This is a genomic window from Pantoea rodasii, from assembly GCF_002095465.1.
Classification (GTDB): Bacteria; Pseudomonadota; Gammaproteobacteria; order Enterobacterales; family Enterobacteriaceae; genus Pantoea; species Pantoea rodasii.
The window spans coordinates 1-101,494 of record NZ_MLFP01000018.1 but is presented as its reverse complement, the minus strand read 5'-3'; the positions used below and the strand labels follow the sequence as shown (position 1 = coordinate 101,494).

Sequence of the window (101,494 nt, the reverse complement as noted above, 5' to 3'; positions counted from 1 at the left end):
GGCTCCTGGCCCAACGTAAAAGCCTCAGCGCTGCGGATAGCCTTTGCAGCAGCAGAGGTGCGCTGGCCTCAACTATTGTGCCCTTTTTCACTACGCGCATTGAAGCCCCAGTACGGCACCAGGCTGCGTTATCCCCCGTCGCGTAACTGACGAGCATTACACTATGCAGGGCGTTTTGGCTGATGATGCCTTTTGCTAATCAGGTAATGTCCTAATTCAGCCCGGCCTTTCTGCAAAATCGGCAGAATGTGTTAGGGTATTCCAGTACAGTTTTGTGAGCCACTTCAAATTCTAAACTGGATAAAAGCCTGTTTTTGCTATGACATCTGTTTTCTCTGCATTCAAATCACTGCGCATGCTGCCCGCTGCAACGGGGCTGCTTTTCACCGCGCCTGCTTTGGCGCTGGTGACCGATACGCATGTCGCCGATGCGCCCTTTAGCGATCCCGAACGTTTCCAGAAAATGGCCAGCGATCTGCCCGCACTCGGCTATGAAGACGAGAACGCAGCCCTCAGCAAAATCTGGCAACCATCGCCAAGAGCATTGGTGAAGCCAGTCAGGACAGCACCACTGACACCACCTTTGGCCATCAAGCGGGGATTTGGGCGTTCAACCACTTTCGTGATGAAGTGGCCGATCACGTAACTAATGAGGGCCAATCACTGCTGTCACCTTACGGTAAAGCACAGATCGATTTTAACGTCGATATGGACGGTAACTTCACCGGCAGTGGCGCCTCTCTGCTCACGCCGTGGGCCGATCGCTATCAATATCTGACCTTTAGTGAGGTGGGTTTCCACCAAACGGATGATGGGCTGGTGGGCAATGTCGGCTTAGGGCAACGCTGGACGGCGGGTAAATGGCTGCTCGGTTACAACGGTTTTGTCGATCGCATGTTCAACAGCGGATTGCAGCGCGCCTCAGTGGGAACGGAAGCATGGGGCGACTATCTGCGCTTCTCGGCTAATTACTACACGCCGCTTTCAGGCTGGCAGGACCGCGATCCTTTCCAGCAGCAGCGGATGGCACGCGGTTATGACTTCACCACTCAGGGATATTTGCCATTTTATCGCCAGCTCGGGATGTCGGTAAGTTGGGAGCAGTATCTGGGTAATGACGTGGATCTGTTTAGCAGCGGCAACACTTATCACAATCCTTCGGCGCTGACCTTTGGTGTCTCCTACACGCCGGTGCCGCTGGTGACACTCTCTGCCAGCCACAAAACCAGTAATGAAGGTGAAAGTCAGGATCAGCTGGGTTTGCATCTCAACTATCGTTTCGGTGTGCCGCTGAGCCAGCAGCTGAGTGCTGAGAATGTCGCAGAGGCGCGCTCGCTGCGCGGCAGCCGTTACGACATGGTGACGCGCAATAATACGCCGGTGGTGGAGTATCGTCAGCGCAATACCTTATCGGTGTTCCTCGCCACACCACCATGGAAATTAAACGGCGGTGAAAGCCTGCCGCTGAAATTGCAAATCCGTAATGCGAATCCGATCACCAAAGTGGTCTGGCAGGGCGACACCCAAGCCCTGAGCCTCACGCCGGGCGCGAATCCTAATGATCCACAAGGCTGGAGCATTATTATGCCCGCGTGGAACAGCGCATCTGACGCCACTAACAGCTATCGTCTGTCTGTGACACTGGAAGACAGCAAGGGCGGCCGGGTGACCTCCAACTGGATTACGCTGCAAATTCAGGAGCCGTTTAGCATCAATTCTGGTGAGGATAATCGTTTCGATCTGATAACGCCTTAGTAACGGCCATCGATGAAATTCCCGCCACTTCAGTGCATGAACCTGGTAAGATAGCGGCTTATTGTCAAGAATGGATTCTTACTGCATGCCTTCAATTCCGGTTCCGCTGGTTACGCTACTGGTGCTGCTAATTTTAATCGTGACCTTAGCGGCGAACGATAAGCAACGCCACCAAACCACGCTGCTATTTCTAATTGTCTGCTCACTGTTACTGGCGGTGGGAGCATTACGTTGGATCTGGCCGTCAACACCACTCATGGCTTTGCGCGTGTTATTAGCAACGCTAATCCCGGCACTGGCCTGGCACTGTTTCAGCCCGCATACGACTCATCAATATTCACGCTGGAAAATCTTCCCGCCCGCACTGGCCATCATCATTATGCAGTGCTGGCCAGAAGCCATTGATAGCGCGCTATTTGTGCTTTACATCGGATACGGGGCGGCATTGATTCTTATGGGCTTAGGCGGTGGGGATCGATTTAGCGATGCGCGCATCGGTGAAGTCGTCCTGGCGGCAAGAATGGCTCTTACCGCCGGGATATTTCTTTGCTTCTCTGGGATAACCGATTTGCTGGTGGCGCTCGAATTCACTTTGCATCAGGGCAAGCTTGTGCCGCAACTTATCGCGCTACTACAAAGTTTAATGCTGCCTTTGCTTAGTCTGGCGATTGTACTTGCAGCACGTACTCGCCCCCTGGAAGTGAGTATTGAGACAGCAATGCCCGATTCTTCTCCGTTGCAGACGCCTGAGCAGGCAGCCTTGTGCCTGCAACTGGAAAATCGACTGCGGCAGGATGACCTGTTCCTTAATACACAACTCACGTTGAATCTGTTAGCGCGCAAAGCCGGTATTCCCTCGCGTCACATCTCACGTGCGATCAATGCGACTTACCACTGCAATGTTTCTCAGTGGATAAATGGTTTTCGCATCGCTCATGCGCAGCAGTTGCTTCGAAGCAGTTCACTGCCGGTTACGGAGGTGATGCTGGCGTCAGGATTCACCACTAAATCAAATTTCAATCGCGAGTTTTTACGCATTAGCGGACAGACGCCGAGTGCATTTCGTCAGCAGGCGGGTTCAATGCCGCTGTCAGAAAGCGCGTGATACGGGCGATTAACTCCTGATGAATATCGGCGCGGGTGCGGCTGCCTTGATCCCGGCAAACGAAGCCCTCACCAGGGGAAGACTGTTCGATTAACTCAGCACCATGGGGTTTACAGCGCTGCATAAAACTAAAGTGGGTTGCGCCTCTTATACGTGAAAACGATGTCTGTTGCGGCGGAAGATACTGCGCCAGATAGCCGGATACCAGTGAGGCGGGAAGTTCAACACTGTCTTGTTCTGCGGATAACACCAGCACTGGCACAGAAACCCTTGCCAGGCTCTCAGGTGTGAATCCGCGCGCCAGACCAAGATCAAGCGATACGGCCGCTTTAATACGTGGATTACGCAATTGAGCATCTAATAAAGAAGCGGTATTTGTATTGCTGATACCCAAAGTTTCGATTAATTGACAGTCTGCTAGTTGCGCGTGGTTCTGACAATCCTGAACAAATCTGTTCGACGAAAACCGGGCACCGATTAACTCCATTACTGTCCACCCTCCGAGTGAGTGGCCGATGGCGGCGATGCGCAACGAATCGACCTTTCCTGCCAGGTGTTCGTCTGCCAATAACCGATCCAGTACCCGGCTGATATCATCTGGACGCAGCCAAAGTTTCCGGGCAGTAGCAGGATCGAGATTCTCAGTTGTTGTACCGGGATGATTGGGGGCAGCGACGATATATCCCTGCACAGTGAGTGCATGCGCCAACCAGTTGAGGTTACGCCAGCTACCGCCATAGCCGTGAGAGAGAAGGACTAAAGGATGCTGCCCTGGACGAGGCGTTGCATTGCGTAACATCGGCTCACCATAGAACACGGGGTTCTCACCCACATCTTCAAAGACGCCCGTGGCGGCAGTGGGATACCAAAACGCAACATTGAGCGGACGATTGCCCTGACTATCAAGTGTTATCTGACGAAAACCCGTTGCGGCCTGTGCAAGCGACGCACACATCATCAGCATAAGTGCACAAATACAAAATCGAATCATTAGCGTTGTCTCCATGAGTGTAAAATCATGAAGAGTAATAACGGAAACAGTCAGTTATCGCGTCCTCAATCACGATTGAGTACCTGTATAACGACAATAAAAAAGGGCAGCTTGCGCTGCCCCTGGCTCATACCCAGCCGACACTAGCCGGTATGCAATGAGGGAACCATCAGTTAGAACTGATACACCAGACCCACAGCAGTGATGTCATCAGTGTTCAGACCCAGCGGATTATTATCCTTCAACAAGGTGATGCGGTATTCCGCATACGCTGACATGTTTTTGTTGAAGTAATAGGTCGCGCCAACGGAAGCATATTTGATGATGTCTGCATCACCAATGTTCTCGATGTCTTTACCTTTTGAAGAAACGTAACCCACAGATGGGCGCAGACCATTCAGGAACTGGTACTGAGCAACAGCTTCAAAGTTGACCGCTTTGTTAGCAAAGCCGCCGGTGATTGGGGTGGCGTTGTAAGTCTGGCTGTAGATGGTTGCCAGATAGATCTGGTTAGCATCATATTTCAGGCCAGTCGCCCAATGCTGTGCTTTATCGCCATCACCACGTGCTGCCTGGTTTTGGGTGGTAGTGCGATCCAGGCTGGCGTAAGCGCCGACCAGGCTCAGGCCGAAGTCGAAGTCGTATGAGGTTGACAGCGCAAAGCCATCACCGTTTGAACGACGAACGGCGACAGTGGAATCGGTACGGTCGTTTTTGCCTTCATACTGCGCGGCAAAGTTCCAGCCTTTCACCAGACCGAAGAAATCTTTGTTACGCCAGGTCAGCACACCGGTAGAACGGCCTGACAGGAAGGCATCGGTGTAACCTGAATCACCGCCGAAGTACGGCAGCATATCGGTGTAACCCAGTACGTCGTATACCAGACCGTAGTTACGGCCGTAGTCGATTGAACCGAACTGAGCAATTTTCAGGCCTGCAAAGCCCAGACGGGTTTTGTTGCCTGAGTTGGCATCGCTGCCTTCAGAGTTGCTGAGGCTGTACTGGTATTGCCACTGGCCATAACCCGTCAACTGATCGTTGATTTTAGTTTCGCCCTTAAAGCCCAGACGGGTATAAGACGAAACTTCACCGTTCTGGCTGTCGTTATCAGAGAACAGGTGCGAAACGTTGATTTTGCCAGTCAGATCGAGTTTGTTGCCATCTTTGTTATAGATTTCGGCGGCCTGAGCCGAAGAAAGTCCCAGCAGTAAAGGCATCACTGCTGCCAGTAAGGAGCGCTTCATCATTTATGGTTTACCCTGTGATATTTTTTAATTGTATCCCCGTCTTCGGGGTGAAAAGAAAATGACACAAAAGGTTCAAGATCAAAAGTGCAATATATGTAACTAAATATTTCTTATAGGCTTTTTGTGTGATTTTTAATCTCAACTTCCATTATATGGGATTTTACATTGGATAAACTTATCCCAAAAGCAGGTGGAGATTAAGTAATTAAAATACGTAAAATACTGTTTTAAATGCATTTATTTAAAATTAAAAGAAAAGTAAATCACCTGATTTCTTTGTTGGTTAAATAGCACAAGCCTATGCGTTATTGTTCAATAACAAATAAAGAAAACTGCCTAATGATTAGCATGGTAATTATCGAGTTAATCACTTTGTTTCCGTTTATTTCCAGTTTGATAATAACCTTAGTCACTAGATGTCGTTTAAATTTCGTTTAATAAACTTTTCTGTTCAAAATCTATTCAAATCCAACGCCGGAATGTTAATTAAATGCAGTTTTATTCTAATCACTGCCAAATGAGGGTTGCACAACATCGGCGAAATCCTGCACCAGAAATGCACAAAGCGCCCCAAATTGGGGCGTGATACGCGTCTTTTTGGCGAAATATTTCCTGTTCGATCACAAAAGCACTATTTCATTTTGTGAATGCATAAATCTGCTAAATAAATTGCTGCCTGCCCATCTCCATCAGACAAGTATTCACTTTTTATGCATTTAAAGTGAATGGAATGTGCACTTAACCTATTGATATTACGTTACTCGAACCTGTTTATGCATTTTTTCCGCTAGCTGGCACGCTTACTGCACTCTACAGTAGAGCTGCAATACAACAGCGCTTAACAATTTTAAAACAAAAGCTTCACCTGAGGTGAGGCAGGAGAAATGGCTATGTCACTGCAGGTTTCACGTCACGATTTTGATCAATGGATGATGCCGGTGTATGCCCCCGCGGCTTTTGTACCGGTGCGTGCTGAAGGTTCAACCTTATGGGATCAACAAGGAAAGGATTACATCGACTTTGCAGGCGGCATTGCGGTTAATGCATTAGGCCACGCGCATCCGGCTTTGCAGCAGGCTCTGACAGAGCAGGCGGGCAAGCTGTGGCATACCGGCAATGGCTATACCAATGAACCCATCTTGCGTCTGGCGAAGCAGTTAATCGACGCGACCTTTGCCGACCGCGTGTTCTTCTGTAACTCCGGTGCAGAGGCGAATGAAGCCGCTCTGAAGCTGGCGCGTAAAGTGGCGCACGATCGTTTCGGTGCGGAGAAGAATGGCATCGTGGCGTTCAATAATGCATTCCATGGGCGCACGCTGTTTACCGTTACCGCCGGTGGACAGCCGGCCTATTCACGCGATTTCGCGCCGCTGCCGCCGGCCATTGATCATGCCAGCTTCAACGATCTGGCCTCAGCCGCCGCACTAATAAATGATCAAACCTGCGCGGTGATCGTTGAACCAATCCAGGGCGAGGGCGGCGTACTGCCTGCCGATCCGGCTTTCCTGCGTGGCCTGCGCGAATTGTGCGACAAACATCATGCCACTCTGATTTTCGATGAAGTGCAAAGCGGTGTGGGCCGCACTGGTTCACTGTATGCCTATATGCACTATGGCGTGACGCCGGATGTCCTGACCACAGCAAAAGCGCTGGGCGGTGGCTTCCCGATCGGTGCCATGCTGACGCGAGAAGATTTGGCGCTGGTGATGGGTGTAGGCACGCACGGCACCACCTATGGCGGCAACCCGCTGGCAGGTGCGGTGGCAGGTAAAGTGATGGAGTTGATCAACCAACCCGATTTCATGGCGGGTGTCGCAGAGCGTCATCAGTGGTTTGTCGCGGCATTGCAGGACATGAATCAGCGTCTGCCGATCTTCAAAGAAATTCGTGGATTGGGCCTGCTTATTGGTGCCGTGCTGAATGAGGATTTTGCCGGTAAGGCCAAACAATTCAACCTGGCCGCGGCCGAAGAAGGTGTGATGGTACTGATTGCCGGTGCCAACGTGGTGCGTTTCGCGCCCGCTCTGAACATCAGTGAAGCGGAAGTCAAAGAGGGATTGGCGCGCTTTGAACGCGCCTGCTCCCGCGTGCTCACAGGAGCCGCATCATGATGGTGATTCGCCCCGTCGAACGTGACGACCTTGCGCAGTTGCTGTCGCTGGCGGGCAAAACCGGGGGCGGCTTAACCTCGCTGCCCGCCGATAGCGATACCCTTAAAGCGCGTATTGAGCGTTCTCTGCTCACCTGGCAGGGTGCGCTGTCGCGTGCCGAACAAGGCTATGTATTTGTACTGGCCGACAGCGAAGATAATCGTGCTGTTGGCATCTGTGCCATCGAAGTGGCCGTAGGCTTGCAAGACCCGTGGTACAACTTTCGCGTTGGCACTCAGGTGCACGCCTCGAAAGAGTTGAATGTCTACGCCAGTTTGCCGACGTTGTCGTTGAGTAACGATCACACCGGCAGCAGCGAGCTGTGCACGCTGTTCCTCGATCCTGACTATCGTGACGGCAAAAATGGCCATCTGCTGTCGAAATCACGCTTTCTGTTTATGGCGAACTTCCGCGATCACTTTATGAAGCATGTGGTCGCGGAGATGCGCGGCATCAGCGATGACGTCGGCCATTCACCGTTTTGGGACAGCGTGGGCAGCCGCTTCTTCTCGATGGAGTTTAGTGAAGCTGATTTCCTCAGTGGCACCGGGCAGAAAGCGTTTATTGCAGAGTTGATGCCGAAGCATCCGCTGTACATCCATTATCTCAGCGAAGCGGCGCAAAAAGTCATTGGCGAGGTGCATCCGAAAACGGCCCCCGCGCGCGCCGTGCTGGAAGCGGAAGGTTTCCGCTACCTCAATTACGTCGACATCTTTGACGGCGGTCCAACGCTGGAGTGCGAAATCGATCGCATTCGCGCCATTCGTAAAAGTCAGCTGTTGCAGGCTGAAGCGGGCGAAGCGGATGACAGCTGGCCGCTATGTTTGGTGGCTAACGGTGATTACCAGCATTTTCGCGTGGCATTGCTGCCGGTTGATATGGCGAGCGGAAAGGTACGTATCAATGAACATCAGCGCACGGCGTTGCGCTGCGAATATGGCGATGGGCTGCGTGTGGTTACGCTGTGCCGCGAGGAGAAAAAGCATGACGCACTTTATTAACGGTCAATGGCTGACGGGCGGCGCTGAAGCGTTAACCAAACAAAACCCGGTGAACGGTGAAACGCTGTGGCAAGGCCGAGCGGCGACCGGTTCGCAGGTCACTGCCGCTTGTGAAGCGGCGCGCGGCGCCTTTCCCGCCTGGGCTCGCAAGCCCTTTGCGGAGCGTCAGGCGATAGTGGAAGCCTTCGCGAAATTACTTGATAGCCACAAAACCGCGCTGGCAGAAACCATCGCCAAAGAAACCGGTAAACCGCGTTGGGAGACTCTGACCGAAGTACAGGCGATGATCAATAAAGTCGCCATTTCGATAAAAGCCTATCACACGCGTACCGGGGAGCAGTCCGAAGGAGAGAGTTCGCTGCGCCATCGCCCACACGGTGTGTTAGCGGTATTTGGCCCTTACAATTTCCCCGGCCATTTGCCGAACGGACATATTGTTCCTGCGCTGCTGGCCGGTAACTGCGTGGTGTTTAAACCAAGTGAACTCACGCCGATGACGGCGGAAAAAACCGTTGAGCTGTGGGAGCAGGCCGGTTTGCCCGCGGGCGTGATGGCGCTGTTGCAAGGCGCGCGTGAAACGGGGCAGGCACTGGCGCATGAGCCACAAATTGACGGCTTACTGTTTACCGGCAGCGCCGCAACAGGCTATCACCTGCATCGCCAGTTCGCCGGGCAGCCGGAGAAAATGCTGGCGCTGGAGATGGGCGGTAACAATGCGCTGATTGTTGAAGATCCCTCTGATCTTGACGGCGCGGTTCATATCGCCGTTCAGTCAGCCTTTATCACCGCCGGGCAGCGTTGCACCTGCGCACGTCGGCTGCTAGTGAAACGCGGCGCGGCAGGGGACGCTTTTCTGCAGCGTTTGGTTGAGGTCACGGCGCGCTTGCAGCCGGGTGCCTGGAATGCTGAGCCGCAACCCTTTATGGGCAGCGTGATTTCACCGACTGCGGCAGGGCACATCTACACAGCCTGGCAGCAACGTATCGAGCTGGGCGGCAAAGTGCTGCTGGGCATGCACTGGCCCGACCGTGACAGCGCCATCATCACACCGGGCATTATCGAGATGACCGATGTGGCTCATCTGCCCGATGAAGAGGTGTTTGGTCCGCTGCTGCAGGTGATCCGTTACGATGAGTACGATCAGGCGATTCGAATCGCTAACCAGACGCGCTATGGCCTGTCCTGCGGGTTGATATCTCCCCAGCGTGCGCAGTTCGATCAGCTGCTGCTGGAAGCGCGTGCCGGGATTGTTAACTGGAACAAACCGTTAACCGGTGCCGCCAGTTCAGCCCCGTTTGGCGGTGTCGGCGCTTCTGGTAACCATCGCGCCAGCGCGTGGTATGCAGCAGATTACTGCGCGTGGCCGATGGCATCTTTGGAGAGCCCAAGCCTGGCGCTGCCGGGCAGCTTATCGCCGGGACTCGATTTCTCCTCTGAAGGAGCTGAATAATGAAAGCGTTTGAAGCCAATTTTGATGGTCTGGTCGGCCTGACGCATCATTACGCCGGGCTTTCTTTTGGCAATGAAGCCTCAACGCGCAATCAGCTACAGCCTTCTAACCCGCGTCTGGCGGCGAAGCAGGGCTTGTTGAAGATGAAAGCGCTGGCGGACATGGGCTATGTGCAAGGGGTGATCCCGCCGCATGAGCGGCCGAATATCCCGCTGCTGCGCCAGCTGGGTTTCGGTGGCACAGACGAACAAGTACTGATGAAAGCGGCCCAGCAAGCACCACAGCTGTTGTCCGCTGCCAGTTCTGCCTCGGCAATGTGGGTGGCCAATGCCGCAACCGTTTCACCTTCGGCCGATAGTGCCGATGGGCGCGTGCACTTCACGGTGGCGAATCTCAACAACAAGTTCCATCGCGCGATTGAAGCACCGGAAACCGCCGATCTGCTGCGCGCTATTTTTCGCGATCCGCAACATTTCAGCGTCCATGATGCGTTGCCGCAGGTGGCGCTGTTCGGCGATGAAGGTGCTGCTAACCATAACCGCTTTGGTGCCGAGTACGGCGATGCGGGTGTACAGCTGTTTATTTATGGTCGTGATGGGCAACAGCAGGGCGCAGCACCGGCGCGTTACCCGGCCCGCCAAACGCGTGAAGCCAGCAACGCGGTGGCGCGTCTGCATCAACTCCACGCTGGGCGCCCGCTGTTTGCGCAGCAAAACCCGCTGGTGATCGATCAGGGCGTGTTCCACAACGATGTGATTGCCGTCAGCAACCAGCAGGTACTGTTCTGCCATGAAGAGGCGTTTGTCGATCAGCCTGCGTTATTGCAGCAGCTGGCGGCGCGCGTGCCCGGTTTCCAGCCTGTTGTGGTGCCACGCGATCAAGTGTCAGTGGCGGACGCGGTGAACACTTATCTGTTTAATAGTCAGCTATTGCAGCATCCCGACGGCGGTATGCGGTTGGTGCTGCCAGAAGAGTCACGGCAGCATGCGGGCGTGTGGCGCTATTTGACCGAACTGGTGGAGAGCGGTGGACCCATCCGCGAACTCACGGTGTTCGATCTGCGTGAAAGTATGTGCAACGGCGGCGGACCCGCATGCCTGCGTTTGCGCGTGGTGCTGAACGAAACTGAGCGTCAGGCGCTGAACCCAGCGGTACTGATGAACGATCGCCTGTTTACCACCCTGAACAGCTGGGTGGATCGCCACTACCGCGATCGTCTCACGCAAGCCGATCTGGCCGATCCGCAATTACTGCGTGAGGGACGCGCTGCGCTGGATGAGCTGACACAGCTGCTAGACTTAGGCAGTGTCTACGCGTTTCAGCGTTAACCTCAGAAGGCGAGTTAAGCTTCTGAGTTGAAAAGGAGTGTACATGCAGGACTTTTTACAACAGACCCTGTCAGGCAAGCCGCCACAACAGCGGCAGGGCAGCAATGCCCATTTGCAGTGGCAGTGGCACGATGAGGGCATTTTATCCCTGACACCGCACGCACCCACGCAGCAGGCCCTGGTGCTCTCTGCCGGGGTGCACGGTAATGAAACCGCACCGGTTGAGATTCTTAATCTGCTGTTGACCCCGCTGTTGCAGGGTGAGAAACCGCTGGCCGTGCGGCTACTGGTGATATTGGGTAACCCTGATGCCATCCGCAGCGGCAAACGTTATCAGCAGTATGATATTAACCGTCTATTCGGCGGGCGATGGCAGAAGGTCCCCGACTTGCCCGAAGCGCAGCGCACGCTGCGCCTTGAGCAGGCGCTTGAGCATTTCTGGCGTGAGTGTCTCGACCATGAAGTGCGCTGGCATCTGGATCTGCACACCGCCATTCGTGGCTCATACCATGCACGCTTCGGCGTAATGCCACTCAATGTTCAGCCGTGGCCGGACGATTTTCTGCATTGGCTGGCGGCAGCCGAACTGGAAGCCCTGGTGTTTCATCGCTCACCGGGAGGAACCTTTACCCATTACAGCTGTGAGCATCATGAAGCGGTCAGCTGTACCCTGGAATTAGGTAAAGCGCTGCCGTTTGGTGAAAACGATCTCAGCCAGTTTGCTGCAATTCAGCAGGCGCTGGCGGCATTGCTTTATGGGGATCCATTGCCGGAGGTGCGTGAGCCGCCGCGTCATTATCGTGTGGCGCAGCAGATTACCCGTCATGGCGATGAGTTTGTGCTGCACATGGGGCCAGAAACCTTAAACTTCACGGCCTTTCCGCAGGGCACGTTGCTGGCAGAAGAGGGCGACACGCGCTATTACGTGCAGCAGGCGCGTGAGTATGTGCTGTTCCCTAATCCGCATGTCGCTGCAGGGTTACGGGCGGGATTAATGCTGGTGGAAGAAAACGCGCAGACCCAGGCATTGGCGTTGTAAATTCTTGAGGTAACCCAGTTCCGCTATCGGGCGCACTAAGGTGCGCCATAATTCAACAGCCGCAGCGCGATTTTTCCCTTCCGCAAATCCGACAATACCGTTACACTCCTCCTTAATTCCTGCGTATTTCCCATTGATTGTCATACTCTTTTGCAATTCCTCACGCATTTCTTCGCTTTCTCTCCATGATTGCCTGATAACTGTCTTTTATGCTTTCAGGGCTTTACTCAGACTCTGAGTAGTTGACGTTGGGCGTCGTATGCTTGTTTCCGAAGACGCGACACACCTTGTCGTCATGAAACTGAATAGTAAGGACAAATATTATGCGTAAACTCACTTCCCTGTTCCTGGCTACTGCAATGGCTCTTGGTGCTGCCAACATCGTCCACGCTGCGGCGGACAACCTGACACCACCACCAGCCGGTAGCGAAAAACCGATGCACAAGCCGCCAATGCGTCATCACGGTATGGAGATGATGTTCAAAGGCCTGAATTTGACGGATGCGCAGAAAGCGCAGATCAAAACCATCATGCGTGATAGCCATAAAGAGATGAAACGTCCGTCGCTGGAAGAGCGTCGTGCGAATCACAGCATCATCGCCTCTGATTCGTTTGATAAAGCCAAAGCGGAAGCGCAGGCTGAGAAAATGACTGCCAACGCCAAAGACCGTGCGGTGAGCATGATGGAAACTCAGAACAAGATTTACAACGTGCTGACGCCGGAACAGAAAAAACAGTACAACGCCAACTTTGAGAAACGTCTGACAGAGAAAGGCCCGCATGACGGTAAAATGCCGCCACCGCCGGCTGATGGTGAATAAGCCTTTTAACTAATCCGGTTTGAGACCGCCGACGTTGTCCACTGCATCTGATGCTTTGGGCAGCGTCGGCGGTTTTGTTTCTAAAGCTCAATCAGCGGGAAAGTCCCGGACAGCAGCGGGCGGCACAAAATTTTATAGCCGTCGTGGTCAAAACCCTGGCGGGCGCGCTGAAGTTGACGCGCCTCCGCTTCAGTGGCAACCGATCCCAGCCAGAACCAGTGATCGATGACGTGGATCTGCGTCATCGCTGTTCCCACTTCAACCATGCCAACCGGGCCTTGCCACGGCCAGCACACCACCCGCATTTGCTCCAGCGCATCATGCAAACGTTGCTGATGGGCTTCAATGGACTCATTCCCACAGCAAGCCCCGGCGCAACGTTTTAGCGCAGCACGGAAACAGCCGCGTCCCGGCGTCAAACGCTCTAATCCCAGCAATCCATGACACAGGCGCTGTTCATCGGCAATCGCTTTGAGCTTCTCCATCGCGGCAAAACGGCTGCGAAACAAACCATAAAGATTAGGCGAGCAGGAGAAATCGAGATCTTTGGCATACACCACTTGCGGTGCACCTTCGCCAAGTTGCAACGAGCACAGCTGGCGATTTTTGCGCAGGCGCTTATTAAACAGCGGCTGTTGCGTTTTGATCATCTGCGCTTCCAGCAGCTGTGCGCCGAGATCGCCAGCGGTAGGGATCCAACTGACGCGTCGCGCCTGGCGTAACATGCTGGCTTCATCCGGGGTACGAAAATGCGACATCACCCGACTGCGCAGGTTGACGCTTTTACCGATATACAGAGGCAGGTTTTCACTGTCACCGTGAAAGGTGTAGACGCCAGGCTGATTGGGCAAACCTTCCAGCCATTGACGTAAATGTTCGGGATATTGATAAATCGCCGCCGCATCAAACTCCAGGCGGTGAATAGCTGCACGTCTGACCAAAACACACTCCGATTACTGGTTGTCTGTCCAGTATATCAGCGTGATGCTTTTCTCGCCAGTCAGCGGCAGAAGAGGGGCGTTTCCCGCAGCACTGGCGGGAAACGCAGAGCGGTTACTTTTTCCAGAAATCGTCGAACACGGTAATCGGCGGGCGACGTTTATGTTCGGTTTTCAAGTACCAGCCTTCAATGGTTTTGGCGGCAGCAGCATCGATGGTTTTGCCTTCCAGATAAGCATCGATTTGCTGATAGGTCACGCCCAGTGCCACCTCATCCTGCAGGCCAGGACGATCGTCTTCCAAATCGGCCGTCGGATGCTTCAGATACAAGTGTTCCGGGCAGCCAAGGGTTTTCAACAGCTGTTTGCCCTGGCCTTTGTGCAGGCGGAAAATAGGGTTGATGTCACTGCCGCCATCACCGTATTTGGTGAAGAAACCGGTGACGGCTTCAGCGGCATGATCCGTTCCCACCACCACGCCTTTGGTCATGCCGGCAATGCTGTATTGTGCCTTCATACGCTCACGCGCTTTCTCATTGCCGCGTACGAAATCAGAGACTTCAATACCCGCTGCTTTGAGCGCACGTTCACTGGCGAGAATGGCTTCCTTGATGTTTACCACCAGGGTGCGATCGGGCTGGATAAACGCCAGCGCATCCTGACAATCCTGCTCATCGGCCTGCACGCCATACGGCAAACGAACGGCGATAAAGGTGTAATCGTTGTCGCCGGTTTCGTCACGCAGCTCGCGGATGGCGGTTTGTGACAGGATGCCGGTCAACGTTGAGTCCTGACCGCCGCTGATGCCCAGCACCAGGGTTTTCAGGAACGGATTGGCTTTCAGGTAGGATTTCAGAAAATCGACGCTGACGCGGACTTCCTGCTGCGGGTCGATAACGGGCTTTACGCCCAGGGCTTCAATGATTTCCTGCTGCAGTGACATGAACCTCTCCTCAAGTCAGTAGCCTGACGGCACAATACGAATCATCTGCTAAAGCTAACCCCTCCGCTGCCAAACAACAAGCCGCATGGCTTGTTGTCGCACTTATTCGCAGTCTTTTCAGGCGCTTTTCGGTTTTTTTGCCAACAGGGTGAACATCAGAATTGCCAGCATAAAGCAGCCAAAAATCGTGCCGGTCATGCTGGCAACTGACGTACCACCCAATCCGGTAACCGGTACAGCAATCGCGCCCAGCGTGAACATGGTGACACCAATCACCGCCGAGGCGCTGCCAGCACGATGTCCCTGACTTTGCATCGCCAGTGACGAAGCCGTGGTCGCAATCACGCCGTTGCTGGCGATAGTAAAGAACAGCGCCAGCAAGATCACCGGCAGTGGGGCACCGGCCAATCCGGCCAGTAACAGGCAGCTTGAGGCAACAAATGCCAGCGTCAGACCGCCTTTCAGCACGCGATATTCACCCCACAATGGGCACAAACGGGCACTGGTTTGAGATGCAATAATCAGGCCGATGCCGTTGGCTGCGAAGCAGAAGCTAAATGCCTGCGGAGACAAGCCGTAAATCTGCTGCAGGACAAACGGCGAGGCGCCGATGTAGGCAAACATACCGGACATCATGAAACCCTGCGTCAGGCAGAAGCCCATAAATGGACGGTGAGTGATCACCTGACCGAGTGCCGCCCAGGCGGAGAATAGGGATCCCTGACTGCGACGCTCAGCCGGTAGCGTTTCATGCAGTTTCCAGCGCGCGAGGAAAATCAGCAAAATCGCGATACAACCGAGCACCACGAAAATACCGCGCCAGTTCAGCACCGTCATTAACACGCCGCCCAGTACCGGCGCGCCAATCGGTGCCAGACCGTTTACCAGCATCAGCAGAGCGAAGAAGCGCGTCAGCTCATGACCACTGTACATATCACGTGCGATCGCACGAGAAAGCACCGCACCGCCCGCACCGGCTAAGCCTTCGAACAGGCGTGCCACCAACAGTGAATGGATATCTTTCGCCAGCGCGCAGCCAATTGAGGCAATAAACAACAGCACCAGCGACAGCAGCAGAGGGCGGATACGGCCAAATTTGTCGCTCATCGGGCCAAACAGCAATTGACCTGCGCCAAGGCCTAATAAGCCGGCGGTTAAACTTAACTGCGCCGTAGCGGTTTCGGTATGCAGGTCGCGCGCCAGTTCTGGCAAAGCAGGTAGATACAGGTCGATGCAGAGCGGCCCGAGTGCCGCAAGCAGGCCGAGCGTGATGGCATAAACCAGCCGGTTGGAGTGTGCAGGTGTCATTGATCCTCTGTTTTTTTATGGCTTACGATATATTTTGCCGGGGGATTATACGAAGCGTGAAGCGGTAACACAGCATCTTTACGAAAAACTAACGCTTAAGAATCAGCTTAAAACATGGCCATTGATTTGATTAATCTGGATTTATGTTCCAGGCTTGTTGTGACATGGACAAAGTATGAGGAACATAAAGATGAATAAAGTGCTGGGATGTATCGCTGCCGCGATGACGCTGGTAGCCCTGTCTGGTTGTACGACTTATGACAAAGCAGAAAGCTATGTCACTAAGCCGGTGGTGAAGGATGTGAAAAAAGGCATGACGCGCGATCAGGTACGTCAGATTGCCGGTGCGCCTTCAACTGAAATCACCATGGTGCATGCGCGTGGGACCTGCCAGACTTATGTCATTGGCGAACGTGACGGCAAACCTCAAACCTACTTTGTGAGCTATAACGATGTGGGCCGCGTCATGAATTATGGCTTCCAGAGCTGTAAAGATTACGACACCGATCCGCAAGCCGCTCAGTAAGCGTTGCAGAATACAAAACGGCCCGTCAATGACGGGCCGTTTTTCGTTGTGCGCTTATAATCCGTAAGGGCGTGGCACCTCAACGTAGTTACCACCCATCTCGCGCTGGTAGTAGTGACCTTCCTGCACGTAATAGCGCTTGCCGTTGAAATCCAGCACGCGCATCCCGCCTTCCGAGGGCGCTTCAGGCGCCTGCACCACGACGTAATTATCACCTTGACGCTGATAATAGCTGCCGTTGAGCATGTAATAAGTCAGGCCGCCGATCAGTACCGCTGTGGCGGCTTCAGGTAAGAAACGCAGCGGACCGGGACCCCCCCAACGTGGACCACCACCCCAATGTGGACCTGGGCCTGGGCCCCAGCCGTAGGGATGGGCAAAACTAATGGCGGGCGTTAATAAGGTTAACGCCAGCACCGAGGCGATAACGTGTTTCATCGGTGATTCTCCTGCTATGACTGATAGCAGAATTGGCCTTTCGCAGGGAAAACTCAAGTGAAAAATGGCTGATTTTTCGTCTGTTTACCATGCTTAACGCTTTCCTGACGCTAGCGCCACGATTAGGCGGAATTGCGGAGTTTTCACCATAAAAAAACGGCAGGCTCTGCAGCCTGCCGTCGTTTAAGGATGAGGATTAGCGGTGGGCTAATTCAGCGTGTTCATCGCTCTCCAGCACCTTTTTGTCGGTCAAACCGAGCCAGCGGCTGGTGAGTGAACCGGCCGTCATGGAACCATTGACGTTCAGCGCGGTGCGACCCATGTCGATCAGCGGTTCGATGGAAATCAGCAGTGCCACCAGCGTGACGGGCAGACCCATCGCCGGTAGCACAATCAGCGCGGCGAAAGTGGCACCGCCGCCCACACCGGCAACACCGGCCGAGCTTAGCGTCACAATACCCACCAACGTCGCAATCCACATCGGATCAAACGGGTTGATGCCAACGGTAGGCGCAACCATCACCGCCAGCATGGTTGGATACAAACCCGCACAGCCGTTTTGGCCGATAGTGGCACCGAAAGACGCGGAGAAGCTAGCGATGGATTCTGGCACGCCAAGACGGCGCGTCTGAGTTTCGACGTTCAGCGGAATACTGGCTGCACTGGAACGGCTGGTGAAAGCGAAAGTGATTACCGGCCACACTTTGCGGAAGAAGCGCATCGGGTTGATGCCATTCACCGACAGCAGCAGCGCGTGCACGCCAAACATAATCGCCAGACCAAGATAAGACGCAACCACGAAACCGCCCAGCTTGATGATGTCCTGCAGGTTGGAACCGGCGACGACTTTGGTCATCAGCGCCAGTACACCGTAAGGCGTCAGCTTCATGATCAAACGCACCAGCTTCATCACCCAGGATTGCAGGGTGTCAATCGCGACCAGCACGCGTTCGCCTTTGACTTTGTCATCTTTCAATAACTGCAAAGCGGCGACACCGAGGAAGGCGGCAAAAATCACGACGCTGATAATCGACGTAGGGTTCGCGCCTGCCATATCGGCAAACGGATTTTTCGGGATGAAGGAGAGCAGCAGCTGCGGCGTGCTGAGGTCGGCGACTTTACCGACATAATTACTCTGAATCGCACTCAGGCGCGCGGTTTCCTGCACGCCCTGCACCAGACCTTCAGCGCTCAGGCCGAACAGACCGGTGACCATCACACCCACCAGAGCGGAAATGGCGGTGGTGAACAGCAACACGCCAATGGTCAGGACGCTGATTTTACCCAATGACGAGGCATTATGCAGACGTGCCACCGCGCTGAGGATTGAGGCAAACACCAGCGGCATCACAATCATCTGCAGCAACTGCACGTAGCCGTTGCCGACAATGTTAAACCAGCCAATTGAGGCTTTAACGACCGGGCTGTTTTCGCCATAAATGGTTTGTAACGCCAGGCCGAACAGCACGCCAATCACTAAACCAGTCAGGACGCGCTTCGATAGACTCCAGCTTTGGTTGCCAATGCGATTCAACAGAATCAGCAGCGCCACAAAGGCGACGATATTAATAATGAGGGGAAAATCCATGCTCGACTCCAGAGATGTGCCGCGCAGCAAATCAGGCTGGCGCGGAAAACAGTAAGTTCCCGTCAGGGAATGTCAGGAATGTTACCAGTTCAGGAAAGTGCAGGTTTATACTCAAAAGGAATGGTTTATAACTTTATGGATTGATTTGTCTGTTTATTGCCCGCCTTGGCCATTAACTAACCGACCCACTCCGTTTTGTAGCGTATTAAACAGTTGCTCGGGCCAACCGTTGGCACCAAAAGAGGGCATGCCAGCCGGAAACCACAGAGCGTAACCCACCAATGCGAGGCAAAGTGCCCGCTCCAGTTGATTGCCTTTTTGGCTATTGAGCAGTGGCAGACGAAAGCGCCAGCGGCATGGCCACAGTAAAGGTACGCCAGCCGGCGTCAGCATATCGGCGACAATATGGCTGAGATAGCCCAATGTGAGGCCTTGAAGCACGTCCGCTGGCAGGAACCAGTCAGCGGGCACGTTAATCTGGAATAGCCACAAACTGACGGCCACTGCCAGCAAACTGTGCGTGAATCCACGATGGCCAAACGCGCGCGCGATGGGGTGCGAAATCCATCTTAAACGCTGGCCTAAAACGGATTTGGGATGATCGATATCAGGTAGCAGACAGGTCAACAGCGCAGCAGGCACCAAATGCCACCAGTCGGCGCTGGCCATCACTGGCGTCAACTCCGCACGCTTGGCAAAAATCGCGCTGGCAATGGCAAAAATGATATGGCCTTCGGCCGTCATGATAAAACCTGGCTGCAAAAACTGTCGATGCATCCAGTATAGGGATTTATCCAGTAAAATAGAACGGTGACGCTGTAACGAAGCGTTAATATTTTTCACTTTCCCGCGTCATAATGACGCGGGAAATGAACAGGTTAGCGTGCTAACCATCCACCGTCGACGGCCAGCGTATAACCATTGATATAATCTGATGCGTCAGAGGCGAGGAAAACGATTGGGCCCATCATATCGTCGGGGATGCCCCAGCGCCCGGCAGGAATGCGTCCGAGGATCTCCTCGTTGCGCGACTCATCATTGCGCAGTTGTTCGGTGTTGTTGGTCGCCATATAACCGGGTGCGATGGCGTTGACGTTAACCCCGTGTTTCGCCCACTCGTTTGCCATCAGACGTGTTAATCCCATCACCGCGCTTTTCGATGCAGTGTAAGAAGGCACACGAATGCCACCCTGGAATGACAGCATCGAGGCAATGTTAATGATCTTTCCGCCTTTACCCTGCGCGATAAACTGGCGGGCGACCTGCTGCGACAGGAAGAACAGACTTTTGCTGTTGATGTTCATCACATCGTCCCAATCCTGCTCGCTGAAGTTAAGGGCATCATCGCGACGAATAATCCCGGCGTTATTCACCAAAATGTCGATGTGTCCGGCCTGAGCAATGGCTTGCTCCACAATGTGTGGCACCACAGAGGGCTGGGTGAGATCGGCTTGTATTGACCAAAAGCGGCGGCCCAGCGCTGCAACTTTGGCCTGGGTATCAGCTGGCCCAGCGCGGTTGACGCCAATGATGTCGCAGCCAGCCTGCGCCAATCCCAACGCCATGCCCTGGCCTAAGCCGGTGTTACATCCGGTCACCAGCGCGATTTTACCTTCAAGATTAAATGCGTTGAGAATCATCTTTCGCTCCTGTTAGCGCAGCGCGCTTTGGCGGGCATGAGCCGATGTGCGTGAGGTAAACCGGCAGTATTGACAGGCAGGGTGTGAATGTTTTGACGAACGTCCATCTCAGACCTCTCGAAGTGAAAAGAAGTGCCCCGTAACGGGTCTTTAGGCATCTTAGGCAGGATGGAATTTGAATTCAATAAAAATGAAACGATGTTTTATTTATTTGCGTGAACGATCAATCTCGATGCTAAAGAGCGATGAGATAAGTTGAGAGGGAAGTCTGGTGTGAAGAACAGATTGTCCGTGCCAAAGCTGGCCTGGACAATCTACTGGGATGGATTCAATTGTGCGAACGATCGGGTCTGTCCGGTATGACGGAGAGTCTCAGTTAAACAAATGCTCAGCCTTCAGCTGCGTCAAATCCGCCAGCTTCACATTCGCCAGCGCCCAGCGGGCATCATCACGATATTCAGCGGCAGGCACCACAATCGAACGCATCCGCGCGGCTTTGGTGGCGATCAAGCCATTAAATGAATCTTCCAGCGTCACGCAGTTCAGCGGATCGATGCCTAACTTTGCCGCCGCATCCAGGTACACCTGTGGATGGGGTTTGCTGTAAGGCAGTGCTTCCGCAGAGGCGATGGCAACGAAATACTTGCGCAGATCAAACATCTCAAGCACACGTTCTAACATAAACAGCGGAGAAGCCGAGGCGAGGGCGATTTTCAATCCCTGCTGCTGACACAGCTGCAGCGCCTGCTCAACGCCGGGTAACAGCGGGCGCGTCTCTTCGACCAACGCCAGCGCGCGTGCAATGATACGCTGTGTCACCTCCGCCTGATCCGGACCGCTCCACGGCAAGGCTTCGTACCACATGCGAACGGTTTGATCGATGCGCAAACCCAGCGTATCCGGCAGTTCATGACGGCGCGTGATATCCACGCCCAGGCTGGAAAAAACATCCAGTTCAGCCTGGTCCCACAACGGTTCCGAATCGATCAGCAATCCGTCCATATCAAAAATAGCGGCTAACACCGGGCGACGATAAGACATACAACAGCTCCGTTTGAAATTTGCCCTACCTTACCATGTGCTGTCGGGAAAAAACCGCCTCACGGCAGGTTACGCATTTTTCAGGAAAAAATGCATCAGTGCAGGTAGACTTAGGGCAAAACTATTGTATGTGAAGGGAGACACCATGACTTACCAACAGGCTGGCCGCATCGCCATCCTCAAGCGAGTGGCTGGCTGGGTAATTTTTATTCCGGCGCTGCTATCCACCATCATCTCGATGTTGGGCTTCATGTTTAAACACAGTGAAAAACAGCCCGGTATTGATGCGGTGATGCTCGATTTTGTCCATGTCATGGTCGACATGATCAAGTTCAATACGCCGTTTCTTAATATGTTTTGGCAAAACTCACCGGTGCCGGAGTTCCGCGGTGGCGCCAATATCGGCTTCTGGATCATCTACATTCTGATCTTTGTTGGCATTGCACTGCAGGCTTCGGGCGCACGCATGTGGCGTCAATCACGCCATATCAAAGAAGGTATTGAAGATCAGTTGATTCTGGAACAGGCGAAAGGAACGGATGGCCGCACGCGGGCGCAGCTGGAAGATAAAATTCACGTACCGCGTCATACCATTTTACTGCAAATCTTCCCGCTCTATATCCTGCCGATTGTGATTGCCATCGCCGGATACTTTATCCTCAAACTGTTGGGCATGCTGTAAAGCGTCAGGCCGGTCTGGCCTGACGTTCTTCTGACGCATCTTCATCCAGCAACTGACCAATCGCGAATTGCGCTTCCAGGGTCCAATTACCGGCAAACACGTTTGCGCGGTTCAGCAAATAATAGAGTTGATAAACCGGCTGGCGCTGCGAAAATCCTTCCACCAGTGGCCACACCGCGTGATAACCCTCGTAAATCTGCCGCGGCAGCTCAGCGTAGTAGCTCAGCATGGCAAGGTCACATTCGCGGTCACCCCAATAGCAGGCGGGATCGAACAACCACGGACCGCTGCTGCTGCCTGCGCAGTTGGCGGGCCACAAGTCACCGTGCAATAAAGAAGGCTGCGGATGATGGTTTGCCAGAGTGCGCTGCACACAATCGACGATTAATTCGGTATTGCCGTACTGCACGCCTTTTTCCGCGGCCAGCTGCAGCTGCCAGCCAATACGCTGCTCGGCAAAAATACCGACCAGCGACGAAGCCAGCTATTGGGCTGAGGTGAAGTGGTGATGTTATTGTCGTAATCGAGGCCAAACTGCGGCTGTTCGCTCCACTGATGCAGATGAGCCAGCTGCTGGCCGAGCTGGTAAGCGCTGTGATCGTTGAGCGCTTCAGGCTGAATATACTCCAGCAGCAAAAACTGTTGTCGCGGTCATTGCCTACGCCGTACACCTTCGGCACCCGAACGGTCTGCGTACGCGCCAGCAAATCAAGCTGGTCAGCTTCCCAGCTGAATAATGTGAGCATATCGCGCGTATTGCATTTCACGAATACGTCCAGCTCGCCATAACGAATACGCCAGGCGGGATGGACATCGCCACCGGGCAGCTCATATTTTTCAGTAATTTCGGCATCGCGGCGTGTTCGCTTAACAGACGACTAATGGCTGACCACATTGGGTAATCCTCTTTATTCGCTGCGTAAGTTCGATTGTAGCGCTCAAAACTTCAGCAAAACCAGCGGTGATGCGATTATTTTGACGCGCGTCAGGGTTGAGCTTTCAGAAACGCCTGCAGTGTGGTGACTTCAACGTGGGCTTCACGATGCAGAGCCACATCAGCCAGACCGGCGGCATGCGCTGCCAGTTCATGTTCATCGAGTGCACTAATGATGCCAAAACTGTTGGTGCCCAGTTCGTGAGAATGGCCTTCATCATCATGTAACGTTGTGCTGTATCCGCCACTCACCATCACGCTGTTGAGGGATTGCAGGTCACCCAGGCTCTCATTCGCATAATTTAACGTGACAATGTAACGTTTCAGGTCGTGATCACTCATTATTCACCTCATTGTAATGGAACAGATTTCAGCGTAGACCAGTGCTGGTGTTAGAGCGAGTTCTGTACAATTCGGCGTGGTGGAAGGGTGTAAATCAACGTCAGCTGAGTTAAGAAAATTCTTGTAGCAACTGGGCTGCTATTTCGGTAATTGCCTCTTATAATGCGCAGCGAAAATGGGAACAATCCCATTAAACGAGCGGTGCCAGCGGGTTTCCTGGCTTTTTCGGTGATTTCATACTTTTTTACAATACTTACGGTAAATTGCATTGATTGACCGGGAAAACGCTTCAGACTCAACGTTTTTCTAAACTGTCGTACGGGTTACATTTAATGAAAGCCTTTAACAAGCTGTCCGCTGTTTTATTGCTCTCTGCTGGAGCATTTTGTCACCAGGCATTTGCAGATAACACCGTTTTCACCTCCATGGATGACCCTTCTACGGCGAAAAAACCGTTTGAAGGCAGCGCGTCAGCGGGATATCTGGCTCAAACCGGTAACACCACCAGCTCCGCGCTGAGTGCTGCGACCAACATGACGTGGTACCAGACCCGGACTGCATTCAGTCTCTGGGGTAACGCGGCGAACAACTCTTCAAACGATGAGCGTTCATCTGAGACCTACAACATCGGTGGTCGTTCTCGTTATAACCTCAACAGCGCTGACTACCTGTTTGGTCAGGCGAGCTGGTTGAGTGACCGTTTCAACGGTTACGACTCACGTGATGTATTAACCGCTGGTTACGGTCGACAGCTGCTGAGCGGCCCAGTGCACTCGCTGCGTGCTGAATTTGGTCCTGGTGTGCGTTACGATGATTTCCACGATGGTGGACATGAAACCAAAGCACTGGGTTATGGCGCAGTGAGCTATCAGTGGCAGCTGACGGATACCACCAAATTTATCCAGGGTGTTTCCGTGTTGAGCAGCTTCGGTGAAGACACCACGCTGAACTCCGAAACCGGTCTGCAGGTCGCTATTAACGAACACTTCGCATTGAAGCTGGCGTATAACGTGACCTGGAACAACAATCCGCCGGAATCTGCGCCGGATCGTACCGACACCAAAACCACCATCCAGCTCTCTTACGCCATGTAAGCGAGCCGCGATCGAAAACCCGCTGCCTGGCCATGCCTCGCAGCGGTTTTTTTTATCTCTCTTTGGCTTAGCGCATTTATTGACGGGTTTAGATCGCGGAAGAAAGCTGCTATTATCTCCGGCGCTTTACATTCCTGGCGTCATTCCGACAATGTGGGTCTGACATTACGCCGGGTTACTCAAACAGAACTCAATGTTGCATGTAGGCTTTCGTGTGGCTTACCACTGCAATTAAGGATATGAAATGCCAGTAATTACTCTTCCTGATGGCAGCCAGCGCGTATTTGACCGTCCGGTCAGCGTGATGGACATTGCCCTGGATATTGGACCGGGCCTGGCGAAAGCCTGTATTGCCGGTCGTGTAAATGGCGAACTGGTGGATGCGGTTGATCCGATCACCGAAGATGCTCAGGTGGCGATTATCACCGCCAAAGATGAAGCCGGTTTGGAAATTATCCGTCACTCCTGTGCGCACCTGTTAGGGCATGCGATTAAACAGCTGTGGCCGAACACCAAAATGGCGATTGGTCCGGTGATTGATAACGGCTTCTATTATGATGTCGACCTCGAACACACCCTGACGCAAGAAGATCTTGAGCTGCTGGAAAAGCGTATGCACCAGTTGGCTGAGACTAATTACGATGTTGTGAAGAAAAAGGTGAGCTGGCAGGAAGCACGTGATGTGTTTGCTGAACGTGGCGAAAGCTACAAAACCACCATTCTTGACGAAAACATCAGCCATGACGATCGTCCTGGCCTGTATCAACATGAAGAATATATCGACATGTGCCGCGGTCCGCACGTGCCGAACATGCGTTTCTGCCATCACTTTAAGTTGCAGAAAATCTCCGGTGCTTACTGGCGCGGCAATAGCGATAACAAAATGCTGCAGCGCATCTACGGTACCGCGTGGAGTGATAAGAAGCAGCTGGCAGCTTATCTGCAGCGTTTAGAAGAAGCGGCGAAGCGCGATCACCGTAAAATCGGTAAGCAGCTTGACCTGTATCATATGCAGGAAGAAGCGCCGGGCATGGTGTTTTGGCATAATGACGGCTGGACGATCTTCCGTGAACTGGAAGTGTTCGTGCGTACCAAGCTGAAAGAGTATGACTACCAGGAAGTCAAAGGTCCGTTCATGATGGACCGCGTGCTGTGGGAAAAAACCGGCCACTGGGAAAACTACAAAGAAGCGATGTTCACCACCTCTTCTGAGAACCGTGAATATTGCATCAAGCCAATGAACTGCCCAGGCCACGTTCAGATCTTTAACCAGGGTCTGAAATCCTACCGCGACCTGCCGCTGCGTATGGCGGAGTTTGGTAGCTGCCACCGTAACGAGCCATCGGGTGCGTTGCATGGCCTGATGCGCGTGCGTGGCTTTACTCAGGATGATGCTCACGTCTTCTGTACCGAAGATCAGGTACGTGATGAAGTGAACAGCTGTATCCGCATGGTTTACGACATGTACAGCACCTTCGGTTTCGAAAAAATCGTGGTGAAACTGTCGACCCGTCCGGAAAAACGTATCGGCACCGATGAAATGTGGGACCGTGCGGAAGTGGATTTGGCAGAAGCGCTGAAGGAGAACGAGATTCCGTTCGAGTATCAGCCAGGAGAAGGGGCCTTCTACGGCCCGAAAATTGAGTTTACTCTGTACGATTGCCTCGACCGCCCATGGCAGTGTGGCACCGTTCAGCTAGACTTCTCCCTGCCAAAACGCCTGGATGCGACTTATGTAGGCGAAAATAACGATCGTCAGACGCCGGTTATGATTCACCGTGCGATTCTCGGTTCCATGGAGCGCTTTATCGGCATCCTGACCGAAGAATTTGCGGGCTTCTTCCCGAGCTGGCTGGCACCGGTGCAAGCTGTGGTGATGAATATTACCGACAGTCAGGCAGATTATGTCAGCGAATTGACAAAGAAATTGCAGAAAGCGGGCATTCGTGTCAAAGCAGACTTGAGAAACGAGAAGATAGGCTTTAAAATCCGCGAGCACACATTACGTCGCGTCCCTTATATGCTGGTTTGCGGTGAGAAAGAGGTGGAAGCAGGCAAAGTTGCCGTGCGCACCCGCCGTGGTAAAGACCTCGGGAGCATGGACGTAGATGTGTTTGTTGAGAAGCTGCAACAAGAGATTCGCAGCCGACATCTTCACCAATTAGAGGAATAAGGTTATTAAAGGCGGAAAAAGAGTACAACCAACGCGTCCGAACCGTATCAACGGCGAAATCCGAGCTACCGAAGTGCGCTTAACTGGCGTAGACGGCGAGCAACTTGGCATTGTTACATTGCGCGAAGCAATTGAAAAAGCCGAAGAAGCTGGCGTAGATTTAGTTGAAATCAGCCCGAACGCCGAACCGCCGGTTTGCCGTATTATGGATTACGGCAAGTTCCTTTATGAAAAGAGTAAGTCTTCTAAGGAACAGAAGAAGAAGCAGAAAGTTATCCAGGTCAAGGAAATCAAATTCCGTCCTGGTACCGATGATGGCGACTATCAGGTCAAACTACGCAACCTGATTCGCTTTCTGGAAGAGGGCGATAAAGCCAAAATCACGCTGCGTTTCCGCGGTCGTGAGATGGCGCACCAGCAGATCGGTATGGAAGTGCTTAACCGCGTCCGTAAAGACCTGTGTGAAGACATGGATCTGGCGATTGTCGAGTCCTTCCCTTCGAAGATCGAAGGTCGTCAGATGATCATGGTGCTCGCACCGAAGAAGAAACAGTAGGCCTTCAAGTAATAATGCCGCGCAGCGCTCGCGCTGTGCGGAATTTTATTCGCCTGTCTGATTCATTTTATTAACAATGCGAAGTGGATATTTGTAAAAATGCCAAAGATTAAAACTGTCCGTGGCGCGGCTAAGCGCTTCAAGAAGACCGCTTCTGGCGGCTTCAAGCGTAAGCACGCGAACCTGCGTCATATTCTGACTAAGAAGTCTACTAAGCGTAAACGTCACCTGCGTCCGAAAGGCATGGTGTCTAAAGGCGATCTGGGTCTGGTTATTGCCTGCCTGCCGTACGCATAAGTAAACTTTTTATAAATCTGCCTGAAAACTTTGCGTATCGCAGGGGATAGGGCATCACAGAATATGATATAGGAGAGCTCACATGGCTCGCGTTAAACGTGGTGTAATTGCTCGCGCACGTCACAAAAAATCTTAAAACAAGCTAAAGGCTACTACGGTGCACGTTCACGTGTTTACCGCGTTGCTTTCCAGGCTGTTATCAAAGCTGGTCAGTATGCTTACCGTGACCGTCGTCAACGTAAGCGTCAGTTCCGTCAGCTGTGGATCGCGCGTATCAACGCTGCGGCCCGTCAGAACGGTATCTCTTACAGCCGTTTCATTAATGGCCTGAAAAAAGCCTCTATTGAAATCGACCGTAAGATTCTGGCTGACATCGCTGTATTCGACAAAGTGACCTTCACGGCACTGGTCGAAAAAGCAAAATCAGCTCTGGCGTAAGTCAGATGAAAAAGGGAGCTTGCTCCCTTTTTTATTGCCTGCAACTCACGCAAAAGATTGACATTTTAACCGCTGGGCTTTTCAATAGTGCGGTTTCTATCAAGACAAGGTAACGCAAGCATGCACGCTGCTATTTTCCGTTTCTTTTTTTACTTTAGCGCCTGAAAATCGGGGGCTTTTGCGCATAAGAAAAGAAACGAAAAATCGCGCTGAAAGCCTCCCTCGTGGAGGCTTTTTTGTTTCTGGCGACACTTAATCGGATCGTACGATCCTAACAAGAACTGACCAGCCCGGCTGGAAGAAGAGGAAATCATGTCCCAACTCGCAGACCTGGTGGCCCGTGCCACGGCCGCCATCGACGAGGCGTCGGATATCGTCGCCCTGGACGCCGTGCGCGTCGAATTTCTGGGTAAGAAAGGGCACCTGACGCTGCAAATGACCACGTTGCGTGAACTGCCAGCGGAAGACCGCCCGGCAGCAGGCGCCGTGATTAACGAAGCGAAGCAGCAGGTACAGGACCGCCTGACCGAGCGTAAAAATACGCTGGAGAGCGCCGAACTGAATGCCCGTCTTGCAGCGGAAACCATCGACGTCTCACTGCCGGGACGTCGCATTGAGAATGGTGGTTTGCATCCGGTCACGCGTACCATTGATCGTATCGAAAACTTCTTCGGCGAGTTGGGCTTTGCCGTGGTTACCGGGCCGGAAATCGAAGATGACTATCATAACTTTGATGCCCTGAATATTCCGGGACATCACCCAGCGCGTGCCGACCACGATACCTTCTGGTTTGATGCCACTCGCCTGCTGCGTACCCAAACGTCTGGCGTGCAGATCCGCACCATGAAAAACCAGCAGCCGCCAATCCGCATCATCGCGCCGGGTCGCGTCTATCGTAACGACTACGATCAGACCCACACCCCAATGTTCCATCAGATGGAAGGTCTGATCGTCGACAAAGACATCAGCTTCACCAATCTGAAAGGCACGCTGCACGATTTCCTGAACAATTTCTTTGAAGAAGACCTGCAGATTCGCTTCCGTCCTTCTTACTTCCCGTTCACCGAACCGTCCGCTGAAGTGGATGTAATGGGTAAAAACGGCAAGTGGCTGGAAGTGCTGGGCTGCGGCATGGTGCACCCGAACGTTCTGCGTAATGTGGGCATCGACCCGGAAATCTACTCCGGCTTCGCTTTCGGCATGGGCATGGAGCGTCTTACTATGCTGCGTTACGGTGTGAATGACCTGCGCGCCTTCTTCGAAAATGATTTACGTTTCCTCAAACAATTTAAATAAGGGCAGGTTATCCAATGAAATTCAGTGAACTCTGGTTACGCGAATGGGTAAATCCAGCCCTGGACAGCGCTGCGCTGTCTGAGCAAATTACGATGGCCGGCCTCGAAGTGGACGGCGTTGAACCCGTCGCCGGCGCGTTTCATGGCGTGGTGGTCGGTGAAGTGGTGGAGTGCGGCCAGCATCCGAACGCCGATAAACTGCGCGTGACTAAAATCAATGTTGGCGGCGATCGCCTGCTGGATATCGTCTGTGGCGCGCCAAACTGCCGTCAGGGCCTGAAAGTCGCGGTTGCCACCGTGGGTGCCGTATTGCCGGGCGATTTCAAAATCAAAGCGGCTAAATTGCGCGGTGAGCCTTCTGAAGGCATGCTGTGCTCGTTCTCTGAGCTGGGTATTTCCGACGATCACAGTGGCATCATCGAACTGCCAGCCGATGCGCCGATTGGCACTGACATCCGTGATTATCTGCAACTGAACGACAACACCATTGAAATCAGCGTCACGCCAAACCGCGCTGACTGCCTTGGTATTATCGGGATTGCGCGCGATGTGGCGGTGGTGAACGGTCTGCCGTTGACCGAACCGACCATTGAGCCCGTTAAAGCCACGCTGACCGACACCTTCCCGATTCGTGTCGATGCAACAGACGCGTGCCCACGTTATCTTGGCCGCGTAGTGAAAGGGATCAACGTGAAAGCGGCAACGCCACTGTGGATGCGTGAAAACTGCGCCGCTGCGGTATTCGCTCTATCGATCCCGTCGTAGATATCACCAACTACGTTCTGCTGGAACTCGGTCAGCCAATGCATGCCTTTGATCTCGACCGCATTGACGGTGGTATCGTGGTGCGTATGGCTGAAGAGGGCGAAGTGCTGACCTTGCTGGACGGCACTGAAGCCAAACTCAGCAGCGATACGTTGGTGATCGCCGATCACCAGAAAGCACTGGCGATGGGCGGCATCTTTGGTGGCGAGCACTCTGGCGTCAATGAAGAAACGCAAAACGTACTGTTCGAGTGCGCCTTCTTTGAACCGCTGGCGATCACCGGTCGTGCGCGCCGTCAGGGCCTGCATACCGATGCTTCACACCGTTACGAGCGCGGCGTCGATCCTGCACTGCAATTTAAAGCGATTGAACGCGCCACTCAGCTGCTGCTCGACATTTGCGGCGGCGAAGCAGGCCCGATCATCGATCAAACCGATGCCAGCAAACTGCCGGCACGCGCCACTATTAACCTGCGTCGCGAAAAACTCGATCGCCTGATTGGCCACGTCATTGCTGATGAGCAGGTCACTGACATCCTGACGCGCCTCGGCTGCGAAGTCACCGTGGGTAACGGCGAATGGCATGCGGTTGCGCCGAGCTGGCGTTTCGACATGGCCATCGAGGAAGATTTAGTTGAAGAAGTCGCGCGCGTATACGGCTACAACAACATCCCTGACGTGCCGGTTAAAGCTAGCCTGATCATGACAAAGCACCGTGAAGCTGATTTGTCGCTGAAGCGTGCGCGCAGCCTGCTGGTGGATAAAGGTTATCAGGAAGCGATCACGTATAGCTTCGTGGATCCTAAACTTCAGCAGCTGTTACATCCGGGTGAAGAAGCGCTGATTCTGCCTAGCCCGATTTCCAGCGATATGTCGGCGATGCGTCTGTCACTGTGGACCGGTCTGCTCGGTGCGGTGGTGTATAACCAAAACCGTCAACAGGGCCGTGTGCGCCTGTTTGAGAGCGGTTTGCGCTTTGTTCCTGATACGCAGGCCAATCTCGGCATTCGTCAGGATCTTATGCTGGCGGGTGTTTTAAGCGGCAATCGCTTTGAAGAGCATTGGGATCTGGCGCGTCAGACGGTTGACTTCTATGATTTAAAAGGCGATTTAGAGTCGCTGCTGGATTTGACCGGTAAACTTGATGAGATTTCTTTCCGTGCAGAAGCCAATCCGGCGCTGCATCCAGGTCAGAGCGCGGCAATTTATTTACGCGGCGAACGAATCGGATTTATCGGAGTGGTTCATCCAGAGCTGGAACGTAAGCTGGATCTCAACGGCCGCACCTTAGTGTTTGAACTGCTTTGGAATAAGGTCGCAGACCGCGTCCTGCCTGACGCGCGCGAGATTTCACGCTTCCCGGCAAACCGTCGTGACATCGCTGTAGTCGTGGCTGAAAACGTGCCTGCAGCAGATATCATCGCGGAGTGTAAGAAAGTTGGCGTAAATCAGGTAGTTGGCGTAAACTTGTTTGACGTGTACCGTGGTAAGGGCGTAAACGAGGGCGAAAAGAGCCTCGCGATTAGCCTAATTTTGCAGGATACCAGCCGGACACTCGAAGAAGAGGAGATTGCCGCCACCGTTGCAAAATGCGTTGCGGCATTAAAAGAGCGATTCCAGGCAACCTTGAGGGATTGAACCTATGGCGCTTACAAAAGCTGAAATGTCAGAGTACCTGTTTGAAAAACTCGGGTTGAGCAAACGCGATGCCAAAGAGTTGGTTGAGCTCTTCTTTGAAGAAGTTCGCCGCGCGTTAGAGAACGGTGAACAGGTAAAGCTGTCCGGATTTGGTAATTTTGATCTGCGTGACAAAAACCAACGTCCAGGCCGTAACCCGAAGACGGGGGAAGATATTCCAATCACCGCCCGCCGAGTGGTGACATTCCGTCCGGGGCAGAAGTTGAAAAGTCGCGTCGAGAACGCGACACCCAAGGATGCTGACTAATTTCAGTATGACAAAAAGGCCGCTTAGCGGCCTTTTTTATTGGCTGAAAAACAGGCGTTCTGCGCAATGTTTCCATAATGTCAGGATTTCGTAAGTATCCGGAAAATAGCATGAAAATCGGCCCTCGCTGATAGTGACTGCGCCAAACCATTTGTTATAACAGCGCCATCACATAACAAGAGGTTTTCGCTGATGAAAAAGACAGCACTTTTACTGAGCATGCTGTTAGGCATGCCGCTGCTGGCTAGCGCCAATGTTTCCGTTAACATCAACACACCGGGTGTTTCTATTCATATCGGTGATCAGGATAAGCGTGGCTACTATTGGGATGGCTACGACTGGCGTGCGCCAACATGGTGGAAACAGCACCATAACCAGCGCGTTGGTACGAAAGGCCCGCACGGTTACTGGAACGGTAACGGCTGGCAGTCTCAGCATCCTGGCAATGCGCCGCGTCATGATAATAAGCCGCAGCCGCGTGAGCCGCAGCATGACCAGCGTGATAACCATGATAATCACGATAAGCGTGATAATCACGGTCAGCCGATCCCGCCACACCAGTAAGCGATCCCCCGCGGCACTTCCACAGTGCCGCTTTCTTTTGCCACAATCCCACTACAATCAAATCTCTGTTTTCTCAGCCAATCTTATTTATGACACTGCTGGACCAGCTCGCCCGTCAGGCCGATCGTCGGAGCCAACGCTGGCTTATTGTGCTCAGCGCAGCTTTGCTATTGCTGTTTGTGCTTAGCCTGTGCGCCGGTGACAGCTGGATAGCGCCAACCCAATGGTTCTCGCCGAACGGTGAGCTGTTTGTCTGGCAACTGCGTTTACCGCGCACGCTGGCCGTATTGTTGGTTGGGGCGGCGCTGGCGGTGTGCGGAGTGGTGATGCAGGCGCTGTTTAACAATCCTCTCGCTGAACCCGGCCTGCTTGGTGTCTCCAACGGTGCTGGCATCGGTCTGGTGTTGGGCGTGATGCTGGGTAATGGCTCGCTGTGGAGCCTGGCGCTGGCGGCGATGGCCGGGGCGTTGATGATTACCCTGATACTGCTGCACTTTGCTCATCGCCAGCTTTCCGTCAGTCGTTTATTGCTGACGGGGGTGGCGCTCGGCATTATCTGTAGCGCAGTGATGACATGGGCCGTGTACTTTAGCACCAGCCTCGATCTGCGCCAGTTAATGTACTGGATGATGGGTGGCTTTAGCGGCATTGACTGGCGTTATGGCTGGATGATGCTGGCGCTATTACCGGTCACGCTGCTGCTCACAGCCACCGCGCGGATGCTGAATCTGTTGGCCCTGGGGGAAACCTCGGCTCGCCAGCTGGGTCTGCCGCTGCTGTTATGGCGTAATCTCCTGGTGCTGGCAATGGGCTGGCTGGTGGGAACCAGCGTGGCGATGGCCGGCGCGATTGGGTTTGTCGGATTGGTCATTCCGCATTTGTTACGCTTGAGTGGATTCAGCGATCATCGCTATCTGCTGCCCGCTGCGGCATTAGCGGGAGCCGCGGTGCTGCTGGGAGCGGATATCATTGCCCGGCTGGTACTGACCTCTGCGGAATTGCCAATTGGCGTGGTCACAGCCACGTTGGGAGCGCCGCTGTTTATTGTGCTATTAGTGAAGTCTTCGCGCTAGCTGCGGCTGGCATCTTGGTATCAACAACAGGAATCGACAATGAGCATTTATCAGACCGAACTGGTTACCCTGGACGGCGAAAAAACCACGCTGGCGCAGTATCAAGACAACGTACTGTTGGTGGTCAACGTGGCGTCAAAATGTGGACTGACGGCGCAATATGAGCAGCTGGAGTCATTGCAGAAAGCCTGGCAAGACAAAAATTTTAGCGTGCTCGGTTTCCCGTGCAACCAGTTCCTGGAGCAAGAGCCGGGCAGCAACGAAGAGATCAAAACGTTCTGCAGCACCACCTATGGCGTCACCTTCCCCATGTTCGATAAAACCGAGGTGAATGGCGCTCATCGTCATCCGCTGTATGCGCAACTGACCGCCGCACAGCCAGAAGCTGAGCGTCCGGAAGGCAGTGGTTTCCTCGAGCGCATGGTCAGCAAAGGCCGCGCGCCAAAAGCAGAGGGCGATATTTTGTGGAACTTCGAAAAATTCCTCATTAATAAGCAGGGGCAGGTGGTTGCACGCTTCTCACCGGACATGACGCCAGATGATCCGATCATCCTGAAGCGCGTCGAGCAGGCGCTGGCAGAGTAAATGCTGTTGCAGTGTCAGGGAGCCAGCGTGGCAGGACGGCTGGCTCCCGTTAACCTCAGCGTCGATGCCGGTGAACAGGTGCATTTGGTGGGGCCAAACGGCGCGGGGAAGAGTACCTTGCTGAGTGTGCTGAGCGGATTACTGCCGGCTCAGGGCGAGATTCAACTCGCGGCACAGCCGCTTTCTCGCTTGAGTGGCGCTGCGCTGGCACGATTGCGCGCATGGCTACCCCAGCAACAAGTGGCATTGGGATCTATGCCGGTCTGGCATTATCTGCGTCTGCATTTTTCCTCTTTCTCTCCGCAAGCTGATGCCGCGCTCAGTGACGTCCTGACAAAGCTGAGCGTGCAGGACAAATTAACCCGCAGCCTGACGCAGCTCTCCGGCGGTGAATGGCAGCGGGTGCGGCTGGCGGCGGTGATATTACAGATTCATCCAGCGATTAATCCTGATGGCAAACTGCTGATTCTTGATGAACCGATGACGGCGCTGGATGTGGCACAGCAGCGCGCCGTGGATATGCTGCTGCGAGAATTATGTCACGCAGGTATTACGGTCGTTGCCAGCGGGCATGACCTCAACCACAGCCTGCGTCATGCTGACCGCGTATGGTTGATGCATCAAGGTGAAGTGGTACGCCAGGGGCGTGCCGGGGACGTGTTGACACCTGCTAATTTATCACCGCTCTATCAAACCGCGTTTGAACACATCGACACGCCGCAAGGCCGACTGCTGTTTATTCCCTGAATATCGTTGCCTGCGAAGCAGATTTGCCGCTAAAGTGTCAGCCGGGCGACGGATTTAGGGAATATTCTGATGCGATTGATGGTTTTTATTCTGGCATTGCTATTGGCAGGTTGTAGCAGCCATCGCTCACCGCCGCCTAATGGGCACCTTTCTGATTCGATCACCGTTATTGCTCAGCTCAACGACCAGTTAGGTCGCTGGCGCGGCACGCCCTATCGTTATGGCGGATTAAGCCGCGGTGGCGTTGATTGTTCCGGCTTTGTCTATCTGACCTTCCGCGATAAATTTGATTTGCAATTGCCACGTTCAACCGTTGATCAAACCGGCATTGGAACGCGCATCGATAAACGCGATCTGCTGCCTGGCGACCTGGTGTTCTTTAAGACGGGAAGCGGTGAAAATGGTCTGCATGTTGGTATCTACGATACAGACAACACCTTTATCCACGCGTCCACCAGTCAGGGCGTGATTCGCTCCTCGCTGGATAATGTCTATTGGCGCAAAGTATTTTGGCAAGCACGTCGCATCTAAAAGATTACCATACCAGCATTCAATGCCCTCAATTCTCCATGGATTTAGCCGATTAAATAATTTTGAATTTCTGCAAATAGTTAACTCTCATTTAAAATGGCACTTTACCTGAGGGCGTTTTAATACTAAAAATAAGCCTGAATTTATTTAATGATTATGGATATCCACCCCGGCTATTTGGCTTAAGTTTTATTTATGGCTTAAAACGGTTTAATCAGGCATAAAATTGCGTCTCTTCTAACGTTTGGTCCTATTGCCTGGCCGTTTTCATTGATATACGATGCGCCAATTGCCACTGCTTCTGGCTGTTAAAATGAAAGTCCATTTATCTGCCGACTATCAGTCGGAAACCTGGTTCTATCCAGTTTATACACTGGCGGGCCAGCTGACTGCGGTCGAGCTGGTGACGCAATTCGTCCACGACAGCGCTCCCATTACGCTGCCGCAGGATTTGCTGTTGCCGCAATTGGACGATGCTCAGCAATTACGTTTAATGCAGGGGCAGCTTTCTTTGCTGGAAAAGTACCGCGACTTTTTTGAGCTACATCAAATTACCGCTTTGGTTCGTATTGATGATTCCATGGCGTTAACGCTGCTAGAGAGTGAATTTCTGTTAAGGAAATTTAAACAACTTCCTTTTATAATTCTCGATATTAACGAGACATTCCCGCAATTAGCACGCGGTAAAACACAGCCACTGTTAGCGGCATTGCAGCAGGAATTTCGTTTATCGCTTTCTCAATTTGGTGCGGGAAAAGCACCCGCAACGGCGGTTTACGATAATCTGTTCAGCGTGTTAAAAATGGATAAAACCTTTATTCAGGCGCTGGCGAAACGGGCATCCTTTACGCCTTTTATGCAAACGGTGGTGGATAATTTCTCCGATTATGCCGACCAGCTGATTATTTGTGGCGTTGACGATAATCTGATGCTGGAAAAAGTCAGCACGCTAAACGGTGCGCATTTGCAAGGCAGCCTGTTCCCGGTGGTGAAAGCGGAACGGTTAGGCGATCTTATTTATCCTGATGTGACTCTGCATACCCCTTCACAGCAGTAATCCTTTCATCTGTCATCCATACCGGGTCGGCGTTACACTGGTCGCTACTGTTCATACGCAATGTAGGTGCCAGAAGCCTGGGCACCTCCTGGAGTGTTGATGCGATTTATTAATAGCTGGCAGCAAGAATTGCCGGGATTTTACACCGCGCTGGCCCCAACGCCGCTGGCGGGTGGACGCCTGTTGTACCATAACGCGCCGCTGGCAGCGGAGATGAAGCTGGATTCAGCACTGTTCGACGGTGAGGGACACGGTGTCTGGAGTGGTCGTGAGTTACTGCCGGGCATGGCACCACTGGCGCAGGTTTACAGCGGACACCAGTTTGGCGTGTGGGCCGGGCAACTGGGTGATGGCCGCGGCATCCTGCTGGGCGAACAGCAGTTGGAGAGCGGGCGCAAACTCGACTGGCATCTTAAGGGGGCTGGATTGACGCCATACTCGCGCATGGGGGATGGCCGCGCCGTCATTCGCTCCAGCGTACGTGAGTTCCTGGCTTCAGAAGCGCTGCATCATCTCGGTATTCCCACCACGCGCGCGCTGGCATTGGCCATTGGTGATGAACCGGTGCTGCGCGAAACGCAGGAACGCGGTGCGATGTTGATGCGCATTGCCGAAAGTCATCTGCGTTTTGGTCACTTTGAACACTTTTACTATGGCGGCGAGCAGGAAAAAGTCCGGCAGTTGGCGGATTACGCCATTCGTCATCACTGGCCGCAATTGATCGATGACGCTGACCGCTATGTGCTGTGGTTCACCGATATTGTAAAGCGTACCGCCAGCCTGATCGCCCAATGGCAGAGCGTAGGCTTTGCGCATGGCGTGATGAACACTGACAACATGTCGATCCTCGGACTGACGCTGGATTATGGTCCGTATGGTTTCCTCGATGATTACCAACCCGGGTTCATCTGCAATCACAGCGATTATCAGGGGCGTTATTCGTTTGAGAATCAGCCGATGATTGGGTTGTGGAATCTCAACCGTTTGGCGCACGCTTTGTCAGGGTTGATGAGCACAGACCAGCTCAAGCAGGCACTCAGTCATTATGAAACAGAGCTGATGCGCGTTTGGGGCGAGAAGATGCGCGCCAAACTGGGGCTGCTAACGGCCGACGCAAATGACAACAGCTTACTGACCGAACTGTTATCTCTGATGACGCAAGAGCGCAGCGATTATACGCTGACCTTCCGTTTATTGAGCGAGACGCAGCAACAGCAAATCCGCTCACCATTGCGTGATGAGTTTATCGACCGTGCGGCATTTGATGGTTGGTATGAGCGCTATCGTCAGCGCCTGCTGCAGGATGAGGCCAGCGATGATCAACGGCAGAGGATTATGAGGGCGGCCAACCCCGCGCTGGTATTGCGCAATTATCTGGCACAGCAGGTGATTGAAGAGGTTGAGCAGGGTGAAACTGCCGCGCTGCAGCGATTGCATGTGGCCTTACAGCAGCCATTTGATGATGCGGCCGTCAGCGCCGAACTGCGCCAGCGGCCACCAGAGTGGGGCAAAACGCTGGAGGTGAGCTGCTCCAGCTAATCGGTTCAGAAACGGCTGTCGATCGCGGCAGCCAGTTTCTCTAACACTTCTTCGCTGTGTTCCCAGCTCAGGCACGGATCGGTAATGGACTGACCGTAGTTCAACGGCTCGCCGCTCACCACTTTCTGATTCCCTTCCTGTAAGAAACTCTCAATCATCACGCCTGCAACTGCACGCGATCCACCACGAATTTGTGCCGCGACGTCTTCTGCGACGTCGCGCTGGCGACGATGCTGTTTCAGGCAGTTACCGTGGCTAAAGTCGATGATCAACTGTTCCGGTAAATTGAAGTCCCGCAGGTTGGCGGCAGCGGCTGCCACATCTTCGGCGTGGTAATTAGGTTGACGACCACCGCGCAGGATCACATGACCGTGCGGATTACCGCTGGTTTGATAGATGGTCATCTGACCGTGTTTGTCCGGTGACAGGAACATATGGCTGACGCGTGAGGCGCGAATCGCATCTACCGCGATTTGCACATTGCCGTCGGTGCCGTTTTTGAATCCAACCGGACACGAAAGCGCTGAGGCCATTTCGCGATGAATCTGGCTTTCGGTGGTGCGTGCACCAATCGCGCCCCAGCTGATCAGGTCGGCAATAAACTGGCCGATCACCATATCAAGGAATTCGGTGGCGGTGGGCATGCCGATAGCATTGATATCCAGCAGCAGCTTGCGAGCGATGGCGATACCGCGATTAACATCGAAGCTGCCATCAAGATCCGGATCGGAAATCAATCCTTTCCAACCGACAACGGTGCGCGGTTTCTCGAAGTAGGCACGCATCACAATTTCCAGGCGATCCTGGTAACGCACTCGTAAAACGTTGAGGCGTTCAGCATATTCCAGTGCGGCTTTGGGATCGTGCAGCGAGCACGGACCGATAATGACCAGCAGTCGTGGGTCTTTACCGGTTAAAATGCGTGCAATACGCTGGCGCGCTGCAGTAACAGTGGCAGCAACGTCTGCCGAAAGTGGGTGTTCTTGCGCAAGCGCAGCGGGCGTTAGCAAGCTGCCGATGCGCGCAGTACGCAGTTCATCAGTCTTGTTCATTGGGATTCTCAAAATCTGTTCTTCGCGACGGTGAAATACCGGGAAGTGATGGTGGTCACAATAAACCAATAAGCCGCGAATTCAACCCGCTAAAAAGAAAGGTGAGTGAAACAAGACGGAAGCCAGGCTTTACGGCCTGGCCTGTAAATCAATACATGCTGCGGCGCAGCCCCATAATGTCGAGGATTTTGGTGGCAATCTCCTCGACCGAATAGTTGGTACTGTTGAGGTAACGAATCTGATGCGTGCGGAACAGGGCTTCTACCTCGCCCACTTCCAGGCGGCACTGACGCATTGAGGCATAACGGGTATTTTCTGCGCGCTCCTTACGAATCGCTGCCAGACGTTCAGGATCGATGGTTAACCCGAACAGCTTATGCTGATGAGCACGTAACGCCGGAGGCAATTTCAGGTTATCCATATCATCGGCGATAAACGGATAGTTTGCCGCGCGCACGCCAAACTGCATCGCCAAATAAAGACTGGTCGGTGTCTTGCCGCAGCGCGACACGCCCAGCAAAATGACCTGCGCATCTTCCAGACCCCGCAGCGAGATGCCGTCATCGTGCGCTAGCGTATAATCGATCGCCGCTATACGGGCATCATATTTGCCGAGATTGCTGGCGGTCAGGCCGTGGGTGCGGTGTGCCACCGGCATTGACGATACGCCAAGCTCGCTTTGCAGCGGACCCACCAGCGCTTGCACGATATCCTGACAAAACCCTTCGCTTTCCAGAATGATTTCACGCACATCGGGCGTCACGATCGAAAAGAACACAATCGGACGCACGCCACTCTGCTGGTAAAGGGCATTGATCTGCGCTTTAACTGCCTGTGCTCGCTGGACGTTTTCCACAAAAGGCAGGGTGACGCTGTTGGTCATCACGGGAAACTGCGACAACACGGCGTGCCCGAGAACTTCGGCGGTAATCGCGGTGCCATCAGATATGTAGAACACACTGCGCTCAGTGCTCATAGGCGAAAAATCCTCTCATTTACTTTTGTGTAACAATGTCATTGCCTATATTTCATTTTAATTAAAAATAAAATGAAATATCCATATCGTGGCGGCAATCTGCGATCTATCCAATCTTCTGATGAGCAATATTAGTTGAAATGCTGTTTTGAAAAGTGCTATTTCCCCGCAATTTTCATGATGAAAATAAAATTAAGTCTGAATCCGTTGCGCAACAAAAAGCAATGGCTAACTCTCTGAAAAGGGGAAAAATATCGTTGTGGCAGTTTGTTAGCGCTTAATAAGCCTGTTGCGCAACTCTAATCATCACAGGTACTAATCCGATTTTGCGTTTCTTTTTCTGCTTTAACGATTCAACACTTAGTCTTTATTAATTGATTGTGCCAGGCTGTTTTGGCGAATAGCAAAATGTTCCATGTGCTCCAATCATTTAAATGAAGGATAATCTCAATGTCCAATCAAGACCAACAGTCGCTAGTGCTCTGGTACAACCAGCTTGGCATGCATGATGTTGATCGGGTGGGTGGCAAGAATGCCTCCCTGGGAGAAATGATTACTAACTTGTCGTCACTGGGCGTCTCCGTTCCTAACGGTTTTGCGACGACATCTTACGCCTTTAATCTGTTTCTCGATCAAAGCGGACTGAACCAGCGCATTTATGATTTGCTGGACAAAACGGATATTGATGATGTTGAAGAGCTGGCAAAAGCCGGTAAACAAATTCGTCAATGGGTCGTCGATACGCCATTCCTGCCCGAGCTGGAAGAGGCGATTCGCACGGCTTACGAGCAGCTCTCCTCTGATGATGCCGACGCCTCCTTTGCGGTGCGCTCATCGGCCACCGCTGAGGACATGCCTGATGCCTCATTCGCGGGGCAGCAGGAGACCTTCCTTAACGTGCAGGGTTTCGATGCGGTGCTGGTGGCCGTGAAGCACGTTTACGCTTCCTTATTTAACGATCGCGCCATTTCCTACCGTGTGCATCAGGGCTACGACCATCGCGGTGTGGCTCTGTCTGCCGGTATCCAGCGCATGGTGCGATCCGATCTCGCGTCTTCAGGCGTGATGTTCACTATTGATACCGAATCCGGTTTCGACCAGGTGGTCTTCATCACCTCGGCGTTCGGTCTTGGTGAAATGGTGGTGCAGGGCGCGGTGAACCCCGATGAGTTCTACGTGCACAAGCCGACGCTGGCAGCCAATCGTCCGGCCATCGTGCGCCGCACCATGGGCTCCAAAAAATTCGTATGGTGTATGCCGACTCGCAGGAACACGGTGAGCAGGTGCGCATCGAAGACGTCGATCAGGAACAGCGCGATCGCTTTAGCCTGACCGATGACGAAGTGCAGGCATTGGCGCGTCAGGCCGTTCTGATTGAGCAGCACTATCAGCGCCCGATGGATATCGAATGGGCCAAAGATGGTCACACCGGCAAACTGTTTATTGTGCAGGCGCGCCCGGAAACCGTGCGCTCTAACGGCCAGGTGATGGAACGTTATACCCTGCAAGGTAAAGGCAAGGTGTTGGTCGAAGGCCGTGCGATTGGCCATCGCATTGGCGCCGGTGAAGTGAAGGTGATTCACGACATCAGCGAAATGCATCGCATCGAGAAAGGTGACGTGCTGGTCACGGACATGACCGACCCGGATTGGGAACCGATCATGAAGAAAGCCTCTGCGATTGTTACCAATCGCGGCGGTCGAACCTGCCATGCGGCGATTATCGCGCGTGAGCTGGGTATTCCTGCCGTCGTGGGCTGTGGTGATGCTACCGATCACCTGAGAGATGGCCACAAGGTCACGGTTTCCTGTGCTGAAGGCGATACCGGTTATGTTTATCACGATCTGCTGGACTTTGAAGTCACCAGTTCGCAGGTCGATACCATGCCGGATCTGCCGCTGAAAATCATGATGAACGTCGGTAATCCGGATCGTGCCTTCGACTTCGCCTGTCTGCCAAATGAAGGCGTGGGTCTGGCGCGTCTGGAGTTCATCATCAACCGTATGATTGGCGTGCATCCGAAAGCGCTGCTGGAATTTGATCAGCAAACGCCTGAGCTGCAGCAGCAGATCCGCCAGATGATGAAAGGCTTCGATGATCCGGTTGAATTCTACATCGCCCGTCTGACCGAAGGGATTGCCACATTGGGTGCCGCGTTCTCACCAAAGCGTGTGATTGTGCGTCTCTCTGATTTTAAATCGAACGAATACGCCAACCTGGTGGGCGGCGAGCGTTACGAGCCGGAAGAAGAGAACCCGATGCTGGGCTTCCGTGGGGCTGGGCGCTATGTCGCAGACAGCTTCCGCGATTGCTTTGCGCTGGAGTGTGAAGCCGTGAAACGCGTGCGTAATGAAATGGGTCTGACCAACGTCGAGATTATGATTCCGTTCGTGCGTACCGTCGATCAGGCCGCGGCAGTGATGGAAGAACTTGGCAAGCAGGGCTTGAAGCGCGGTGAGAACGGTCTGAAGGTGATCATGATGTGTGAGATCCCATCCAACGCCTTGCTGGCTGAACAGTTCCTGCAGCACTTTGATGGCTTCTCCATTGGCTCAAATGACATGACCCAGTTGGCGCTGGGTCTGGATCGCGATTCTGGCGTGGTCTCTGCACTGTTTGATGAGCGCAACGAGGCCGTGAAGGCGCTGCTCTCGATGTCGATTCAGGCCGCGAAGAAACAGGGCAAATACGTTGGCATTTGTGGTCAGGGTCCTTCAGACCACGAAGACTTCGCCGCGTGGCTAATGGAGCAGGGCATTGATAGCCTGTCATTGAACCCGGATACCGTGGTGCAAACCTGGATAAATCTGGCGGAATTGGCTGCTGCTAAGCAGTAATCAGGTATCAATTAGGACGCTTTCGGGCTAAATCTGAAGCGTTCCTACTGAAATTATTAAGGCCAGCGCTGCTGGCCTTTTCTTTATGCATAAAAAATGCAAAAAAAAGCCCATCACAGGGGATGGGCAAAGACTACACACAGCAATTCTTCACTTTACTCAGGGGAAAAAGGTTGTTTAAAAATCAGTGGTTTGATCTCAAACTTAGGATTCATGTTATTCATCAGGCCTGCTGGCGTCTTTAAGAATCCTCTTATTAGTTTAAAGCTGATAATCTTTTCTGCGCTTTTTTAACGGTTGCGCCTGATGATTCAGTGCGAAAAATAATCATTCCGTTAGCGAAATCCACCTAAAGCGGCTAAATCTGCGTTTTTTCTTAAAAATCGCTTATGAAAAAAATGAAATGTTGCAGGCAATTATGTGGCGGCGATTAACAAGCATTAACCGCCGTGAGTAAGGCAAATGGCGAGACAAGAAGGGAAGCGGTGCTTATCGCTACACCGCTGGGTTTAGTGCAGTCGCTTACGGCTGTTCTTCCTCATGCTCGGCTAACGCTTCGATGGCGGTTTGCGGGTCATCGTCTGGCGCGGGCGCTTCATGCATCCATACAGAAACCAGACGATAGGATACCGCCAACACCACCGGGCCGATAAACAACCCAATCATGCCGAAGGCAATCAATCCTCCGATTACGCCGGAAAGAATCAGAATCATCGGCAGGTCGGCACCCATACGAATCAACATCGGACGCAGCACGCTATCGAGGGTGCCGACCACGCAACTCCACACCAGTAATATCGTGCCCCAGGTGGTATCCCCACTCCAGTAAAGCCAGATGATGGCCGGAACCAGCACCACCAACGGCCCAAGCTGCACCAGGCACGTCAGAATCATCAGGACGGTGAGTAAGGTGGCATAAGGGATACCGGAAATCGCCAGGCCCACACCGCCCAGCACACCTTGCACCAGTGCCGTCACCACCACGCCCAACGCCACGGCACGAATCGCCTGACCTGCCAGCAGCACGGCCGCATCACCACGGCGTCCGGCCATGCGATAGGCGAAGTGGCGAATGCCTTGTCCGACCTGCTCACCGCGCCAGTAGAGCAGCACGCTGAACAGCAGCATCACGGCGAGGTGGATCATAAAGCGGCCAAAGTGGCCGGCCTGCGCCACAAAGAAGCCGGTGGTGCGGCCAATATAAGGTTGCAGCTGGTTCAAAATCGCCGTACCACCGCCATCGACCATTTTGTGATAGCTGGAGTAGGTTTTGTTGCCGACATACGGAATTTCACGCAGCCAGACAAAATCCGGGAAAACCAGATGACGTTGCGTTGCCCAGGCAATCACCGGCGCGCTGTTATCGATCAGGCTACTCACTAACAGGGCAATCGGGATAATGAACAACAGCAGTAACAGTATGGTCATGGCGATCACCGCCAGCGATCGTCGCCCCCACAGCAGATGCTGCAAACGGATCATTAATGGCCAGGTCGCAATCACCACCATGCTGGCCCAGGCAAAGCCCAGAATAAAGGGCTGTACCACCCACAGACAGGCGATGATCATGATCAGAATGAACATCAACGAGAACAGCAGTTGCGGTAGATCCATACCGCGTTGCAGGCTTTTCATCACAACGTTTTGACCTCAATTAATCCTTCATGGTAGGCCGCTCAGGCCCTGATCAATGATGATCTATTTCCTGAAAATTAAACAGAAAAAAGCCAATGTTGTGGCGGTCTTTCTTGAAAAAACAGCAGGCGATAAAAAAATATGATAAAACCAATGGTTGAAAAAAATAACCACGCAAACGTTTACAACATCTCGGTCACGCAATAATGATCCCACAGATTTCCCAGGCACCAGGCCTCGTTCAACTGGTGCTGACATTCCTGCAGTCATTACAAGAGCAAGGCTTTACCGGCGATACCGCCACCAGTTATGCCGATCGTCTCTCGCTTTCAACCGATAACAGCATTTATCAGCTGTTGCCCGATGCGGCGCTGTTTCCGCGTTCAACCGCTGACGTTGCGCTGATTGCGCGTATGGCGGGAGAGTCGCGTTTCAACAGCCTGGTGTTTACCCCACGCGGCGGCGGCACCGGCACTAACGGCCAGTCGCTGAACCAGGGCATCGTGGTTGATATGTCGCGCTACATGAATCGCATCCTTGAGATCAACACTGAGCAGGGTTGGGTACGAGTAGAGGCGGGCGTGATCAAAGATCAGCTGAATGCCTGGCTTAAACCTTATGGCTTCTTCTTCTCACCTGAACTCTCAACCAGTAACCGCGCCACGCTAGGTGGCATGATCAACACGGATGCGTCCGGACAGGGTTCTCTGGTGTACGGCAAAACCTCGGATCACGTTGAGGGGCTGCGCGCGGTATTACTTGGCGGTGACATTCTTGATACCCGAGCGATGCCGACGGAACTGGCAGAGCAGCTGGCGGCGACGCCAACGGCGGAAGGACGAATCTATAATGTGGTGCTCAATCGCTGCCGTAACCAACGCGATCTGATTCTGGAAAAATTCCCGAAACTGAACCGCTTCCTCACCGGCTACGACTTGCGTCACGTGTTCAGCGATGACCTGCAAACCTTCAATCTGACACGATTGCTGTGTGGAGCCGAAGGGACGCTGGCCTTTATCACCGAAGCTCGCCTCGATATCACGCCGATTCCCAAAGTGCGCCGTTTGGTTAACATCAAATACGACTCGTTTGACTCAGCATTGCGTAATGCGCCTTTTATGGTGGAGGCCAAAGCGCTGTCGGTGGAAACCGTCGACTCCAAGGTTCTGAATCTGGCGCGCGAAGATATTGTCTGGCACTCAGTGCATGAATTGATTACCGATGTGCCAGACAAAGAGATGCTGGGCCTGAATATTGTCGAATTCGCCGGCGATGACGGTGAGTTAATTGAAAAACAGGTCAGCAACCTTTGTGCGCGTCTTGATGAACTGATGATGTCGCAGCAGGGTGGCGTGATTGGCTATCAACTGTGTAACGATTTAGGCGGTATCGAACGCATCTATAATATGCGTAAAAAGCGGTGGGCCTGCTGGGGAACGCGAAAGGGCGCGCCAAGCCGATCCCGTTTGTGGAAGATACGGCCGTACCGCCGGAACAGCTGGCAGATTACATCGTCGATTTTCGTGCCTTGCTCGACAGCCATGGCCTGAGTTATGGCATGTTTGGCCACGTCGACGCCGGTGTGTTGCACGTGCGTCCGGCGCTGGATATGTGCGATCCGCAGCAAGAGATGCTGATGAAGCAAATCTCCGACGAAGTGGTGGCGCTGACTGCTCGCTACGGCGGATTGCTGTGGGGCGAACACGGTAAAGGTTTCCGAGCCCAGTACAGCCCGGAATTTTTGGCGAGACGCTGTTTAACGAACTGCGCGCCATTAAAGCCGCCTTCGATCCCGATAATCGGCTGAACCCCGGCAAGATTTGTACCCCGCTTGGCAGCCACGAGCCGATGATGCAGGTGGATGCGGTGAAGCGCGGCAGTTACGATCGCCAGATTCCGGTCACGGTGCGCAATGAGTGGCGCGGTGCCATGGAGTGCAACGGCAACGGTTTGTGCTTCAACTTTGATGCGCGTAGCCCGATGTGCCCGTCGATGAAAATCACCCGCAACCGTATTCATTCGCCGAAAGGCCGCGCGACGCTGACGCGTGAATGGTTACGTTTGCTGTCAGAGCAGGGGGTTGATCCTTTGCAGCTGGAGCAGGCGTTGCCGCAACAGGGCGCCAGCCTGCGCACCCTGATCCAGCGCACGCGTAACTCCTGGCATGCGAAACAGGGTGAGTATGACTTTTCACATGAAGTCAAAGAGGCGATGTCTGGCTGCCTCGCGTGTAAAGCGTGTTCCACGCAATGCCCAATTAAGATCGATGTGCCCGGCTTCCGCTCGCGCTTCTTACAGCTTTATCACACGCGTTACCTGCGCCCAATGAGCGACCATCTGGTGGCCACGGTAGAGAGTTATGCGCCGTTGATGGCGAAAGCGCCAAAGGTGTTCAACTTCTTCCTTAAACAGCCTTGGGTGCGCGACCTCAGCAAAACGCACATTGGCATGGTTGATTTGCCGCTGCTGTCTTCTCCGAGCTTAAAGCAGCAGTTGGGTGGTCATCCGGCCATGAATCTGACGCTGGAACAGCTTGAAGCCATGGACGCGGCACAGCGTGAAAATTGCGTGCTGGTGGTACAGGATCCGTTTACCAGCTATTACGAAGCACAGCTGGTGACCGACTTCGTTAAATTGATTGAAAAGCTCGGTTATCGTCCGGTGCTTTTACCCTTCTCACCGAACGGTAAGGCACAGCACGTTAAAGGTTTCCTGCAGCGCTTTGCGCGTACCGCCGGTAAAACCGCCGAGTTTCTTAATCGTGTTGCCAGACTGGGAATGCCAATGGTCGGGGTCGATCCGGCCACGGTGCTCTGTTATCGCGACGAGTATCGGGAAGTGCTGGGTGAGCAACGTGGTGAGTTCCAGGTGCAACTGGTGCATGAATGGTTACAGCAGGCTCTGGATGCGCGCGCCGTTCAAACGGCAAGCGGCGAAGCCTGGTATCTGTTTGCGCACTGTACCGAAGTCACTGCGCTGCCCTCTACGCCGAATCAGTGGCAGGACATCTTTGCGCGGTTCGGTGCCAGGCTGGAGAACGTGAACGTCGGCTGCTGCGGCATGGCGGGCACCTATGGGCATGAGAGCAAAACCTCGAAAACTCATTGGGCATCTACGAGCTTTCATGGCATCCGCAACTGCAGAAGCTGCCGCGTCAACGCTGCCTCGCAACCGGCTTCTCGTGTCGCAGCCAGGTTAAACGTGCTGAAGGCAACGGCATGCGCCATCCATTGCAAGCGCTGCTGGAAATGATGTAAACAAATTGTAGGAGTCGTCACAAAGCTGGATTAGAATATCCAGCCTGCGTGGCGGACGAAATCACTCTGCAGGCTGGTGGCCTGGTCCCACTCGCCGCTGAGCGCCAGTTGATGGCACAAACGCGTCAACGACAGGCGCGCCAGTTGATAGGCCTGAATACGGAATAGACGGTCGCGATCGGCATTACCCATCTCCTGCACTAAGCGGTGATGGAGCTTGCCCATGGCATGCAGATAGCTTTGGTCGTCGCCGTTCAGCTCGCAGATTTCTGCCATGTCGAGACAGGTGTCGTTGAAGCGACGCAGTTGGTCGATGGTGCAATCGGTGCGGTTGAGCTTTGCCTGAGCCATATAGAAGTCGACGGTGATATCACGCACCGAAAACTTATATTCATCGATTTTGTGTTGTAACCAGGCTGAGACGGTAAGCGTCATATCGCTACCTTAAATGGGTTAATGATAATCATTATCATATTCAACCGCGTCAGGAATGCAATTCCCGCAGTGAAATTTTATTGATTTCCTTTGCCTGTTACAAAAATCGGCAATAACAATCTCTTTACATCGTAGAAAGGCGTAACCTATCAATCAGAACGATATCGTAAAGTTGGATTTGCAAATTTTACGGCATTTTAATGGGTTACGCGGGCAAGGCGCGCACGGGATTGCCGCTCACAAGCCGGTGTGAAGAGACTATGCTTAATAAAGCAGCAGTAAAAAACAGCACGAGATGATTATCCCTGCAAAACAAGCGGTTGAAGTGATATCTGATATCACTACCATAGGGGGATAGCCTGAAAAGGCCCAGACTTACGAGGTAGCACTATGTCATCAGTAAATGCAGCTTCTTTTTCACCCGAAGATTTCGTCTGGAAAGGGCTCACGCTGACCGAAACGGCAGCGAAACAAATTCTTAACCTGGTTGAGGCTGATCCTGAAGTTAAAGGTCTGAAACTGGGTGTGAAACAGTCCGGCTGTGCCGGTTTTGGCTACGTTATGGATCTGGTCAAAGCGCCAGCCGATGACGACCTGATCTTTGAGCAATTCGGCGCAAAACTGTTTGTGCCACTTCAGGCAATGCCGTTTGTTGACGGTACCGAGCTGGATTATGTCCGTGAAGGCCTGAACCAGATTTTTAAATTCAACAACCCTAAAGCTCAGCACGCCTGCGGGTGCGGTGAAAGCTTTGGCGTCGAGTAAGTAAAATGTCACGACACAGCGAAGCATCTGACGATGTACAAACGTGGGAAGGTAGCCTGAATTACAAAGAAGGCTTCTTTACCCAGTTGCAAACCGACGAATTAGCTCACGGCATCAATGAAGATGTGGTGCGCGCGATTTCGGCCAAACGTAACGAACCTGAGTGGATGCTGGAATTCCGCCTCAAGGCCTTCCGCGCTTGGTTAGAGATGGAAGAGCCACATTGGCTGAAAGCGAATTACACCTCGCTCGATTATCAGGATTACAGCTACTATTCTGCGCCATCCTGCGGCAATTGCGACGATAGCTGCGCGTCTGAGCCGGGTGCGACCCAGGCTTCTGGCAGCGTCGCGTCAAGCGATTACCTGACCAAAGAAGTGGAAGACGCGTTTAATCAGCTGGGTGTTCCGGTACGTGAAGGCCGGGAAGTCGCGGTTGATGCGATTTTCGACTCCGTCTCTGTCTCCACCACTTATCGTGACAAACTGGCTAAGCAGGGAATTATTTTCTGCTCGTTTGGTGAGGCGATTCACGATCACCCTGAGCTGGTGCAGAAATACCTCGGCACCGTGGTACCGCATAACGACAACTTCTTCGCCGCGCTGAACTCAGCGGTGGCGTCAGACGGTACGTTCGTTTACATCCCGAAAGGGGTGCGTTGCCCAATGGAGCTGTCGACCTATTTCCGCATTAATGCGGCAAAACCGGCCAGTTCGAGCGCACCATCCTGATCGCTGATGAAGACAGTTACGTCAGCTACATCGAAGGTTGTTCTGCGCCAGTGCGTGATACCTACCAGCTGCACGCCGCGGTGGTTGAAGTCATCATCCACAAAAATGCCGAAGTCAAATACTCTACCGTACAGAACTGGTTCCCAGGCGGTGAAGGCGAGGGCGGTATCCTCAACTTCGTGACCAAGCGTGCCCTGTGTGAAGGCGACCACAGCAAAATGTCCTGGACCCAGTCTGAGACCGGCTCTGCTATCACCTGGAAATACCCAAGCTGCATTCTGCGCGGTGATTACTCCGTCGGTGAGTTTTACTCAGTGGCTTTGACCAGCGGTCGTCAACAAGCGGACACCGGCACCAAGATGATCCACATTGGTAAGAACACCAAGTCGACCATCATCTCAAAAGGCATCTCAGCCGGTAAGAGCGAGAACACCTATCGTGGTTTGGTGAAAATCATGCCAACCGCGACCAACGCACGTAACTTCACCCAGTGTGACTCAATGCTGATTGGTGCAGAGTGCGGTGCGCATACGTTCCCGTATGTGGAAACGCGCAACAATACCGCGCAACTGGAACATGAAGCCACCACCTCAAGGATTGGTGAAGATCAGATGTTCTATTGCCTGCAGCGCGGCATTAGCGAAGAAGATGCGATCTCAATGATCGTCAACGGCTTCTGCAAAGACGTTTTCTCCGAGCTGCCACTGGAATTCGCCGTGGAAGCGCAAAAACTGTTGGCTATCAGCCTTGAGCACAGTGTGGGCTGATGCCACACGCGTTGCCGGAAGCAATGTGAAGGAAAGAGTATGTTAAGCATTAAAGATTTAAAGGTTAGCGTTGAAGACAAAGAGATTTTGCGCGGTCTGAACCTTGAAGTGAAGCCGGGCGAAGTCCACGCCATTATGGGACCGAACGGTTCGGGTAAAAGTACCCTGTCTGCAACGTTGGCGGGTCGTGAAGATTACGAAGTCACCGGCGGCACGGTTGAATTTAAAGGCAAGGATTTGCTGGAGCTTGAGCCGGAAGAACGTGCAGGTGAAGGCATCTTCATGGCATTCCAGTACCCGGTTGAAATTCCTGGCGTGAGTAACCAATTCTTCCTGCAGACCTCGGTGAATGCGGTGCGCAAATACCGTGAGCAGGACGAGCTGGACCGTTTTGACTTCCAGGACTTCATCGAAGACAAAATTAAACTGCTGAAAATGCCTGAAGATTTGCTGACCCGCTCAGTGAACGTCGGCTTCTCCGGTGGTGAGAAGAAGCGTAACGACATTCTGCAGATGGCAGCTCTTGAGCCAGAACTGTGTATCCTGGATGAAACCGATTCCGGTTTGGATATCGATGCGTTAAAAATCGTAGCAGAGGGCGTTAACAGCCTGCGCGACGGTAAGCGTTCATTCATTATCGTGACCCACTATCAGCGTATCCTGGATTACATCAAGCCAGATCACGTGCACGTGCTGTATCAGGGCAAAATCGTTAAGTCTGGCGATTTCTCGCTGGTTAAACAGCTGGAGGAGCAAGGCTATGGCTGGCTTACCGACGAAGAGTGATAACGCCCTGCAACAGTGGCATCACCTGTTTGAATCACGTGGTGACGTGCGTTCTCTGCAGGCGCAGCAGCACTGGCAGCAACTGATGCGTGTCGGCTTGCCGACCCGTAAGCATGAGAACTGGAAGTACACTGCGCTGGATGGCCTGTTTGCCAATCAGTTTGTGCTGCCAGAAGCGCAAACCGTGACGGCGGAGCAGGTTGCTGAGCTGGCGCTACCGGTGGATGCGATTCGTTTGGTGTTTGTTGATGGCCGCTTCCAGCCAGAGCTGAGCGCGCGCGACACCGAACTGTTCGACGTGCAACACAGCCGTGCGGCTGAACGTCGTCCGTTGCCGGCTGCAGTGCAGCCAGAAGTGTTCCTGCATCTGACCGAAAGCCTGGCGGAAGAGGTGACCTCTATTCGCCTGGCGCGCGGTAAGTCTGCGGCACGTCCGCTGTATTTACTGCACATCACCAGCGGCAAGGCTGATGCGCTGAATACCGTTCATCATCGCCATCACCTTGAGCTTGAGCAGAGCGCTGAAGCGGAAGTGATTGAGCATTATGTGACGCTGAACGGTGCTGCCCACTTCACCGGTGCACGCTTTACCTTTGCGGTGGCCGATAATGCCCAGCTGAAACACATCAAGCTGGCGTTTGAAGAGAGCAGCAGCTACCACTTTGCGCACAATGACATCGTGATCGGCCGTGATGCGCAGGTTACCAGCACCAGCTTCCTGCTCGGTGCCGGCTTGTCTCGACACAACACCAGCGTGCAGCTCAACGGTGAAAACACCCAGCTGTCACTGAACAGCCTGGTGCTGCCGATCAACGCAGAAGTGGCCGATACCCGCAGCTATCTTGAGCACAACAAAGGCTACTGCCTGAGTCGTCAGCTGCACAAAACCATCTCGCGCGACAAAGGCCGTTCGATTTTCAACGGTCACATTAAAGTGGCGAAGCATGCGCTGAAAACTGACGGACAGATGACCAACAACAACCTGTTGCTCGGTCGTCTGGCGGAAGTGGACACCAAACCGCAGCTGGAAATCTATGCGGATGACGTGAAGTGTAGCCATGGCGCGACCATTGGCCGTATCGACGATGAGCAGATGTTCTATCTGCGCTCGCGTGGTATCGCGGAAGATGCCGCACAGCAGATGATTATCCATGCGTTCGCGGCTGAATTGACCGAGATGCTGGAAGAAGAACCGCTGCGCCAACTGGTGCTGGAACGCATTAGTGCGCGTTTCCCTGGAGTTGAGTTATGACTTTCGATCTCGAACGAATCAGAGCGGAATTTCCGATTCTGAAACGTGAGGTCAACGGACATCCGCTGGCCTACCTTGATAGCGCGGCCAGCGCTCAGCGCCCGCTCGCGGTCATCAATGCGGAAAGTTTTTTTTACCAGCACGGCTATGCGGCCGTGCACCGTGGTATTCACTCGCTGAGTGCGCAAGCCACTACCGACATGGAAAACGTGCGCACGCAAGCGTCGCGTTTTCTCAATGCGGCGTCGCCAGAAGAGATTATCTTCGTTAAAGGCACCACTGAAGGCATCAACCTGGTGGCCAACAGCTGGGGCGGCAGTCAGCTGCAATCGGGCGATAACATCATCATCACGGAGATGGAGCATCACGCTAACATCGTGCCGTGGCAGATGGTGGCGCAACGCACCGGCGCTGAAATTCGTGTTCTGCCTCTCAACGATCAGGGCGAATTAGCGTTAGAGCAGCTGAGTGGGCTGATTGACAGCCGCACGCGCCTGCTGGCGGTGACGCACGTCTCTAACGTGCTCGGTACGGTGAACCCGGTTAAAGAAATCGTGGCGCAGGCGAAAGCCGCTGGCGTTATCACGCTGGTGGACGGTGCTCAGGCGGTAATGCATCACACGGTGGATGTGCATGATATCGACTGCGATTTCTATGTTTTCTCCGGTCATAAGATCTATGGTCCGACCGGCATTGGCATACTGTACGCGCGTAAAGCCCTGCAGGACATCATGCCACCGTGGGAAGGCGGCGGTTCGATGATCGATCAGGTGATGTTGCCAACCGGCACGACCTGGAACAGTGCCCCATGGCGTTTTGAAGCGGGTACACCGAATACCGGTGGTATTATCGGCTTAGGCGCTGCACTGACCTGGATCAACGAACTGGGATTAGATGTGATTAACGAGCGTGAGACGTCGCTGATGCGTTATGCATTAGACAAGCTTGCTTCGGTGCCGGATCTGGTGATTTACGGTCCAGCGCAACGCAGTGGCGTGGTGGCGTTTAACCTCGGTAAGCATCACGCATTTGACGTCGGGAGTTTCCTCGATCAATACGGCATTGCGATCCGCACCGGACATCATTGCGCTATGCCACTGATGCGCCACTATGCGGTGCCCGCGATGTGTCGTGCCTCATTTGCACTGTACAACAGTGAAGAAGAAGCCGATCGCCTGGCAGCAGGTTTGACACGTATTCATCGTCTGCTGGGCGGTTGAGCAGATTTCAGGAGTTATCCATGGCGAATTTGCCAGATAAAGAGAGACTGGTGCGCAACTTTAACCGTTGCGCGAACTGGGAAGAGAAGTATCTTTACATCATTGAGCTTGGTGCGAAATTACCAGAATCCTCTGAAAGCTTGCAGCAGCCAGAGCATGTGATTTCAGGCTGTCAGAGCCAGGTGTGGATCCGCATGACCCCGCAAACAGATGGTACCATCGCCTTTGAAGGTGACAGTGACGCAGCCATCGTTAAGGGCTTGATTGCGGTGGTGTTTAGCCTCTATCAGGGACTGAAAGCACCAGATATTCTTGCACTTGATGTCCGTCATTGGTTCGGCGAATTAGCGCTGACCCAACATCTCACCCCGACGCGTTCGCAGGGGTTGGAAGCGATGATTCGCGCCATTCGTCATAACGCTCAAAGCCTCAGCTAAGTTACACTCTTCAGACCCCGGCATGACCGGGGTCTGTTCCATCCGACAAAGAGAAAATTGCATGAAACCAGCGTTACGTTTAGCCGGTGCATTGCTGTTGTCCTGCTTCGGGCTTTCTGCACCTGCATTTGCTACGGAATATCCCCTACCAGCCGATAACAGCCGATTAATTGGCGAGAACACCCTAACCACTGTCCCTGATGACAAACGGCCCTTAGAGAACATCGCATCGCACTACAAGATTGGTATGCTCGGCATGTTAGAAGCCAATCCCGGCGTTGATCCCTGGCTGCCCAAAGCCGGTACGCAGTTAACGGTGCCTTTACAGATGCTGTTACCCGATGCCCCGCGTGAAGGCATCGTCATCAACCTTGCGGAACTGCGCCTCTACTACTATCCGAAAGGAGAGAATCGTGTGGTGGTGTATCCGATTGGTATCGGCCAGTTAGGAGCAGCCACGCCAAGCATGGTCACCAGCATCAGCCAAAAGATTCCTAATCCCACCTGGACGCCTACCGTCAATATCCGCAAACGCTACGCGAAAGAAGGCATTACTTTGCCTGGTGTGGTGCCTGCTGGCCCGGATAACCCGATGGGGCTGTTCGCTATGCGTCTGGCACGTGGCACCGGCCAGTATCTGATTCACGGCACTAACGCTGACTTTGGCATTGGTATGCGCGTCAGCTCGGGTTGTATCCGTCTTCGTCCTGATGATATTGAGGCGCTGTTCAACAGCGTACCAAAGGGGACGCGGGTGCAAATCGTCAACGAGCCGATTAAGTATGCTGTAGAGCCGGATGGTAAACGCTACGTTGAAGTGCATCAGCCGCTTTCACGCAACGATAAAGATGATCCCCAAACCATGCCGATTACCCTGACGGCGAAGATGAAAACCTTCACCAACAGTCAGAAAAGTGATACGGCATTGATTAAAGAGGCGATCGCGCGTCGTTCAGGGATGCCAGTGCTGGTTAGCAGCGGCGAACCGGTGTCACAGGACACAACACTGCCTGCGGTGCTGCAAACGCAGCAGAATGGGGCAGAGGAAGGAAAAGCGACCATCAGTCAGGCGCTGGGCGAGAATGGCACGACCCCTTAGTTAGGAAGGCCAAAATCAGGACAAAAAAAATGGTGCCACATGGGCACCATTTTTCAAACCAGAACTCTTACTTACGGTAAGAGTGAGCCTGGTTGTCCAGACGCTGGTTAGCGCGAGCTGCGTCATCTTTAGCAGCCTGAACGTCAGAACGGATTGCGTTCACGTCGTTGCTCAGCTGGTCAACTTTAGCGTTCAGAGTCTGAACGTCTGAAGACAGCTGATCAATTTTAGCGTTGCTTGAGCAACCAGCCAGCAGAGTTGAACCCAGAATTACCGCGCCCAGTACCAGTTTAGTACGATTCATTATTAATACCCTCTAGAATTGAGTTAATCTCCATGTAGCGTTACAAGTATTACACAAAGCTTTTTGAGTTGAGAATAAATTTTTGATGAGAACATGCTTAAATTTGATCGTTCGCTCAAAGAAACAGCGTTTCGCAGAAGAAGATGAAAATATTTAGCTAAAACAGAGAGATTTAATCGGACTAACCTTAATCATGCGGGATATTGAATAGTTATTATCGATTGGAAAATTCTGGTTTTTGTATTACAGCAAGAATAAAAAAAGCGCCTAAAAAAGGCGCTTTTAAATAAAACTTCAACCAAAAATCAGAGTACGTGGACTGAAGCAGTGTTGGTCGTGCCACTTGGAACCAGTGCACCTGACACCATCACGACCACATCGCCTTTCTGCGCGTAGCCACTTTCCAGCGCCATTTCTTTACCAATGCGGTAGAAATCGTCGGTTGAAGCGATTTCATTCAACACACGCGTTTCAATGCCTTTGCTCAGAATCAGCTGGCGCGCGGTGGTGTGATTGGTGGTCAGCGCCAAAATGGTGGCATCCGGGAAATATTTGCGGATTGCTTTCGCTGACTTGCCGCCTTCGGTAGCCACGACAATCACCGGTGCTTCCAGCTTCTCGGCGGTTTCGACCGCGCCGCGGCACACGGCTTCGGTGATGCGCAGTTTACGTGAATCCTGCAGCTCACCAATGCGTGATTTCATCACACGGTCAGTACGCTCACAGATGGTTGCCATGATGGTAACCGATTCCAGCGGATATTTACCCTTCGCACTCTCACCAGACAGCATCACTGCGTCAGTACCGTCGAGAATGGCGTTCGCCACATCGCCTGCTTCTGCACGGGTAGGGCGCGGGTTTTTGATCATTGAATCCAGCATCTGCGTCGCGGTGATAACCACTTTGCGTGCTTTATTACACTTTTTGATCATCATTTTCTGCGCGAAGATCACTTCTTCTACCGGGATCTCAACACCCAGATCGCCACGCGCAACCATGATGCCGTCAGACGCTTCAAGAATCTCGTCGAAGTTGTTCAGGCCTTCCTGGTTTTCGATTTTAGAGATGATCTGAATGTTCTCACCGCCGTGGGCTTTCAGATGCTCGCGAATTTCCAGAACGTCTGAACGTTTGCGGATAAACGAAGCGGCGACGAAATCAACGCCTTGCTCACAACCGAAGATAAGGTCACGTTTATCTTTTTCAGCCAAAGCAGGCAGCTGAATGGAAACACCTGGCAGGTTTACACCTTTGTTCTCACCCAGATCGCCGTTGTTCAGCACCTTGCACACCACGGTGTTTTCGGTGACTTCGGTTACTTGCATACCGATCAGGCCATCATCAACCAGTACGGTATTACCGATTTTCAGATCTTCGGTGAAGCCGGCATAGGTCACCGCAACGCGCTCGGTGTTGCCAATCACCGACTGATCGGTGGTAAAGGTGAAGGTTTGGCCCGCTTTCAGCGAAACATCGTTACCGCCTTCCAGCTTCATGGTGCGGATTTCAGGACCTTTGGTGTCCAGCAAAATCGCAGCCTGACGACCGGTTTTTTCCGTGACGGCACGCATATTGGTGATGCGCTGACCATGCTCGGCATAATCACCGTGAGAGAAGTTCAGGCGCATGACGTTCATTCCCGCTTCCAGCAGTTGAGTCAGCATCTCTTCAGATTCGGTTTTCGGACCGATGGTACAAACAATCTTGGTCTTTTTCATGTCAGCTTTTCTGTAAGTTGTGATGGATGATTAAGGTTGGGATTCGCGGCGTTTGGCAGCGAAGTGAAAATATGTATGGTGTTGGTTTGGATCGTACAGAGGTAAGAATAGGTGACAGTGGCTAAGCGTGCAGAGAAGTTATGCAGTACGCGAGGGAACTGGTTGGGCAGTGTTGCGCAAATCATTTGAGTTGTTTGCATAGGCACGTTAGCGCTGAAACCTTTCAGGTGGACAACGCGGCATAGTATAGACGCTAAGTATGCGAAAACCAATATAAAAGCGGAAAGAGAAAACGATACAGATCAAGGAAAGGGGTGTTGCGCAAAAGGAGAGAAAACAAAGAGTGGTGCGCTCTAATGGACTCGAACCATCGACCCCCACCATGTCAAGGTGGTGCTCTAACCAACTGAGCTAAGAGCGCATTCAGAAATTTGGTGCGTCCGAGTGGACTCGAACCACCGCCCCCCACCATGTCAAGGTGGTGCTCTAACCAACTGAGCTACGGACGCACTTGGTGCGCTCTAATGGACTCGAACCATCGACCCCCACCATGTCAAGGTGGTGCTCTAACCAACTGAGCTAAGAGCGCAACATGCTGTCAGGGCGACAGCGGGGACGAATATTAACGGTAGGCCGCGATGCTGGCAAGGGAAAAAATGATTTTCCCTGACGACTGACCAGCATCTGCGCGACCCGCTGTTATTTTCGCCATTGAACGGGCAAATATCGGCCCGTTCAGCCACTTAGCGGGCGGCGCGCGCCAGGATCACCTGCGGTGGCGAACGCTGTAATCGACGAATGCGCCAAATCATCATCACCGCTGCGGATGTCAATCCTACGATGAATCCACACCAGAAGCCTGCCGGGCCCAGTTGCGGGACGACCCAATCCGTCAGCGCCAATATATAGCCGACCGGCAATCCCAATACCCAGTAAGCAATAAGGGTAATAAAGAAGATCGAGCGAGTATCTTTGTAGCCGCGCAGGATACCGCTGCCAATCACCTGAATCGAATCTGAGAACTGGTAAATAGCCGCAAGGAGCATGAGCTGTGCCGCCAACGTGATGACTTCCGGATTGGTGGTGTAAAGCGCTGCAATGTCTTCACGGAACGTCACGGTGAAAATCGCAGTAACGGCAGCCATGCTGATACCCACGCCTTGTCCAGTCCAGGCCGCGATGCGAGCCTGTTCGGTGGAGCCCTGTCCGAGACGGTAGCCCACACGAATGGTGGTGGCCACGCCGAGGGACAGTGGGAGGACGAACATCAGTGAACTAAAGTTAAGCGCGATCTGGTGGCCAGCCACTTTGACGATACCCAGTGGTGAAACCAGCAGTGCCACCACCGCAAACAGGGTCACTTCAAAAAACAGCGCAAGCGCCACGGGTAACCCAAGATTGAACAGACGCGAAAGGATGGCGCGCGAAGGGGGAGACCAGCGAGTGTTCATCCGAATATCGCGCATGCTGGCCATGCGCTTTACCCAGAAACGCATCACGATAAACATAACCCAATAAACGGAGGCCGTGGCGACACCACATCCCACGCCGCCAAGCGCTGGCATGCCAAAATGACCATAAATGAACACGTAGTTCAGCGGGATGTTAACCAGCAATCCCAGGAAGCCCAGCAGCATCGCCGGCTTGGTTTTCGACAAACCCTCACACTGGTTACGCGCCACCTGGAAGAAAAGATAACCGGGTGCACCCCACAATAAGGCGTGCAGGTAACCTTCAGCCTTGGCTGCCAGTTGCGGATCAATATCGTGCATCGCATGGATGAGATAGCCTGCATTCCACAGCACCACCATTATCAGCAATGCCACCGCCAGTGCCAGCCAGTAACCCTGGCGCACTTGTTCTGCAATACGATCGCGTCGCCCTGAACCGTTGAATTGCGCAACGGTTGGCGTCAATGCCAGCAGAAGACCATGACCAAACAGAATGGCGGGAAGCCAGATAGAGGTGCCGACAGCAACGGCGGCCATATCCGTGGCGCTCACCGCACCGGCCATAATGGTATCCACAAACCCCATCGCTGTTTGGGCCACCTGAGCAAGGATGACCGGGATCGCGAGGGCCAGCAATTGACGCGCTTCTGTTAAATACTTCTGCACGTAACACCTGCTTGAATTAAGAAGAGATCGGGGTGATATCCCCAAAGAATGCGCGGCATAGTGTAGCGGGAGCGCTGCATTCCACCAAACTTTGTTCGCATTTTGTTAAGCCATTTGTGTAAAGTTTGAACTCCGCCAAATTAAACCGCGCAGCTCAAGCTGTGATAAACTGGGGCAAACTTCGCAGAGGCTGAAAGTATGTTTACTGGAATTGTGCAAGGCACGGCCGAAATTATCGCCGTAGAAGAAAAAAAGCTGTTTCGAACCCATATCGTACGTTTACCGGAAGAGTTGTTACCGGGCCTGGCATTGGGCGCATCGGTGGCGCACAACGGCTGCTGCCTGACGGTGACGGCGATTGAGGGCGATCGTGTCAGCTTTGACCTCATCAAGGAAACCCTGCGCATTACCAATCTCGGGGAATTAGCGGTGGGCGATGTGGTGAATATCGAGCGCGCGGCGAAGTTCAGCGATGAAATTGGCGGTCACTTAATGTCCGGCCATATTATGACGACCGCAGAAATCTGCAAAATCATCCAGTCTGAAAATAACCGTGAAGTGTGGTTTAAATTACAGGATGCATCGCAAATCAAATATATCCTGCATAAAGGCTTTGTCGGCATTGACGGTATCAGCCTGACGGTAGGTGATGTGACCAAAAGCAAATTCTGTGTGCATCTGATTCCAGAAACGCTGGAACGTACCACGCTAGGTGCGAAAAAGTTGGGGCACAAAGTGAATATTGAGATCGATCCCCATACGCAGGCGATTGTCGAAACCGTTGAGCGCGTGCTGGCCCAACGTGACGCTGCGGCCATTGCATTAGCATCGGCCGACAGCGCCGAGTAGCCCGCAAAAAATAAGGCGCCGGCGGCGCCTTATCTCATCATGAGCTGATTAACGCGCGACGCGCAATCCACCCTCTTTGCCGCGACTAAACACCACCTGCCACAACTGAATATCTCGCGCGCGAAACGCGCCAGCACAGGCGTTGAGATAGTAGCCAAACATCCGTTTAAAGCGCTCGCCGTATTTCTCTGATAACTGTGGCCAGGTCATCAGAAACCGCGCATGCCAGGCCATTAACGTGGTGTCATAATCGGCACCGAAGTTATGCCAGTCTTCCATAATAAAATGCTTCTCGCTGGCATCCGCAATCTGGCGCACAGAGGGTAAACATCCGTTAGGGAAGATGTATTTATCGATCCACGGATCGACGTTCATATCGGTGGTGATAGCGCCGATGGTATGCAGTAAAAATATGCCGTCTGGTTTGAGGTTGCGATCGGCAACGTCAAAATAAGTGGCATAGTTTTTCGGCCCCACGTGCTCAAACATGCCGACAGAGACAATCCGGTCGAACTGCAAATTCAAATCACGGTAATCCTGCAGCAGAATGGTGACGTCCAGCCCTTCGCAGCGCTGCTGTGCCATTTTTTGTTGCTCAGCCGAAATGGTGACGCCGTGCACTTTCACACCGTAATGACGCGCGGCAAACTCGGCCAGACCGCCCCAGCCGCAGCCGATATCGAGCAGCGTCATCCCAGGCTCTAGCTGCAACTTACGGCAAATCATGTCCAGTTTTGCGAACTGTGCTTGCTCCAGAGTATCCACATCTTTCCAGTAGCCGCAGGAGTATTGCATGAAGGGATCGAGCATCAGTGAAAAAAGGTCATTACCGAGATCGTAATGTTCTTTGCCCACAATCCAGGCTCTTTTCTTCGACTGTAAATTGGTTAAACGCGCGGCCGCAATACGCAATGTATCTTTAAAATGACGAGGGAGTTGTTTATCCAGATGTTGTTGCAGAACGCGATGGAAAAAGACATCCAATTGTTCGCATTCCCACCAGCCATCCATATAACTTTCACCCAGACCTAACGATCCTTCCTGCAAAATACGTTTGAAAAAATCAGGATGCTTGACCTGAATATCCCAGGGGCGTGTGCCATTGACTGCAACATCAGCGCGTTCCAGCAATTCGTTGACGATGCGAAACCAGTGGTTTTCTTCAAGGCTCACTTCTTCTATACACGATGAACTCATAGCTTCTCCATCACCTTTCCGATTTGAACCTGTGGAAATAATAGTCAATTTCCTTAGGCCTGTGAGAGAACTCACGGAAAATCCGTGCGCCAGATATCCGACGTTAAACAGAGGTATGAATCTGAATAGAATTGTCTGGCACCAATCAGGAGAGGAAGATCGTGCAGACGCCATCCCAGCGACAGAGTCGCTTAAAAATAATGCAATTATGTTATTGATTTGTTGCAGAAATGCTGACCCACCGAGTATATGCTCACGTGGGTCAATATTCAACGAGTTATCGTTAGTTTGCTAACGATAATCGTTGCATCAGTGATTATCTTCGCAGGGACGGGAGGTGTGAGCAATATCACTTTGTGCGTTTAAGCTGCGTTGCCAGGCGAAGCCGGCCCATGCAAGCACTACCGTGGCGACCATCACCAGTGTGGTGTGATACAGCGCCTGTTGTAATCCGGCCGACACCAGCAGGCTGGCGATAAAGCACAGGCCCAATTGCAGCAGGTTTTGTAAGCCTGCGGCTCTGCCGGTGGCGTGCGGGAAAGGGGCTAATGCGCTGGAAACGACAATCGGGTAAATGGCGCCATTGGCCAGCGCCATGCCGCAGAATGGCAGCAGCAGTGTCACCAATGCAGGGGCAGGCAGCATTGCCACCACGAACAAACTTAAAATGCTGATGCTATACAACACCAGCAGCCACGGCAGCAATTGTGTTCCCTGATAACGATTCAGCAGCGCACGGCAGCCAAATCCGCCAATCAAAAAAGCAATGGTCTGCGGGATATAGCTCAGGCCAATATCGGCGGGGGTTAAACCCGCAGAAGCCAGGATAAAGGGCGAACCGGTTAACCAGGCAAAGAAACTGGCAGAACAGGCGGAGTAGATCACTACGTTGCCGGTGTAGACGCGTGTGGTGAGCAAATTTAACCAACTGGGTTGAGAGCCGCTCACGGCGTGAGTTTTTTAGGTGCGGCAAGTTGCAGCGTGCCAATCAACAGCACCACAGTGATGATCGTCAATGCGATAAAGATACTGCGCCAGTGGAAATGTCCCATCAGCCACGCGCCCAAGAGCGGTGCCAGCGCGGGGGACAGTGCTACCAGCGGCATGATTGTCGCGAAAACTTTGTTGGCCTGTGCTTTCGGATAGCGATCAACCACCAATGCCTGCCAGCTTACTGCCGCAGCACACACGCCTACCGCTTGCACAAACCGCAGTGCCAGCATCATGTTGACGTCGGTCACCCACACCATGCCAATGCAACCCAGGGCGAATATGGTCAAACCTGCCAGCAAAATCGGTTTACGGCCGAAGCGGTCCGACAGCGGGCCCCAAAACACCTGCGCACAGGCAAATCCACCCAGAAAAAGGCTCAGGCTGGCGCTGATGGTGCCGGGCGCGCTGGCAAAATCGCGCTGCATATCGCCAAAGGCGGGCAGATACATATCCGTGGCAAGAAAACCGAGCATACTCAGCACGGCCAGGTAGGGCATAAATCCTTTTGACGACAACATAGTGATTCTCATTGGCAGATTGAACGCCGGGGAGTGTAAAAGAGTGCGTCATTCTTTGTGAAACGCTAATATTTGCGCAGTGCTGTGAAAAAATTTGAAGGCAGAATTATGTGGTCTGAATATGCGTTAGAAGTGGTGGATGCGGTGGCGCGCAATGGCAGTTTTAGCGCTGCGGCGCAGGAACTGCATCGCGTGCCTTCTGCGGTCAGCTATACGGTGCGCCAGTTAGAAACCTGGTTGGCTGTGCCGCTGTTTGAGCGCCAACATCGCGAGGTGGTTCTCACCCCCGCTGGCGAGCATTTTGTGCGTGAAGGACGATCTGTTATCAAAAAATGCTGGCAACTCGCCGGCAGTGTCAGCAGCTGGCTAATGGCTGGCGCGGTCAGCTCAGTATTGCCGTGGATTGTATTGTCAAACCGCAGCGAACCCGGCAGTTGGTGAAAGATTTTTACCGCCATTTCCCGGATATGGAGCTGATTATCAGCTACGAAGTGTTCAACGGTGTTTGGGATGCACTGGCGGACGGCCGCGTTGATGTCGCGATTGGCGCCACCCAGGCGATTCCCGTCGGCGGCCGTTTCGCGTTTCAGGATATGGGCGCCCTGAACTGGCGTTGCGTGGTCAGTCCCGATCATCCATTGGCCTCTGGCAGCGAACTCAATGAAGAAGTCCTACGCGGCTGGCCATCTCTGGTGCTGGAAGATACCTCGCGCGCGCTGCCGCGACGAATGACCTGGACTCTCGATAATCAGAGACGACTGGTGGTGCCGGAGTGGGTGACGGGGATGGATTGTCTGCAGGCGGGACTGTGCGTGGGCATGGTGCCTGGGCACCTGGCAAGACCGTTATTGGATGAGGGATTGCTGGTGGAGTTGATGCTGCCGCAGCCGTTCCCGGACAGTCCTTGCTGCGTCAGTTGGTCTGAGCAGCGCGCGTCACCGGCGCTGGAATGGTTACTGGCCTATCTTGGCGATGCTGAAACGCTGAACCACGAATGGCTCAGCGAAAATCAGCATTAACGGCGGTAATCGCGGAATGGACCATCCGCCACGGAGCGACGTTCAATTAGTGTGGGCTGGACTTCGATGGTTTGCGGCTCTTCACGTTTACTGGTAATACGATCCAGCAACATTTCGAGGGCCTTTTTGCCCAACTCCGCTTTCGGTTGATGAACGGTGGTGAGCGCCGGTGTGAAGTAACGGGCGTTGCGCACGTTATCGTAGCCAATCACGGAAATATCCTGTGGCACGCGCAAACCCATTTCATCGGCGGCACAGATCGCGCCCATCGCCATAATATCACCACCACAGAACACAGCAGTGGGGCGTTGCTTTTGGGTGAGGATTTGCTGCATTGCCTGATATCCCGATTCCGGCTCAAAGTCGCCCTGAACCACCCACTCCGGTCGTAAGGTAATCCCGGCTTCGTTCATCGCCTGCAGGAAGCCCGTATGACGGCCGCCGCCGGTGTTGCGTTCCATCTGACCGGGAATGGCACCGATATCACGGTGGCCACGCTCGATAAGGTAGCGTCCGGCCAGATAACCGCCCTGGAAGGCGTTATCCTGCACGGTATCGGTGAAGTCGCCACGTGAAGCGCCCCAATCCATCACGACCATTGGAATATTACGGTTCTCTTCCAGCATCTGCAGCAGGTCGTCAGGATACTCAGAACACATCACTAACAGACCATCGACGCGTTTTTGCGCCATCATCGACAGGTAAGCGCGCTGTTTTTGCAGATCGTTGTGCGCGTTGCCTAAAATCAATGTGTAGCCGCGTTCAAAGCAGTGGTTTTCAACCGCTTCGATAATTTCGGCGAAATAGGGCGCTTCACTGGAGGTGGCCAACAGGCCCAACGTTTTGGTGTGATTCACCTTTAAACTGCGCGCGACGGCGCTCGGTGAATAGTGCAATTCTTTAATCGCTTCCCATACGGCGTTACGCGTCTCTTCTGCGACAAAGCGCGTCTTGTTGATGACATGCGAAACCGTGGTGGTAGAGACACCTGCGCGTTTTGCCACATCTTTAATTGTTGCCATGAAAAAGGTACTCCCCGGCTTATCGCAACTTACTGATAAGTATATTGTTAAACGTTTGCGTCTGCGAAGGGTTTTACGCCCTAAAAGGGGGGCAAATCTGCCTGTTCTGGCAGGGAAAATCACTTCAGCAGGGTGTAAATACGGTGCGTACAAAAGCAGTTGCGCAACGAAAGGCGGCGATTCTAGCAAGCTGGCGCGGATAACACGAGATTTTTGCCCACCGCTGTGCGAAAATTGTTTTAACCACAATAAATGTGTGACTAAGGAGTTGTGATGAGTACCGATCTGAAACTGGCACTAATGACCACGGTTGGCGCACTGTTAATGATTATTGCGTTTAGCTTTACCGCCATTCTTCATTAATAGAAAGCACATTAAATAAAAAAGCCGGAGCTGATTTCAGCGTCCGGCTTTTTATTTGCGTGTTGCGCAACAGCTAGCGAATGGTGCGTGGCGTCATCATACGGCGTGCGCCGACATAGTGTTTTTGCCAATAATCTTCACCCAACGCGCTAATCTGGATGTCTTTCCCGGTGCGCGGTGACTGTATAAATTTTCCATTACCGAGATAAACACCCACATGATCGGCGGTGCCACGGTTGGTGATGCGGAAGAACACTAAGTCGCCTTTCTCCAGCATCTCGCGCTTAATCGGTGAGGCATCATGCAAGTGATACATCTCATTTGCCGTGCGAGGGAATTTGTATTTCACCAGATCTTTATAGGCATACCAGACCAAACCACTGCAATCGAAACCGGTATGAGGGGAAGTGCCGCCCCATTGATAAGGTTTACCCAGCTGCCCCATTAATTTTGTCATCGCCGTTTCACGCGCCTTTTGGTAGCGCTGACGGTGAGATTTGCTCATTTTGATGCCGGTGAGTTCCTGGGCTTCATCATCCAGCTCAGTTGATTTTTTTGTCAGGCGTTGATGGCCGTACTTTTTCACCGGAGATTTAAGCAGGGATTTTTTGCGGCTGGTTTTGTGTAACGCGGTTTCGGTTTTGGTCTGCTTTTTCAGCTTTAGTTTCTGCACCGTTGTCGTCAGGCGAGACTTCTTAGCCGTTGTTTTAACCGGACGTCGCTTGCGGCGCTCATCTTCGCGCGCACCTTTTTTCTCGGCGTTATGCAAACTGGCATTTACCGGGGCATGCTGGGAAGCAGAAGCCACGTTAAAGAACAGTTGCGCAAAGGCCAGTATGAAAAGCGTAATCAGTAAACGCATAGTCCGGTTACAGTTTTAGCAGTCTGGGGTAAAAACAGGCTGCGGCTAAGTAAGAGAAATCTGATCAACGATCAGCGCCGAAGCAATTCTAATCCACTTTTTTTCCAAAAGGTAAGGCCTTTTTCTATTAATCTGTTACCCGGCCGATTGTGTCGGTAAATTAAGCGATTTCAGCTGGTTAACGCAGCGAAATTATTGCTAATTATTAATTGATTCATGCTTATACATGATATGAAAATGTTATCTTTACTGCCTGGACTTAACAAACATGGCGATCTGCAGAACGCGAACGCAAAATCCCGTTTTCAGTGCGGGGCTGAAGTCGCTACAATAAACAAACACGAAGTGAAGGATTAAGGAAGGCAATAATGAGTACTGTTGAAAAAATTCAGCGCCAGATCGCAGAAAACCCGATTCTGTTATACATGAAAGGTTCACCTAAACTGCCAAGCTGCGGTTTCTCTGCGCAGGCGGTACAGGCGCTCTCTGCCTGTGGCGAGCGCTTCGCGTACGTGGACATTTTGCAGAACCCGGATATCCGCGCTGAAATGCCGAAATTCGCTAACTGGCCAACCTTCCCGCAGTTGTGGGTTGATGGTGAGTTGGTCGGCGGTTGCGACATCATCGTGGAGATGTTCCAGCGTGGTGAACTGCAGCCGCTGGTGAAAGAAACCGCTGAGAAGTATAAAGAAGCGGAATAATTGCGAAGGCCGACAAATGTCGGCCTTTTCTTTGCGTGTGTGTCAGGCGGAAGCGTCGTCTTCCGCCTGTTCTTCACTGAAAGCCAGTGGCCAGCCGCCAAGACGTTTCCAGCGATTCACCAGTTCACAGAACAGGGTTGCCGTTTGTTCGGTATCGTACAGCGCCGAGTGCGCCTGCGTGCTGTCGAATTCCATCCCCGCCGCTTTACAGGCCTTGGCCAGCACGGTTTGACCTAATACCAAACCACTTAACGCCGCAGTATCAAAAGTGGCAAACGGGTGGAACGGATTACGTTTCAGGCTGGCGCGTTCAGCCGCAGCCATCACGAAGTTCAAATCGAAGGTGGCATTGTGCGCCACAATGATCGCGCGATTACAGCCATGGTCTTTGGTGCCTTTGCGCACCATCTTGAAAATGGCATGCAGGGCTTCATATTCGCTCACCGCACCCCGTAAAGGGTTGGTGGGATCGATGCCGGTAAACGCCAGCGCTGCAGGATTGAGGATCGCGCCTTCGAACGGCTCAACGTGAAAGTGCAGGGTTTCATCACGGTGTAACCAACCGTCCTCATCCATCTTGAGCGTGGTGGCGGCAATTTCCAGCAGTGCATCGGTTTGCGCATTAAAGCCGGCGGTTTCGACGTCAATAACCACAGGATAAAAACCACGGAAGCGTTGATGAAGAGCGTTTAAGGCGTTCGATTCAGACATCAGGATCTCATAGCTAGAAATGGGGCAGCGCGCATTATGGCAAAAATTACAGGAGGGTGCAGCAGGAGAGGGGAGTCAGCCTGCAAATTAGCAGACTGACTAACGGCATCAGTGACCGAGGCCGTGACCAGCGTGTTTGTTTTCGATCAGCTCGATTTTGTAGCCATCGGGATCTTCGACAAAGGCGATGATGGTGCTGCCACCTTTTACCGGACCGGCTTCACGCGTCACGTTGCCACCGATACTGCGGATACGCTCACAGGTCTCAGCCACGTTGTCCACGCCCAGCGCGATATGCCCATAGGCATTACCCAGATCGTATTTATCCACGCCCCAGTTGTAAGTCAGCTCGATCACCGCGCCTTCGCTCTCTTCGGTGTAGCCAACAAATGCCAGGGTGTATTTGTATTCGGTGTTTTCGCTCTGACGCAGTACGCGCATGCCCAGCACACGGGTATAGAAATCGATTGAACGCTGCAGATCGCCAACGCGTAACATGGTGTGAAGTAAACGCATAACATCCTCTTTTTAAAAGTCATCAGGGAATGACAAAGACTATCAAGTATAGCCAGTTAATGCCCTGAAGAAACACCACTGCCGCACATCCGGTGCGGCAGCTTGATTCTTACAGGCTTGGGTAATCAGTGTAGCCTTCTGCGCCGCCGCCGTAGAAACTTTCTGGGCGCTGCGGATTCAGCGGTGCGTCTTGCTGCAGACGTTCAACCAGATCCGGGTTGGCAATAAAGTCACGACCAAAGGCCACGGCATCGATCAAGCCACGTGCGATCAGGTCGTCTGCTTTCTCTACGGTGTAAGCGCCAGCACCCACAATCACGCCAGGGAACAGGGCACGCACTTTTTCACGGAAAGCGTCGCTGTAAGGCTGACCACCGGCCCAGTCTGGCTCGGACAGGTGCAGGTAAGCGAGACCACGTTGGCCCAGCTCAGAGATGTACCACAGCGCGGCAGCTTCTTCATCGGCACCATTTTCCAGATTCTGGAAGGCGCCAATTGGCGAGATACGGATGCCGATACGATCGGCAGACCAGTTAGCAATCGCCGCATCCACCACTTCCAGCGCGAAACGGCCACGCTTCTCGATCGAGCCACCGTATTCATCGGTACGCTGGTTGGAGTCTGGCGCCAGGAACTGGTGCATCAGGTAGCCGTGGGCCGAATGCAGTTCCAGCAGGTCGAAATCGGCTTCGCGCGCGTTGGCCGCTGCCTGACCGAAATCTTTCACGATCTGCTGAATTTCTGCCACGCTCAGTTCACGCGGCACCGAAGTATCTTCACGATAAACGCTGCCATCTTCAGCACGCAGTGAGGTCCGCGTGCCCGCAGCCAGAGCTGAAGGTGCAACGGGCGCTTTGCCTTCCGGCTGAACGCTATTATGCGAAATGCGGCCGGTGTGCCACAGTTGCACAGCGCTGTGACCCTTCGCAGCATGAATACTTTCGTTGATCACTTTCCACGCGGCGATTTGCTGCTGGGTGTGCAAACCTGGTGCGCCAGCATAACCTTTCGCCTGGAAAGAGATCTGCGTTGCTTCAGTAATGATCAGACCGGCGCTGGCGCGCTGCTGATAATATTCCGCCATCAGCGGAGTAGGAATATCGCCCGGCTCAATGCTGCGCAGACGCGTCAGCGGTGCCATGAACACACGGTTAGGTACGGTAATCGCGCCCACTTTAAGTGGGGAGAACAGCTGTTTACTCGCCATGATGACTCCTATAAGTAGACCAGTCGTCTAGAAAGTGCGGTTTTTAAAAAATCAGTGGCTATTTAACCACTGCTCAATGGTTTCAAGTGCCAGACTAATCGGGCCTGACTCTCGTGAAATCTTGCTCTGCAAACTGGCGCCTAGCCATAACAGGTAACAGCGCTGTGCCAGCTGCTCGGGTGTCTGTCCATACGGCAGCGGTTGTTCCGCGGCGACTTCGCTCAAACAGCGTGCATAAGCCGCGATCATCGCGCTGGCTCCGTGTTGTAAGGCATCGCGCATCGGTTCTGATAAATCGCAAACTTCCGCTGATAACTTCACGCCAAGGCAGCCGACGATATGGCCTTGCTCAATAAACAAGTTGGCGCCATAGCGAAAGTGCGTCAGCAAACGTTCACGCGCTGACAGGCCCGGCTGGTTTAGCTGCTGTTCAACCTGCTGCAGGTAGTTAACAAAATAACGTTCCAGCAACGCGACGCCAAAAGCTTCTTTAGAACGGAAGTAGTGGTAAAACGATCCTTTTGGGACTTCCGCCAGCGTCAACATCTCGCTCAGGCCCATGCCGGTAAAACCGCGTTGCAGACAAACCTGCTCGCCAGTAGCGAGCAGATGTTCACGGGTTTCGTTGCGTTGCACAGTCTTGTTCATGGACCACACAGTATTAGACCAGTCGGTCTAATGCAAACCTTATCCGGCATTTTGGCACGATCTGATCATGTCCAGCTGCGGCTGATACTCCTGCGTTTGAATGTTAAACATGCCCAAAACCGTATGAAAAAGATTGTCTTGTGACACTTTTTCACTCGCGGCCTGCTGGCGTAAACAGGACTCATCAATGTGGTAGGCCGCAGCATAGCCTGGCGACATCCACATCAGCATGGGGATGTGTGTCTGCTGTGAGGGGGCAAACATATAGGGCGCACCGTGCAGATACATACCGTGTTCACCCAGTGATTCACCGTGATCCGAAAGATATACCAACGCCACATTGAAGCGATCGCTCAAGGCTTTGAGTTTATCAATGGTGCGGCTCACCATATCGTCGGTGTAGAGCAGAGAGTTGTCATAGGTGTTCACCAACGCCTGATGATCGCAATCCTGAATCTGGTTGCTATCACAGGTTGGCGTGAAGCGTCGGAATTCCGCCGGATAGCGCTGATAATAGGCCGGGCCGTGGCTGCCCATTTGATGTAACACGATAATCCCGTCATTGTGCAGACTGTCAACGTAGTTATCAAAGCGATGCAGCAGAACATCATCCAGACAGAATCCATCGTGACAATACTGCGATAAATTCCACTGCGTCATATCCGTGTGCGGCACGCGATCGCAGGCGCCTTTACAGCCACCATCATTTTCACGCCACAGCACGCTGACCCCGGCGTGCGCGAGAATATCTAATGCACCCTCCTGGTGATGCGCGAGACTGGCATCGTAATGTTCACGCGGCATGTTAGAGAACATGCAGGGTACGGAAATGGCGGTTTCTGTGCCGCAGGAACTGGCATCGGGATAGTAGATAACCTGCCGTTTTTTTAGCTCAGGATTGGTTTCACGCGCATAGCCTCCCAGTGAAAAGTTCTCCGCACGTCCGGTTTCGCCCACCACTAATACCACCAGGGTTTTCTTTTGTTCAGAGGCAATCAGCGGGCCTTTTTTCGCATCCTGCCCAATTTTCACCAGCGCCTGGCTCCCTTGCAGATAGCGCTGATCAACGTAATGTCCGGTGCCACTGACAATATTGGCCGGGGTGATCATTTTCACCAGACCTTTGTTATTGCGAATCAGCGAGGCGTAATCTTTGTAAAACAGCACCGCCATCAGCAAAATTAGCAAAATGGCACCCAGTGCACCCGCCAGGCGTTGCAGCAGGCTCCACCACCAGCGTTGACCGGTTTTGATGCGCACCAGACAGATCGCGACGACGGGCACCATTCCCATCAAAATCATCCACACCACATAACCACTGTTAATCAGTGCACCGGCTTCCTGGGCATCCGATTCAAACACGTTTTCGATCATATTGGTGTCGATCACCGTACCGAAGCTGTGCATGAAGTAGTTTGCGGCGGCGCTCGCCAGTACCAAGAGGATTAACAGTGGCTTGCGAAGGTACGGCCACGCCAACAGGGAGAAAATAAGATAAAACGCCGCGGCCAGCACCACCGGAATACTGGCGGCAAACAGGTAATCGTGCAGGCGATCGTAGGGAATGATTTCCCAGGCGCGCAGTAAAAATAACGCGTTAAGTACGAGGGCGAAAAACAGAGCGGCAATCAGATTAAAACTGCTGGCATGGCACTGTAACTTATTCGGGAATTTCATGAAAACTCAATGGCAGGATGGAATGTGACAATCGTATGAATTCAACATGAGGAAAACCTTAACGCTTATTAAACAGTACTCAACCAGGGGTTTCTGCGCGGTCATCAATGGTAAATATCCATTTCCGTGGTCATGTCTGGGTGAAATGTGGGCAAACTGCGTATACGCTTTGCACAATGTCACTATGCTGTTATCAATATGAAGTCTGTTGTTAAACCGGAGTGGATGTGGCCGAGCAATTAGAATTCTTCCCCGTTCCCAGCCCGTGTCGTGGCATTTGCCAGAGTGATGCGCGCGGATATTGCCGCGGCTGCTTGCGTAGCCGTGAGGAACGTTTTAACTGGATGAAGTTTACCGATGCGCAAAAACGCGATGTGTTGAGGTTATGCCGTCAACGCTGGCTGCGCCTGCATCGACAACAAAAAGTCGATGAGAATCATGATCCGGAACAACCCTCACTGTTTTAAGAAAACGATGGTTTGCCTTTCCGTTATACTCCCAGCTTCGCTTTCCGCTTTCGCGTTCAAGGGAGTTTACCGATGTTACAACCGCAAACTATTGCCCCGCAGGGACCTCAATTCTCACCGCTGATCGTCGGCTACTGGCGTTTGCTAGAGTGGGGGATGACCCCGCAGCAGGTGGTGGCCTTTATCGAGCATCATCTGTCGTTGGGCATCACCACGGTGGATCACGCCGATATTTATGGCGACTACGGCTGTGAAGCGGCCTTTGGCGCAGCGTTGCGTCTGGCCCCGGGGCTGCGTGAGAAACTGCAAATAGTCACCAAGTGCGGCATTGCGACGCGCGCCAAACCTGAACATAAGATTGGCCATTACATCACCGAAGCCAGCCACATTCGCCACAGTGCGGAAAACTCCCTGCGCTATTTCAACACCGATTATCTCGATCTGCTGCTGATCCATCGCCCGGATCCTTTAATGGATGCGGATGAAATAGCTGAGGCCTTTATGGCACTGCATCAAAGTGGCAAGGTACGACACTTCGGCGTGTCGAACTTTACCGCATCCCAGTTCACGCTGTTGCAATCACGCTTGCCGTTTAGCTTGGTGACCAATCAACTGGAGATTTCTCCCCTGGAACAATCGACGCTGCTCGACGGTACGCTCGATCAGTGCCAGCAAGTGCGTATCCGTCCGATGGCGTGGTCCTGTCTGGGCGGTGGACGCCTGTTTAACGATGCGCATTATCAGCCGCTGCGTGATGAGCTTGAGCAGGTAAAGCAGGAAATCGGTGCGAGCAGCATCGAACAGGTGGTGTATGCGTGGGTGATGAAGCTGCCAAGTCGGCCTTTACCGATCATTGGATCCGGTAAAACTTCGCGCGTCAGCGAAGCGGCAGGCGCCAGCCAGCTGACGCTCGATCGTCAGCAGTGGTTCCGTATCCGCAAAGCCGCGCTGGGGTTTGATGTGCCCTGAAGCGTAAAACTACGTCAAATTACGGCAGCCTGGCCTATTCCGGTCCAGGCTTACAGGGCATTTCAACCGTAAGGAGACGTTATGAAGAGAATCCTCATCGCCACGCTGGCGTTGGCCTGTGCTGCTGGAGCACAGGCCGCCTCTGAAGAGGTGACATTGCATGAGGTCACCGCTCAGGGTATCGGCGCAGCCATTGGCAAAGTCACGCTGAGTGAAACACCATATGGTTTGCAGTTTGCTCCCGCGCTGACGGGGCTAAAACCGGGCGTTCACGGCTTCCACGTGCATGCTAAAGGCAGCTGTGAGCCTGCACAATCTGACGGCAAAACGGTGGCAGCCGGTGCTGCCGGTGGTCACCTGGATCCACAAAACACCGGCAAGCATCTGGGGCCCTACGCCGAGGGTCATCTGGGCGATCTGCCTGCACTTTATGTCACCGACGATGGCAAGGCCGATTATCCGGTGGTTGCGCCGCGCATAAAATCGCTGAGCGAAGTTAAAGGTAAGGCGTTGATGGTGCATGTCGGTGGCGATAACCATGCTGACCATCCGCAGCCGTTAGGTGGAGGCGGCGCCCGCTTTGCCTGTGGTGTGATTTAAATGGCCAGACGGCGGGCAATCTGCCGTCTGCCTCTTTTCACAGCCGGAAAAACTCTGACCCACTTTCCCGCTACACACCGCACAATATCCGTCCTATGATGTTGATCCAGGAATAAAACCTCTCAGGGGCAGGAATGAAAACGCGTGGGATTTTGCTGTTATGTGTATTACTGGCGGGTTGCGATCAACCGAACGAAACGCAGTTGAGGTTAGATGCCAGCCGTCAGTTACAGCGCACCATTGATACCAACCCCTTGCGCGCCAGCTGTGAAGATATTGCCCGAGGTCGCGAATGGCTTACCCCGCACACGCTGGAGCGGTTAGAAGCGCAAGGCTGTCAAAATGTGCTGCGTAGCGCCACCGAATCCAACTTTCTCCATACCGAGTATTTTCACCGTGCATTAACTACGGTGTGCGGCACCATTCGCGGCAAAAGTTTCACCGGCAATTATCTCGATCGACGTTTCATCTATTCGTACGAAGAAAAAGCGCTGGTGATCGAGCCGATGACCGAGCAAGACAAAACGCGTTTTGAAGGGCATAAAACCTTGCAGCAGTTGCAGGACGACTTCAACCGCCAACTCACGCAATATTGCCAGTAGTCAGTCGGGCACAGCCTGACTTAACTGAGCTAATGAACAGCGCAGACGCCACAAAATACCGGCCAGCGTATTGGCTTCACCATCAGGTTGCTGCTGCAACTGGGCAATGATGGCTTCCAGTTCATCCAGCGTGGCCTGCAGCGAAGTGTGGCGTACGCCACGCAAACTCATAATCCGCTGTAAATCCTGTAGGCTGCTGTCACGCATTTGCGCCAGGGTGGTCGAGACCGGTTGCCACTCGCGTAATTGCCAGACAATGTGAGAACAGTTCAGTAACACCACGCCCCAGCGCAGCAGCCAGACGCGCGCCTGCTCATCACGGCTACTGCTCAACTGGCTGATGTGATGATAGATCTGCGATTCAAAGTGGCTTTCGCTCAAGCGTGGATAGCGTCGCAGCTGGTCAAGAAACGCATGGCGTAACGCGCGAATATGCCGACGGCTGCGACGCGCATCAGAACTGGGGCGCAGTACCTGAAAAGCCATCCATGCCAGCAGCACGCCACAGACTTTCGCTAGATTATCATTGAGGAAACTTTGGTAATCCCAGTCCGGTGGATTAGTGACCGCAATGAACGACCCCATAAACACAATAAATTGCCCCCACATCCCGGCACGTTTTTTCTGTTGCAGCTTGAACAGTTGCAAGGTGATGAGCAGCGGAAACAGCACCAGCAAAAATTGCCACAGCGCGTTGATTTGCACCATCAAACCGTATTGCAACAGAAAACTGAACACCGATAGCCACAGCAGCGTTTTCAGCAACAGTGAGACGCTGCCGCTTGGTGACGGGGCGGAGGAGTAGAGCACGCAGGCAATGGCGGTTAAGGTCAGCGCGGATGCTCCCGCATCCCATTGTGTGCCAATCCAGAAGGCGCAGCCCAACATAATCACGCTGAAAGTGCGCACGGCGCTCCAGCCGGCTTCAGCGCTGTCACTTTCACGTGCCAGCGAAGGCACATTTGGCGGTTGAAAACGGGTATCCGCGTCAGCGCGCTCAATCAAACGAATCCAACGATTGACGTTGAGATAGACCCAGCAGAAGTAGCGCAGACGCTGGACAAAGGCGCGTTGACGATAATCACCGGTCGCTTCCGGCGTCACGCTGCGCAATATGCGCGCCAGGCGATACTTATCGCACTGTGGCAATGCGAGTTCATGCAACAACTGCTGAATGGCGGTGTAGAGTTCCGGTGGCGCATCCGGCCAGTTCAGCAACATGCGGCGCAGACTGGAGAGGACGCTGGTCAAACGTAACTGCTGGTGCAAAACATAGTTGAGCACATTATTTTGGCGACGATAGCGGTAGTGGCTCCAGAACGCCTGAATCCGCAGCAGGTTCATGGTCAGAATCTGGCTGATGACATTCTCATGCGCGGTGCGCACGTTATCGGTGCTGCTTTGCTGCAACAGCAAAACCGCATGATCGAGCAGACGGGCGTGCATCTGCCGCAGCGAATTCATCAAAGTGTTGCCATCGGAGGTGCTGGGTAAAACCATCATCATCAGCCCGGCACACAGAATGCCTGAAATCACCTCGCAAACGCGCGCCTGAGTGATATCCCACAGTTGGGTCACATCCGTAATGTTGACGCTACTGAAAGCGATGATGGCGGCAGTGTAACCGGCCAGCGAAAACGCGTAGGCGACATTATTTTGGTAATGATTGCTAATCCAGGTGCAGCAGGCTAGCCAACCGGCCATGAAAAAGGCAAACAGCCAGGGCTCGTTAAGAGTGTGTCCGGCAATCAGCAGCGCCGCCGTGGCACCCAACAGGCTCCCGACAATGCGGCCTAAACTTTTGCTAATGGCGCCGCCCACGGTGGGGAAACTCACGACGGCGGCCGAAGTCATTGCCCAGTAAGGTTCATCCAGTTGCAGGGCATAGGCGATGGTCAGCGCCAGGCACATGGCAATGGCGTTTCGCAACGCATAGCGCCATTCGCCGCCGGTTGCTTTGATCCACGGCAGATTTTGCCAGGCCAGCCACTGCAGATTCATCAAGGCCTCAATGCGCGATGGAAATAGTGCAGGTGGTGCCCGCCACCAGCGGAACATCATCCGGTACCGCGTCTAAGCGGATACGCACCGGTACACGCTGCGCCAGCCGCACCCACGGCACGTTAGGTTTGATGTCCGGCACCAATCCGCTGTCCGTCGAAACACTTTGATCGTAAATCGCGCGTCCAATGCTCTCCACTTTTCCCTGAAGCCGCGCGCCATTGCTGTAAAGGACGATTTGCGCGTCAGCGCCGGGTTGGATATGGCGCAACTTAGTCTCTTCGAAATAACCCATCACGTAATATGAGTGGCTATCCACCAGGGCGAACAACGGCGTACCGGCCGTGGCGTAATTCCCCGGACGCAGCATGAGATTGCTGATCCACCCGTCGGTGGGCGCGGTAAGGGTGGTTTGTTGCAGATTCCAGCGTGCCTGATCGAGCGTGGCCTGCGCGGCTTTAGTGGTGGCCGCTGCGGCGTTAGCGGTCAGGCGGGCGGCATCCATATCTTCCGCTGAAATCACGTTGCGCGGCAGACTGGCTCGACGGTTCGCTTCGTGTTGTGCCTTCGCAAGGTCTGATTGCGCCTTCGCCAACTGGGCATCGGCGTTATCCAGCGCGATTTGCCACGGCACCGGATCGATTTTCAGCAAAGTATCGCCTTTGTGCACAAACTGGTTGTCACGTACTGCCAATTCAATGATGCGGCCAGACACTTCCGGGGTGATATCAACTAACTCTGCGCGCACCTTGCCATCACGCGTCCACGGCGATTGCATGTAGTAGTTCCACATCCACCAACCGGCAATCAGGGCCAGGGCAAACACCACCAGGGTTGAAAAGTATTTAAAAGGGTTGAATTTCATGGTGATTTATCCGAGGCTCAGTAACCACAGTGCGCCGGTGACGCACAAAACAAACAGGGAAAGATCCATCAAGGTAGGATGCCAGATGTCGCCGGAGTACATCCAGCCGCGCAATAATGGGTGAATCAGCAACCAGAAAAAGAAGCCCAGCAGCACAGCTTTAAACAGCGGCGGAAAGAACAGCGAGGCACCCAGTACCAGGTCAGTAAGCGGAGCGGTGGTGGAAAGCGCGGTAATGGACACGTGTCATCATCCTTCATTGTCCCAGGTTCTCTCTCAACTTAGCGTAGAAGAGAGCGTGCCGTCTGGCCTGAGATTTGTAATTTGTCCTGTAAACTCGCAGAATAGTGTAAAATCTGGCTTGATAGCTAGCAAGCTAATTATAAGGAGATGAAATGGATACGCCCCTCGGAACAGACCTGTCTCGGCTGGTACGCATCTGGCGTGCCTTGATCGACCAGCGTTTGAAGCCGCTTGAGTTGACACAAACGCATTGGGTGACGTTACACAATATTCATCAACTCCCGCCAGAGCAGTCGCAAATCCAGCTGGCGAAAGCCATTGGTATTGAACAACCTTCATTGGTACGTACGCTGGATCAGCTGGAAGAAAAGGGATTAATCACCCGTGCCACCTGTGCGAACGATCGTCGAGCCAAGCGCATTAAGCTGACCAAAAAGGCCGAGCCGATTATTGAGCAGGTTGAAAGTGTGATTGATGCTACCCGTGATGATATTCTTTCGGGCATCAGCCTGGAGGAGATCAATCAGATGGTAACATTGATTGCACGGCTGGAAAAAACATTCTCGAATTTCAAAATCGCGAGAAATAAAAAACCGACGCGCTGGCGTCGGTTTTTTTATCTGTTGGCTTAGCGTGGTGAAACGGTCACCTGGCTGCCATTGGAGGCCATCACGACGCGCTGACCCACCGAGTAACGGCTGGCCGCTTGCTTCTGTACCACCATAATGGTGTTGCCATCGTCTTTGCGGATCTCCAGTTCAACACCATCAGATTTGTTAACCGCACCTTGTACACCCTGGCCCGCGACGCCGCCAAGCACAGCACCACCTGCTGTTGCCAGACTGCGGCCGCTACCGCCGCCAATGGTGTTACCAAGGAAGCCACCCAGCACTGCACCACCAATCGCGCCAATCACGTTGTTTTCATCGCCGCCCTGGATTTTAACCGGACGAACCGATACCAGAGTGCCGTATGAAACACTTTGTACTTGTTTGGCTTCACTGGCGCTATAGACATCACCGGAAAGGGTGTCGTTGCTGACACAACCTGCCAGCGTCAGGCCGGTGAGTGCCACGGCTGCAAAACGCTTAATCATCAGAAAGCTCCTTAATGCAAAAAAACGCCATGTTCTCGTCCTCTACTGCAAAGAGTATAAGACAGAAAGCTGGCAATTGACTCTAAGTCCGAATAATACGCGGCTGAAGCAGAGCATAGACCATTGCGCCTCAACAAAAATTCAATTTCGTGCCGAAAATATTATCGTGCGGAAATGTCGTGTGCTGTGCAGTTGAAAAGCGGAATTTTATCATAGAATTAGCCGCCGTAATTTGCCAGGCTAAACAAAGATGAATTGCAGACTCGCGTGTGGGTAAGGAACCGCTATGAAATCAGGACGCTATATCGGCGTGATGTCCGGCACCAGCCTTGACGGCGTGGACGTGGTGCTGGCCGCCATCGATTCACATATGGTGGCGCAGCAGGCCAGCTATTGCCATCCCATGCCGCAGGAGATTCGCCAACAGGTGCTGGCAATCTGCCAGGGGCAATCGCTGACCCTTTCGCAGTTGGGGCAATTGGATACGCGCCTGGGTAAACTGTTTGCTGAAGCGGTGCTCACGCTGATGCAGCAGCAGTCATTAGAGGCCAGTGACATCATGGCAATTGGTTGCCATGGTCAAACCGTGTGGCATGAGCCACAAAGCGATGCACCCAATACGCTACAGATTGGTGACAACAACCAGATCGCGGCCGCAACGGGTGTGACGGTCGTGGGGGATTTTCGCCGTCGGGATATGGCGCTGGGCGGTCAGGGCGCACCGCTGGTGCCGGCCTTCCACCAGGCGTTACTGATGGATAACGTTGAGCGCCGTATGGTGCTGAATATAGGTGGGATCGCCAATCTGTCGTTGCTGATGCCCGGCCAGCCGGTGCGCGGTTTTGATACCGGACCCGGCAATATGCTGATTGATGCATGGATCTGGCGCCACAAAGGGTTGCCATACGATAAAGATGCGGGTTGGGCGCGCAGTGGCCAGATCATCCCGGCGTTACTGGAAGAGATGTTAAACGATCCGTGGTTTGCGCTACCGCCTCCCAAGAGTACCGGTCGCGAGTATTTCAACCTCGGCTGGGTCGAACGGCAATTGCAGCGCTTCCCCGCGCTGGCTCCGCAGGATGTTCAGGCCACGCTCAGTGAACTCACCGCCCTGAGCATTGCCCACCAGGTTCAGCTCAATGACGGCTGCGATCGCCTGCTGGTGTGCGGGGGTGGCAGTCGTAATCCGTTGCTGATGGCGCGCCTTGCCACGCATCTTGCGGGCACGGAAGTGGGTAGCACCGATGCAGCGGGGATCAGTGGCGATGATATGGAAGCGCTGGCTTTTGCCTGGCTGGCGTTTCGCACCTTATCCGGGCTGCCGGGCAATTTGCCATCAGTGACCGGTGCACAGGCCATGAGTGTGTTGGGCGCTATTTATCCGGCCAATACCCGACCCACACGTTAAGGAGTGAAAGATGAAAAAAATCGCTATTCTGCTGGGAAGTGTGATGGTGTTAAGTGGTTGCGGAGTGATGCATCAACAGGAGCCGGCACCGCAGACATTACGCTATCAGTGCGGCACACTGCCGCTCACGGTAACACTGAACAATCCTAAGCAGCAGGTGAACTTTATTTTGGACGGTAAACCGCTCACCTTGACGCAAACCGTATCGGCCTCGGGTACACGCTATAGCGATGGCACCTATGTTTTCTGGTCGAAGGGTAATGGCGCTTTTGTTGAGCGTAATGACAAAATCGTGATTAATGATTGTGAATTGCAGAACGCGGATAGCTCCGCCCAGTAACGTAGAATCAAGAGAAACAGCATGAGCGACAGTGACAGCTTGCAAAATATTGCCCATCTGCGTCGTGAATACACCCGCGGCGGGCTGAGACGTAAAGATTTGCCAGATAATCCTCTGGCGCTGTTTGAGCAGTGGCTGCAACAGGCCTGTACCGCTCAGTTGCCTGACCCCACGGCGATGACGGTGGCAACGGTGGACAGCAACGGTCAGCCTTATCAGCGCATAGTGCTGCTCAAGCATTATGACGATCGCGGTATGGTGTTTTACACCAACCTTGGCAGCCGGAAGGCCTCGCAGCTGGCTGACAATCCGCGGATTTCGCTGCATTTCCCATGGCATTACCTAGAGCGTCAGGTCATGGTGCTGGGTGAAGTGGAGAGGCTGAGCCCGCTTGAGGTACTGAAGTACTTCAGCAGCCGCCCACGTGACAGCCAAATTGGTGCATGGGTCTCCAAACAGTCGAGCCGAATTTCCGCCCGCGGCGTGCTGGAAGGCAAGTTCCTTGAGCTAAAGCAAAAATTCCAGCAGGGCGATGTCCCGCTGCCAAGTTTTTGGGGTGGATATCGGGTTAAATTCCATACCGTGGAGTTCTGGCAGGGCGGTGAACATCGCCTGCACGATCGCTTCCTCTACCAACGTGATGCCGATGGCTGGACGATTGACCGTTTAGCCCCGTAAAACTGCGTTTTATCCCCTTTCAACGCTGGCGCAGTTGGCGCCAGCGCTTTATGCTATAGCCCTCATTTTTTTCATATCCGCATCTCAGCGGAGAGCTGTGTACCAGCATAGGTGCAGTCTGATCAATTTGGAGTCAGTGATGACCAGCAGTAACCTGATACAACAATTGCAAGAGAGGGGCTTAGTCGCCCAGGTAACGGACGAGGAAGCGTTAGCAGAGCGACTGGCGCAAGGGCCAATTGCACTCTATTGCGGCTTCGATCCGACCGCTGATAGCTTGCACTTGGGCCATCTGGTGCCGCTGCTCTGCCTGAAACGTTTTCAGGACGCCGGACACAAGCCGGTCGCGCTGGTGGGTGGTGCCACCGGTCTGATTGGCGATCCCAGCTTTAAAGCAGCAGAACGTAAACTCAACACCGCTGACACCGTGGGCGAATGGGTAGAGAAAATCCGCCACCAGGTTGCGCCTTTCCTCAGCTTCGATTGCGGTGACAACAGCGCGATTGCGGCCAATAACTACGACTGGTTCGGCGGCATGAACGTGCTGACCTTCCTGCGCGATATCGGCAAGCACTTCTCAGTGAATCAGATGATTAACCGCGAAGCGGTGAAGCAGCGTCTGAACCGTGAAGATCAGGGCATCTCCTACACCGAGTTCTCCTACAACCTCTTGCAGGGCTATGACTTCGCAGAACTGAACAAGCGTCACGATGTGGTACTGCAGATTGGCGGTTCCGATCAGTGGGGCAACATCACTTCAGGGATCGATCTGACGCGTCGTCTGCATCAGCAGCAGGCGTGGGGCTTGACCGTTCCGTTGATCACCAAATCTGACGGCACCAAATTCGGTAAAACTGAAGGTGGCGCAGTATGGCTTGATGCGAAGAAAACCAGCCCTTACAAATTCTACCAGTTCTGGATCAACACCGCAGACTCTGACGTTTATCGCTTCCTGAAGTTCTTCACCTTTATGAGCATTGAAGAGATCAATGCGCTGGAAGAAGAAGACAAGAACAGCGGTAAAGCGCCACGCGCCCAGTACGTGCTGGCAGAGCAGGTAACACGTCTGGTGCACGGTGAAGCGGGTCTGACAGCAGCAAAACGTATCACCGACAGCCTGTTCTCTGGCAGCCTGAGCGCGATGACCGAAGCGGACTTTGAGCAGTTAGCCCAGGACGGCATGCCGGTGATCAATCTGTCAGCCGAAGACGACCTGCAGCAGGCGCTGGTGGCCGCTGAACTGGTGCCTTCACGCGGTCAGGCACGTACCATGATCGGTTCTAACGCCGTTGCCCTCAACGGTGAAAAACAATCTGACGCCGAGTATCGTTTCAGCGACAGCGACAAACTGTTTGGTCGCTTCACGCTGTTGCGTCGCGGTAAAAAACACTACTGCCTGATTAACTGGCAGTAAGGTTCGAGGGCCGGTTTCCGGCCCTTTTTTATGGCAAGGCAGTACCGGGCAATCAGTACAGGGCAATAATGAAAAATATCCTCGCAATCCAGTCACATGTGGTTTACGGCCATGCGGGTAACAGCGCCGCCGAATTCCCAATGCGTCGTATGGGCGCAAACGTTTGGCCGTTGAACACCGTACAGTTTTCCAATCACACGCAATACGGTCACTGGACCGGCACCGTGATGCCAGCCACTCATCTCACCGATATCGTCAAAGGCATTGCGGCTATCGACCGTTTGAAGACCTGTGATGCGGTGCTGAGCGGTTATCTGGGTTCAGCAGAGCAGGGCGAGCAGATTCTGGAGATCGTGCGTCAGGTGAAAGCCGCCAATCCGAATGCCTGGTTCTTCTGCGATCCGGTGATGGGCCATCCTGAAAAGGGCTGTATCGTGGCACCTGGCGTGGCCGAGTTCCACTGCAAGATGGCCATGCCCGCCAGCGACATTATCGCGCCAAACCTGCTGGAGCTGGAAATGCTCAGCGGCCATGAAGTCGCCAACGTAGAGCAGGCGGTGATTGCCGCGCGGACGTTAGTCGCGCAGGGTCCCAAAGTGGTGCTGGTGAAGCATCTGGCGCGAGCCGGACGCCGTAGTGATCGTTTCGAGATGCTGCTGGTGACTGCCGATGAGTGCTGGCACATCAGTCGTCCGCTGGTGGACTTTGGTGTGCGTCAGCCGGTGGGCGTGGGCGATTTGACCAGTGGCCTGCTGCTGGTTGATCTGCTGCACGGCAAATCGTTGCAGGATGCGCTGGAGCATGTCACCGCTGCGGTGTACGAAGTGATGCTGAAAACCCACGAGATGGGCGAGTACGAATTGCAGCTGGTGGCCGCTCAGGATGCGATTGCGCAACCGACTCAGCACTTTGCTGCAGAAAAGCTGTAACGGCACGATACGCTGGAGGTAACCCTGCGGTTGCCTGCCAGCAGCAAACTATCAGGCGCACGGTTGTGCGCCTGAATCAGGTTAAATCAAACCTTCCGCTTTTAACGCTGCCTGCACCGCCGGGCGTTCTGCCACGCGATTGAACCAGGCTTCCAGCGCTTCTAATCCACTCAGATCCAGCTTGATAGCTTTTGCCCAACGCGTCACCACAAACAGGTAGACGTCAGCCACGGTGTAACGCAAACCCATCAGCCATTGCTTGTCCTGCAGGGCTTCATTAACCACCTGATATTTCTTCTCTAACTGCGCTCGCACGATGGCCTTGTACTCCTCCGGCGTGTCTGGACGAAACAGCGGGGAGAAGGTTTTGTGCAGTTCACTGCTGACAAAGCTCAGCCATTCAATGGTGTGATAGCGCGTCAGGCTGCCGGTAGGTGCCAGCAGATTGCGATCCGGTTTAAGATCCGCCAGATACTGCACAATGGCAACGCCTTCGGTTAGCAGGCTACCATCATCAAACTGCAGCGCGGGAACCTGTCCTTTCGGGTTAATCTGCCAATAATCTTCTCCCCGCTCGGTGACTTTTTTCTGCAGGTCAACATTGACCTGGGTAAAGTCCAGCCCGCATTCACGCGCAACAATGTGCGGTGACAGCGAACAGGCGCCGGGCTTGCAATAGAGTTTCATCATGGCCTCTCCTGAGTGTTGTTGTGATCGAAACAGCATAAATCGGCAAAAAAATTTACCAGTGACCGCGATCAGGAATTGCAGTCGGACTGCGGTTTTCTGCGACAAAGCAGGGCAGTGAAGGCAGCTTTTCAAGGGCGAAATCCCAAAATTGTCGTACCTTCGGCGTCATATTTTTTACCCGTTGAGTGACCAGTTGCACCGGCAGCGGCGCGGGCTCCCACTCGGGTAATAGGCGGACCAGTTTGCCGTCACGCACATCATCCAGCACCTGATAAGAGAGCAAACGGCCGATGCCCTGGCCCCGGCGCAGAGTTTCCAGCTGGCTTTCAATATCATTAACGCGCAGTCGCGGCAAAATCCGCACCCGTAAATCCTGGGCAAAGCGCCATTCCCGCGTATGACGCAGGCTGGTTATCAGTGCATGTTGACTGAGTTCTGAAGGGTGCGCGGGGGTGCCAGCCTGCTTTAAATATTCTGGGCTGGCCACCAGCGTAGAATGTACGCTGCCCACTTTACGCGCCACCATCGAGGAATCCTGCAGCTCACCAATGCGCAGAGCAATATCCAGGCCGTTTTCAATCAGGTCCTGATAGCTGTCACTCAGTATCACTTCGATCTGCATCTCAGGATGCTGCTGAAGAAAAGCATTCACCAGCGGCATGATATGACGACGGCCGAAAGGAACCGGCGCGGTCAAACGCAGCAGCCCCTGCAGGCCACTATGGTGCGCACTATCCAGTGCGCTGTGGTAATCACTCAGTAATTGCCGGGCCTGTTCAAACAGCTGCCAGCCCGCTTCTGTGGGAGCCAGTTGCCGGGTGGTGCGTTCAATTAAGGTGGTGCCGAGGCGTGATTCGAGGGCACTTAGGGTTCGGGTGATCACCGGAGGAGAACGCTGCAGCAGACGCGCAGCACCGGCCAGACTGCCTTGCTGAATCACCGCAACAAACACCTGTAGCTCTTCGAATCGGTCCATGAGGGTTCCAGCAGGGTGAACAGGAAGCCGATATCATGCGGGTAATGGGATAAAAAGCGAAGCTTTGACAGCAGAAAAGGTAAAAGGAGAACGTTGGAACCTGGAGGATCAAAAAAGCCGGGTTATGACCCGGCTCTGTTTTTGACACTAAGGCTTATTGATTGGCGTTAGCGCTTTTCAGTTCAGCCTGGGTGGCATCACTCTGCGTCATGCGGTTGAGCAGTGGCGCGGTGATCAACATCAGGATGGCGATGACACCAGTTGCAATACCAATCTGCTGGAACACATGGCTGTAAACGGCCAGTGAGGCGTGGGGATCGGTCACATCATTCGGCACGGCCATCAGGTTAGCCACTTTACCGGCAATCATCGCTGCACCAGCGGTGGTCAGGAACCAGGAACCCATGATGAAGCCCATCAGACGCTGTGGAACCAGCTGTGCCACCATTGCCAGGCCAAGACCGGAAATCATCAGTTCGCCAATACTCTGCAGCGCATAGCTAATGATCAGCCAGTTAACCGAAACGATACCGGCATCATTGGCAAACTTAGCACCGAACGGCAGCACCAGGAATGCGGCGGAGCACAGCACCATACCAATCGCAAATTTGTGCGGCATGGGCAGTTTGTCACCCAGCTTGTTATAGACCGCGGCCAGAATCGGGCTCGCCAACATGATCCAGAACGGGTTCAGTGCCTGGAACTGCTCAGGCTCAAAAGTGATACCCAGAATGGCATGTTCAACGTTACGAATAGCAAAGAAGTTCAGTGACGTTGGCATCTGCATGTAGAGCACGAAGAACACAATCGCTTCAACCATCAGCAGGAAAGCGACGATCATTTTACGACGCGCTGCACCCTGTAGGGCAAAGGCTTCTTTCGCGAACACCAGTACGATACCGATGGCAATCACACCCAGCGCCATACGTGCAATAGTCTGGTGATGCAACAGCCAGGCGGCAATGGCGACCAGAGCAACAACGCCGACCAGCGTCATCAGCAGTTTGCTGATGTTCAGCGGGGCAAAGTCGGGTTTAGAACCGTAGTTTTTCACCAGACGCTGGCAGAACAAGAAGTTCAGTAAGGTAATCACCAGACCGACAACGGACAGCGAGAACGCCGCGCCCCAACCGTAATGGGCAGCCAGCCACGGCGTCAGCATCATTGAGAACAGTGAACCGATATTGATCGACATATAGAACATGGTGAAAGCACCATCAATACGTGGATCATCTTTCTCGTAGCAGGTCGACAGCAGAGAAGACGGGTTGGCTTTAAACAAACCGCTACCCACGGCAATGGTTGCCATGCCTGCATACACCATCGCGGTGTCGTGACCTGAGAAGGCAATCAGCGCATAGCCTATAGCCAGCACGATAACGCCGAGAACGATCACGCGTTTGGTGCCCAACACTTTATCGCCCAGCCAGCCGCCAATTGCGACCATGCCATACACCAGCGCACTGAACGAAGTGAACAGGGTAATGGAGTCTGCTTCGGTCATACCCAGTTGCTTCACCAGGTAAACCGCCATGATGGCTTGCAGGCCGTAGTAGCCGAAACGCTCCCACAATTCGATGGAGAAGATCAGATAAAACGCTTTCGGTTGCTTGAAGGCGTTGAGGCTTACTGCCTCGTCAGTGTGTTTGTTTGCAGTTGACACGTGTACCTCAGTTTATACATAGCCTGTTTTACGACAGGAATTAAGTCTGCGTCGGGCTGGGTAGTCCCGCGCAACATTGTTATTAGAAAGGAAAAACGGCGCCTAATTTGGCTGAATCAGGCCAACAGGGCAAGCATTTTTTGCACGCTGAAATACTTGTAACAGGTAGGGTTAATGCCGTTATAAGAAGTTGTAAATCAGTGTTAAATATTGCTGAGTGGAATTATACCAGAATAAAGCAGCAATCTGGAGATCCAGGGGATCATTTTCCTGATATAAACCGCTTGTGTGCCTTTTTACAGAATATATCGCTGTCGATGATTATTTATACCAACATTAAGCCCGGGTATGTTCACTTAATAAGCACAATTGCTTGATTGTTGAGCGTAATGCGCAGTCTCGAGTTTCCAGAAGGCTAATTTGTTGATCCTGCGCACAAAAATGCGAATTAATTAAGAACGTAAAAGAAGTAAACGTTTGCGCTGATGACAACTGCTGAATTAATCACCCGCTAAAATGCAGGTTAACCGCATAAAAAGCAGGTATTCACGCTTCTTGCGTGAAAGCGAAACGTACTGATTAGGTGATTTTTTGCCTTTAGACAGCGTTAGTACTTTGCTGTAACCTCGCTTTTTCCCTAAAAGGACGTAACCATGACGCAGTCAGTTCGTGTGGCCCTTGTTGGCGATTACCGTGCCAATGCTGTTGCACATCAAGCCATTCCTCCTGCCGTACAGCTTGCCGCAAAATCCCTCTCGCTCGACGTTACCGCCGACTGGATCGCTACTCCCGACATCAATCAACATCACTGGAACGATTATGATGCCATTTGGGTCGTGCCAGGCAGCCCGTATCTCAACGATGAAGGTGTCTTTGCGACGATCCGCTGGGCGCGTGAAAACCACAAACCTTTCCTCGGTTCATGTGGCGGTTTTCAGTATGCAGTGGTGGAGTACGCCCGCAATGTGCTGGGCTGGGAAGACGCCGGGCATGCGGAAACCGATGAAGGTGGGCGCTGGGTGATAGCCCCGCTGGCCTGTTCACTAGTGGAACAGCGTGGCACGGTAACATTCGAACCGGGCTCAAAGATTGCACAAGCGTACGGCGCGCTTGAGAGTAATGAAGGGTATCACTGCAATTTCGGCGTGAATCCAGAATTCAGCGCTGCGCTGGCGACCAATAATCTGAGGATCACCTCGTGGGATTTGGATCGGGATGTGCGTGGTGTTGAATTGACCGATCACCCGTTCTTTGTTGCGACGCTGTTCCAGTCGGAACGCGCGGCGCTGCAAAATCGGCTATCACCGCTGGTGGTGGCCTGGCTGCAGGCTGCGGCAAAATAGTGGGTAAAAAGAGAGGCTGCTTAGCCTCTCTTCACGGGTCCAGACACAGCATGGGCTTGTGTGCACGGCCTGACTGGTGGTAACACGCAATAGCCTCACGCCACTCGTCTAACGAGAAAATCTCCACCTCGCCACATTCGCTGCTGCGCAACAGTGGCCAAAGTTCTGAGAAAAGCTGCTGCCACTGCGCAGCGCCAATATTGCCCAGGGTGTGACGCACATGAAACCAGTGCAGCGCCGGACGAGCGGCATTGACGCTTATCGGCGTCCCACTTAACACCCCGTAAGCGACACACTGCGCGTGCTCAGGCAGCGCTTGCCAGATGCGCTGTCCGGTCTCGCCGCCGACTGCATCAAACACGATATCCGTTTGCGCGCAGACCGCTGCTATCGCTTCTCGGGCCGTTTCCTGCAGCGCTGTCAGGTTTAGGGCGCGTAGCCTGTCTGCGTGCGCTGAAGCGCGATATACCACCACAACCCGACGAGCACCACGCAGGCGCGCCCACTGGGCCAATAAAAGTGCGCAGGCGGATCCACCGGCAGTGACCATCACGTTTTTACCGCTGACCGGCCACTGCTGCAGCATTAGCAAAGCGGCCAGCGGATTGATATAGGCGCGAGCCGCCAAGGTACTCGCAATATCATCCGGCACCGGAATGGCGAGCTGTGGATCGATATCAATGTATCGCTGCCAGCAGCCTGCGCCACGCAGCGGCAACACGCGCTGCCCCACTAAATGTGAGTAAACACAGGGCGCGGCGACCACGGTGCCTACGCCTTCGTAGCCGGCCACCTGTGGCGGCGCGACACGATGACGATAAGCACCGGTAATGGGGATCAGATCAGACGCGTTGACTGGTGCATAGTGCATTTGCACGCGCAGCATGTCAGCGGGACGTGGGGCTAAAAGGGAGGATTCCAGCGTCAGTACATCAACAGGATCGCCAAACTGCCGATACCAGAGCGCAAGATTGCGATCGGCTATCGGCATGGGCTCAGACTTCGGTTTTGGCGTCGAACTCACACAAATCTTCAATCAGGCAGGAGCCGCAGCGCGGTTTACGTGCCACGCAGGTATAGCGGCCGTGTAAAATCAACCAGTGGTGACAGTCGACTTTAAACGCAGAAGGCACCACTTTAACCAGCTTGTCTTCGACCTCTTCGACATTTTTGCCGGGCGCGAAGCGGGTGCGATTGCTGACGCGGAAGATGTGCGTATCTACCGCAATGGTCGGCCAGCCAAATGCGGTATTCAGCACCACGTTGGCGGTCTTGCGTCCGACGCCGGGCAGGGCTTCTAATGCCGCGCGATCTTCCGGGACTTCACCACCATGCTGCTCGATGAGAATACGGCAGGTTTTAATCACATTCTCGGCTTTGCTGTTAAACAGGCCGATAGTCTTGATGAACTCTTTCACGCCATCCACGCCCAGAGCCAATATGGCGGCGGGGGTATTCGCCACCGGATACATCTTGGCGGTGGCTTTGTTCACGCTAACATCGGTGGCCTGTGCGGATAACAGCACGGCAATCAGCAGTTCAAACGGCGAACTGAAGTACAGTTCCGTGGTGGGATGTGGGTTGTCATCACGCAGGCGCGTGAGAATTTGCAGGCGCTTATCCTTATTCACACTGCTTTCCCGGTTTCACCCTGCGGCGCGGCTTCAGGTTCAGCAGCGCGCAGGGCGGCTCGTTGCTTCATTTTCTGATCGATCAGATATTTACCGGCCAGCAGCATACCTAAACCGATAAAAGCCCCCGGCGGCAGCATCGCCAGCAACATCGGTGAATCAAAATGGAACACTTCAATGCGTAGCGCTTTAGCCCACGGTCCCAGCAGTTGATCCGCACCGTTAAACAGGGTGCCGCTGCCGATTAATTCACGAATCGAACCTAACGTCACCATCGCGCAGGTCGCACCCATACCAATGGCAAAACCGTCCAGTGCCGAGAGTGGAATACTGCTTTTGACGCCACCGCTTCTGCACGACCCACTACGATACAGTTGGTCACGATCAGCGGAATGAAGATGCCCAGTGACTGATACAGGCCGTAAGCGTAAGCATTGATCAGCATCTGTACGCAGCTCACCACCGAGGCGATGATCATCACGTAAATAGGGATGCGGATTTCCGCCGGCACCCAACGACGTGAAGCCGAAATGGCGCTGTTGGTAATGGTCAGCACTAACGTGGTGGCCAGACCCAGCCCAAGGGCATTGGTGGCAGTTGAGGTCACGGCCAGCAAAGGGCACAGGCCCAGCAGCTGCACCAGCGCGGAGTTGTTTTTCCACAGGCCGCCGACCAGCAGGGATTTTGCTTCACTCATGGTGCATCTCCACATTCAGGCAGCGAAGAGAGCTTCGCTGGCAACGTTTCAATCAGTAATGCGGTTCGTTTCGTGGCATTCACTACCGCGCGCGGGGTAATGGTCGCACCGGTAAATTGATCAAATTCACCGCCGTCTTTCTTCACCGCAAAGTTCTTGTCGTCGCACCGTGTACCACTTTGCCGTTAAAACTGTTGATCCAGTCGGAAATACGCAGTTCGATCTTATCGCCCAGCCCTGGTGTTTCGTGGTGTTCCACGACACGAACGCCCAGTACTTTGCCCTGGAAATCGGCACCGACCAGCATCTGAATCGCTCCAGAATAGCCGTCTGGCGCGGTGGTCTCAAGCGCCGCTGCAACAGGTTTATCACCTTTACGTGCCAGATAGAGATGATGCGGCTGGTTATTACCTAATGCCGCCGCATCCGTCACCAGGAAACACTCTTGCTGAATATGGTTGTCATACATATCGGTTGGCACCACCTGATCGAGCAGGTTTTTTGCTGCAGCGCCGTCTGATGTTCCACCGTGGGCTTAGTCACATAGTTCACCACCGCTGTGACGCCGGTGGTGATCACCGCAAACGCCGCCAGCGTCACGGCATTTTTACGAATAGCATCGAACATCTTTAATCCTTGCGATGGCCGTAAACGCGCGGCTGGGTGTAGTAATCAATCAGCGGCACGCAGATGTTCGCCAGCAGAACGGCAAAGGCCAGGCCGTCTGGATAACCACCAAAGCTGCGAATCAGCCAGACCAGCAAACCAATCAGTGCGCCATAAATTAAACGTCCACGATTGGTCGTCGATGCGGTGACCGGATCGGTGGCGATAAAGAACGCACCGAGCATGGTCGCGCCGGAGAACAGATGAATCAGCGGCGAGTTCAGCGACTCGGGTGAGAACAACCAGCCGAGGGTGGCGCACAAGGCCAGCGACACCAGGAAACCCGCAGGGATATGCCAGCGAATGGCATTCTTTGCCAGCAGCAGTATGCCACCCAGCAGATAACCGAGGTTGATCCACTGCCAGCCTAATCCCGCCAGCACGCCGGTATAAATCGGCTCTGCCAGTAATTGCTCAGCACTGTGCCCGGCACGTAAACCGGTTTTAAAGGTATCCAGCGGCGTAGCCTGGCTGACACCATCCACACCGAGCTGTAACTGCTGCATGGTTTCACCGGCCAGCGTGTGATTGGTGAAAATCATGCTGAGGGAATCCAGGAGTCCGGGTTTAATTGCCTGCAAAGTATCCGGCGGCAACCAACTGGTCATCTGAACCGGGAAGGAGATCAGCAGTACCACATAGCCAACCATGGCCGGATTGAAAGGGTTTTGACCCAAGCCGCCATATAGCTGCTTAGCGATAACGATGGCAAATACGGTGCCAATCACCACCAGCCACCAGGGCGCCAGCGGCGGCAGACTGATGCCGAGCAACAGCGCGGTGAGCAGCGCGGAGTTATCAGAGAGTGTCGGAACCACGGGCGTTTTGCGCAGACGCAGAATCACGCCTTCGGTGATCCACGCTGTGGCGGTGGCCAGCAGAACCTGAATCAGGAAACCCACGCCAAAGAAATACCACTGCGCGGCCATGCCTGGCACTGCAGCCAGCACCACCAGCAGCATGATGTTGCCGGTGCTGCGGCGGTTATGGGTATAGGGAGAACTTGCGATACGAAAAGCCATTTATTCCTCAGTCGTCGAAGGCTGCTGCTGCGCTTTACGCGCTTTGGCACGGGCGACCGCGGCAGCAATTGCCGCTTTGCGTGGGTCGGCGGAGTCAGGAGAGGCAGCAGCCTCCACTTCAGGAGATGATTCAGGTGCGACTTCAGCGGATTCTGACGCCTGCTCGACAGCAGCAGCGGCTTTCTTCGCTTTAGCGCGAGCGATGGCGGTTTCAACCGCTGCTTTACGCGGATCGATTTCCGCCGCTGGGGCAGCATCAGCAGGTTCTGACGCCTGTTCGCCAGCCGCAGCGGCTTTCTTCGCTTTAGCGCGCGCAATGGCGGCTTCAACCGCTGCTTTACGCGGATCGATTTCCGCCGCTGGGGCTGCATCAGCAGGTTCAGGCGCCTGTTCGCCAGCCGCAGCGGCTTTCTTCGCTTTAGCGCGTGCAATCGCCGCTTCAACCGCAGCTTTACGTGGATCGATTTCTGCAGCAGGGGGTGCATCAGCAGGTTCTGACGCCTGCTCGGCAGCCGCAGCGGCTTTCTTCGCTTTAGCGCGTGCAATCGCCGCTTCCACTGCTGCCTTGCGCTGATCGGCCTCAGCCGCAGGGGTTTCAGCAACGTCACTGACCGGTTGCTCAGCTATACCAGACTTCTTAGCTTTCGCACGCGCAATCGCTGCTTCGACTGCTGCCTTGCGTGGATCGCCAGACTGGCGGCTCAGCGCCTGCGTTTCTGACTGTTTTTCTGCCTGCTGAGCTAAAGCCTGCGCATGGCGAGCCTCGCGCTCGGCGGTTTCCTGCTCTGGCGTTTTGGCAGCACGCGCCTTCACGCGTGCAACCGCCGCGTCACGTTCACCCTGATCGCTGCGCGCCACACGCTGCTTGGCCTCTTCATGGCGCGCTTCACGCACCAGTTTTTCACGTTCTAAACGTGCCTGACGTGCTTCAAAACGCGCCTTAGCTTCTGCGGTGCGCTTCGCTTCAAGATCGATAGCGCGCAGTTCGGCCTTTTCCTGACGATAATATTGCACCAGCGGGATATTACTCGGACAGACGTACGCACAGGCACCGCACTCAATACAGTCGTCGATATTATGCGCGCGCGCTTTCTCGTGATCGCCACCCTGGCTGTACCAGAACAATTGTTGCGGCAGCAGCTTCGCCGGGCAGGCGTCCGCGCAGGCACTGCAACGAATACAAGATTGCTCTTCTTCGTTATTGCCCATCTCACTGGCCGAAGGCGCCAGAATACAGTTCGAGATTTTCACCAGTGGCACATTGAGTGATGGCAGCGTGAAGCCCATCAGTGGGCCGCCCATAATCACCATCTGACGTGAACCTGGCGTGAAACCCACATGATGCAACAGATGGCTAACCGGCGTACCAAGACGTCCCCAAACGTTACGCGGCTGCGCAATGGCTTCGCCTGTCAGCGTGACGACACGTTCGGTAATCGGCTCGCCATCGATAATGGCGCGCTTTACCGCCCACGCGGTACCGACGTTCTGCATCAGCACGCCAATATCGGTGGAACGACCGCCGTGCGGCACTTCAACGCCGGTAAGAATCTGGGTCAGCTGTTTGGCACCCCCCGACGGATACTTGGTGGGGACAACGCGCACCTGCAACTCTCGGTCGCCACCCAAAGCCTGCTTCAGCGCAGCAATCGCTTCAGGTTTATTATCTTCAACGCCGATCAGTACGCGCTCTGCCTGCAAAACCCAGGCGAGAATACGACAACCCTCCAGCACTTCAGCCGCGCAATCCTGCATCAAACGATCGTCGGCAGTGATGTAAGGTTCACACTCCGCTGCGTTGATAATCAGTGTTTTGACGCCGCGCAATCCACCGCGCAGCTTGGTGGCGGTCGGGAAACCAGCGCCACCTAAACCGGCGACGCCTGCCTCATGAATGCGCTTGACGACATCTTCACGCGACAGCGCACGGAAGTCAGGTTGCGGATCGAGTGTGGTCCAGCGGTCTTCACCATCGGCGCGCAGGAAAACGCACAGTTCAGAAAGGCCTGAAGGGTGCGCGGTCATGTGGGGGGCGATTGCTTCAATGGTGCCCGAGGTTGGCGCGTGCACCGGCAGCATGCGTCCGCCGCCAAAGGTCAGCGGTTGACCACGCAATACGTGATCGCCAGGCGACACGCAGATCTCGCCTTCATGGCCGATATGCTGTTTCAACGGAATAATGAACTGTTCCGGCAGCGGCAACTGGCTTAACGGCGTGCCGTTGGACTGAGTTTTCATTTCCGGCGGATGAATACCGCCCTGAAAATCCCACAGCTTCTCTTTGCGGAACAGGTTTAACAAATTAAGCATGAGTTTCTACCGGGATCACTCGGACAGGAATGGTTTCGAGATCCCACTTCCAGTTGGCCGTGGTGGGGGCAACCGGACGCATTTCAATGCAGTCGGTCGGGCAGGGAGCAACGCACAAATCGCAGCCGGTACAGACATCGCTCAACACCGTATGCATGGCGCGGGTGGCACCGACAATCGCATCCACCGGGCAAGCCTGAATACATTTAGTGCAACCGATGCAGTTGGCTTCGTCAATCCACGCCACGGTGCGGATGGGCTCCTGCACTTCCTCGCCACCATCCAGCGGCTGCGGTTCAACGTTCAGCAGCGCGGCCAGCTTGAGCATGGTCTGCTCGCCGCCGGGGGCGCATTTATTGATGGCTTCACCGTTATTGCCCACGGCATCTGCATAGGGGCGACAACCGGGATAACCACACTGACCGCACTGACTCTGCGGCAAAATGCTGTCGATCTGTTCAACGATCGGATCTTCTTCCACCTCGAATCGGCGCGAGGCGTAGCCGAGCAGGGCACCAAACACCAGCCCCAGCGCAGCAATCGCCACAATAGCAATCCAAATCGCGGTCATTAGAATTTCACCAACCCGGTAAAGCCCATAAAGGCCAGCGCCATCAAACCTGCGGTGACCAAAGCGATCGAGTTGCCCTTAAACGGCGCCGGGACGTTGGCTAATACCAGGCGTTCGCGCATCCCCGCGAACAGCACCATCACCAGCGAGAAGCCGAGTGAGGCACTGAAACCATAAACCGCGGCTTGCAGGAACGTATGGTTGAGATTCACGCTGAGCAAGGGCACACCAAGCACCGCACAGTTAGTGGTGATCAGCGGCAAGAAGATACCCAGCAAGCGGTAGAGCGACGGGCTGGTTTTGCGTACCACCATTTCGGTGAATTGCACCACCACAGCGATCACCAGGATATACGCCAGGGTGCGCAAGTACACCAAATCGAGTGGCACCAGAATCAGATGGTTCACCAGCCAGGCGCAGATCGCCGCCAGGGTGATCACGAAAGTGGTGGCGAGTCCCATGCCAATGGCCGTTTCCAGTTTTTTTGACACGCCCATAAAGGGACATAGGCCGAGAAACTTCACTAACACGAAGTTGTTCACCAGCACGGTGCCAATAAAGAGAAGTAGATAGTCGGTCATTTTTTAACCTGGGAAGTCGAAAGGCGTCTATTATCCGGAATTGAGAGATGCATCTCAACCTCTACACAAAATGTGCGTTAGCCGAGAGCACTCAGAATTAAATTCCTGACGAAACTCACGCCATTATGGCTGGATAAACGTCTGTTTGACCCGTTGGGAACGTTTAAAGTAGGGGACAAACACGGCAGCGGCCAGCAGTGACAGCAGCAGCGTTTGAATCGCTTTGTTGTCCGCCACCGGGGTAAAGGCAAAGGTTTTTAACGCCAGTAACACCGTCAACAGCAGCCACAGGATGTAGTGACGTGGCAAACGGCGCGAGCGTTTACAGAAAATCCAGCAGACCCAAATACTGTAGGCCCAGACCACCGCGGCAGTGAGCAGAGAAATCGACCATTGTTTTACCAGCATGCCATCGTGTGAAAACAGCGTGGTGCGCATTTCGGTGTTAAACAAAGGGCTCAGATACATGGCGACGACCAGCGCACTGGTCAGCATCGTCATAATCAGCCAGGCCAGCGGTAACAACAGCCAGCCAGCAATACGTGGCGGGTTCACCGATTCGGTCATCTTGCGATCCTGTAGCGAAATTTAGAGGGCGTGTTATGTCCAAACGGGGCACGCCCGACATGGACAACGCAATAGTGCAGAAAAAGGCGGGAAAAACCAATTACATTACATAGCGCCAGACAGATTTTGGCACGCGGCCCATATCGAAAAGGCGGCCGCCAGAAACGAGTTCAGCACGTCGATGATCGGCAGCGCGATACATATTGATGATGTCATTATCATCGGTCAGCGAATAATTCAGATGGTCGTAGAGTTTTTCCAGACTATCGAGATTATTCACTTTGCGGAATTTCAGCAGGTAATCTAGCGCAGTCATGATTGCCATTAAAAAAATAGGGAACTCGGAAGTGCCCAAGTATAGGGAGCACGCAGTCAGAGTCCATATGCCAGCGCTAAAAAAATTCAAAAATCAGACAACGTGAGCTAATTCGCTCATCAAAAGACACTTTTTCTTCATTTCATGTTTTTTAACGCGCATTTAATGCGGAATATAAGGCAAATTGCCCCCCGATATTCGCCAGGGTGTGAAAAAATCTCACAGGGTGAATAGCGTTCCGCTTTCAGGTTATTTTCTGCATCAATACGCCTGTTTTTTCCTCGGGCTCGGCAGTGATTTGGCTGGTTTAATCCCATCGGGTCTGCAATCAACGTCTCAGTTGTTGAAACGGGCGATCGCATAGTGTGCGAATAATCACAAAACTGATCATTGCCCCCTGCCAGTACTACATAACCATTCTTTACGCAGCGCCTGTAATCGCTTCCAGTAGCGACAATCATAACCGATTCTCTTTATTACATTTATTTAACCGCCACTGAAATAAATGACAGGTAATTTGTCCATAATGCTGGTACGACTTCTTATTGGATTAATAGCGTAACTCCTTTAATTCATTCTATTTTGTGAGGCATGTCGCGCTTGTTTTCTCGCATTTGCGCCAGGCTTAATCCGCGTTTGTACCCCTACAGCAAACTCCCTTCAGAGGAATGAAATTATGTGGAAACGTTTACTCTTAACCGCCATGGTGAGTTCAGCACTCAGTACGTCGGTACTGGCCGCTGATATGACGGTGGGCTTCTCGCAGGTTGGCTCGGAATCTGGCTGGCGTTCAGCGGAAACCAACGTGGCGAAAAGCGAAGCGCAAAAGCGCGGTATCACGTTGAAAATCGCCGATGGTCAGCAGAAGCAGGAAAACCAAATCAAGGCCGTGCGTTCCTTCATCGCACAGGGCGTTGATGCCATCTTTATCGCGCCGGTGGTACAAACCGGTTGGGAACCCGTGTTGGAAGAAGCGAAAGACGCCAAAATCCCGGTGTTCCTGTTAGACCGTGCCATCGTGGTGAAAGATAAGTCGCTGTATATGGCAGTAGTGACCGCAGACAACGTGCTGGAAGGCAAGTTGATCGGTGACTGGCTGGTGAAAACTGTCGCGGACAAGAAATGTAACGTGGTTGAGTTGCAAGGCACCGTCGGCGCCAGCGTGGCGATCGACCGTAAAAAAGGTTTTGCCGAAGCGATCGCAGGACATAACAACATCAAAGTGATCCGTTCCCAGTCCGGCGACTTTACCCGCAGTAAGGGTAAAGAAGTGATGGAGAGTTTCATCAAGGCGGAAAACAACGGCAAAAACATCTGCATGGTATATGCACATAACGATGACATGGCGATCGGTGCCATTCAGGCCATCAAAGAAGCGGGTCTGAAGCCAGGCAAAGATATCCTCACCGGCTCTATCGATGGCGTGCCGGATATCTATAAGCGATGCTGGCGGGTGAAGCCAATGCCAACGTGGAACTGACGCCAAACATGGCGGGCCCGGCATTTGATGCATTAGAGAAATTCAAAAAAGACGGCACCATGCCGCCAAAAATTATCAAAACCGAATCGAAACTGTACCTGCCTGACTCTGCGCAGGCGCAGCTCGACACCAAAAAAGGCATGGGTTACTGATCCCCGCAACCGCCCTTCGGGGCGGTTTTCATGACGTAAGGCGAGGTAGAACCTGATGAGCACCGCAGATGCATCCACACTCCTGACTCTCAACGGTATCAGTAAAGGTTTCCCCGGCGTGAAAGCGCTGGATAATGTGTCGTTCAGCATTCGCAAAGGCGAGATCATGGCGCTGCTGGGCGAAAACGGCGCTGGCAAATCCACGCTGATCAAAGTGCTGACCGGCGTCTACACCCGTGATGCAGGCACCATCACCCTGAATGGCACCGCCATTTCTCCGCACAATACCGCCGATGCGCAGCAAATGGGCATCGGGACGGTTTATCAGGAAGTGAATCTGCTGCCGAACATGTCGGTCGCGGACAATTTGTATATTGGCCGTGAACCGCGTCGCTTCGGCATGATTGACCGCAAACGCATGGTGCGTGATGCCGATGCGCTGATGCGCAACTACGGTTTTGCCCTCGATGTGACGCGTCCTCTGGGCCATTACTCGGTGGCAATGCAGCAGATCATCGCCATTTGCCGCGCCGTGGATCTCTCTGCGCAGGTGTTAATCCTCGACGAACCCACCGCCAGCCTGGATGCCAGCGAAGTGGAGATGCTGTTTACCCTTATGGCGCAGTTGAAAGCCAAAGGGATGAGCCTGATTTTTGTCACACACTTTTTAGACCAGGTGTATCGCATAACCGATCGCATCACCGTATTGCGGAACGGCCAGTTTATCGCCACGCGTGATACGGCAACGTTGCCGCAAATCGAATTAATCAAACTGATGCTGGGGCGCGAGCTGCTGGAAACCGCCTTACAGCGTCAGGGCAGCACGCTGAAAAGCAATCAACCGGTGGTGTCCTTCAAGGATTACGGCAAGAAAGGCACCATTGAACCTTTCAACCTGCAGGTGCGCCCTGGCGAAGTCGTCGGGTTAGCGGGGCTGCTGGGTTCTGGTCGCACGGAAACCGCCGAGGTGCTGTTTGGCATTCGCCGCGCAGACAGCGGCACAGCCACCATTAAGGGCAAACTACAGCACATTCGCACTCCCGCCAAAGCCTCGCATCTTGGCATGGGCTTCTGTCCGGAAGATCGTAAAACCGACGGGATCATTGGGGCGGCTTCGGTACGAGAAAATATCATTCTGGCGTTACAGGCGCAGCGCGGCTGGCTGCGTCCCATTAAGCGCCGTGAACAGCAGGCCATCGCGGAGCGCTTTATCAAAAGCCTGGGGATTCGCACGCCGCACGCCGATCAGCCGGTAGAACTACTCTCCGGTGGCAATCAGCAGAAAGTGCTGCTGTCGCGCTGGCTGGTGACTAAACCACAATTCCTGATCCTTGATGAACCGACGCGCGGCATTGATGTGGGCGCGCACGCCGAGATTATTCGTCTGATTGAGTCCCTGTGCGCCGACGGACTGGCGCTATTGGTTATCTCCTCTGAACTCGAAGAACTGGTGGGTTATGCCGATCGCGTGTTGATCATGCGCGATCTGAAGCAGGTGGCTGAAATCCCGCTCGAGCAACTGTCGGTGGCCTCGATTGTGAACGCCATCGCCGATGGAGGAGCACAACATGCTTGAATCCCCTATGACACATCCAAAACCCGAGCGGCGTAAGCCGAAATTACCGCCAGGCATGCCGCAGATTGTCGCGCTGATTCTGGTGCTGCTGGTCGATAGCCTGGTGGCGAACAATTTTTTGCCGTGCATATTCAGGACGGCCGCTTGTTCGGCAGCCCAATCGATATTCTTAACCGCGCTGCCCCCGTTGCTCTGTTGGCGATTGGCATGACGCTGGTGATCGCCACCGGCGGCATCGATTTGTCGGTGGGCGCGGTGATGGCCATCGCGGGCGCGACGGCCGCCACGCTGACAGTCGCTGGCCACAGTCTGGCCTTTATCATCCTCGCCACACTGGGCACCGGGCTGGCCTGCGGACTGTGGAACGGCGTGCTGGTGGCGCTACTGAAGATCCAGCCTTTCGTCGCCACGCTGATTTTGATGGTAGCCGGGCGCGGTATTGCTCAGTTGATCACCCAGGGCCAGATTGTCACCTTCAACAGCGATAGCCTCGGCTGGTTCGGCAGCGGTTCATTGTGGTTGCTGCCGGTTCCGGTATGGATAACCTTGCTGGTAGCGCTGTTGGTGTGGCTGCTGACACGCAAAACCGCGCTCGGTCTGTTTATCGAAGCGGTAGGGATTAACCTGCGCGCTGCACGCAATGCGGGTGTGACCGGTTGGTTAGTGGTGATGTCGACCTATGCCATCAGCGGAGTGTGTGCCGCCGTAGCGGGTCTGATTGTCGCTGCCGATATCCGGGGTGCCGATGCCAATAATGCCGGACTGTGGCTGGAGCTGGATGCGATTCTGGCAGTGGTGATCGGCGGCGCATCTTTGATGGGCGGACGTTTTAATCTGGTGTTGTCGCTGGTGGGCGCGCTGATTATTCAGTCGATGAACACCGGTATTTTGCTTTCTGGCTTCCCGCCGGAGCTGAATCAGGTAGTGAAAGCGGTGGTGGTAATGTGTGTGCTGCTGCTGCAATCACCGCGCTTTATCGCGATGTTGAAAGGGAGACGACCCAAATGATTAAACGCCATCTGCCTTTGATGATTACGCTGCTGGTGTTTGTCGCCGGTTATCTGTTCTGTCTGAGCCAGTTTCCCGGCTTTGCTTCCACGCGCGTGATCTGCAATATCCTGACCGATAATGCGTTTCTCGGCATTATCGCGGTGGGCATGACGTTTGTGATTCTGTCGGGCGGTATCGATCTGTCAGTCGGTGCCGTCATCGCCTTCAGCGGCGTATTTCTGGCGAAGATCATCGGCGATTATCATGTCGATCCGATTCTTGCCTTCGCGATTGTGTTGGCAATGGGAGCACTGTTTGGCGCCATGATGGGTTGGCTGATTGATGCGCTGAAGATCCCAGCCTTTATCATTACTCTGGCAGGGATGTTTTTCCTGCGCGGCTGCAGCTATCTGGTTTCGGAAAACTCAATTCCCATCGATCATCCGCTGTATTCCACATTATCGAGCCTGGCGTGGAAGATTCCCGGCGGCGGACGACTTAGTCTGCTGGCGGTGATTATGCTGGTGGTAGTGATCGGCGGCATTATCCTCGCGCATCGCACCCGTTTTGGGAATCAGGTGTATGCCATCGGCGGCAGTCTGACGTCGGCGCAGTTGATGGGCGTCTCCACCCGAGCGACCACCATTAAGATTTATATGCTTTCAACCACCCTGGCGACGGTGGCAGGGATCGTGTTCTCAATCTACACCTCGGCCGGTTATGCGCTGGCGGGATTGGGTGTGGAATTGGATGCGATTGCTTCAGTGGTGATCGGCGGTACTTTGCTGTCCGGCGGGGTAGGCACGGTGCTCGGTACGTTGTTTGGGGTGTTGATTCAAGGTCTGATTCAGACATGGATTAATTTCGATGGCACGCTGAGTTCATGGTGGACGAAAATCGCCATCGGTATTCTGCTGTTCGCATTTATCGCACTGCAGCGCTTGCTAACTGTGATGTGGGACCGTCAAAAGAATGCGCCGGTTAAGCGTATAGCTTCGTAGTCGTTAGTGCGAACCTGAATGTTTGATTCATATTTAGCTCCAAAAAACCGCAAT

The 101,494-nt window shown here is 53.6% G+C and carries 88 protein-coding genes, 3 tRNA genes, 1 other RNA gene, 13 pseudogenes and 1 other annotated feature; of the genes and pseudogenes, 56 read left to right on the top strand and 49 right to left on the bottom strand.

Going from position 1 to position 101,494, the window contains the following annotated elements; translation table 11 throughout:
• Nucleotides 1-355 precede the first annotated feature (355 nt).
• Nucleotides 356-1,755: pseudogene (locus HA45_RS19225) on the top strand (YchO/YchP family invasin).
• 85 nt (nucleotides 1,756-1,840) lie between these two features.
• Nucleotides 1,841-2,860: a helix-turn-helix domain-containing protein gene (locus tag HA45_RS19220; protein ID WP_157811605.1), complete on the top strand. Its 1,020-nt coding sequence runs from the start codon at nucleotides 1,841-1,843 to the stop codon at nucleotides 2,858-2,860.
• Here the strand turns inward: HA45_RS19220 and HA45_RS19215 are convergent.
• Nucleotides 2,793-3,866 carry an alpha/beta hydrolase family protein gene (locus HA45_RS19215; protein ID WP_244563477.1) on the bottom strand — a complete coding sequence of 358 codons (1,074 nt, stop codon included), beginning with the start codon at nucleotides 3,864-3,866 and terminating at the stop codon, nucleotides 2,793-2,795. The genes HA45_RS19220 and HA45_RS19215 overlap by 68 nt on opposite strands.
• A 158-nt stretch (nucleotides 3,867-4,024) precedes the next feature.
• Nucleotides 4,025-5,098, bottom strand: coding sequence for a porin (locus HA45_RS19210; RefSeq protein ID WP_100699858.1), 1,074 nt, complete (start codon nucleotides 5,096-5,098; stop codon nucleotides 4,025-4,027).
• A gap of 890 nt (nucleotides 5,099-5,988) precedes the next feature.
• Here HA45_RS19210 and HA45_RS19205 point away from each other — a divergent pair.
• The 6 genes from HA45_RS19205 (at nucleotide 5,989) to spy (ending at nucleotide 12,887) form a co-directional block, all read left to right on the top strand.
• Nucleotides 5,989-7,209 (top strand): aspartate aminotransferase family protein, encoded by a 1,221-nt coding sequence (locus tag HA45_RS19205; protein ID WP_100699859.1) that lies wholly within the window; start codon nucleotides 5,989-5,991, stop codon nucleotides 7,207-7,209.
• The gene (gene astA / locus HA45_RS19200; RefSeq protein WP_128598999.1) at nucleotides 7,206-8,249 is read left to right on the top strand and encodes an arginine N-succinyltransferase; all 1,044 of its coding nucleotides are present in this window, start codon (nucleotides 7,206-7,208) and stop codon (nucleotides 8,247-8,249) included. Before HA45_RS19205 ends, astA begins: the two co-directional genes overlap by 4 nt.
• The gene (gene astD, locus HA45_RS19195) at nucleotides 8,233-9,699 is read left to right on the top strand and encodes a succinylglutamate-semialdehyde dehydrogenase (RefSeq protein ID WP_100699861.1); all 1,467 of its coding nucleotides are present in this window, start codon (nucleotides 8,233-8,235) and stop codon (nucleotides 9,697-9,699) included. Before astA ends, astD begins: the two co-directional genes overlap by 17 nt.
• Nucleotides 9,699-11,027 (top strand): N-succinylarginine dihydrolase, encoded by a 1,329-nt coding sequence (gene astB, locus HA45_RS19190; protein ID WP_100699862.1) that lies wholly within the window; start codon nucleotides 9,699-9,701, stop codon nucleotides 11,025-11,027. Before astD ends, astB begins: the two co-directional genes overlap by 1 nt.
• A gap of 43 nt (nucleotides 11,028-11,070) precedes the next feature.
• Entirely contained in the window at nucleotides 11,071-12,066 is a 996-nt protein-coding gene (astE, locus tag HA45_RS19185) for a succinylglutamate desuccinylase (protein WP_100699863.1), read from the top strand.
• 323 nt (nucleotides 12,067-12,389) lie between these two features.
• Nucleotides 12,390-12,887 (top strand): ATP-independent periplasmic protein-refolding chaperone Spy, encoded by a 498-nt coding sequence (gene spy, locus HA45_RS19180; RefSeq protein ID WP_100699864.1) that lies wholly within the window; start codon nucleotides 12,390-12,392, stop codon nucleotides 12,885-12,887.
• Nucleotides 12,888-12,967: 80 nt separating this feature from the next.
• On the opposite strand, the gene cho is transcribed toward spy, so the two are convergent.
• The 3 genes from cho to HA45_RS19165 all read right to left on the bottom strand — a co-directional run bounded on the left by cho (nucleotide 12,968) and on the right by HA45_RS19165 (nucleotide 16,076).
• Complete coding sequence (gene cho / locus HA45_RS19175; protein WP_100699865.1) at nucleotides 12,968-13,828, bottom strand: excinuclease Cho; 861 nt, start codon at nucleotides 13,826-13,828, stop codon at nucleotides 12,968-12,970.
• Between the two features lie 112 nt (nucleotides 13,829-13,940).
• Entirely contained in the window at nucleotides 13,941-14,768 is an 828-nt protein-coding gene (nadE, locus tag HA45_RS19170) for an NAD(+) synthase (protein ID WP_100699866.1), read from the bottom strand.
• Nucleotides 14,769-14,885: 117 nt separating this feature from the next.
• Nucleotides 14,886-16,076, bottom strand: a complete 1,191-nt coding sequence (locus HA45_RS19165) for a multidrug effflux MFS transporter (protein ID WP_100699867.1) — start codon at nucleotides 16,074-16,076, stop codon at nucleotides 14,886-14,888.
• A gap of 190 nt (nucleotides 16,077-16,266) precedes the next feature.
• Here HA45_RS19165 and osmE point away from each other — a divergent pair, with 190 nt between their 5' ends.
• Nucleotides 16,267-16,602 (top strand): osmotically-inducible lipoprotein OsmE, encoded by a 336-nt coding sequence (osmE, locus tag HA45_RS19160; RefSeq protein WP_100699868.1) that lies wholly within the window; start codon nucleotides 16,267-16,269, stop codon nucleotides 16,600-16,602.
• A gap of 54 nt (nucleotides 16,603-16,656) precedes the next feature.
• On the opposite strand, the gene HA45_RS19155 is transcribed toward osmE, so the two are convergent.
• From HA45_RS19155 to hxpB, 5 genes are all read right to left on the bottom strand, one after another.
• Complete coding sequence (locus HA45_RS19155; RefSeq protein WP_100699869.1) at nucleotides 16,657-17,040, bottom strand: DUF6515 family protein; 384 nt, start codon at nucleotides 17,038-17,040, stop codon at nucleotides 16,657-16,659.
• A 196-nt stretch (nucleotides 17,041-17,236) separates the two neighbouring features.
• A complete protein-coding gene (locus HA45_RS19150) occupies nucleotides 17,237-18,628 on the bottom strand; it encodes an L-cystine transporter (protein ID WP_100699870.1) in 1,392 nt (463 codons plus the stop codon).
• A 153-nt stretch (nucleotides 18,629-18,781) separates the two neighbouring features.
• Nucleotides 18,782-19,372 (bottom strand): metal-dependent hydrolase, encoded by a 591-nt coding sequence (locus HA45_RS19145; protein WP_100700131.1) that lies wholly within the window; start codon nucleotides 19,370-19,372, stop codon nucleotides 18,782-18,784.
• A 134-nt stretch (nucleotides 19,373-19,506) separates the two neighbouring features.
• Nucleotides 19,507-20,268: a 2-dehydro-3-deoxy-D-gluconate 5-dehydrogenase KduD gene (kduD, locus tag HA45_RS19140; RefSeq protein ID WP_100699871.1), complete on the bottom strand. Its 762-nt coding sequence runs from the start codon at nucleotides 20,266-20,268 to the stop codon at nucleotides 19,507-19,509.
• 372 nt (nucleotides 20,269-20,640) lie between these two features.
• A complete protein-coding gene (gene hxpB / locus HA45_RS19135; RefSeq protein WP_100699872.1) occupies nucleotides 20,641-21,309 on the bottom strand; it encodes a hexitol phosphatase HxpB in 669 nt (222 codons plus the stop codon).
• Nucleotides 21,310-21,454: 145 nt separating this feature from the next.
• Between hxpB and HA45_RS19130 the strand changes: the two genes are divergently transcribed.
• Complete coding sequence (locus HA45_RS19130; protein ID WP_100699873.1) at nucleotides 21,455-21,991, top strand: YniB family protein; 537 nt, start codon at nucleotides 21,455-21,457, stop codon at nucleotides 21,989-21,991.
• 4 nt (nucleotides 21,992-21,995) lie between these two features.
• On the opposite strand, the pseudogene HA45_RS19125 reads toward HA45_RS19130, so the two are convergent.
• Both HA45_RS19125 and ghoS read right to left on the bottom strand, forming a co-directional pair.
• Nucleotides 21,996-22,886, bottom strand: a pseudogene (locus tag HA45_RS19125) (fructosamine kinase family protein).
• A gap of 90 nt (nucleotides 22,887-22,976) precedes the next feature.
• The gene (gene ghoS / locus HA45_RS19120; RefSeq protein WP_100699875.1) at nucleotides 22,977-23,267 is read right to left on the bottom strand and encodes a type V toxin-antitoxin system endoribonuclease antitoxin GhoS; all 291 of its coding nucleotides are present in this window, start codon (nucleotides 23,265-23,267) and stop codon (nucleotides 22,977-22,979) included.
• Nucleotides 23,268-23,599: 332 nt separating this feature from the next.
• Between ghoS and HA45_RS19115 the strand changes: the two genes are divergently transcribed.
• The 16 genes and pseudogenes from HA45_RS19115 (at nucleotide 23,600) to HA45_RS19040 (ending at nucleotide 37,925) form a co-directional block, all read left to right on the top strand.
• Entirely contained in the window at nucleotides 23,600-24,361 is a 762-nt protein-coding gene (locus HA45_RS19115) for a DUF481 domain-containing protein (RefSeq protein ID WP_100699876.1), read from the top strand.
• Between the two features lie 244 nt (nucleotides 24,362-24,605).
• The gene (thrS, locus tag HA45_RS19110) at nucleotides 24,606-26,534 is read left to right on the top strand and encodes a threonine--tRNA ligase (RefSeq protein ID WP_100699877.1); all 1,929 of its coding nucleotides are present in this window, start codon (nucleotides 24,606-24,608) and stop codon (nucleotides 26,532-26,534) included.
• A 4-nt stretch (nucleotides 26,535-26,538) separates the two neighbouring features.
• Nucleotides 26,539-27,090, top strand: coding sequence for a translation initiation factor IF-3 (gene infC, locus HA45_RS19105; protein WP_036621995.1), 552 nt, complete (start codon nucleotides 26,539-26,541; stop codon nucleotides 27,088-27,090).
• A gap of 99 nt (nucleotides 27,091-27,189) precedes the next feature.
• On the top strand, nucleotides 27,190-27,387 hold the full coding sequence (rpmI, locus tag HA45_RS19100; RefSeq protein WP_004157374.1) for a 50S ribosomal protein L35: 198 nt from the start codon (nucleotides 27,190-27,192) through the stop codon (nucleotides 27,385-27,387).
• An 82-nt stretch (nucleotides 27,388-27,469) separates the two neighbouring features.
• Nucleotides 27,470-27,825: pseudogene (rplT, locus tag HA45_RS19095) on the top strand (50S ribosomal protein L20).
• A 115-nt stretch (nucleotides 27,826-27,940) separates the two neighbouring features.
• Nucleotides 27,941-28,066, top strand: a sequence feature (Phe leader region).
• Nucleotides 27,946-27,990 (top strand): pheST operon leader peptide PheM, encoded by a 45-nt coding sequence (gene pheM / locus HA45_RS19090; RefSeq protein ID WP_121626058.1) that lies wholly within the window; start codon nucleotides 27,946-27,948, stop codon nucleotides 27,988-27,990. It overlaps the preceding feature by 45 nt.
• Nucleotides 28,067-28,137: 71 nt before the next feature.
• Entirely contained in the window at nucleotides 28,138-29,121 is a 984-nt protein-coding gene (gene pheS / locus HA45_RS19085; protein WP_100699878.1) for a phenylalanine--tRNA ligase subunit alpha, read from the top strand.
• Nucleotides 29,122-29,135: 14 nt separating this feature from the next.
• Nucleotides 29,136-31,522: pseudogene (pheT, locus tag HA45_RS19080) on the top strand (phenylalanine--tRNA ligase subunit beta).
• A gap of 4 nt (nucleotides 31,523-31,526) precedes the next feature.
• Nucleotides 31,527-31,829 carry an integration host factor subunit alpha gene (ihfA, locus tag HA45_RS19075; protein WP_007892687.1) on the top strand — a complete coding sequence of 101 codons (303 nt, stop codon included), beginning with the start codon at nucleotides 31,527-31,529 and terminating at the stop codon, nucleotides 31,827-31,829.
• Nucleotides 31,830-32,021: 192 nt separating this feature from the next.
• A complete protein-coding gene (locus tag HA45_RS19070) occupies nucleotides 32,022-32,393 on the top strand; it encodes a DUF2502 domain-containing protein (RefSeq protein WP_100699880.1) in 372 nt (123 codons plus the stop codon).
• Between the two features lie 89 nt (nucleotides 32,394-32,482).
• On the top strand, nucleotides 32,483-33,466 hold the full coding sequence (gene btuC / locus HA45_RS19065; RefSeq protein WP_100699881.1) for a vitamin B12 ABC transporter permease BtuC: 984 nt from the start codon (nucleotides 32,483-32,485) through the stop codon (nucleotides 33,464-33,466).
• A gap of 39 nt (nucleotides 33,467-33,505) precedes the next feature.
• The gene (locus HA45_RS19060; protein WP_100699882.1) at nucleotides 33,506-34,051 is read left to right on the top strand and encodes a glutathione peroxidase; all 546 of its coding nucleotides are present in this window, start codon (nucleotides 33,506-33,508) and stop codon (nucleotides 34,049-34,051) included.
• 6 nt (nucleotides 34,052-34,057) lie between these two features.
• The gene (btuD, locus tag HA45_RS19055; RefSeq protein ID WP_420849021.1) at nucleotides 34,058-34,798 is read left to right on the top strand and encodes a vitamin B12 ABC transporter ATP-binding protein BtuD; all 741 of its coding nucleotides are present in this window, start codon (nucleotides 34,058-34,060) and stop codon (nucleotides 34,796-34,798) included.
• A gap of 69 nt (nucleotides 34,799-34,867) precedes the next feature.
• Nucleotides 34,868-35,329, top strand: a complete 462-nt coding sequence (locus HA45_RS19050) for an NlpC/P60 family protein (RefSeq protein WP_100699884.1) — start codon at nucleotides 34,868-34,870, stop codon at nucleotides 35,327-35,329.
• Nucleotides 35,330-35,642: 313 nt separating this feature from the next.
• Nucleotides 35,643-36,386 carry an EAL domain-containing protein gene (locus HA45_RS19045; protein ID WP_100700132.1) on the top strand — a complete coding sequence of 248 codons (744 nt, stop codon included), beginning with the start codon at nucleotides 35,643-35,645 and terminating at the stop codon, nucleotides 36,384-36,386.
• Between the two features lie 99 nt (nucleotides 36,387-36,485).
• Nucleotides 36,486-37,925, top strand: a complete 1,440-nt coding sequence (locus HA45_RS19040; RefSeq protein WP_100699885.1) for a protein adenylyltransferase SelO — start codon at nucleotides 36,486-36,488, stop codon at nucleotides 37,923-37,925.
• 5 nt (nucleotides 37,926-37,930) lie between these two features.
• Here HA45_RS19040 and HA45_RS19035 read toward each other — a convergent pair whose 3' ends face one another.
• Together HA45_RS19035 and ppsR are read right to left on the bottom strand one after the other, a co-directional pair.
• Nucleotides 37,931-38,977: a 3-deoxy-7-phosphoheptulonate synthase gene (locus tag HA45_RS19035; protein ID WP_100699886.1), complete on the bottom strand. Its 1,047-nt coding sequence runs from the start codon at nucleotides 38,975-38,977 to the stop codon at nucleotides 37,931-37,933.
• Between the two features lie 148 nt (nucleotides 38,978-39,125).
• Nucleotides 39,126-39,953: a posphoenolpyruvate synthetase regulatory kinase/phosphorylase PpsR gene (ppsR, locus tag HA45_RS19030; protein WP_100699887.1), complete on the bottom strand. Its 828-nt coding sequence runs from the start codon at nucleotides 39,951-39,953 to the stop codon at nucleotides 39,126-39,128.
• Nucleotides 39,954-40,502: 549 nt separating this feature from the next.
• Between ppsR and ppsA the strand changes: the two are divergent.
• Nucleotides 40,503-42,790, top strand: a pseudogene (gene ppsA, locus HA45_RS19025) (phosphoenolpyruvate synthase).
• Nucleotides 42,791-42,888: 98 nt separating this feature from the next.
• Here the strand turns inward: ppsA and rprA are convergent.
• Nucleotides 42,889-42,997, bottom strand: an RNA gene (gene rprA, locus HA45_RS19020) — antisense sRNA RprA.
• 315 nt (nucleotides 42,998-43,312) lie between these two features.
• Nucleotides 43,313-44,425, bottom strand: coding sequence for an AI-2E family transporter YdiK (gene ydiK, locus HA45_RS19015; RefSeq protein ID WP_100699889.1), 1,113 nt, complete (start codon nucleotides 44,423-44,425; stop codon nucleotides 43,313-43,315).
• A gap of 206 nt (nucleotides 44,426-44,631) precedes the next feature.
• Here ydiK and HA45_RS29365 point away from each other — a divergent pair, with 206 nt between their 5' ends.
• From HA45_RS29365 to HA45_RS29355, 3 genes are read left to right on the top strand one after another with little or no spacing between them, the layout of a single operon-like run.
• On the top strand, nucleotides 44,632-45,975 hold the full coding sequence (locus HA45_RS29365) for an FAD-binding oxidoreductase (RefSeq protein ID WP_436405011.1): 1,344 nt from the start codon (nucleotides 44,632-44,634) through the stop codon (nucleotides 45,973-45,975).
• Nucleotides 45,894-46,232 (top strand): FAD-linked oxidase C-terminal domain-containing protein, encoded by a 339-nt coding sequence (locus HA45_RS29360; protein ID WP_436405010.1) that lies wholly within the window; start codon nucleotides 45,894-45,896, stop codon nucleotides 46,230-46,232. Before HA45_RS29365 ends, HA45_RS29360 begins: the two co-directional genes overlap by 82 nt.
• Nucleotides 46,163-47,677: a (Fe-S)-binding protein gene (locus HA45_RS29355; protein ID WP_436405012.1), complete on the top strand. Its 1,515-nt coding sequence runs from the start codon at nucleotides 46,163-46,165 to the stop codon at nucleotides 47,675-47,677. The genes HA45_RS29360 and HA45_RS29355 overlap by 70 nt, the downstream gene beginning before the upstream one ends.
• A gap of 35 nt (nucleotides 47,678-47,712) precedes the next feature.
• Here HA45_RS29355 and HA45_RS19005 read toward each other — a convergent pair whose 3' ends face one another.
• Nucleotides 47,713-48,117, bottom strand: a complete 405-nt coding sequence (locus HA45_RS19005; protein ID WP_100699891.1) for a hypothetical protein — start codon at nucleotides 48,115-48,117, stop codon at nucleotides 47,713-47,715.
• 390 nt (nucleotides 48,118-48,507) lie between these two features.
• Here HA45_RS19005 and sufA point away from each other — a divergent pair, with 390 nt between their 5' ends.
• From sufA to HA45_RS18970, 7 genes and pseudogenes are all read left to right on the top strand, one after another.
• Nucleotides 48,508-48,882 (top strand): Fe-S cluster assembly scaffold SufA, encoded by a 375-nt coding sequence (gene sufA / locus HA45_RS19000; RefSeq protein ID WP_100699892.1) that lies wholly within the window; start codon nucleotides 48,508-48,510, stop codon nucleotides 48,880-48,882.
• Nucleotides 48,883-48,887: 5 nt separating this feature from the next.
• Nucleotides 48,888-50,380, top strand: a pseudogene (gene sufB / locus HA45_RS18995) (Fe-S cluster assembly protein SufB).
• A 39-nt stretch (nucleotides 50,381-50,419) separates the two neighbouring features.
• Entirely contained in the window at nucleotides 50,420-51,166 is a 747-nt protein-coding gene (sufC, locus tag HA45_RS18990) for a Fe-S cluster assembly ATPase SufC (RefSeq protein ID WP_100699894.1), read from the top strand.
• The gene (gene sufD, locus HA45_RS18985; RefSeq protein ID WP_100699895.1) at nucleotides 51,141-52,418 is read left to right on the top strand and encodes a Fe-S cluster assembly protein SufD; all 1,278 of its coding nucleotides are present in this window, start codon (nucleotides 51,141-51,143) and stop codon (nucleotides 52,416-52,418) included. The genes sufC and sufD overlap by 26 nt, the downstream gene beginning before the upstream one ends.
• Nucleotides 52,415-53,638, top strand: coding sequence for a cysteine desulfurase SufS (gene sufS / locus HA45_RS18980; RefSeq protein ID WP_100699896.1), 1,224 nt, complete (start codon nucleotides 52,415-52,417; stop codon nucleotides 53,636-53,638). The genes sufD and sufS overlap by 4 nt, the downstream gene beginning before the upstream one ends.
• 20 nt (nucleotides 53,639-53,658) lie before the next feature.
• Nucleotides 53,659-54,075 carry a cysteine desulfuration protein SufE gene (sufE, locus tag HA45_RS18975; RefSeq protein ID WP_100699897.1) on the top strand — a complete coding sequence of 139 codons (417 nt, stop codon included), beginning with the start codon at nucleotides 53,659-53,661 and terminating at the stop codon, nucleotides 54,073-54,075.
• Between the two features lie 61 nt (nucleotides 54,076-54,136).
• The gene (locus tag HA45_RS18970; protein ID WP_100699898.1) at nucleotides 54,137-55,174 is read left to right on the top strand and encodes a L,D-transpeptidase family protein; all 1,038 of its coding nucleotides are present in this window, start codon (nucleotides 54,137-54,139) and stop codon (nucleotides 55,172-55,174) included.
• Nucleotides 55,175-55,241: 67 nt separating this feature from the next.
• Here HA45_RS18970 and HA45_RS18965 read toward each other — a convergent pair whose 3' ends face one another.
• From HA45_RS18965 to HA45_RS18940, 6 genes are all read right to left on the bottom strand, one after another.
• Nucleotides 55,242-55,478, bottom strand: a complete 237-nt coding sequence (locus HA45_RS18965) for a major outer membrane lipoprotein (RefSeq protein WP_007374746.1) — start codon at nucleotides 55,476-55,478, stop codon at nucleotides 55,242-55,244.
• 305 nt (nucleotides 55,479-55,783) lie between these two features.
• Nucleotides 55,784-57,196: a pyruvate kinase PykF gene (gene pykF / locus HA45_RS18960; RefSeq protein WP_100699899.1), complete on the bottom strand. Its 1,413-nt coding sequence runs from the start codon at nucleotides 57,194-57,196 to the stop codon at nucleotides 55,784-55,786.
• A gap of 344 nt (nucleotides 57,197-57,540) precedes the next feature.
• Nucleotides 57,541-57,617: transfer RNA gene (locus HA45_RS18955), tRNA-Val, on the bottom strand.
• 11 nt (nucleotides 57,618-57,628) lie between these two features.
• Nucleotides 57,629-57,705, bottom strand: a tRNA-Val gene (locus HA45_RS18950).
• 3 nt (nucleotides 57,706-57,708) lie between these two features.
• Nucleotides 57,709-57,785 (bottom strand) — tRNA-Val (locus HA45_RS18945).
• A gap of 154 nt (nucleotides 57,786-57,939) precedes the next feature.
• Nucleotides 57,940-59,313, bottom strand: a complete 1,374-nt coding sequence (locus tag HA45_RS18940) for an MATE family efflux transporter (RefSeq protein ID WP_100699900.1) — start codon at nucleotides 59,311-59,313, stop codon at nucleotides 57,940-57,942.
• A gap of 198 nt (nucleotides 59,314-59,511) precedes the next feature.
• Here HA45_RS18940 and HA45_RS18935 point away from each other — a divergent pair, with 198 nt between their 5' ends.
• The gene (locus tag HA45_RS18935; RefSeq protein ID WP_100699901.1) at nucleotides 59,512-60,162 is read left to right on the top strand and encodes a riboflavin synthase subunit alpha; all 651 of its coding nucleotides are present in this window, start codon (nucleotides 59,512-59,514) and stop codon (nucleotides 60,160-60,162) included.
• A 48-nt stretch (nucleotides 60,163-60,210) separates the two neighbouring features.
• Here HA45_RS18935 and cfa read toward each other — a convergent pair whose 3' ends face one another.
• Both cfa and punC read right to left on the bottom strand, forming a co-directional pair.
• A complete protein-coding gene (cfa, locus tag HA45_RS18930; protein ID WP_100699902.1) occupies nucleotides 60,211-61,359 on the bottom strand; it encodes a cyclopropane fatty acyl phospholipid synthase in 1,149 nt (382 codons plus the stop codon).
• A gap of 309 nt (nucleotides 61,360-61,668) precedes the next feature.
• Nucleotides 61,669-62,870, bottom strand: a pseudogene (gene punC, locus HA45_RS18925) (purine nucleoside transporter PunC).
• 108 nt (nucleotides 62,871-62,978) lie between these two features.
• Between punC and punR the strand changes: the two are divergent.
• Nucleotides 62,979-63,889 (top strand): annotated as a pseudogene (gene punR / locus HA45_RS18920) (DNA-binding transcriptional activator PunR).
• On the opposite strand, the gene purR reads toward punR, so the two are convergent.
• A complete protein-coding gene (gene purR, locus HA45_RS18915) occupies nucleotides 63,886-64,911 on the bottom strand; it encodes an HTH-type transcriptional repressor PurR (RefSeq protein WP_100699905.1) in 1,026 nt (341 codons plus the stop codon). The pseudogene punR and the gene purR overlap by 4 nt on opposite strands.
• A 273-nt stretch (nucleotides 64,912-65,184) precedes the next feature.
• Between purR and cydH the strand changes: the two genes are divergently transcribed.
• On the top strand, nucleotides 65,185-65,274 hold the full coding sequence (gene cydH, locus HA45_RS18910; RefSeq protein WP_097119278.1) for a cytochrome bd-I oxidase subunit CydH: 90 nt from the start codon (nucleotides 65,185-65,187) through the stop codon (nucleotides 65,272-65,274).
• Nucleotides 65,275-65,347: 73 nt separating this feature from the next.
• Here cydH and HA45_RS18905 read toward each other — a convergent pair whose 3' ends face one another.
• A complete protein-coding gene (locus tag HA45_RS18905) occupies nucleotides 65,348-66,136 on the bottom strand; it encodes a C40 family peptidase (protein WP_100699906.1) in 789 nt (262 codons plus the stop codon).
• 365 nt (nucleotides 66,137-66,501) lie between these two features.
• Here HA45_RS18905 and HA45_RS18900 point away from each other — a divergent pair, with 365 nt between their 5' ends.
• A complete protein-coding gene (locus HA45_RS18900) occupies nucleotides 66,502-66,837 on the top strand; it encodes a Grx4 family monothiol glutaredoxin (RefSeq protein ID WP_197079559.1) in 336 nt (111 codons plus the stop codon).
• A gap of 42 nt (nucleotides 66,838-66,879) precedes the next feature.
• On the opposite strand, the gene rnt is transcribed toward HA45_RS18900, so the two are convergent.
• The 5 genes from rnt to eptA form a co-directional block, all read right to left on the bottom strand.
• Nucleotides 66,880-67,548 (bottom strand): ribonuclease T, encoded by a 669-nt coding sequence (gene rnt, locus HA45_RS18895; protein WP_100699907.1) that lies wholly within the window; start codon nucleotides 67,546-67,548, stop codon nucleotides 66,880-66,882.
• A 108-nt stretch (nucleotides 67,549-67,656) separates the two neighbouring features.
• Complete coding sequence (gene gloA / locus HA45_RS18890) at nucleotides 67,657-68,064, bottom strand: lactoylglutathione lyase (RefSeq protein WP_100699908.1); 408 nt, start codon at nucleotides 68,062-68,064, stop codon at nucleotides 67,657-67,659.
• A gap of 109 nt (nucleotides 68,065-68,173) precedes the next feature.
• A complete protein-coding gene (locus HA45_RS18885; protein ID WP_100699909.1) occupies nucleotides 68,174-69,271 on the bottom strand; it encodes an alkene reductase in 1,098 nt (365 codons plus the stop codon).
• Nucleotides 69,272-69,322: 51 nt separating this feature from the next.
• Nucleotides 69,323-69,919 carry a TetR/AcrR family transcriptional regulator gene (locus tag HA45_RS18880; protein ID WP_100699910.1) on the bottom strand — a complete coding sequence of 199 codons (597 nt, stop codon included), beginning with the start codon at nucleotides 69,917-69,919 and terminating at the stop codon, nucleotides 69,323-69,325.
• A 39-nt stretch (nucleotides 69,920-69,958) separates the two neighbouring features.
• Nucleotides 69,959-71,596 carry a phosphoethanolamine transferase EptA gene (eptA, locus tag HA45_RS18875; RefSeq protein WP_100699911.1) on the bottom strand — a complete coding sequence of 546 codons (1,638 nt, stop codon included), beginning with the start codon at nucleotides 71,594-71,596 and terminating at the stop codon, nucleotides 69,959-69,961.
• Nucleotides 71,597-71,823: 227 nt separating this feature from the next.
• Between eptA and HA45_RS18870 the strand changes: the two genes are divergently transcribed.
• The 4 genes from HA45_RS18870 to HA45_RS18855 all read left to right on the top strand — a co-directional run bounded on the left by HA45_RS18870 (nucleotide 71,824) and on the right by HA45_RS18855 (nucleotide 74,234).
• Nucleotides 71,824-72,063, top strand: a complete 240-nt coding sequence (locus tag HA45_RS18870) for a DUF1289 domain-containing protein (protein ID WP_034821614.1) — start codon at nucleotides 71,824-71,826, stop codon at nucleotides 72,061-72,063.
• Between the two features lie 72 nt (nucleotides 72,064-72,135).
• Nucleotides 72,136-73,032 carry an aldo/keto reductase gene (locus HA45_RS18865; protein WP_100699912.1) on the top strand — a complete coding sequence of 299 codons (897 nt, stop codon included), beginning with the start codon at nucleotides 72,136-72,138 and terminating at the stop codon, nucleotides 73,030-73,032.
• 81 nt (nucleotides 73,033-73,113) lie between these two features.
• The gene (sodC, locus tag HA45_RS18860) at nucleotides 73,114-73,632 is read left to right on the top strand and encodes a superoxide dismutase family protein (protein WP_100699913.1); all 519 of its coding nucleotides are present in this window, start codon (nucleotides 73,114-73,116) and stop codon (nucleotides 73,630-73,632) included.
• Between the two features lie 134 nt (nucleotides 73,633-73,766).
• The gene (locus HA45_RS18855) at nucleotides 73,767-74,234 is read left to right on the top strand and encodes a hypothetical protein (RefSeq protein ID WP_100699914.1); all 468 of its coding nucleotides are present in this window, start codon (nucleotides 73,767-73,769) and stop codon (nucleotides 74,232-74,234) included.
• Here HA45_RS18855 and HA45_RS18850 read toward each other — a convergent pair whose 3' ends face one another.
• From HA45_RS18850 to HA45_RS18840, 3 genes are read right to left on the bottom strand one after another with little or no spacing between them, the layout of a single operon-like run.
• Nucleotides 74,235-76,235: an FUSC family protein gene (locus HA45_RS18850; protein ID WP_100699915.1), complete on the bottom strand. Its 2,001-nt coding sequence runs from the start codon at nucleotides 76,233-76,235 to the stop codon at nucleotides 74,235-74,237.
• Between the two features lie 7 nt (nucleotides 76,236-76,242).
• On the bottom strand, nucleotides 76,243-77,100 hold the full coding sequence (locus tag HA45_RS18845; protein WP_100699916.1) for an efflux RND transporter periplasmic adaptor subunit: 858 nt from the start codon (nucleotides 77,098-77,100) through the stop codon (nucleotides 76,243-76,245).
• Nucleotides 77,101-77,106: 6 nt separating this feature from the next.
• On the bottom strand, nucleotides 77,107-77,343 hold the full coding sequence (locus HA45_RS18840; RefSeq protein ID WP_100699917.1) for a DUF1656 domain-containing protein: 237 nt from the start codon (nucleotides 77,341-77,343) through the stop codon (nucleotides 77,107-77,109).
• 152 nt (nucleotides 77,344-77,495) lie between these two features.
• Here HA45_RS18840 and slyA point away from each other — a divergent pair.
• Nucleotides 77,496-77,932 (top strand): annotated as a pseudogene (gene slyA, locus HA45_RS18835) (transcriptional regulator SlyA).
• 39 nt (nucleotides 77,933-77,971) lie between these two features.
• On the opposite strand, the gene slyB reads toward slyA, so the two are convergent.
• Nucleotides 77,972-78,439, bottom strand: a complete 468-nt coding sequence (slyB, locus tag HA45_RS18830; RefSeq protein ID WP_100699919.1) for an outer membrane lipoprotein SlyB — start codon at nucleotides 78,437-78,439, stop codon at nucleotides 77,972-77,974.
• A 286-nt stretch (nucleotides 78,440-78,725) separates the two neighbouring features.
• On the opposite strand from slyB, the gene anmK reads away from it, so the two are divergent.
• The 5 genes from anmK (at nucleotide 78,726) to pdxY (ending at nucleotide 83,208) form a co-directional block, all read left to right on the top strand.
• On the top strand, nucleotides 78,726-79,847 hold the full coding sequence (gene anmK, locus HA45_RS18825; protein WP_100699920.1) for an anhydro-N-acetylmuramic acid kinase: 1,122 nt from the start codon (nucleotides 78,726-78,728) through the stop codon (nucleotides 79,845-79,847).
• A 10-nt stretch (nucleotides 79,848-79,857) separates the two neighbouring features.
• Nucleotides 79,858-80,187, top strand: coding sequence for an MliC family protein (locus tag HA45_RS18820; RefSeq protein ID WP_100699921.1), 330 nt, complete (start codon nucleotides 79,858-79,860; stop codon nucleotides 80,185-80,187).
• Between the two features lie 21 nt (nucleotides 80,188-80,208).
• Nucleotides 80,209-80,865 carry a pyridoxamine 5'-phosphate oxidase gene (gene pdxH, locus HA45_RS18815; RefSeq protein ID WP_100699922.1) on the top strand — a complete coding sequence of 219 codons (657 nt, stop codon included), beginning with the start codon at nucleotides 80,209-80,211 and terminating at the stop codon, nucleotides 80,863-80,865.
• 139 nt (nucleotides 80,866-81,004) lie between these two features.
• Nucleotides 81,005-82,279 (top strand): tyrosine--tRNA ligase, encoded by a 1,275-nt coding sequence (tyrS, locus tag HA45_RS18810; protein ID WP_100699923.1) that lies wholly within the window; start codon nucleotides 81,005-81,007, stop codon nucleotides 82,277-82,279.
• A 65-nt stretch (nucleotides 82,280-82,344) separates the two neighbouring features.
• Complete coding sequence (pdxY, locus tag HA45_RS18805; protein WP_205960914.1) at nucleotides 82,345-83,208, top strand: pyridoxal kinase PdxY; 864 nt, start codon at nucleotides 82,345-82,347, stop codon at nucleotides 83,206-83,208.
• Nucleotides 83,209-83,289: 81 nt separating this feature from the next.
• On the opposite strand, the gene gstA is transcribed toward pdxY, so the two are convergent.
• The 3 genes from gstA to dtpA all read right to left on the bottom strand — a co-directional run bounded on the left by gstA (nucleotide 83,290) and on the right by dtpA (nucleotide 86,537).
• Nucleotides 83,290-83,895 (bottom strand): glutathione transferase GstA, encoded by a 606-nt coding sequence (gene gstA / locus HA45_RS18800; RefSeq protein WP_205960915.1) that lies wholly within the window; start codon nucleotides 83,893-83,895, stop codon nucleotides 83,290-83,292.
• 55 nt (nucleotides 83,896-83,950) lie between these two features.
• The gene (locus tag HA45_RS18795; protein WP_128598997.1) at nucleotides 83,951-84,874 is read right to left on the bottom strand and encodes a LysR family transcriptional regulator; all 924 of its coding nucleotides are present in this window, start codon (nucleotides 84,872-84,874) and stop codon (nucleotides 83,951-83,953) included.
• 154 nt (nucleotides 84,875-85,028) lie between these two features.
• Nucleotides 85,029-86,537 carry a dipeptide/tripeptide permease DtpA gene (gene dtpA / locus HA45_RS18790; protein ID WP_100699927.1) on the bottom strand — a complete coding sequence of 503 codons (1,509 nt, stop codon included), beginning with the start codon at nucleotides 86,535-86,537 and terminating at the stop codon, nucleotides 85,029-85,031.
• A 653-nt stretch (nucleotides 86,538-87,190) separates the two neighbouring features.
• Between dtpA and HA45_RS18785 the strand changes: the two genes are divergently transcribed.
• Entirely contained in the window at nucleotides 87,191-87,880 is a 690-nt protein-coding gene (locus tag HA45_RS18785; RefSeq protein ID WP_100699928.1) for a CTP synthase C-terminal region-related (seleno)protein, read from the top strand.
• A gap of 31 nt (nucleotides 87,881-87,911) precedes the next feature.
• On the opposite strand, the gene HA45_RS18780 is transcribed toward HA45_RS18785, so the two are convergent.
• The 10 genes and pseudogenes from HA45_RS18780 to ydgT all read right to left on the bottom strand — a co-directional run bounded on the left by HA45_RS18780 (nucleotide 87,912) and on the right by ydgT (nucleotide 96,241).
• Nucleotides 87,912-88,904, bottom strand: a complete 993-nt coding sequence (locus HA45_RS18780) for a zinc-dependent alcohol dehydrogenase family protein (protein ID WP_338064347.1) — start codon at nucleotides 88,902-88,904, stop codon at nucleotides 87,912-87,914.
• Nucleotides 88,876-89,511, bottom strand: coding sequence for an endonuclease III (nth, locus tag HA45_RS18775; protein WP_100699929.1), 636 nt, complete (start codon nucleotides 89,509-89,511; stop codon nucleotides 88,876-88,878). The genes HA45_RS18780 and nth overlap by 29 nt, the downstream gene beginning before the upstream one ends.
• Nucleotides 89,508-90,208 (bottom strand): annotated as a pseudogene (locus HA45_RS18770) (electron transport complex subunit E). Before HA45_RS18770 ends, nth begins: the two are co-directional and overlap by 4 nt.
• A pseudogene (rsxG, locus tag HA45_RS18765) lies at nucleotides 90,205-90,835 on the bottom strand (electron transport complex subunit RsxG). The pseudogenes HA45_RS18770 and rsxG overlap by 4 nt, the downstream one beginning before the upstream one ends.
• A 2-nt stretch (nucleotides 90,836-90,837) precedes the next feature.
• Nucleotides 90,838-91,896, bottom strand: a complete 1,059-nt coding sequence (gene rsxD, locus HA45_RS18760) for an electron transport complex subunit RsxD (protein WP_100699931.1) — start codon at nucleotides 91,894-91,896, stop codon at nucleotides 90,838-90,840.
• On the bottom strand, nucleotides 91,897-94,206 hold the full coding sequence (rsxC, locus tag HA45_RS18755; RefSeq protein ID WP_128598996.1) for an electron transport complex subunit RsxC: 2,310 nt from the start codon (nucleotides 94,204-94,206) through the stop codon (nucleotides 91,897-91,899).
• A complete protein-coding gene (gene rsxB, locus HA45_RS18750) occupies nucleotides 94,199-94,777 on the bottom strand; it encodes an electron transport complex subunit RsxB (RefSeq protein ID WP_100699933.1) in 579 nt (192 codons plus the stop codon). The genes rsxC and rsxB overlap by 8 nt, the downstream gene beginning before the upstream one ends.
• Nucleotides 94,777-95,358 carry an electron transport complex subunit RsxA gene (gene rsxA, locus HA45_RS18745; protein ID WP_084938429.1) on the bottom strand — a complete coding sequence of 194 codons (582 nt, stop codon included), beginning with the start codon at nucleotides 95,356-95,358 and terminating at the stop codon, nucleotides 94,777-94,779. Before rsxA ends, rsxB begins: the two co-directional genes overlap by 1 nt.
• A gap of 123 nt (nucleotides 95,359-95,481) precedes the next feature.
• Nucleotides 95,482-95,925 carry a DUF2569 domain-containing protein gene (locus tag HA45_RS18740; protein WP_100699934.1) on the bottom strand — a complete coding sequence of 148 codons (444 nt, stop codon included), beginning with the start codon at nucleotides 95,923-95,925 and terminating at the stop codon, nucleotides 95,482-95,484.
• Nucleotides 95,926-96,025: 100 nt separating this feature from the next.
• Nucleotides 96,026-96,241, bottom strand: coding sequence for a transcription modulator YdgT (gene ydgT, locus HA45_RS18735; RefSeq protein ID WP_084938431.1), 216 nt, complete (start codon nucleotides 96,239-96,241; stop codon nucleotides 96,026-96,028).
• A 676-nt stretch (nucleotides 96,242-96,917) separates the two neighbouring features.
• Between ydgT and ytfQ the strand changes: the two are divergent.
• The 4 genes and pseudogenes from ytfQ to yjfF all read left to right on the top strand — a co-directional run bounded on the left by ytfQ (nucleotide 96,918) and on the right by yjfF (nucleotide 101,440).
• Nucleotides 96,918-97,873 (top strand): annotated as a pseudogene (ytfQ, locus tag HA45_RS18730) (galactofuranose ABC transporter, galactofuranose-binding protein YtfQ).
• Nucleotides 97,874-97,928: 55 nt separating this feature from the next.
• Complete coding sequence (gene ytfR / locus HA45_RS18725; RefSeq protein WP_100699936.1) at nucleotides 97,929-99,449, top strand: galactofuranose ABC transporter, ATP-binding protein YtfR; 1,521 nt, start codon at nucleotides 97,929-97,931, stop codon at nucleotides 99,447-99,449.
• Nucleotides 99,442-100,457, top strand: a pseudogene (gene ytfT / locus HA45_RS18720) (galactofuranose ABC transporter, ATP-binding protein YtfT). Before ytfR ends, ytfT begins: the two are co-directional and overlap by 8 nt.
• Nucleotides 100,454-101,440, top strand: coding sequence for a galactofuranose ABC transporter, permease protein YjfF (gene yjfF, locus HA45_RS18715; protein ID WP_100699938.1), 987 nt, complete (start codon nucleotides 100,454-100,456; stop codon nucleotides 101,438-101,440). Before ytfT ends, yjfF begins: the two are co-directional and overlap by 4 nt.
• Nucleotides 101,441-101,494 lie beyond the last annotated feature (54 nt).

What these genes read in the sequence shown, in the direction of transcription:
- rsxB (WP_100699933.1), bottom strand. Translation starts at nt 94,777, where the DNA reads ATGACCGCGATTTGGATTGCTATTGTGGCGATTGCTGCGCTGGGGCTG.
- HA45_RS18885 (WP_100699909.1), bottom strand. Translation starts at nt 69,271, where the DNA reads ATGGCGAGTAAACAGCTGTTCTCCCCACTTAAAGTGGGCGCGATTACC.
- pheS (WP_100699878.1), top strand. Translation starts at nt 28,138, where the DNA reads ATGTCCCAACTCGCAGACCTGGTGGCCCGTGCCACGGCCGCCATCGAC.
- HA45_RS19035 (WP_100699886.1), bottom strand. Translation starts at nt 38,977, where the DNA reads ATGAACAAGACTGATGAACTGCGTACTGCGCGCATCGGCAGCTTGCTA.
- HA45_RS29365 (WP_436405011.1), top strand. Translation starts at nt 44,632, where the DNA reads ATGATCCCACAGATTTCCCAGGCACCAGGCCTCGTTCAACTGGTGCTG.
- HA45_RS19130 (WP_100699873.1), top strand. Translation starts at nt 21,455, where the DNA reads ATGACTTACCAACAGGCTGGCCGCATCGCCATCCTCAAGCGAGTGGCT.
- astA (WP_128598999.1), top strand. Translation starts at nt 7,206, where the DNA reads ATGATGGTGATTCGCCCCGTCGAACGTGACGACCTTGCGCAGTTGCTG.
- purR (WP_100699905.1), bottom strand. Translation starts at nt 64,911, where the DNA reads ATGGCAACAATTAAAGATGTGGCAAAACGCGCAGGTGTCTCTACCACC.
- HA45_RS19210 (WP_100699858.1), bottom strand. Translation starts at nt 5,098, where the DNA reads ATGATGAAGCGCTCCTTACTGGCAGCAGTGATGCCTTTACTGCTGGGA.
- HA45_RS18905 (WP_100699906.1), bottom strand. Translation starts at nt 66,136, where the DNA reads ATGCGTTTACTGATTACGCTTTTCATACTGGCCTTTGCGCAACTGTTC.
- sufS (WP_100699896.1), top strand. Translation starts at nt 52,415, where the DNA reads ATGACTTTCGATCTCGAACGAATCAGAGCGGAATTTCCGATTCTGAAA.
- astB (WP_100699862.1), top strand. Translation starts at nt 9,699, where the DNA reads ATGAAAGCGTTTGAAGCCAATTTTGATGGTCTGGTCGGCCTGACGCAT.
- ppsR (WP_100699887.1), bottom strand. Translation starts at nt 39,953, where the DNA reads ATGAGCACTGAGCGCAGTGTGTTCTACATATCTGATGGCACCGCGATT.
- gstA (WP_205960915.1), bottom strand. Translation starts at nt 83,895, where the DNA reads ATGAAACTCTATTGCAAGCCCGGCGCCTGTTCGCTGTCACCGCACATT.
- pdxH (WP_100699922.1), top strand. Translation starts at nt 80,209, where the DNA reads ATGAGCGACAGTGACAGCTTGCAAAATATTGCCCATCTGCGTCGTGAA.
- HA45_RS18970 (WP_100699898.1), top strand. Translation starts at nt 54,137, where the DNA reads ATGAAACCAGCGTTACGTTTAGCCGGTGCATTGCTGTTGTCCTGCTTC.
- HA45_RS18740 (WP_100699934.1), bottom strand. Translation starts at nt 95,925, where the DNA reads ATGACCGAATCGGTGAACCCGCCACGTATTGCTGGCTGGCTGTTGTTA.
- spy (WP_100699864.1), top strand. Translation starts at nt 12,390, where the DNA reads ATGCGTAAACTCACTTCCCTGTTCCTGGCTACTGCAATGGCTCTTGGT.
- HA45_RS18850 (WP_100699915.1), bottom strand. Translation starts at nt 76,235, where the DNA reads ATGAATCTGCAGTGGCTGGCCTGGCAAAATCTGCCGTGGATCAAAGCA.
- sufC (WP_100699894.1), top strand. Translation starts at nt 50,420, where the DNA reads ATGTTAAGCATTAAAGATTTAAAGGTTAGCGTTGAAGACAAAGAGATT.
- HA45_RS19070 (WP_100699880.1), top strand. Translation starts at nt 32,022, where the DNA reads ATGAAAAAGACAGCACTTTTACTGAGCATGCTGTTAGGCATGCCGCTG.
- sodC (WP_100699913.1), top strand. Translation starts at nt 73,114, where the DNA reads ATGAAGAGAATCCTCATCGCCACGCTGGCGTTGGCCTGTGCTGCTGGA.
- HA45_RS19060 (WP_100699882.1), top strand. Translation starts at nt 33,506, where the DNA reads ATGAGCATTTATCAGACCGAACTGGTTACCCTGGACGGCGAAAAAACC.
- btuC (WP_100699881.1), top strand. Translation starts at nt 32,483, where the DNA reads ATGACACTGCTGGACCAGCTCGCCCGTCAGGCCGATCGTCGGAGCCAA.
- HA45_RS19165 (WP_100699867.1), bottom strand. Translation starts at nt 16,076, where the DNA reads ATGACACCTGCACACTCCAACCGGCTGGTTTATGCCATCACGCTCGGC.
- HA45_RS19215 (WP_244563477.1), bottom strand. Translation starts at nt 3,866, where the DNA reads ATGGAGACAACGCTAATGATTCGATTTTGTATTTGTGCACTTATGCTG.
- HA45_RS19115 (WP_100699876.1), top strand. Translation starts at nt 23,600, where the DNA reads ATGAAAGCCTTTAACAAGCTGTCCGCTGTTTTATTGCTCTCTGCTGGA.
- HA45_RS18965 (WP_007374746.1), bottom strand. Translation starts at nt 55,478, where the DNA reads ATGAATCGTACTAAACTGGTACTGGGCGCGGTAATTCTGGGTTCAACT.
- HA45_RS19050 (WP_100699884.1), top strand. Translation starts at nt 34,868, where the DNA reads ATGCGATTGATGGTTTTTATTCTGGCATTGCTATTGGCAGGTTGTAGC.
- slyB (WP_100699919.1), bottom strand. Translation starts at nt 78,439, where the DNA reads ATGATTAAGCGTTTTGCAGCCGTGGCACTCACCGGCCTGACGCTGGCA.
- ydiK (WP_100699889.1), bottom strand. Translation starts at nt 44,425, where the DNA reads ATGAAAAGCCTGCAACGCGGTATGGATCTACCGCAACTGCTGTTCTCG.
- tyrS (WP_100699923.1), top strand. Translation starts at nt 81,005, where the DNA reads ATGACCAGCAGTAACCTGATACAACAATTGCAAGAGAGGGGCTTAGTC.
- sufD (WP_100699895.1), top strand. Translation starts at nt 51,141, where the DNA reads ATGGCTGGCTTACCGACGAAGAGTGATAACGCCCTGCAACAGTGGCAT.
- ytfR (WP_100699936.1), top strand. Translation starts at nt 97,929, where the DNA reads ATGAGCACCGCAGATGCATCCACACTCCTGACTCTCAACGGTATCAGT.
- HA45_RS18855 (WP_100699914.1), top strand. Translation starts at nt 73,767, where the DNA reads ATGAAAACGCGTGGGATTTTGCTGTTATGTGTATTACTGGCGGGTTGC.
- hxpB (WP_100699872.1), bottom strand. Translation starts at nt 21,309, where the DNA reads ATGTCTTATCGTCGCCCGGTGTTAGCCGCTATTTTTGATATGGACGGA.
- HA45_RS18845 (WP_100699916.1), bottom strand. Translation starts at nt 77,100, where the DNA reads ATGAAATTCAACCCTTTTAAATACTTTTCAACCCTGGTGGTGTTTGCC.
- kduD (WP_100699871.1), bottom strand. Translation starts at nt 20,268, where the DNA reads ATGATTCTCAACGCATTTAATCTTGAAGGTAAAATCGCGCTGGTGACC.
- astD (WP_100699861.1), top strand. Translation starts at nt 8,233, where the DNA reads ATGACGCACTTTATTAACGGTCAATGGCTGACGGGCGGCGCTGAAGCG.
- ihfA (WP_007892687.1), top strand. Translation starts at nt 31,527, where the DNA reads ATGGCGCTTACAAAAGCTGAAATGTCAGAGTACCTGTTTGAAAAACTC.
- anmK (WP_100699920.1), top strand. Translation starts at nt 78,726, where the DNA reads ATGAAATCAGGACGCTATATCGGCGTGATGTCCGGCACCAGCCTTGAC.
- HA45_RS18820 (WP_100699921.1), top strand. Translation starts at nt 79,858, where the DNA reads ATGAAAAAAATCGCTATTCTGCTGGGAAGTGTGATGGTGTTAAGTGGT.
- HA45_RS19040 (WP_100699885.1), top strand. Translation starts at nt 36,486, where the DNA reads ATGCGATTTATTAATAGCTGGCAGCAAGAATTGCCGGGATTTTACACC.
- HA45_RS19005 (WP_100699891.1), bottom strand. Translation starts at nt 48,117, where the DNA reads ATGACGCTTACCGTCTCAGCCTGGTTACAACACAAAATCGATGAATAT.
- HA45_RS18935 (WP_100699901.1), top strand. Translation starts at nt 59,512, where the DNA reads ATGTTTACTGGAATTGTGCAAGGCACGGCCGAAATTATCGCCGTAGAA.
- eptA (WP_100699911.1), bottom strand. Translation starts at nt 71,596, where the DNA reads ATGAAATTCCCGAATAAGTTACAGTGCCATGCCAGCAGTTTTAATCTG.
- thrS (WP_100699877.1), top strand. Translation starts at nt 24,606, where the DNA reads ATGCCAGTAATTACTCTTCCTGATGGCAGCCAGCGCGTATTTGACCGT.
- pykF (WP_100699899.1), bottom strand. Translation starts at nt 57,196, where the DNA reads ATGAAAAAGACCAAGATTGTTTGTACCATCGGTCCGAAAACCGAATCT.
- rsxA (WP_084938429.1), bottom strand. Translation starts at nt 95,358, where the DNA reads ATGACCGACTATCTACTTCTCTTTATTGGCACCGTGCTGGTGAACAAC.
- rsxC (WP_128598996.1), bottom strand. Translation starts at nt 94,206, where the DNA reads ATGCTTAATTTGTTAAACCTGTTCCGCAAAGAGAAGCTGTGGGATTTT.
- sufA (WP_100699892.1), top strand. Translation starts at nt 48,508, where the DNA reads ATGTCATCAGTAAATGCAGCTTCTTTTTCACCCGAAGATTTCGTCTGG.
- HA45_RS19150 (WP_100699870.1), bottom strand. Translation starts at nt 18,628, where the DNA reads ATGGATTTTCCCCTCATTATTAATATCGTCGCCTTTGTGGCGCTGCTG.
- cydH (WP_097119278.1), top strand. Translation starts at nt 65,185, where the DNA reads ATGAGTACCGATCTGAAACTGGCACTAATGACCACGGTTGGCGCACTG.
- HA45_RS18880 (WP_100699910.1), bottom strand. Translation starts at nt 69,919, where the DNA reads ATGAACAAGACTGTGCAACGCAACGAAACCCGTGAACATCTGCTCGCT.
- ydgT (WP_084938431.1), bottom strand. Translation starts at nt 96,241, where the DNA reads ATGACTGCGCTAGATTACCTGCTGAAATTCCGCAAAGTGAATAATCTC.
- HA45_RS19155 (WP_100699869.1), bottom strand. Translation starts at nt 17,040, where the DNA reads ATGAAACACGTTATCGCCTCGGTGCTGGCGTTAACCTTATTAACGCCC.
- HA45_RS19145 (WP_100700131.1), bottom strand. Translation starts at nt 19,372, where the DNA reads ATGACGGCCGAAGGCCATATCATTTTTGCCATTGCCAGCGCGATTTTT.
- rsxD (WP_100699931.1), bottom strand. Translation starts at nt 91,896, where the DNA reads ATGGCTTTTCGTATCGCAAGTTCTCCCTATACCCATAACCGCCGCAGC.
- HA45_RS19045 (WP_100700132.1), top strand. Translation starts at nt 35,643, where the DNA reads ATGAAAGTCCATTTATCTGCCGACTATCAGTCGGAAACCTGGTTCTAT.
- cfa (WP_100699902.1), bottom strand. Translation starts at nt 61,359, where the DNA reads ATGAGTTCATCGTGTATAGAAGAAGTGAGCCTTGAAGAAAACCACTGG.
- rpmI (WP_004157374.1), top strand. Translation starts at nt 27,190, where the DNA reads ATGCCAAAGATTAAAACTGTCCGTGGCGCGGCTAAGCGCTTCAAGAAG.
- rnt (WP_100699907.1), bottom strand. Translation starts at nt 67,548, where the DNA reads ATGTCTGAATCGAACGCCTTAAACGCTCTTCATCAACGCTTCCGTGGT.
- nadE (WP_100699866.1), bottom strand. Translation starts at nt 14,768, where the DNA reads ATGTCACTGCAGCAGGAAATCATTGAAGCCCTGGGCGTAAAGCCCGTT.
- sufE (WP_100699897.1), top strand. Translation starts at nt 53,659, where the DNA reads ATGGCGAATTTGCCAGATAAAGAGAGACTGGTGCGCAACTTTAACCGT.
- HA45_RS18795 (WP_128598997.1), bottom strand. Translation starts at nt 84,874, where the DNA reads ATGGACCGATTCGAAGAGCTACAGGTGTTTGTTGCGGTGATTCAGCAA.
- astE (WP_100699863.1), top strand. Translation starts at nt 11,071, where the DNA reads ATGCAGGACTTTTTACAACAGACCCTGTCAGGCAAGCCGCCACAACAG.
- HA45_RS18785 (WP_100699928.1), top strand. Translation starts at nt 87,191, where the DNA reads ATGACGCAGTCAGTTCGTGTGGCCCTTGTTGGCGATTACCGTGCCAAT.
- yjfF (WP_100699938.1), top strand. Translation starts at nt 100,454, where the DNA reads ATGATTAAACGCCATCTGCCTTTGATGATTACGCTGCTGGTGTTTGTC.
- HA45_RS18865 (WP_100699912.1), top strand. Translation starts at nt 72,136, where the DNA reads ATGTTACAACCGCAAACTATTGCCCCGCAGGGACCTCAATTCTCACCG.
- gloA (WP_100699908.1), bottom strand. Translation starts at nt 68,064, where the DNA reads ATGCGTTTACTTCACACCATGTTACGCGTTGGCGATCTGCAGCGTTCA.
- ghoS (WP_100699875.1), bottom strand. Translation starts at nt 23,267, where the DNA reads ATGAGTGATCACGACCTGAAACGTTACATTGTCACGTTAAATTATGCG.
- HA45_RS19205 (WP_100699859.1), top strand. Translation starts at nt 5,989, where the DNA reads ATGTCACTGCAGGTTTCACGTCACGATTTTGATCAATGGATGATGCCG.
- osmE (WP_100699868.1), top strand. Translation starts at nt 16,267, where the DNA reads ATGAATAAAGTGCTGGGATGTATCGCTGCCGCGATGACGCTGGTAGCC.
- HA45_RS19220 (WP_157811605.1), top strand. Translation starts at nt 1,841, where the DNA reads ATGCCTTCAATTCCGGTTCCGCTGGTTACGCTACTGGTGCTGCTAATT.